This is a genomic window from Reichenbachiella sp. (assembly GCF_965223055.1).
Taxonomy (GTDB): Bacteria; Bacteroidota; Bacteroidia; order Cytophagales; family Cyclobacteriaceae; genus Reichenbachiella.
The window spans coordinates 114456-229798 of record NZ_CBDCVM010000006.1 but is presented as its reverse complement, the minus strand read 5'-3'; the positions used below and the strand labels follow the sequence as shown (position 1 = coordinate 229798).

Here is a 115343-nt window from a genome sequence, read left to right as displayed (position 1 = left end):
AACCTTTGCAACCTCTGGTGTTCGATCTTTATCGGTCACAATGTTCGGGTCGTTTATGTCAAAATCAGGATTTTCCTGCAGCTCCCATGTAGACTTCAGATAAGAGTGTGTAAGTTCAAAAGTTACACCATGCACAGGGATGATTCTCACGGTACTTTCAGTGCCTAAAGTAGTGCCTTGTACATAGTTTCCATATAAATAGTAGGTGGCAAATCTTCCTGGTTGAGTGGCTGATTCTGCATTTTGTTCAGTCGCTTCGTCTGGTGAAATACCTATGCCGTCTTTAATATTAGTGTAGTAGAAATTAGACTCAAATGTCAATTGATTGTCAATATTTGCTCTGAAGCCTGCTTCCCACGTTCTGAATCTGGTAGGAACAGTATGAGAGCCATTTTTGACAGCCACACTTGGATTGCTTGCAATCAGACCTTGTGCCGTAGCATCAATGTCCGCCATGCCTGCTGGAGAAGCAACATATGCTTGGGCTAAAGCTTGAGCTGTGGCATCATCTGCGCCGCCTGCAATTGCTGCATCATAAGCCACTTGGTAGACTCCTTGCGTAGCTGCTTGTGTCCAGGCAGCTTCTGATGGTGTCTGAAACAAATACAAATCTATGTTTGTATTGTTGAAACCAGGTGTACTGAAGGACTGGGTAAAACCACCCCAAAACGTAAGGTTTTCAGTAGGAATGTAACTTACTTTAGCCATTGGAGACAAATAGAAATCACTATTTACTAAAGAATAGTTTTCTGCTTTAATTCCTAAAAGAAAATTCAGCTTACCATCAGCTAATTTGATTTTATCTTGAATGAATGCTCCTTTTAGAGATTCAGTACTTTGCGGATCTACGTAATTGACGGCGCTTGTTGAATTGATATCATGTACGTCAATTTTATTGATTCGATAGTTAAAACCAGCACTCAAGTCATTTTTGTCTCCGAGCGAAATATTGTCTTGAATTTCAAAATCGTAGGTAGCATTAGATATTTCAAATCCACCAGCTAAGCGATTGAAGTCATTTTCCATATTGGTAGATGCACGAATAAACAAACTATGATTTTCATTGAAGCTGTGATCATATCTGAGATTACCTACAAAGCGATTAGCTTTTACATCATTTTCGATGAGCACATCGTTGGCTGTGAAAGCAAAGTCATCCCCGAAATAACTACTATAATCTGTAGTTTTTAAAGTATTGTAGTGTGTGTTCAATGACAAAGCACCTTTTTCATTGACTTTGTATTTGGATTTCAATCCCAGACTAAACATATCAATCTGATCGAAGTCTTTAGTAAACCTACTATTCGATACTACCGGATCTCCATTTTCGTCTTTACCTGCTAGAGACTCCCAACCTTTGAATAGTCTCATTTTTCCATAGCCAGAAATAGAAAATTTGTCACTTACGACTCCTCCAGCTCTCAAGCTAGTAGCAACATAACCGGCAGATCCAGCTTCTGCTCTTGCATTTATGCCATCATAGTTGTCAGGGTTTTTGGTAAATATATTTACTACGCCCGTTGCAGAATTAGCCCCATAGATTGTTCCCCCTGATCCTCTGATGACCTCTATTCGATCAATTTCATCAAGCGGAATATCGAAATTTCTGAATGAAAATGAAGAAGACATGAGATCCTGAATTGGCGTACCATCTAATAGGTACAATACAGTTCCTGTCAACCCATTAGTTACCTGAGAGTAACGTACGTTAGATTCTGCACTTGAGTACTCGTCTTGTACGCCCCAATACCCTGGAACTAATCTTAATACTTCATGTAGGGTAGTAGCACCTGAATGCTCAATATCCTTAGAAGTCACCACGTAAATAGAAGAAGAAACATCTTGAAGTCTTTCAGATTTTTTAGACACTGAAGTAATTTCAAGATTCATCAAATCTTCCAACGACATGTCAAACATGTTCTCGTCAATGTCCTGAGCGATAAGGCTCGGGCTCATCATCACACACATCAACAGCGTGCAATAGAATAAAGTTATTTTATTATGCTTCATATTGTTTTTGTTTAGGGCGTATTTTCCCATGCAATCTTTCGAATGCCTGAAATTTGCCTGAATTACTGGTTTTTCTTTTTTTAGATTGGTTTGCCTAGTGCCAATAATTTAGAACTAGGTGTCATCTGTTTATTTCTGATACTTTTTTCATCGATTAGAAATCTGAGTTTTCCACTTTCTAAAAAGAAGCCTATATCAGATCCTTTACCGGTGAGACTACTATTTTCGGAGACGACTAATACGCTCCTGCTACCTATTGCTGAATTATAAGCATCAACTTTAGAATCCTCAGAGTTTGCTAAAAATATGATGTCACATTTTCCCGCAACACTTGGTCCTGAGATGTCCAAGACAGTCATATTGCCTTTTGATGCTGCAAAATTTGAAAGCTCTTTTGAAACTCCCGATTTGCCCGCTATGCCTACAGTTACATTTCTTTTACCCGATGGCCACTCTATGTACTCTGCAAATTTGTATATGAAAAGAGCTTTGAATTTGCTTTCCTGGGCGTAGCTTTTATTTGAGAGAGCTATGGCCAAGAAAAGTACTAATCCAAATATGATTTTACTTTGCTTCATGAGTTTTGATTTGTGTCAGTTTTTTTTAATTATTGGTTTTCATTTTTAGCCAGTTTGAATTTGCTCATGCTGTCCTTCAAACCAGTGGCTACATGAGTCAGTTGTTCAGATTTTTGGCTGTAATTTTCCATTCCAGAAGACAATTCAGTGGCGGAACTGGCCACTTCTTCAGTACCAGCAGCTGTCTGCTCAGCAATAACAACCACAGATTCGGTAATGGAAACTACCTTACCAATATCTGTCTGTTGAGTCTGAGTTGCATTCACAATTTCTTCTGAATACGAGAGCGTGCGAGTGGTTGAATCCGCAATCTCCTTAAATACTTCAGAAGCCTGGGTAGAGGCTTGACCTCCAACCTTCACACTCTGATTCATTGTTTCCATGACTTGTGCTGCTTGTTCAGTATCTTTCTGCACATCAGCTACAAGTGTTTCAATTTCTCTGGCTGAACTTCTAGAGTCTTCAGCTAGTTTTCTAATTTCTTCTGCTACTACGGCAAACCCTCTTCCAGCGTCACCAGCTTGTGCTGCTTCGATGGCGGCATTCAGTGCTAATAGATTAGTTTGAGAAGCGATTTCAGTAATGACTCCCAAGACTCTTGTGATCTCTTCGGATCTTTGAGTCAATACCTTTATGGAGTCGTTAGTTTTTACTGAGTATACTGCAATTTCTTCCATGCTGGTGGCAACATTGTCCACCATTTCTCTACCTTTTTCACTGCTATCTACACCAGATTTTGCCGCTTCGTTGATATTGGCCGCTTTGCTACCCATTTCATTGGATGAGTTTCTTATGCCTTCTACCAAATTGGATGCTTCATCCACTTTTACCACCTGATTTTGAGCACCTGTACTCATTTGTCCAATGGCTGAAGCAATTTCTCCTGTATTGGATGACATTTCTTCACTCGCATTGAGCATTTCTGTAGAGGCTTCTTCTACTACAATTGCACTATCGGTAATTTGAACTAATAGATTGTTTAAGTTAGAAGTTGCCTTATTCAAATTACTAACCAATGTGTATATGTCGCCTTTTGAATCTAACTGGTATTTGTGCGTCAGATCTCCATCAGCAAGGGCAGTTACAATTTTATTTACTTCGAGAATAGGTGTAGCAATTGAATGAAGCAAATGATTTATGGCGTCACTCAATTCGAGCCATGCGCCAGCTTTTGCATCCGTAGATATACGAGTATCTAGTCGACCTTCTTCTCCCGCTGCTTTGACGACTTCATTCGTTTCATTTATTACTTCTTTGAGATTAGATCTCATCGAAAGTAAAGCATGACCTAGTACGTCATTACTACTCAATGCCTCGAAGTCTGCTTCCAAATTTCCTTTTCCAACTTCGCTTGCAAATTCAGAAGAAGATCTAAAACCTTGAATTAAGGAATTAATCCCATGGCTCATTTCACCTATTTCGTCATTGTTCATGACATTAATCGACTCCGGTATAACACCAAGACGGATTTGAGCAATTTTTTCTTGGAGTGCTTTAACTGGTCTAGTGATATTTCTTGATAACCATCCTGAGATGACAAGTCCAAACACTGCGCCTACTAACCCAAGGATGAAAATAGCTAAACTTAAATCAGAAAATGAGTTTTCCATCTCAAGGCTGATACTATTGGTCTCAGCAGACTTAGCTGCCATCGTTGCATCTAGCCTTTCAATCAATTCATCACAAATAGGAATTATATTTCCTTCAACTAAATCTTCACAGACGAAAAGTGTCATGGCATCTTCATAAGCTAGCGCATTATTCAAGCTCTCCATGATGGTTTGCTGGTCACTTAATATAGATTCATAAGTTTCCAGAATAGAGCCCATTACTTCCGCTTCTTCTGGGTGAGTGGTGGTTATAATGGTCTGCAGTTTTTCTTTTAGTGCTGGATAAGTCTCTTGGTGTATGATTCTTAGCTTCTCCTTATCTTTTTCGTAGCGACTAACATAAACCCAATTGGTTGAGTAGGCTTTACTATCCTTAATGAGATTTCGAAAGTCGCCATATGTATCAAGGGTAGGATAGACATCTTTGAATACTTTATTAAGTAAGTCGATGCTATTGTTTAACGTACTGTAGGTGTAAAGCCCATTCAGTACTATTACTCCAATGAGTATGTAAAAACTAAGTCGGATTTTTCTTCCGATAGTGAAATTAAATTTTATCAGATGCCTAAGCTCCATCATTATGTTGATTCTGTTATGTCCTGAGTTTAAGTTACTAAAATCGGGGCAAACTGAGTTTATAAATGTTAATTCTATTGGTTTTTAAATATTGTCAGAATTAACTTTTCACAAAAGTACAGTGGGAAACTTGTTTAAAGCAATAAGCGGAACTACTCAATTTTCGAATAGGAGATATACGTATAGTTAGATGTTGGTACACATAGGTTGATTTACATATATATACCTGAGTGGTACAAATGGATTGATGAGTGGTAGAATTATGTGGATATTCAGTATGCTACAAAACTCCACTTTTTATCACCATCAATTTTTCTCGTGTCATGTCATGCATGGAGTGAGGAATACTTCCAAGACCGAGTCCGGAAGAATCTCTTCCTCCAAAAGGCATCCAGTCTACTCTGAAGGCAGTATGGTCATTGACCATGACAGCAGTAGAATTCAGCTTTTTCACAGTGTCTAAGGCTACATCGATGTCTTTTGTGAATACAGAAGATTGAAAAGCAAATTCAAGGGAATTGGCTCTATTGATGGCTTCCTGACGGTCGGTGTAAGCATAGATACACACCACTGGACCAAATATTTCTTGAGAAGAAACTCTGCAATCTTCGGTAGGGTTTAATATTATCGTAGGTTCGTAAAACGTGTCATGTTTTTTCTGACCACCGCAGATTATTTTAGCCCCTTTGTCTTTAGCTTCAGTCACCCATTCATGCACACGGTCTACTTCTTTTGGTAAAATGAGAGGACCCACTTCCGTTTCCTTTTCTAACGGATTGCCCAATATTAGTGTTCTCACTTGGGCGTCCATTTCTTCTATCACTTCATCTACAATGGATTCATGAGCATAGATACGCTGCACTGATACACAAACTTGACCAGCATGATAAAAGCCCCCTTTGACTAGAGCTGGAATCATAGATTTGATGTCTGCATCTGGTTCTATTATAACGGGAGCTGCGCCACCATGCTCCAGCGCACATCTAGTGCCCGGTGCTAGTTTTGACCTTAGATACCATCCAACTTTTGCAGAACCTATAAAAGAAAAGAAATTGACTTTGGTGCTAGTGACTAACTGCTCAGCTACATCATTTTCGCATGGCATAGCGGTACACCAACCTTTCGGTAAACCCGCCGATTCAAAAATTTCCACCAAAAGCAGACAAGTGAGGGGAGTAGTTGGTGCAGGTTTGATGATCACTGGGCTACCAACTGCTATGGCAGGGATCGTTTGGTGAATGATCAAATTGATGGGGTGATTGAAAGCACTAACTGAAGCTACCACGCCAATAGGTTCGCGCATGGTGTAAGCCAAGCGATTGGCAGATGAAGCTGTGTGTCCCATAGCCACTTCTTCACCTTTAATATGTCCCATGTTTTCTATCGCAAGCTTGACGCCATTGATGGCTCGCTTCATTTCTACTTCTGTATCCATCCAAGGTTTGCCACCTTCCATGGCAGATAGTTGAATGATTTCCTCGGATCGTTCTTCCATTAGAAAAGCGATATTCTCTAGAATTTCAACACGCTTGTGTTTAGGAAGCCATTTAGAATGATCTAAGAAAAGCCCATGTGCTCGCTCTATAACTTCACTCATTTCGCTGCTGGAGGCAAGAGGTATTTCTTTGATTAATGACTGATCGAAAGGTGCGTATACGGATAGTTTTGACATGGTTGTTTATAATTAGAGTGCTTTTGCTTTTTCTTTAATTTTCACATTTAGGATGGCATGATTAAGAGAATAATCCACCGGGCAATCGATCACATGTACGCCCTCCGAATTCAGGCAATGGTTTAGTGTTTCACTAAAATCTTTGTCACTTTTTATTCTATGACCAAATGCACCATAACTTTCTGCATACTTCACAAAATCAGGATTGTTATAATCTAACCCAAAGTTGTCAAATCCCATACCTTCTTGTTTCCATTTGATCATACCGTAGGCATTGTCATTGAGGATGATCACCACTACATGTAGTTTTTCTCTTACAGCTGTTTCTAACTCCTGAGAATTCATCATAAAACCTCCATCACCACATACAGCGATCACTTTTTTGTCAGGATGTATAAGCTTGGCGGCTAAAGCTGAAGGCAATCCGGCACCCATGGTTGCCAATGCGTTGTCTAGTAATAATGTGTTTGGTTCATAGCACTTGTAATTTCGGGCGAACCAAATTTTATAAACACCATTGTCTAGTGTCACAATACCATCCGATGGCATGATTTTTCTAATTTCATTAACAATGCGCTGAGGTAGCATTGGATATCTGTCGTCTTCGAAATACTTTGAAATATGAGACTCAACTTCTTCGTCTACTTTTTTGAAAAAACTAAAATCCCAGTGTTTCTGCTTTGTAATTCCTTCCATTATTCCCCAAACAGATGCTGCTATATCACCTAATACGTCCAAATCAGGGAAGTAGACTTGATCCACTTCAGCCGAGAAAAAATTGATGTGCATTACTTTTTTGCCTCCGTGCTCCATGAAAAATGGTGGCTTTTCAATCACATCATGTCCTACGTTGATAATTAGATCAGCTTTGTCGATAGCATAATGCAAATAGTCATTAGATGAAAGTGCAGCTGTGCCTAAGTGTTGATCATGGCGATTGTCCACAACTCCCTTTCCCATTTGCGTATCAAAGAAATAGATGCCAGTTTTTTCAATTAATTTGAGTAGCGCATTTCCTGTTCTTTTTCTATTGGCACCTGCTCCAATCAGAATGAGAGGCATTTTAGAGGCCTCAATCATACTAATTGCTTCTTTGATGGCTTTTGGATCTGGCCCAGGTCTTCGGACGGAGGGTACATTGAACAACGGCTCATCACCAGATTCGGCAGCGACATCTTCAGGTAATTCTATGTGTGCGGCTCCTGGACGCTCCTCGGATGCCAAACGAAAAGCTTCTCTTATGATTGAGGGAATATTGTTTGCGCTAACTACTTGCCTGGTGTATTTTGTGAGGGGACGCATCATGTCCACTACATCCAGAATTTGAAATCTGCCTTGTTTACTTTTCTTTATGGGTTTCTGACCAGTAATCATGAGCATAGGCATGGCGCCCAATTGAGCATATGCGGCAGGAGTAACAAGATTTGTTGCTCCTGGGCCTAGTGTAGATAGACAAACGCCAGGCTTGCCTGTTAAACGTCCATAGGTAGCCGCCATAAAACCAGCGCCTTGTTCATGTCTAGTCAGTATCAGTCGTATGTTAGAGTCTTTTAGAGAATTGAGTAGGTCGAGGTTTTCCTCTCCGGGAATACCGAAAATATATTCTACACCTTCATTCTCAAGTGCTTGGATAAATAAATCAGAGGCTTTAGTCATGGGCTAGAATTTTATATTGAATTTAAACATTAACCCTGACAAGACAAATCTGGGTTTCAATTTAAAGGAGTTGTAGTGAGATTAAGTTCATTTTTGCTTAATTTTTACCTTTGGATATAAGCATATGGAAGAATTAATTGACTTTTTTACTGAAGTACCTCTTTGGTTTCGAGCTAGCATTCTCGTTGGAGGTTTGGTGTTTTTTTGGGTTTTAGAGGGTATGATACCTTTATATCGTTTTCAATATGATAAAATCAAACATGCCGGAATCAATCTGTTTTTAACGGCGACAACAATGCTTATAGGATTTGGAATGGCAGGCTTGCTTTTGTTGGCATCAGACACTGTCACGCAAAATGAATTTGGCCTTTTGTATCTAGTGGATATGCCTTTTTGGTTACAAGTGATTTTAGGTGTGTTGTTATTAGATATGATTGGTGCTTATTTTATTCATTTTGTAGAGCACAAAGTAAAATGGATGTGGAAATTTCATTTAGTTCATCACACAGATACTACAGTAGATGTTACTTCCGGGCTGAGACATCATCCGGGAGAAACAGTGTTTCGAATTTTCTTTACCATTCTGGCAGTTATTCTTATAGGAGCACCGATGGGAATTATCATGCTTTATCAAAGTTTGTCTGTCCTATTTGCCCATTTGACACATGCCAATAGCTCACTTTTCGGAAAATTTGATAAAGTCGTTTCCTACGTGCTAGTTACACCAAACATGCATAAGGTGCATCATCATTATACTCAACCATGGACAGACACCAACTATGGTAATATATTTTCTATATGGGATAGGCTGTTCGGCACTTTTCAGTATGTGGAAAATATGCAAGAAGTGAAGTTTGGCATTGATACACACATGAAGCCAGAAGAAAATGCCGAGCTGGGCAATTTGCTTGCTATACCTTTTCAAAAATATCGGGTACCTCCTGAATCAAAATTTGGTTCGGAATGAATAATAACCGACTACCTTATCAGTCAGGTCACTAAATGATTTGTGGTAAACGATAATATCGTAGTTGTTTTCGGTTTGGTAAAATGACCCTTCGAAGTAATAGGGATCCGGTCCATCTACCCAATAGATGTAATCATACCATCCTTGTTTGAGTAAAACCTCTCCTGTATACGATTGACTGATTTCATCATACTTGAGTAAACTTTTTTTATTCATTCTAAAGTCATTAAACGCCCCGAGCACGTACACTGGGGAAGACAACCTAGCGGATTTTATTTGAAACTTGGTAAGTAAATAATCACAAGCTAAGTAATCTCCCATGGTCTCAGTAGTAGCAATTACAAAGCCGCCATTTCGATCATTTAACATGGAATAAGCTTCATGTTTTCTGTTCTTTCCTGGATTTACTGCAGCTTTTCTAGGATTTGAATTTGGGTCAACATGAGATACATAAGCCCCTCTGAAACTATAACTTCTCAAGTCTGCTTGTCTAAATTCATTACCACCCTTGAAGTTGTTCTCCATATTGAAGTGTCTATATTCAAGAAGTGATCTTTCTCTTCGAATAGCAGTAGGTTGAAGTCCTTCAAGAACGTTGTCCCATCGTTGATTTTGTCGAATAACAATTTTGAATTCGGTTCTGGGATTGGTCACCTTGATTCGACTATGAATAATATCAAAGTCTATCTGCTGATTGAAGTCACGCTCCATGACCCCAGTTGAAATTCTGGTGTTCGGTTGTATGTTGACATTGTTATCGAATGCTACAAACCTGCGTGTGAATAGTACATCATTTTCATCTCCATTTTGATAAACCTGTATGATATAGTTTCCAGTGACCTTTACTCTGGGTAGGTTAAACCAATAATTGACATAGAGAGTATTTGCATTGATGGAGTATTCAAAATCTCTTAAATCGAATATGTTGTAGTCATACAGAAATTCAATATCGTTGAGCAAGGACTTAGTCCAATCTGCATTGCAATGGATGATTTTCGCTTGAACATCGATGTATTCTTCCAACAAGAGATCGAATTGTAGCAATAGGGATTCTACTTGAGTTCGTGGCACTATGGGCGCCATCATTTCTTGATCTGGATGTCGAGTGACTGGGTACAGCTGGACTGTGCCTACAAATGGCTCATAGCTTTTGTTCTCATAGAGAATTTCCTTTTGTTGTGCGAGACTAAACGAGCTGATTTTGGTTAGAAACAGACAAATAATAACAAGTCGTGGAATAAAATTCATAAATCGAAATTACAAAGGATTGAAATAGGTGCTATGATCTATTAAGAAGACTTTATCTTCTTTTCACTTCAACCAAGCATCTGAATCCAACATCAGTTCTGTAAGATTGAGTATAGTCTTCTTCGAAAAGAGCCTCTTCTGTATTAGGTGTTAGATAACTGCCACCTATAGCATAGCCTTCAGATATTAATTCCTTTACATTGCCATACAAATTGTAGAATCCTCTTTTGTTGGGTTCAAAGCTGTAAATGTATTGTGGGATTTCGATGGGTATGCCTCCATTTTCATATTTTAGGTTTACATTATAGCTAATAAAGGAAGCTTTTAATAGCATCGATTCGGAGGCAAATCGCTTGCTAAGGATATCTGCCTCCAGGAACTGACTTCCTTTCTTAGTAACCTCATGTGGAGTTATCCTTATTTCATCTATGTATGAACCAGCAGCGTATAGCCACTCTTCCTTTGTTGGTAGTCTTCCACTAAATTTATATTTTCTTGGTTCATCAATGAGCATTTCTTTAAGCCCAACATTTAGTTGGTCTGCCCGCCATTTGCAATAAGTCTCTGCAGTCTCATGTGATATGGCCAAAACAGGGAAGAAGTAGAATTCAGAGTTTTTGAAATAATTCAAAACATATTTGTTATCCTGCTTTGGAATATAGGCTTTGTCTTTATACCTACCTGAGTCTTTAACCATAAAAAATAAAAATTCTTCGAAATGGATATTGGCTACTTCAGTTTGATCTAAGAACTTGCCTTTCGCAATAGGTAAAGTGCCCGGAGGGACAATATATCTTTGATTATATAGTTCAGAGTCTTTATACTCAGAATCTTTCCAAGGGTCGTATTTTCCGTTGTAGAAAATAGACTTTTCAGAGTATTTGTTAGCCACATACACCTGCATCGTTTCCCCAGAGTCATCAGGTCTATAATTGTAGATCGGAATACCAGTTCGTTCACTACAACAGCCAGGATCGAAACTTACTGGGTGCAAGTCTTGTGCTAAGGTTATTGCAGGAGCTAGTAAAAACAATAATATTTTTTTCATAGGTGTATTTCTCTCAATCAGCGAATGATCTTGGTTACGCATCTAAACCCAATATCCGTTTGGTAATCGAACTCTTTGGTGTGCTCAAATAATTCAGAATGGGAATCCCCAGTTTTATAACTGCCACCAATGGCGTATCCTTCACGGACGATTTCTTTGACATTTCCATAGAGGTTATAAGCCCCAGTTCCTTTTGGTTCAAATCCATATATATAAAAAGGAATCTCTTTCCTTAATGCAAATTCGGTACCGTGATCCAGATTTACATTATATCCATAAACCGTTGTCGCATTCAAAATTTTTTCATCGGCAAATCCCATGGCAACGACATCGTTTTGGAGGAATTCCATACCTTTTTTGTTGATTTCATAGGTGCGATCTTCAATCTCCTTTGAACTATGACCGGCAGCCCGTTTCCATTCGTGTTCGGAAGGTAAGCGACCCACATATTTATATCTCTTGTATTTACTTTCTTGTTCTAAGAAAATCTGCAGCCCTTCGTTGAGATTCTGAGCACGCCAATCACAAAAAGTTTTAGCGCTCTCGGGGTTAATTCCTATAACTGGGAAAAAGTAAAATTCAGGGTTGTTATAATAATCCTCCATGTACTTTTCATCCAACACAGGTAAGTAGGCATCATGTATCGCTTGGCCAGAATCTCGTTCCACAAAATGAAGAAATTCTTGATAATGAATGTTGGCTACTTCAGAGGCGTCGATATACGTTTTTTTAAATAGTGGAATCGTATGTGGAGGTACAATGTAATCTTGGTAATATAGGATATTGCTTTTATTTTCTTTAGCCTTCCAGGGATCGTAAAATCCATTGTAAAAAATCGATTGTTCAGAAAAATCATTGGCTTCATCTAGAAACAAATGATCTATTTCATACACTCTATTGTATGTATAGATTTCTCGATCGGTGATAGAAGATACGGGACCCGGAGAACTAGCTGTTGGATGCTTTTTTGCTTGTCCATAACCAGATTCTGCAAAAAGAAAAAGTCCTAGTGCTGATAGAACTAATCGTAATTTTGTTGATTTCAATATTAAGTATTTATTTACTGCAAATCCATTCTACAGCTTCATCCATATGCCCAAAATCAAACTGTTTCAATTCTGCTTTTACAAAATGATTGGCTAATCCGGGAAAAGAAGAAATTAAATTATCCTCTGTCATAAAACCTACTTTGTCGATTACCTTGTGATGATCTTTGATGAATTTGATGTGATGAAAAAAACTATCTAAATTGTCCCAGCCAGGGAATTTATTGGCCTTAATAATCAAGCCAGATAGTTTTCCAAACTCTTCAATATAATGATCTACTTCTTCGGTCAGATTTTCCATATCAAAAACCGAGATGGGACCTGTAACTGATATAATTACATAGCCCTGATCTTTGTTAAGACTCAGATTAATCATAAGTAAATTTTGATGATTGCTGCGTTTAAAAATACATGAATTAATTTAGAAATCAACCAAAGAAAGAGGAGCTATTCGACGAACTTAAATTGCAATCGTAGTTGATGAAAATAATTTCTTAGGATCGTAATATGTATTATCAGTAAAATCCAGAAATATCACATTCGGACAATCTAAATTTTTCGACCATTTTTTCAATGTACCACGCTATCTTAGCGGTCGCTTACAAATATCTACATGAGTTATTTTGAATATATAAAAGAGGCCACTGGGTTCATTAAGAACTTTACGAGTTTCGAGCCAGATTATGGAATTATATTAGGTACCGGATTAGGAGCCTTGGTTAATGATGTCAAGATAGAAGCGGAAATTAATTATGAGGACATTCCTCATTTTCCATTATCAACGGTTGAGTCACATTCAGGTAAACTGATATTTGGCCGACTAGGTGATAAAAAAGTCGTCGTCATGAAAGGTAGATTTCATTTTTATGAAGGCTATACCATGAAGGAGGTGACTTTTCCTGTCCGAGTGATGAAATTACTAGGAATTAAAAAACTCGTAATTTCTAATGCTTCTGGAGCTTTGAACCCTGATTACAAAAAGAGCGACTTGATGGTGATCAATGACCATATTAACTTGCAAACTGAAAATCCACTGACTGGAAAAAACTTGGACGAAATGGGTGTTCGGTTTCCTGATATGAGCGAGCCTTACGATCAGGAAATGATTGATACTGCCATGAGAATTGGTGATCAAGAGAATATAAAGTTGCATCAAGGCGTTTATGTAGGAGTAAATGGACCAAATTTAGAAACCAGGGCTGAATATCATATGCTTAGAGTCATTGGTGCAGATGCGGTAGGTATGTCTACTGTTCCTGAGAATATAGTGGCCAGACAAATGGATATTCCTGTTTTTGCTGTTTCAGTGTTAACAGATTTGTGTTATCCCGGCCATATACAGAAAATATCCGTAGAAGAGGTAATCGCTGCTGCTATGAAAGCTGAGCCCTATTTGACTCTGCTGATAGAGAAAGTAATAGCTGAAGATAAAATTTAAAAAAAAATTGAAAGTAATACATAATAATTTGAGTTTGGAAGGAAGAGTGGCTATTGTGACCGGTGCGAGTAAAGGTATCGGGCTCGAGATTGTAAAACTGCTATTGAGCAAAGGAGTGAAAGTGGCTGGATGGAGTAGAACGGACAATGATTTCACCGATCCAAATTATCTATTCATTTCGGTAGACGTGAGTGATCCGGAAAGCGTGGCTCATGCTTATAATCAAACCACAGAGATGTTGGGTGAGGATATTGATATTTTAGTCAATAATGCTGGTATTGGACATTATGGCAATATGGACGAAATGCCATTTGAGCAATGGAAACAAATGTTTGACATCAATGTCCATGGAATCTTTTTTGCCTCCAATGCAGTTATTCCAAAAATGAAAGAATTGGATCGGGGACATATTATTAATATTGGATCTATAGCCGGCAAAAATCCTGTAAAAGGTATGGTAGGGTATGCAGGGACAAAACATGCCGTAACTGGTATCTCTCATTCTATGTTTATGGAATTGAGAGACTTTGGTATCAAAGTAACGTGCATCTATCCTGGCAGTGTCAATACCAATTTCTTTGATGATATTGATGCCGTAACGGCGAATGACAATATGATGCGGCCAGAAGATGTGGCCAGTAGCGTAGTGCATTGTTTGGAAACTCATCCAAACTTTCTGCCTGTTGATTTCGAAGTCAGACCCTTGCGTCCGAAACCATCGAAATAAGTTGAATTCAAAACTGCATTTCCTTTGTCGATAGAAGTACAAAATCTTACTAAAATCTATGGCCAGCAAAAGGCTGTGAATGGAATATCTTTTGAAGCTCGGAAGGGAGAAATTCTAGGCTTTTTAGGCCCCAACGGAGCGGGAAAATCTACCACCATGAAAATAGCAACTGGTTATTTAGGTGCAAGTGATGGCCAAGTCTTGATAGGAGGAATTGATGTAAGTGCAGATCCGCTAAAAGCAAAACAGATTACAGGTTACCTGCCAGAGCACAATCCATTGTATTTGGATATGTACATTCATGAGTTTTTAGCCTTTTCTGCAAAGGTGAACAAAATGAAATCTGGAGAGATTAAGCCTGCTGTTAAACGCGTAGTGGAAATGTGCGGGTTGACGCTTGAACAAAACAAGAAAATAGGTCAACTCTCGAAAGGCTATCGCCAAAGAGTTGGATTGGCTCAAGCCCTGCTTCATGACCCTGAGGTATTGATCTTGGATGAGCCTACTACGGGTTTAGACCCAAATCAAATCTTAGAAATTCGAAAACTCATCAAAGAAGTGAGTAAAGACAAAACGGTGGTTTTTTCTTCTCATATCATGCAGGAAGTGGAGGCACTTTGCGATAGAGTAGTCGTTATTAATAAAGGACATCTAGTAGCAGATAAACCTATAGAAGAGTTTTCAAAAGGATTGACGGATGAGACCTACTTACGGGTAGAGTTCAAATCTGAAATAGACACCGCCTTGTTGGAGTCTATTGAAGAAATCAAAGCCGTTGAGAGTTTGAATCCAGGTGTCTATCAACTTCAAGTCACCAGCAGTGAAGAGGCTAGAAGTGCAGTCTTTAGGTTGGCTGGAGAGCAAAATCTACCTCTGGTAGGGCTGCAGGAGGAGGAGAGCTCTTTCGACGAAATTTTTCATTTACTGACTAAAGAGAAATAAATGCTGGCGGTATTTGTTAAAGAGATCAATAGTTTTTTGAATAGTCTGATTGCTTATATCGTGATTGGGGTTTTTCTGACATCCATAGGTTTGCTGATGTGGGTATTTCCGGAGAGTAGTATTCTGGAATATGGCTATGCGGATATGAGCACGTTGTTCAATCTGGGGCCTTTTGTGTTTATGTTTTTGATTCCGGCGATTACGATGAGATTTTTTTCTGAGGAAAAAAGAACAGGCACTGAGGAACTGCTCATGACCAAGCCACTAACTACATTGCAAATTATTCTAGGAAAGTATTTTGCAGGATTTGCCTTGGTTGTACTTTCGGTCATTCCTACACTGATCTATTTTTATTCAGTTTATACTTTAGGGAATCCTGTAGGAAATCTTGATATATCTGGTACGGTGGGATCTTATGTAGGCTTGGTTTTACTTGGTGGAGTTTTTGTGGCGATCGGTATTTTTTCTTCGGCTCTTACTGACAATCAGGTCGTAGCTTTTGTTCTGGCGGTTTTCTTGTGCTTTGTAATGTATTCTGGCTTGTCTTCGTTGGCAACCATTGATGTGTGGGGTGATGCCTCACTTTTGTTACAAGAAATAAGTCTTGTTTTTCACTATGAATCGTTGAGCCGTGGACTGATCGATATAGCTGATATAGTCTACTTTATAAGCGTAATTGCATTAATGGTATTTTTTACTCAACTCAAATTGGACGCTAAAAAATGGTAAACCATAAGCGAATAGAGAGTCTACTGAGATTGGGCATTGGCATCTTGCTCGTTGTGATATTGAATCAATTGGCTGGATTGTTTCCTGCTCGATTGGATCTCACTGAGGAAAAAAGGTATTCTGTGACACCAGCTACCAGGGCATTATTAAATGATCTGCAAGAAGTAGTCTATGTCGAAGTATTTCTCGAAGGTGAAATGCCTGCTGGTTTTAAGCGGTTACGTAAGGCCATTGAAGAAACGCTGAGCCAGTTCGATTATTATGCGGATGGATTGGTGAAAGTGGATTTTATAGACCCATCATCAGCGCTTAACGAAAAGGCACGTAATGAATATTTTCGTTCGCTCATTCAACGTGGGCTTCAACCGACTAATCTGTCCTATAAACGAGACGGTAACAAAACAGAAAAACTAATTTTTCCTGGAGCTATTGTGAGTTACTATGGTCAGGAAGTACCTATTACTTTACTGAAGGGCAGTCAGTCAGCCACAGCAGAGGAAAGATTGAATCAGTCGATTGAAGGGCTGGAATATGAATTGGCCAATGCCATTCGTATTCTATCAAATGATCGGCGTAAAACGGTAGCACTAATTCAAGGACATGGCGAACCTGACAGTCTGAATTTGGCTGGACTCACTAATGCACTGTTGGAAAAGTACGACGTATTTAATGTAGATATGAGCACTGGAGATAAAGATTTGAATCGATATGATGCATTGATTTTTCCAAAGCCAACTACTGCTTTTTCTCAAACCGAAAAGTATCAAATTGATCAATATATCATGAAAGGGGGCAAAACACTCTTCTTCGTGGATGCACTTCGTGTGAATATGGATAGTGCGAGTGGAGAAGGAACTTTTGCTTTTCCTTATGAAATTGGGTTGGATGATATGTTCTTTAAATATGGCGTTCGAATCAATAGAGATTATGTGCAGGACATAATCTGTGGAGAATATCCAATCGTCGCTGGCAATATGGGTGATCAGGCTCAAATTCGGATGCTGCCGTGGCCATTTTTTCCCATGGTCAACAATTTTGGAAACCATCCGATTGTGAAGAATTTGGATGCTGTATCTATGAAGTTCGTTTCTACTATTGATACAGTAAAGGCCGATGGAATCGAGAAAATTCCCTTGCTGAAAACTTCCCAGTATTCGATGGTCAATCAGGCACCAGTAAAAGTGGCTTTCAATGAACTTAGAAAGAATCTTGACCCAGAAAGATTCAATCACGGGTCTAAGAATGTAGCCTATTTACTCAAGGGAAAATTCACTTCTATTTACAAAAACAGAATTTTACCGACAGGAATTAATAAAAGTGGATTCAGAGAATCTGGAGAGGAAACATCCATTTTGATCTGTTCAGACGGAGATATGATACGCAACGAATTTAGCTTGAAAGATGGAACACCGATGGAATTGGGTTTAAGCCCTTATAGTCAAATGAAATTCGCCAATAAAGAATTCGTGATGAATGCTGTGGATTATATGCTTAATGATCAGGGGTTGATGGTGTCTAAGAATAAGTCGTTTGCCATTCGGCCATTGGATAAAGTCAAAGTGGCTAACGAAAAATTGAAATGGCAGCTGATCAATTTGGTGCTACCCATTGTTTTGTTGATTGCATATGGTGTGCTAAGAGCATATTGGAGAAAGAAAAAATACGCCAGCTTTAAGTGATAAGGAAATGACAAAAATCAAGAAACTTAGTTTTGTTTTTGTAGGATTGTTGGTGATCTCTTTGCTGCTGAAGTGGACTGGAAACAAGGAGCGAATTGTGTCGGTAGATAAAAACCTTTTCACCGTTGCAGACACTGCGTCGATGAGTGGTATTGTTATCCAATCAGATGGCCAGGAAATTGCGATCCAACGAAAAAATGAAGATTGGCTTATCAACAATAAATATAAGGTTGATCCTCAGCTGATCTACTTGTCGCAACGTATCCTTAATGCGGTTCAGACTCAACGCCCAGTGAGTAAGTCAAATTTTGAATCCCTCAAAAACGAACTTAAAAAGGACGGTAAAGTGGTGACAGTCGAATTTTCATCTGGCGCGGAAAAGAAATTTTACGCAGGAGGAAATGCAGCCAAAACAACAGCTTATTTTGGTAACGAAGATTTATCGAAAATCTATACTGTGGCTATTCCAGGATACAAAAGTTACCTGTCGGGAATATTCGAACTGTCCCTCAATCAGTGGAGAGATCGTGTGCTCTTTGCATCCAGTTGGCGAACGATTCAGGAATTGACTATTGATTATGCCGCTTCAGAACTCAACGATTTGACTATATCTTTTGAAGATAAGTTTTTAGCTGTGAAAGGAGTAAGCTCACTGGATACGGCTGCATTGATGAATTATTTGCAGCCATTGGAGTTTTTTCAATTAAATGATTATCTAAATGCAGGCGCCTTCCCGCGCTATGATAGTTTGATGCTTGTAAACCCGATTGCACAAATCATTTTGAAAGATATCAATCAGGAAAACAATCGGCAATTGAAGGTCTACCCCAAAATAGATGGAGAGCGGTTCTATTTGCTAACGAACCAATCTAAAGAAATGATGGTAGTAGATGAAGGCCGTATGCTGCGACTGTTGTCTCAGCCCAATCAATTTAAGAAGGAGTAATCTATTCGGTCGTCTGTGAGCATCACAATCAATATCAAGAACATGGTTTGTCCACGCTGTATTTCAGCGGTGCTACAGGTTTTTGAACAAATCAAGGCAGAGCCTGATACGGTCTTTTTGGGAGGTGCCACTCTTTCAAAGAATTTATCAAAGAAGCAACAGGCTGAATTAGACTTACTCTTAGAGCAAAATGGATTTGAACGCATAGGAAGTGAGAAATCACAATTGCTTGAACGAGTTAAAACAACTGTTATTGATCAGATACATCACCAGGATCATTTTAATCTGAATGTGAAATGGTCTGATTTTTTAGCTGAGCAATTAGATCAGGATTATCAATATTTAAGTGCACTTTTTTCTTCTGTTACGGGTATTACTCTAGAGCAATATATCATCAAACAGAAGATAGAGAAGGTAAAGGAGCTTCTTAGGTACGACCAGCTTTCAGCCAAAGAAATCGCCTTTAAGTTGGGGTACAGTAGTGTGGCTCACCTATCCGCTCAATTCAAAAAAGTAACTGGTATGACTCCCTCAGTATTCAAGCAATCTCGTGAGTTGAATCATAGAAATTTTTTAGATAGCCTCTAATAATTATATAATTCTTACTAGTAATTGTGTAACAGGTCTTTATGTGCAATGATCGACCTTTACATATATTTAAGTTGATCATGAAACATACATATCAGGTAATCGGCATGTCTTGTAATGGGTGCAAAACCCACGTTGAAGATACTTTGATCAAAATCCCAGAAGTAAAAAAAGCTGAGGTCAGGCTCAAAGAAGGCCTAGTAGTGTTGGAAATGTCAGAACATGTACCTCTTTCGGTTTTGGGAGCGACCTTAGCTGATTCTCCGTACAAAATATATCCCGAGGGTCATCAGGTAGAGGAAAAGAAATTATCGCCCATGCCCATTATTGGCAAAGTTAGGGTTTACTATTGTCCCATGCACTGTGAGGGAGATAAGACTTACTCAAAATCGGGTCACTGCCCAGTGTGTGGGATGGATTTGGTTCCAGAGGTTTCAAAAGAGAATGAAGACGGAGCTCAGGAAGATAAATCGTATCTGGATCTATTGAGAAAATTTAAGGTGGCTACGGTTTTCACGCTACCTATTTTTGCGATTGCCATGTCAGAAATGCTGCCTTACAATCCTTTATTCGATTGGATGCCCGTGCAGTATTGGAACTGGGTTCAAATGATATTGTCAGGCCCAGTAGTTTTTTATGCGACTTGGATGTTCTTTCAGAGAGCCTACGCGTCCATTATTTCAGGCATGTACAATATGTTCACCTTGATTGGTATTGGTGCCGGGGTGGCTTGGTTATTCAGTTTCTTCGGATTACTATTTCCGCAGGTTTTTCCAGATGAATTTCGGACAGCATCAAGGAGCATTCATATGTACTTTGAGTCTGCTACCGTTATATTAACCCTTGTGCTCTTGGGACAATTATTGGAAGCTCGTGCACATAGGAAAACAAATAGCGCAGTGAAGGAGCTACTTGAGTTAGCTCCCAATAAAGCGATTAGAATTGAAAATGGTTTGGAAGTAGAGATACCAATGGATCAGATTAGAGTAGGAGATCTTCTCAGAGTAAAACCCGGAGATAAAATTCCGGTGGATGGAGAAATTACCAAAGGGGAGAGTGTGATAGATGAGTCAATGATTACAGGTGAACCTACGCCAGTCCGCAAAATGATGAACGACCAAGTCAGTGCTGGTACTGTCAACGGAAATCAATCCTTCGTTATGGTGGCTGAAAAAGTAGGTGAAGACACCTTGCTTGCTCAAATCATAGATATGGTAAAACAAGCCAGTAGGAGTCGTGCCCCAATCCAAAAACTGGCAGATAAGATTTCGAGTTATTTTGTACCAGCTGTGGTGGGAGTTTCAGTGGTCACATGTATTGTTTGGTTGGTATTAGGACCAGAGCCATCCATGATATATGCGTTAGTAAATGCCATTGCTGTGTTGATCATAGCCTGTCCATGTGCCCTTGGATTGGCTACGCCCATGTCAGTGATGGTAGGTGTAGGAAAGGGAGCCGAATGGGGTATACTGATCAAAGAAGCAGCTTCTCTGGAGAAAATGAATCAGGTAGATACATTGATTATTGATAAAACAGGTACAGTCACAGAAGGAAAGCCATCAGTGGAGGAGGTAATTGATTTTGAGTTTGATAGAAAGAAATTGATAAGTCTCGTTGCTTCTGTCAATCAACAAAGTGAACATCCTTTGGCAGAAGCTATGGTGCGTTATGCTCGCAAGAATAAGGTTGATTTACTATCGATTGACGAATTCGAATCTATAACTGGCAAAGGAGTTAAGGCCAAAGTGGATGGCGTGGAGGTATTGATCGGGAATGACAAACTGATGACTGATCATCAAGTGAATCGTACCCGAGAAGTAAAAGAAACGGTTGCCAGACAGCAAAAGATGGGAAAGACAGTTTCATACATGTCGTATGATAACCAAGTAGTGGGAGCCATTGTGATTGCAGATCAAATAAAAAAGACCAGTAGAGAAGCCATTTGCGCATTAAAAGACAAGGGAATCGATGTCATAATGATGACAGGAGATAATGATTTAACTGCCAAAGCTGTGGCCGATGAATTGGCTTTAGATGAGGTCATAGCAGAATGTCTTCCCGAAGATAAAATGAAACGTGTGTCAGCACTCCAAGAAGAAGGCAAGGTGGTCGCTATGGCCGGTGATGGCATCAACGATGCTCCTGCGCTGGCCAAAGCAGATGTGGGTATAGCTATGGGCACTGGCACCGATGTAGCGATAGAAAGTGCGGCGATCACTTTAGTGAAAGGGGATTTACGCGGAATAGTAAAAGCCAGCATGCTGAGTGAATCTGTGATGCGAAACATCAAGGAAAATCTGTTTTTCGCCTTGGCTTATAATGGTATCGGCGTGCCTTTGGCAGCAGGTGTTTTGTATCCATTTTTTGGTTTGTTGTTATCACCAATGATTGCAGCACTAGCCATGAGTTTTAGTTCTTTTTCAGTGATCACCAATGCCCTTCGATTGAAGGCTTTGAAAGTGGGTTGAGACCAAATTTTGTTTGCTTTAAATGCTAACAAAAGCCGGTAGTTTTTTATTAGCATTTTATCATTAACTTTGGCTCAAACTTGGGGTGGCTTTGCCTCATTCAATTATCTGAATCTACAAACTTTAAATATAGACTAGCGAATGAAATTTATAGTTTCTTCCTCATACCTACTCAAACAGTTATCTGCCATCAATGGCGTAATTACTACTAATCCGGTAGTTCCAATTTTGGAAAACTTCCTGTTTGAAATTAATGATGGTAAACTGACCATTACTGCTTCTGATTTGCAAACTTCAATGATCACTGAATTAGAAGTTGAAGCTAAGGAAAACGGTAGTATTGCAGTTCCTTCGAAAATATTATTGGAGACGCTTAGAAATCTACCAGAGCAGCCTGTGACTTTTAGTATCGACGAAGAAACTTATAGCATCGAAATCAATTCTGACAACGGTCGGTACAAGTTGGCCGGTGAGAATGCTACGGACTTCCCTAAAGTACCGAACGTATCTGATGGCAATGATGTAAACATCTCTTCAGATGTTTTGGGTAATGCCATTAACAACACTATTCTGGCAACTAGTAGTGATGAATTGAGACCAGCTATGACAGGTGTTTATTTAAACTTGTCTGATACGAATACAACATTCGTGGCTACTGACGGTCACCGTTTGATTAGATACAGAAGAGTGGATATAGCTGCAGATAATGGAGCCAGCATGATTATCCCTAGAAAAGCTTTGACTTTATTGAAGTCTACTCTGCCTAGTAGCAATACCAACGTCAATGTGCAATACAATGTAGCCAATGCCTTCTTTAAGTTTGATGGCATTCATATGGTATGTCGATTGATTGATGAGCGTTTCCCTGATTACGAAAATGTAATTCCCGCGAACAATGACAACGAAATGATCATCGACAGAACTGAGCTATTGGGGTCATTGAAACGTATTGCGATCTATGCCAACAAAACCACACATCAAGTTAGGTTGAAAATTACTGGAAGTGAATTGGTGATTTCTTCGGAAGATCTAGATTTCTCCAATGAGGCAAACGAAAGATTGTCATGTGATCACAATGGAGCAGATATCGAAATCGGATTCAACGGTAAGTTCTTAATTGAAATGCTGGCGAACATAGAGTCTACTCAAGTTTCGATGAAATTTTCAGAGCCTAACAAAGCTGGTTTGTTATTCCCAGTAGATAAAGATGATAATGAAGATCTGTTGATGCTGGTAATGCCAGTAATGTTGAGTAATTACTCAGCGTAGATTTTAGGCAAATAATGACTAGTCCTAAATAAGCGTTACAGATTTTAGGATAAAATATTAGATAGCATCGGGTTTCAACTCGATGCTATTTTTGTTTCTATAGTTTCTGATCTTGACCTTATCTTGCTGGTGCATAAGGGCTGGTGTATTCATCCAACAGCTCCAATGAGGCCGATCATGATTGTAAATATAAATACTCTGCTCAATGAGTTTGTCCATTAGTGTTACATCTGATGTGGTGATCCCTAAGATAAATTCATGTTTCAATATCCCATTCACCCTTTCGGCTATAGCATTTTGATACGGATCATAGGTTTCTGTCATACTACAAGTAATTGCTGCCTCATCAAGCAACTGCTGATAAGCATCGCAACAATACTGCAACCCTCTGTCTGAGTGATGGATCAACATTCGCTCAGGATATATACGATTGGCAATAGCCATATTAAGGGCTGATATTGCACCTGAAGCATCTAGGCTTTTCGATACATCATAGCCCATGATCCGCTTTGAATAAGCATCCGTGACCAGCGATAAATACATCGGGTTTTTCCGTGTTCCAATGTAGGTGATATCCGATACCCATACTTGCTCAGGCCTTTGTATGGAAAGCCCATCAATAAGGTTTTTATGTTTTCTAAATCGATGATGTGAGTCAGTAGTAATATGATATTGTCTCTTAGGTGCTATTTGGAGGTGATTTGCTTTCATAATAGCAAATAGCCTGTCTCTTCCAACTCCCAGCGGCTGAAGTTGGTCATAAAGTAAATGATACAACTTTCTGGTACCGATACGAGGCATTTTCATACGCACCTTTTCAACCATGATTACTACCTTGGTGGCTATTTCTTGCTTTTGTTTACTCCTTCTGATAGAGCGGTAATAGATTTGCCTATTCATCCCCAACAGTCTACAGATCTGGGTTACCCCTTCTTTTTGTTCAACCTTGAATCGATCAACTGTTGGGGTAAAGACTTTTTTCTGATAGGGAGTTTGAATTCTTCTTCGGCTATGTCGATCATCATATCAAAGAAAATAGCTTTCTTATCTGCGTTTTCAACCTGCTGTTCAAGCTCTTTTTTCTGTTTTTCCAACAGCCGTACTTTCTGTTCGAGTTCGTATAGTTTTTGGTCTTTAGATTTTGGCATCCGAAGTGTTGATTTATTGACCCAATCAAAGTTACCGTATTTCCGAAGCCAATTGGTAACTGTAGAGTGTGACTGAATACCATACTTGCGAGCGGCGGCTTTTATACCTAACTCTCCGCTTTCAACTTCTGACACAACTGACAATTTAAAAGCGTAGCTGTAGTCCTTCTGTGTTCTTTTAACATACTTGTTCTCTGTGAGTTCGTTCATGACGTCGTTTTTTGTGTAACGCTATTTCAGGACGAGACATAAGAAACTAAAAAGTCCCGTCTCGATAGCTATCGGGAGCGGGACTTTTTTTATAATCCGAAAATAAGGCAAGTTAATTGCCTAATGCTAATTTTTCTTTTTCGTTTAACTTGATGTAATTAAAGTCTTCCCAGAAGTTTTCTGTAAAAGACGAAGCCTGATGGAAAAAGATGTCATTTTCCGTTAATGCTTTTGATAGTTCTGGTTTCACAGTAATGGTTTCAAAATCTGTTACTACCAGCAAGGCTTCGAATGTTACAGCTTCTCCGTGCTGATCCCATTGCCCGAGATAAGACACTCGATGGATATACCAGCTTCCATTTACTTCTTTGTATTCCTCTGTCCATTTTACTTTTTTCCAAAAATTTTGTCCTTCTAAAAGTGGTTGGTATTCTGTTCGAATAACTGCTTTCGATTCAGAGTCTACATATATAATTCCTCTACAATCGGCTTTTTTAGATTTTGGTTCAAAATTGATTTGGAACACTTCTTTGCCATCATACCATGTCAATCCTTTTTTAGTGAAGTTGTAATGATCTAGTTTTTCTTTTTTTATAAAACTGTCAGTCCTTCTAGTGATGCCATCAATCATATCCGTGGCATGTCCATTGATTAAGGGCATTTCTAAAGTATCAAGGAGAGCAAACGTTTTCTTTCTGGTTTTCCTTGCATGTATCGTTGGCTTTTCTTTGCTATAAATGGTAGGGTAGTAGATGTCAAAAATACCTTCTGCCAAATAGATGCAATCCTTGTTAGTACTTAGTGTTTCCTTGTAATAGGAAGAGAGTAGTTGATCTGAATATTCGTAGTTAATTTGATGATAGTTGTTTACGTCTTTCAATACCTGATCTGCCGTTACTACTACCACTTCTTCAAGCATCTCAGTCTTCGGTGTTAGCACTATAGATAAATTGGTATTGTCTACATCCAATGGAATAGCTGCTGTCTCATAGCCAATAAACTTGATGAAGAGCATATTCTCCGCTCTATGGTAATTGATTTGGAACACGAATTCTCCCTGGAGATTAGTAGTTGTTCCAGTGTGGTTATATATGATATTCGCGAAAGCCAACGGTTGATTAGTCGATTGATCAATCACAATTCCTGAAACTTTCAAGGAAGTCCCATCTTCGAGGTTAGGAAGGTTGGCTTGAGACCCGAATGCTATCAGTAGCATTACGGATATTAATACCAATCGCTTCATGGTTATAGTATTCTTTAGTGTCTAATAGTTTATATTCTCTCGTAGCTGATTATTAGAATAATACCAATCCGTTAGCTGGTAAATGGATTATGCAATTTAGTTAAAATAATATTATTTCTAGTAAATGTTGGTCAGGAGTAAAGCTGGCATTCGTCGAAATTGTACTTATATCATGTGATTATAATTCCATAAAATCATCAAATAGTGAAATATTTAGGATTTTACGGTGAGATTATTAAAGATCGTTCGTGTCTGCGGATCTGAAGGTCTTGGCGCATTTGGGTCAATAATATTACCCTCTGGATCGATGATGATAAATCTTGGAATTCCATCTATAGCATATGCTTTAACAAATTCAGATTTCCAATCACTATCTGCAAACAATTGTATGCCTTTCAGTTCTTTGTCAGCTACCATGTTTTGCCATTTTTCGAAATCTTTTTTCTCATCAATGGAAATGCTTACGAATTCAATGGCTTCGTTGTGATAATCATTCTCCAATTGTTTCAAAGCAGGTATTTCTCTAAGACAAGGTCCGCACCAAGTGGCCCATACATCAATATACAAGTATTTTCCTCTCAAATCTTTCAGACTAACGGTTTCTCCTTCAACGCTCTGATAAGTAAATGAAGGAGAAGGCATGCCTACTTCTAAATTTCTTATTTTTTCAATTTTTTCGGTCAGTTTAGCAATGGTTGCACTGTCAGTGCTTATCGAAACAATACCGTTGTATATAGCTTCTGCATTCTCATTGCCCGCTTCTACATCATAAACAAAACCCGGCAATAAGCCTTGCTGAATTGTTGAGGAGTTGATGTTTTTTATGGCTCCAAATGCCTCACTGATTTGACCCTGTCTAATCATCGAACCGAAATAATTCTTCAATAAGCTCTTGTAACTTCTTAAGCTATTGAAATCACTTTCATTATTTGTGTCAATTTCTGTTAAGTACTTTTTAAAATCTGCTGATGCCTTGAAGTCAAAGTCTTTGGTAGCGAATTGGTGATAATATTCATAATTGATGAATTGTGTCTGATACTCATAAGAAAGGTTTCTCTTTTCTAATTCAATGAAACCTTGGTCTTGGATTTTAGAAGATTCAAGTTGCTCTTTCATTTTTGAATCCCAAGCTTCTAAGGTTGTGATAAAATCTGATTCGTCTTTGGAAAAGAGTGTTTGAAAATCAACCGTCAGCTCTTCATCTAAACGAGCTTTACTTGCCAGGTAATTATTGATATTGGTTCCTTTTCCTTCTCCATTAAATGATAATGTTTCATCAAACATAGGTTGGTCTACGGAGAGGTCTATATCAAACCCCTGGTCTAAGTAGATGTTAGTTCTTTCTCTGCCGGAATAGAAAAGGTAAAACCCTCGCCCTAATCGGAGTGTATCGGAAAAGCTCCCATCTTCATTAAGGTCAATATCGTAGGAATAATTGTCATTTTTTACTGTGATGTAGGAGCTTTCAGTATTGGTGATGGAACCTGAAATAAGGACGTAATCTTTGTCTTGAGTTGACTCACAAGCAGTAGTAAGTAGCCATGCTAATAAAAAAAATGAATTGAATTTCTTGAGTGTAAACTTCATGAGTTTGTTGTTTTGAGCAATGTATTTATTCTTTAGGAAGCTCAACGATAAACTTAGAGCCTTGGTTAGGTGTGCTTTCTACTTCAATTTTACCGTTAAGTGCATTGACATGATTCTTAACCAAGTACAAACCTAAGCCTCTACCATCCATTTTTCCATCTAGTTTTTCATAGATCAGGAACAGTCTGTTTTCATCAGCTTCGAGGTCTATGCCTATGCCATTGTCACAGACAGAGAGTATATAGCTGTCCGAAGTTTCTTTAAAACTAATTTTTACTTTAGGTTGAACCCCAGATCTCCTAAATTTAATGGCATTGTCAACTAAATAAGACAAGATGTTTTTGATGAAATCATGAACAGATTTGAGTTGAGCGTCTGGCATGATATCAAATTCGATTTGAACATCATTGTCTTCTATTACCCCTTTGAAATTTACCAATATGTCATGGGCAACAGGGTAGAGGTCGATGACTTCTCTCAGTTTTTTCTGCCCTTCTCTTACAGTTAGCGTCTGATTCAGATCTTTTATAATTTGATCTAAATTCACGGTACTCTGTTCGATAAGATTTAGAATCTCGAGGTTGTCAGATGTTACTGAAGACTTGTCAAAAATTTTAGTGAGTCCCATCATATTGGACAACGGGCTTCTTAGATTGTGAGAGATTATGAAGGCAAACTCTTCCAAATCTTTGTTTTGACCTTTGAGAGTTTCAATCAAGTTTGATTTTTCTTTTTCACTTTCTACACGTTCCGTAATGTCTTGAACAATCCCATGTAATTCGTTCCCTTCAATAAGTGAATTTTGTTCTCCAATGAATGTCGTGCCATCATTGCGCTGGAAAGTCATTTGATAATCCGTGAGCTTTCCGCTTTCATTAAGCTCATCCAAGAGTTCCTCCCTATCGACTGGGTTGGCATAAAGTGCGAAGCAATTTTGTCTGAGGAGTTCTTCTTCGGACTCAAAACCGAACATATCAACCATGGCTTGATTTACAAAAAGAAGTTCACCTTTGACGTTAGACCTAAAAATGGCAACCGGCAAACTGTCTGCCAGCAGGTGATACTTTTTCTTCTCTTGAAATAGCGATTTTGATATTTCTTTTTGGGTAGTTATATCTTGCGCGGTACCGAAAAGACTATTTGGTTTTTTGTCCTTGTCGAAGATGGCTCTGCCGGTAGCAGCTATGTATTTGATATCGCCAGATTGTGTTCGAATACGATATTCCATCCTTCTCGATACTCGACCGTCTAAGTGATCTCTCATAGACTGATCAAACATCGATCGGTCATCTTCGAATATCTGCTTTCGAAGAAGATCTATGTCAGGACCTTGATCTTTAGGAAGATCAAAAATGGTATACATCTCATCTGACCAATAAACTTCATTGGTTCGGGTATTCCATTCCCAACTGCCGATTTTTACTTCTTGCTGTGCTTGCCTAAGCATAAACCTCAGGTTTTTATTTTCCTGAAGTAATTTTTTGTTAGGTGGTATGCGCTGCTTAAATCTTCGGCTCCATGTGCCTTGATAAATTGAGTATACCCCGCTCCCTAGTATTAACATACCGAGCAGAGCACTCACAGTACTTTGTATTTCCATAAATGCTACTCTGCGAAACTGGTACAGGTGGATGTACATTTCGCATTTATTAATTCAAACCTTTCTTTCTCAAGCCTAATGTATATCAAAAGAATATACCAGCCAAAAAATCAAAAAAAACTTTAAACTGTGCTTGAATGAATTTGCTATAACTCTCTGACTATCAGAAAGAAAAAAGTATTTTATTTTTTTATTTCTTAAACCTTACTGAAAATGCGCAAAAATGATAGATTCGCTGATCTATGTCCAACCTTTTCAAAATGCATAAATCAAGATTTTTTGGAGTCGTACTCGCTTTGCTAGGCGTCGTGCTTTTTTCAGCCAAAGCAGTGATGGTAAAACTGGCCTATCAGTACGATATTGATGCTGTGACTCTTTTGCTTTTTCGAATGCTATTTGCACTTCCTTTATACTTAGTGATAGCTTTTATTAGGCGGCCTAAAAATCCTCAAGTGATGGAAGTCAGGATTTACTTATGGATAATTGGACTTGGTGTTGTAGGGTATTATCTCGCGAGTCTTTTTGATTTTTTAGGGTTACAATATATCAAGGCCAGCTTAGAGAGGATTATACTCTTTGTCTACCCGACGATTGTTTTGCTTATTTCTAAATTGTTTTTCAAAAAAGCTATCACAAGCCGTCAAGTGCTCGCGATTGTTTTAACCTATGTTGGTGTAGTAATGGCTTTCTCACTTGAGTTTTCATTGGAAGGAAAAAGTTTGTTCGTTGGAGGAGGGTTAGTTCTATTAAGTGCAATTACTTACGCCTCTTATATTGCAGGAAGTGGATGGCTAATTCCAAAAATCGGAGCAACCGTTTTCACTTCTTACGCCATGATTATTTCGTGTCTCTGTGTTTTGATACACTATGGGATAGTGGGGGATTTTGATTTGTTGCACTATCCAAAAGAAGTGTATGGATTGGGATTTGCCATGGCCGTGCTTTCTACAGTTATCCCATCTTATTTGGTCTCTTATTCTATCAAAATGATCGGAGCCCCAAGTTTTGCAATTGTAGCAAGTTTTGGGCCTATTTCGACCATTCTTTTAGCCGGATATTTTTTAGGTGAAACGATGCACTGGGCACAATGGATGGGAACAGTTTTGGTGCTTGTCGGTGTATTTTTCGTCACCAAAAAAGATTAAATAATTAAAAGTGATTTTGTCATCAAAAGAGTTCTGTACTTTTTGAAATTTGGTTGTATATTTAGGTGTTCTAAATTACCACAAAGCCTAAATGCTCCGAAAACTATTGCCACCAGACGAATGGCTATTACCAGTAACGGTTTTAGTCGGAATGATTGTCGGTCTGGGATTTTATGTACTTCACTTGTCAAAAGCGGTTTCGTATTTGTCTGACGATCCGGCTACTTGTATCAACTGTCATGTTATGACCACAGAGTATGTGACCTGGAATCATAGTGCGCATAGAAATGTAGCTACCTGCAATGATTGTCATGTACCTCATGATAATATTTTGAATAAATATTATTTTAAAGCCAAGGATGGACTTTATCATGCTTCGGTTTATACACTTAGAGCTGAACCTCAGGCTATCACTATGAGAAAGCCGAGTGAACATGTGGTACAGAACAATTGTATTAGGTGTCATGCAAACCAAGTGACTGATGCTAAAATGACGGATTGGGTAGCTAGTCATGAGGAGAGTAGATTTGGAAGAAAGTGCTGGGAATGTCATCGAGATACGCCGCATGGAAGAGTGAAAAGCCTGTCCTCTGTGGAGTTGAATGTAGAACCATTGTCCATCAAACAACAGCAAAAAGAATTTATACCATCTTGGATCAAAGATCAATTGAAAAAATAATCGACTATGTCTAAACCGAAAAAACGTCTCTGGTTATTATTTGCAGCTACAGCTGTAGTTGCTTTCTTGTTAAGTATGTTGGCAAACAGCATCATGAACAGAAAGGCAGAATCAAAATTTGCCTATGCTCCGCAAGTGGCTATAGGTGATAATGAACCACGTAATGCCGTGTGGGGAGAGAATTTTCCTCGCCAGTATCAATCCTTCCTGCAAACAGCTGACACTTCGTTTGTTAGTTATCAAAATGGAAATAACATGACAGATATGTTGGAGAAGGATCCAAACCTTGTGGTGCTCTGGGCAGGGTATGGTTTTTCTAAAGATTATAACGCGCCTCGCGGACATTATTATGCGGTGGAGGATATTCAGAATACGCTTCGGACTGGAGGCCCAACCGAACCAGGTATGGGGCCGATGCCGGCGACCTGCTGGACATGTAAAAGCCCGGATATCCCAAGATTGATGAATGAAATGGGGATAGATGAGTTTTATAAAGGCAAGTGGTATGATAAAGGAGCTGAAGTTAACAATGCCATAGGCTGCGCAGATTGTCACAATCCAAAAACTATGAGTTTGAGGATTACACGCCCAGCTTTGATAGAAGCCTTCGAAGCACAAGGAAAAGATATTAATAAGGCTTCCTATCAGGAGATGCGCTCTTTGGTTTGTGCACAGTGTCATGTGGAATATTATTTTGATAAGAAAAAACCTGGAAAAGAGGGAGTGCCCTATTTAGTGTTTCCTTGGAAAAATGGCATGACAGTAGAAGCTGCAGAGCAATATTATGACGACATGGATTTTGCGGATTGGACACATACCATTAGTAAGGCACCGATGCTCAAAGCTCAGCACCCTGGGTATGAGTTGTACAAAACAGGCGTGCATGCGAAGCGAGGAGTTTCTTGTGCAGACTGCCACATGCCTTACAAAACAGAAGGCGGACAGAAGTTTACCGATCATCACATACGTTCTCCTTTGGACAATGTAACGAATTCATGTCAAGTATGTCACAGACAAGATAAATCTGATTTGATAGGTGATGTATATGAAAGACAGAAAAAAATAAAATCCAATGTGGAGGTGCTAGAACAACAGTTAGTACTTTTGCACGTAGAAGCTGGCAAGGCTTGGGAGCTTGGCGCTACACAAGAAAACATGGAGGAAATCCTAATGGATATTCGTCATGCGCAGTGGCGTTGGGATTATGCGATTGCTTCTCATGGTGGATCATTTCATGCACCAGTAGAGGTCAGCCGTATCGTAGCTTCCGCCATACACATTGCTCAAAATGGGCGATTGAAGTTGGCTCGACTGCTCTCTTCTATGGGCTACAATGAAATAGTAGATATGCCAGACATTTCTACTAAAGCGAAAGCACAGGAGTACATAGGGTTGGATATGGAAGCATTGGAAAAGGAGAAAGAAAATTTCAAAGAAACCATCATTCCTCAGTGGCTTGAAGAAGCCAAGCAGCGAGAAGACAATATGGGTGTTGAGACAGTTTCACTAAACGATTGAGTTGAGGAGAGGAATCTGATATAATGGTATTGAAATTTTTGAAACCACTGTTTTCAAATAAGTTGACAACAGTGCTACTTGTTGCTTATGCATTTACAATGGCATACGCCACTTTCTTAGAGAATGACTTCGGCACTCAGGCCGTTTTGTCTATCATCTACAAAGCCTGGTGGTTTGAAGCCATCATGGTATTATTGGCCGTAAACTTTCTGGGCAATATCTGGCGATACAAACTGTATCGCAAAGAGAAATTGGCCATCTTCACTTTTCATGTTGCTTTCATAGTGATTTTGATTGGTGCGTTCGTTACTCGATACGCCAGCTTCGAAGGGCTGATGCATATCCGTGAAGGAGACTCTACCAATAAGATTGTTTCACAGGATCGGTATCTGATGATTGATGTGAAAAAGGGCGATGATGTCGAAAGTTTTGAAAAGAAACTGAACCTTTCTGTGTTCAAGCAGCCAAATTTAGTGGTGAATATGGGTGCCAACAATGAGATAGAAATCGAACCCAAAGCCTTCGTGCCTCAGGCAGAGCAGCAGGTAATTGAAGCAGAGAATGGGACAACGGTTTTGAAGCTAGTGACCACTTCAGGAGAAGGTAGAGAAAATCTGTTTTTGGCTTCCGGAGGGGCCTTGTTAATCAATAACTACCCTGTTACTTTCGACCGACCAGTAGATGGTGCCATCAATATTTTCAGCAAAGGAGAGGAGCTTTATATCCAGTCACCTTTCGAAATGAACTTTATGGTGATGGCCACTCAAAGTGCCGGTACCTTACCGGCTGATTCGTTGATGCCATTGCAAACCAGAGCACTGTATAGAGGGGAGAATACCCAATTCGTGATCCCTGAGGTGTATGAAAAAAGCTCTATTGTTTATTTGCCGGCCAAAGATCAGGAGAAAGGCAAGATGCTGGATGATTTGCTTTTTGTAAAAATCAAATCAGATGATCGGTCTCAGGAAATTTTATTAAGTTCCTTTGATGGTAATTTTAGTGAGAAACAGCATTTGGAAGTAGGAGAATATCATGTGGACATCAGCTATGGTCCTAAGCCAATAGAAATTCCATTTTCTATTGAGTTGAGAGATTTTCAACTCGATAGATATCCAGGGTCGACAAGCCCGTCGTCTTTTGCCAGTGAGGTGACTGTTATCGATGAAGAAACCTCATTTCCTTATCGCATTTACATGAATAATGTATTAGATCATAAAGGTTACCGTTTCTTTCAGGCATCCTATGATACAGATGCATTAGGAACAGTCCTTTCCGTGAATCAAGATTATTGGGGAACGATGATTACTTACTTAGGTTATACTTTGATGAGTTTAGGTATGCTACTTACTTTGTTTGGAAAGTATTCTCGTTTCCAGACGATCAACAAGAAACTTAATGCTTTGAAAGCAAAAAAGGCAGTGGTGGGTGTTGTGCTTGTGCTTTGCGGTTTTACGACTCAAGCGCAAGAAGGCCATAGCAAATTCAACTATGCTCAATCCCTATTGACCAATGAAGTCAACAAGGACCACGCTTCCAACTATGGTGAATTGATGGTGCAGGACATGGACGGTCGTATCAAGCCGATCAATACCTTGGGTTCTGAATTTTTGAGAAAGGTGCATGGAAAATCTACTTTCACGGTGAGTGATGGAGACTACACGTCCAAACTCAATAGTGATCAGGTATTCTTAATGATGCATGTCAACCCATTGGTATGGCAGCAAGTGCCGATCATCAAAGTAGACCCTGACGGAGGTAAGGAAATCAGAGAAGTGATAGGGGAGCGTGAAGATAAGTACTACTCATTTATCGACTTCTTGGATAAAGAAGGCAACTATCTCTTGACGGATATGGTGGACGTGGCTAGTCGAAAAAAACCAGCCGTGCAAAATGCTTTTGACAAAGAGCTGATCAAAGTAGACGAAAGGTTTAATGTATATTTTCAGGGATTGACTGGTAATTACCTCAAACTATTTCCAAAAGAAGGAGACCCAGCCAATACCTGGTACACGGGCAACTTCGAAGGTCAAACCTTCTCTGGGGAAGATTCTACCTTCGTTAGACGAATCTTGCCTATGTACTATCAGAGCATCATGGAGTCAGTTCGAGAAAAGGACTGGTCCAAAGCGGATGAAGTGTTGGGGTACATCAAAAAGTATCAGGATATCAAAGGAGCGGATGTGATGCCTGAAGAGAGCATCATCAAAGCCGAGTTGCTATACAACAAACTGAAGCTATTCAATCATTTGTTTGGCTACTTATGGTTATCTGGAATAGCATTGCTTGCTGCGGCTATATTGAAAATTTTCAAATCAGAATCAAAATCCATCAACATCGCCAGCAAAGTGCTGGCTGGATTGGTGTTTATTCAGTTTCTGGCTTTGACTTTCAACTTGGGACTTCGTTGGTATGCTTCAGGACATGCACCTTGGAGTAATGGTTACGAAATGATCATCCTGGTAGGATGGGGCTTGTTGTTCTTCGCCTTTATCTTTTACAAGAAATCAAATTTCGTGGTGCCGCTCGGTGCACTGTTTTCTGGTACGCTGTTATTTGTAGCCTTCCTTGATTGGTTGAATCCTGAGATTACTAATCTGGTACCCGTACTGAAATCATACTGGCTCAAAATTCATGTGGCTATCATCGTGAGCAGTTATGCACCACTTGGACTTTCTGCCTTACTTGGACTGATGACTTTGATCTTCATGATCGTGGACAAGAAGCAAAACGTAAAAATTGATATTAGCATCAAAGAGATGACTTACATCAATGAGATGTCGATGACTATTGGTTTGTTCTTGCTGGCCATCGGTACCTTCTTAGGGGGTGTTTGGGCCAACGAATCCTGGGGCCGTTATTGGGGTTGGGATCCAAAAGAAACCTGGGCGCTGATTTCTGTTATCGTCTATGCGACAGTGCTTCACTTACGTCTGATTCCAAAATTGAATGATACTTATGTCTTCAACACGGCCAGTGTCATTGCGTTTTTCTCGATCATCATGACTTCTTTCGGTGTGAACTACTACCTGTCAGGTCTGCACTCCTACGCAAAAGGCGATCCACTTCCCATTCCCACTTTTGTCTACTACACCGTAGCCATAATTCTAGGGATTTGTCTTTGGGCTTATTTTGCTAAGAGGAGGTACCAGAAAGTTTAGATGGTTATGAGTCTTTCCGATTCGCAAATATCGTTAAACAAATTACTGAAACTTACTGATTCGCTAGTTGACAAAATTCCGAAAAACAGTTCTGAGCATGAAATTTTATTATATGCATACTTTATATCATTACACGATTTAGCTGATGATATAAACTTTTTATTCAAGAATAAACGCTATAATGGCCTCCCTGTTCTGGCAAGAAGTTTCTTGGAAACATATGTTGACTTCAGACTCTTGTCGTTGGATGTTAGGTTTGCTAATTCTCTAATATTAAAAGCATATAAAGAACATAAAAATGTCATTAATTCGATTCTTGATTGGAATCGAGTCGATGAAAAGGATAGGGTAAAACTAATTCAACAATTAAATACATTGACGGAATGTATAAATGAAAGAATAGATTTTGAGGAATCTGAATTTAGAGTAGATAGTATAAAGGAGAAATTCAAAAAGCTTGAACTTCTTTGGCTTCACAGAACCACCTATAATGAATTGTGCGCTTTTGCTCACAATAGAATTACCATAATTGAGCAAAAACACATTGAAAAATTAAAAACAAATACCGTAGTTCTTAAGCATAAGGTTCGAGAAGAGTTTCGCCAATTAGAATTAGTAATGTCACTAACAGTTACATATTTGAGGGATACCATTAAAATAATAGAACAGAAGACAAATTTGGATTGCTCAGATATTTTAAACTCAATTTGATTTTCATTCATCCTCGTTTCCAACTAGGGTGCAAGAGCAAAGCATTTGCAACGCGCTCAAGCCAATCACAGACACATGATACTTAGTCCTCGCTATCCTTCTTGTCAGTAGTCGCCAATTTGGTAGGCTGATACGCACTTTTCTTCAATTCATCTAAATGCAAGCGGTCTATGGCTTGTACAGATCGGAAGTTGAGTCGCTCGAATAGTCCGTAGTTCTCCACAATCTCCTTGAACTTTTCATCCTTGTTGTAAGTGATGAGGTAGTAGAACTGGAGGAGCACTTCCTGTTCGGTCAGATGTGGCTTGATGATGTTGATGTAGAAGTTAGGGTCTTTACTTTTCTCAGCCACCAGATAGATCAGCGATTTGTAGCTTTCCATATAGTGAGAGATGGTATTTCTATAACTGTCATATACCTGTCTAAAGCAAGTCTCGAAAGCTTCTTCATCCAAAATTTCGGAGCTGCCATCTTTCTTTCGTCTTTTTTTGGTGTCATTTACTGCTTTGGTAAATGCCTTGTACATGACGTCAAAGCCATTGCCCGTTTCTTGAGACTCTATTCGAGAAGAGGCCGAAAGGTGGAATTCTAGCAGTTGAAAGAAAGTGTTTTCGAATTGTTGAATTTCTATGGTTCTGGACTGGCTGTCCATGATCTTTCTGGTTTCGAAAAGCTCTTCGCGCTGCAATTCTAATTCCTTGCGCTGGTAGATCAGAGCCAGATAGAAAAGTATAACGCCCGCCAGTGCCCAAATAGGTCCTACGATACCGCCGAAGAATTCACCCATTTTACTTAGTGATTCCAAATCTGAAAGCATATCGCCGCTCAGTACGTTGAGCTTTACAAACACAATATACGCTACTACGAACCCGAGTAGTACGGATATCAACGTAGAGAAGCCCAGAAATTTCACAAAGTATTCGCGTAGTTTGGTGCGTTTAGATGTCATGATTATACAGCATTTGGCTTGTCTGCTAAAGTACTAGATTACTTTCAATTATATGCAAAGCCTGAAGTTTGGAATGTCAGCAGATTTGACTGGAATATTTATTAAGTCGTACTTTAATAAGTTTACATCGAGTAAGCAAGCGATATGAACGAAATGTCATTGCGAGTATGGCTATATTTCACTAGATTACTACTACTAGCAATTCTTACTGCAAATCAGAATTATATCTTTAGGGCTAGTCATTTTGATCATGAAGAAACCATTATTGATTTTCCTGAGTCTAATTATTTTTTCCTTTAAGGTTTCGGCTCAATCAAAAACTGATCGGATAGATACTACCAACTACTACAGCTTTCATATCAACTATTGGCTCAATTTGCACCATTTTCTATGGACAGAGGCCTTTTTGAATGTCAAAGCAGATAGCTCTGTCATAAATTTCGAATTTCCTTTATCTGATCAGACCAAAGTAGATGGTGCTATAGATTACTATAGAAAGGAACTAGTAGGAAAGGATCTGAGGTACAATGAATACATGTCTGATTTCAAACAATGGATTACAAACCCCAACACAAGTCTGGACCGTATACCCAAGAAGTTTGCGACACATATGGATGTATTGATAAGGTTTGATTCATACTATCAAAGGTATTTTTGGCCCAATCAGCGCAAAGAAGTCTTAAAAACATTTTCAGAGAATATTGATTTGATCCGGAAAACAGAAAATGAATTTGTAGATCGAATCACCAAGTTGACACGTCATTTTTGGCAGTTTGACCCTCCACAAGTGAGAGTGGATCTTAGCTATTTTGCTAAGTCTACAACCCGGAGTTTTGATACACGTCCGTACACCACCATATTTCCGACCCACGTGGTGATGAACGTAGTAGGAGAGAACGACATAAAAGGCAATTGGCTTGAATTACTCTACCACGAATCTGCTCACGGTCTAATTCTGGGAAATTCATTCTTTGTGGCAGGAACGATCAAAGACCTGGTGGAAGCGGAGAATTTGAGAAGCCCAAGAAGTCTAGAGCACGTATACTTGTTTTATTTTACTGGCCAGATCACGAAAGACTTGCTTAAAAAGCAAGATATAGATTACCCCGAAACATATATGGAAAGAGGAGTGTATGAAGAATATTTTCCATTGTTGGAAAAGTATCTGGCTCCATATATGAATCGCAAATCTACTTTGTCAAATGCAACCAGGGATTTTTTGAAAGAGTGGAAAAAATCACAGCAGTAGTTTGATGCAACTCTAATAAAACCAAAAAGGGTGCTGAAATCACGAAGACTTCAGCACCCTCTTCAATGCAACTGAACCGAAGCTCACCTACACTGCCAAACTACTGTCCAAAGCCCTTTAATGTTGCAGATCAACCGAGGTCAACCTGTCCGCTTAATACCTCTCCGAAATTCGACTTCATTTGGCGTGCCTCCTGAAATCTTCCCTTCTTTGAGATTGTCTTTCGACTGACTTTTTTCCCTTATTTGGTAATTCTAAGGTAGAAACTAAAACATCTTTGTACAATAAATTGGGCTTTCTCTTATCCTCAACTTTCCCACGCGATATGCACAGGTTTTGCACAAATGGGATATAAAGCATTCTCAGGCAGTTATTTATTAGTGATGAGCGACTCACGATCATCATTCAGCAGAACCGGTGTTCCAAAACCTAAGGCTTCAAGTCTATCCATCTGTGTTTTGGCATCTCCCACCACCAACCAAATCATTTGATCTGATTTAAGATAATCGTTGGCTAAGGATTTGATTTCCTCAAGAGTCATGTTTTCTACTACTTTACCTTGTTGAAGCACATAGTCCGTAGACCAGTTGTAGGTACTTATATTTTCGAGCATTCTGAGTTTTGCTCTGGCAGTTTCAAAGGCCCTGGCATTGCCTTTCACCATAGCGCTTTTGGTAGTAGCCAGGTCTTCGGTAGAAAATGACTCTCCATAAGTTTCTAAGATTTGTTTAACCACCTCCAAAGACTCAAGCGTTACATTGCTCCGGACGCTACAGTAAATGAGAAAAGGTCCTTTATCAAGTCCCCCTTGAAATTCCGAATCGGCATGATAGGTATAGCCCTTTGCCTCTCTGAGTTCTTGGGTCAGCCTTGAGGCAAACCCACTGGCTCCTAAGAGGTAATTCATTACCTGGGCTGGAAAATAATCCTCGTCTTTTGAAGAAAGAGAGGGATACCCCAGACGAAGGTGGGACTGTTTGGCATTAGGGACATCATAAAAGAAAACCGTACTATTATTCGGAATATTTAATTCAGGCGTTTCTGGAATAGCTACAGCTTTAGCTGGCCAATTTTTGGCAAGAGACCGTACGGCCTCCTGAGCGGATGATTCACTTACATCACCTACTACGTGCATTACAGTGTTGGACGGTGAAAGTAGCTCGTAATAGGCTTTTAACTGCTCCATGCTCATGTTTTCGATCGAAGCAGCCTGGCCAAATAGATTGTTAGATAGAATATGCTCACGGCCATAAAAAAGGGAGTCAAACTGATTGTCCGCAAGGCGGCCTGGAGAGGCGGCATCTTGTTGGATCCAGCTAATCACTTCCTGTTTATACAAGGCTAGTTCTTTATTGTCCCACCTTGGGGAAACTAATATTTCCTCCACTAAGGCTATCGTCTCTTTGAAATTCTTGGCAAGTGCAGAACCTGTGATTCGGATACTCTCTTTTTGTGCAGAAATATTCAGGGTAGCACCGAGCAGTTCTATTTGATGTTCCAGTTCTTGAGGAGTTTTGTTGGCCGTGCCTTTGGTAAGTAAACCAGCGACTAAATTGGCTGCTCCTAAATTTTGAGGCGTTTCCAGCACCTGGCCTCCTTTGATCACGAAGTTGAAATCTATTACTGGTACTTCGTTGTTTTCAATGCCTAATAGCTTCAAGCCATTGCTCAGTTCTGCCGACCAAACCTTAGGAGGGGTGATCTTTGGGTCCTCGCCATAAGGTGGCTCTTTACTTCTATCGAAGGAAGAAGGTGTCTTTTCATAGGAAGCTTCAATAGAAGAATCAAAAGTCTCTTCGGAACCTTGGGTTATAGTTTCCTCTACAACCTGGGCTTGTGCGGAGTTTTCCAAAGCCAGACTCAATTGTCCTTTAGGAACAAAACTGGTGGCTACATAGGGTTTATCTTTTATGTATTTTTTATATACCCTTTTTACATCTGCTTTAGTTACTAGTAAGGTTTGCTCCAGATCTTTGGATATGAATCCCGGGTCATTAGCGAAGATGTTGTACTGAGCGAGATAGAAGCTTTTTGCTACAACGCTCGAAATACTTTTATAAAAGTCAGCTTCTTGTTGCGCCTTGATTCTTGTGAGGTCTTCGTCTGAAATGCCCTCCTTTTCAAATTTCTCTAAACCTTGCTCAATGCCAGCGAGGACCTCATCTAGGTCTACTTGATCAAATCCTGTTATGCTTAGATATACTTCACCTGCAATTTCTGCACTATAAGTATCCATAGAGGTATTAGATGTTAAACTTTGCTCTTCAACCAGTACCTGATACAGAGGAGCACTTTTTCCTTGAGATAAATAATTGCACAAAACTTCCAAGGCATAACTATCAGGGTGATAGATTTCCACCCCTGGCCAAATGAGCGTTAGCTCCGGAAGGTTGGCAAAGTTGTCTTCATGATACACCTTGATGGAGCTGTTCAATTTGGCAGGCTGGGGCGATAATGGAGCTATGGGATCACCAGATGGGATTTCATCGAAATACTTTTTTACCCAGTTTTTGGCCTGCGAAGTATCAAAATCGCCGGCGATGACCAATGTCACATTGTCGGGGGTATACCATTTGGCATAAAACTCCTTGACATCGGCTAAAGTGGCATTTTGAAGATCTTCCAAAGAACCGATGACTTGCCAGTTGTAAGGGTGATTTTCAGGGTACAAGTTTTTGTTAGCAACAAAATAAGTGTGGCCATAAGGCTGGTTGTCCACTCGCTGACGTTTTTCATTTTTTACCACTTGTTTTTCTTTGGCCAATACGGGTTCTGTTACTGTATTGATAAACCAACCCAGTTTGTCAGCCTCTGCCCATATCATTTTTTCCAAAGCGTTTTTTGGTACTGTTTGGTAATAGTTGGTACGATCACGATTGGTGCTACCATTGGCTCCGGAGCCGCCAATTCTGGCGCTCATTTGATCCAGTCCTCCTTTGCCGAGGTTTTCAGATTCTAAGAAAAGCAAGTGCTCAAACAAGTGTGCGAATCCAGTTCTACCGGTTTTTTCTCTTGCAGATCCTACATGAGCTGTTAATGACACGGCGACAACAGGATCAGACTTGTCAATATGAAATATCACATTTAACCCATTGTCTAGTACGAATTTTTCATAATTTACGTCAAGCGTAGGGTTTGTTTCGTTTACATCTGTCTTACAAGAAATAAAGAATAAGAATAAGGCGAAGGCAGTTATTTTTTTGAACATTACATTTTTGAGTTTAGATTAAGAAAATTACATCTAATTTTCGATTCTACCGGGCTTATTATTAGGATGGTGAAATAGTTATAGGAATGGATATAAAAGATTTAGGTTTTACGGAGGAAATGAAGGGTTTTGGTATTGATCATGGCCTGAACTCCTTTGAAACAGGACGTGTAGTCTCTGAACATCGTGAGCGATATGCAGTACTTACAAGTAAAGGGTTGTTTGATGCGGAGTTGTTAGGCAATTTGCGATTTACAGCCGAAAGCAGAGAAGACTTTCCTGCAGTAGGCGATTGGGTGGCCCTATCTCCGTATGACGAAGACAAAGCCTTGATCCATGGGATTTACCCAAGGCATGTTGTACTGTCCAGACAAGCGGTAGGAAAGAAGGGTGAGAAGCAGATCATTGCCACCAATATTGATGTAGGACTTATTGTACAGTCTGTCAATCGAGATTTTAATATCAACCGTCTCGAGCGGTATTTAACCATTTGCTATGCTGCGGAAATCCAACCTGTTGTAATCTTGAGTAAAACAGATTTACTCGAAGAGGAGGACTTGCAGCAGGTGTTGGATGATATCAAAAGTCGTATAAAGGAAGTGGAAATTATTCCAGTCAGTAATCAAATAGAAGCTGGTTATCAGAAAGTAGTTGAGATCATAGAGCAAGGAAAAACGTACTGTTTGTTGGGGTCCTCGGGAGTAGGTAAATCTACTTTACTCAATCATGTTTCCGGACAGGAACAGATGCAAACTGGTGAGATTAGTGAAAGTATTGATCGCGGCAAACATGTTACTACTCATCGTGAACTAGTAGTGCTAGCAAATGGTGGGATATTAATTGATAATCCAGGGATGCGCGAAGTTGGTGTTGGCGATGCAGCAGGGGGGCTGGAAATGACATTTGATGAAATTCAGGAGTTGTCTCAAGATTGTAAATACAAAGATTGCACGCATGTGCATGAAGCGGGGTGTGCGATTCTGGAAGCCCTGGAAGAGGGCGAGTTGGATCAGGCATCGTATGAAAATTACCTCAAGATGTACAAAGAAAGATTGCATTTTGAAACCAGTGCCGAGGACAAAAAGAGAAAAGACAAGGGGTTTGGAAAAATGATGAAGCAAGTGAAGAAAGTACGCAAACAGAATAAGTATTAAATATTTCATTTGAATATCTATGAGGAAGGTAGAAGTTACTTTGGAGATTAATGCCACTACTGAACAGATTATAGATGCTTTTATTAATCCAGATCGACTCAAGGATTGGTGGCAAGTAGAGCAAACATTGATTGAGCCAAAAGAAGGAGGAGTATATACTTTAGTATGGCAAGTTTCTTCTCAAGGATTCGGATATGTATCGACAGGTCAAATTAGTGTTTACAATCCTAGGGAAGAGTTGAAGATTGAAAATTTTGTTTACCTCAATCCAGAAAAGCCACCATTTGGCCCTATGAATTTGACAGTGCGTGCTACTCCAGTTGATAGGGGAAGTGTACTGTATCTCTGTCAGGATGGTTATCAAACAGGAAAGGATTGGGATTGGTACTATGAGGCTGTGAAGCATGCATGGCCAGAATTATTGAATACATTCAAATTTTATATAGAATCATAATCCATTAATTTATTATGCATGCATAATAAATTAATGGAATTCTTTCCTCAAGTCAACTTAATCCATTAAAATTAAGGTTAGGCAATTAACCCATTTGATTGATTATGGCTCACGATAAGTACCCACATCTTTTTGCACCACTAGACTTAGGATTTACCACACTGAAAAACAGATCTCTGATGGGGTCTATGCATACTGGTTTGGAGGAAACGAAAAATGGCTATGAACGCATGGCTGCTTACTTTGGAGAAAGGGCAAAAGGAGGTGTAGGGCTAATTGTGACAGGCGGTGTATCTCCAAACCGACAAGGTTGGGTGTCTCCTTTTTCTGCTCGGATGACAAAAACGATTCACGCAAAGAAGCATCGGATAGTCACAGAAAGAGTGCATGAATTCGATGGAAAAATTTGTATGCAAATTCTGCATGCTGGTCGCTATGGTTATCATCCATTAAATGTGGCACCTTCTGCTATCAAATCTCCAATCACACCTTTCAAGCCATTTGCGTTATCTGAAAGAGGTATACGAAATACAATTAGCGACTTTGCACGATGTGCTTCTTTAGCTAAAGAAGCAGGCTATGATGGCGTGGAAGTCATGGGATCAGAAGGCTATTTGATCAATCAATTTATTGCCCAGCATACCAACAAAAGAACTGACCATTGGGGTGGAAGTTATGAAAACCGAATGCGTTTTCCGATTGAAATAGTGAAGGCGGTTCGTCAGGCCGTAGGAGAAGATTTTATTATCATCTATCGTTTGTCCATGTTAGATTTAATTCCGCAAGGGAGCGAATGGTCAGAAGTGGTTCAGTTAGCTAAAGAAATAGAAAATGCAGGAGCTACTATCATTAATACTGGAATAGGATGGCATGAGGCAAGAATTCCTACCATTGCTACAATGGTGCCGAGAGGTGCATTTACATGGGTAACTAAGAAAATGAAGGGTGAGGTCAATATTCCTTTGATCACCACAAATAGAATTAACAAACCTGATGTTGCGGAAAAAATTCTAGCTAATGGCGATGCGGATATGGTATCGATGGCGCGTCCGTTTTTAGCGGATGCTGATTTGATGATCAAATCAGAACAAGGAAGGGAAGACGAAATAAATACATGTATAGGGTGTAACCAGGCATGTCTGGATCATGTGTTTAAGAATAAGTTATCTACTTGTTTAGTAAATCCAAGAGCTTGTAAAGAAACAGAGTTAAATTATTTGCCTGCGATTTCCAAAAAGAAGGTAGCTGTAGTAGGAGCAGGGCCTGCTGGTCTGGCGTATGCTACAATCGCTGCGGAGCGAGGTCATGAGGTGACACTATTCGAAGCATCAAGTGAAATTGGTGGACAATTCAATATGGCTAAGAAGATTCCTGGAAAGGAAGAATTTTATGAAACATTGAGGTATTTCAGCAGGCGTATTATGCTTACCGGTGTTGATTTACAATTGAATACCAAAGTAGATGTCAAAAAAATCACTGCAGGAGGATATGATGAGGTGATTGTGGCTACAGGTGTGAATCCGAGGGATCCAGGTATCAAAGGGCAGAATCACCCAAGAGTACTTTCATATATTGATGTGCTCAAACATGACAAACCTGTGGGTAACAAAGTAGCGATTATTGGTGCTGGTGGTATAGGTTTCGATGTGGCTGAATATCTAAGCCAAGAAGGGGAAAGTCCTAGTTTGAACATTGAGGATTTTATGCATGAATGGGGTGTAGATATCAAAAATGAAACTAGAGGTGGGCTTGTGACTGCCAAAATGCCAACAGCCAAAAGAGAAATAATCATGCTTCAACGATCAGAAGGTAAAATGGGGGCAAGGTTAGGAAAAACAACCGGTTGGATACATAGAACGACGCTCAAGCACAAGCGAGTAAAAATGTTGACTCATGTGACTTATGATAAAATAGATGATGATGGATTGCACATAACAATCAAAGGGAAAGAATCTCAAATTTTACCTGTAGACCATGTAATTCTTTGCGCAGGGCAGTTGCCAGAAAATGCTCTGGTCAACGATCTGGAAAAAGAGGGTGTAAGTGTCACAAAAGTGGGTGGTGCTGATGTAGCTGCAGAACTCGATGCCAAACGAGCCATAGATCAAGCTACCAGACTCGCAGCATCTTTATAGTATTATTCTCCTTTTACGATATACTTCTGTTTTGATACCTTCTTGCTGAGTTTCTTAGCGAACTTGGCAATTGACTTTTCAACTTCTCTAGGGTCGATTCTCATTCTGGTATCATCTGTCATCAACTGCTTGTCACTACTAATGTGGTAAATGTCAGATTGGATTTCAATTTTGCTAGAAGAAACAGCATCAAAATAATTGCCATACGTATAGTCTCCCCATGAATAGCTTTGACCTCCAGCAATCACAACACCACTACTGTTGACAGAAGTGAAGCCAGCACCTGTGTATTGTGATCGTTGGTTGTACGAGTAGCTATTTTCTTCTTCTATATCGACTAATCGTACAACTAGAACGCCATCTGCACCTTCTTTTTCACAAACCGCAAGAACACCTTTTTTGGTTAAGCGTTCAGATCCCACTAATCGAGTGGAGTGACTGCTTATTGTAGAAATACCATAGTCTCCTAGGTCATATCCTAATTCATCCTCTAATGTGATTCTATTTTCCTTGGTACGTACTAAAACGATGACTAAGAGCTTATTAATCGTAACGTTAGTTTGAGGCTCTTTTTTCACTAATTCAGGTGAGAAGACTGACGCCTGGGTTGAATGATAAGAGAAAACAATTGTCAAAAGGACAAGAAAGGTATGTTTAGTAACGTTCATCATGATTTTTCAAATAAGTCACAATATTAGTCAATGCCATCCATACCTAATATTTAATTAGAGAAAATGTCCTTGATAGATGAAAGTTAAAGATGCCTTGTTGTATTGAATGAAAAAATATTAACCTTTTAACTTGATTACGTATAACTTCGGACAACTAAAGTGACATAGTTTTATGAGAGAGATTTTTGCTGAAGTTCTGACCATTGGGGATGAAATATTGTATGGCCAAATATTAGATACCAACACCAAATGGATAAGTCGAGAATTAGATGATATTGGAATAAAAGTAAGACGCAAAACAGCTATTGGTGATAAAAAACAAGAGATACTTGATGCGTTAGATGAATCATTGAATAGATCAGACATTGTTTTGATCACCGGTGGACTAGGGCCTACAAAGGATGATATCACTAAAAAGACTTTAGCGGAATATTTTGAGATGGAGCTAGCCCTCAATCCTAGTGCATTGGAGGATGTTGAAGATATATTTAGTCGATTTGGGAAAGAGGTGACTGAAATAAACAGGCAGCAGGCGTTCTTACCAGAAGGTTGTAAAAAAATAAAGAACGAAAGGGGCACCGCACCGGGGATGTGGTTTGAGAAAGGTAAAAAAGTAGTCGTTTCGATGCCAGGCGTACCATTTGAAATGGAAGCTATGATGGCGAAAACAATATTGCCCAAACTAAAAAAGCATTTTACGTTGCCAGTGATTGTTCATAAAGTCATCAAAACAATTGGCATAGGAGAATCATGGTTGGCAGAGGAGATAAGTGTATGGGAAGATCAGCTTCCAGAGCATTTGGCTTTAGCCTACCTTCCAGGTAAAGGTCAAGTTCGCTTGAGACTCACAGGTGTAGGTGACGATCGTGAAGAGTTAGAAACTGAAATGGATCAGCAGATTGAGGCTGTATTACCCAAAATCAAACCATATGTTTTCGGTTTTGGGGATATTCAAATAGAAGACGCAGTTGGAGAGGTGCTGAAGACACGAGAACTTAAAATTGCAACTGCAGAGAGTTGTACTGGTGGTTTTTTGGCTCATCGTTTAACATCAGTCCCTGGTAGTTCGGAGTATTATTGGGGGTCCGTAGTTTCATACCATAATGACATCAAAAAAGGGGCTTTAGAAGTGAGTAATAAGACCCTGGACACGCATGGAGCAGTGAGTGAAGAAACTGCTACAGAAATGGCAGTTGGAGTGAGGAAAAAGTTCAAAACAGACATAGGAATTTCTACTACAGGTATTGCCGGACCTGATGGAGGCACAGAAGAAAAACCTGTAGGCACAGTTTGGATGGCAATATCCTTTGGGAAAAATGTAGTCACACGAAAAATTAAGTTACCCGGAACCCGAATTCTCAATATAGAATACACGGCCATACACGCCCTCAATTTCCTGCGTCAAACCCTTGATAAACAGTGATATTTAGCGCTAAATCAAGTAACTTAGCAGCTGATTAGACCCGAAATTGTAATAAAAAATTATGGCCTTAGTAGAAATGGTAATGCCCAAGATGGGCGAAAGTATCATGGAAGGAACCATCCTTTCATGGCTTAAAAAAGTAGGAGATACGATCGAGCAAGACGAGTCTGTTTTGGAAGTTGCTACTGACAAAGTGGATACGGAAGTGCCTTCTACTCATGCAGGTGTTTTGAAAGAAATACTCGCCAATGAAGGTGATGTTGTCGAAGTAGGTAAGCCTATCGCAGTCATTGCCACCGATGGTGCTGATGTACCAGCGCCTGCCAAACCAGAGGCAGAAGTAGTTGAGAAAGCTGAGGCTTTGGTAGCGGAAGCGGTAGAAGCTCATTCTGCAAGCGCACCTACTCCAACTCCAGTCTTAGAAAAACCAACCTCTGGAAGGTTCTATTCACCACTAGTATTGAATATCGCTAGAGAAGAAGGTGTTCCAATGGCCGAATTGGAGGCTTTGCCTGGTACTGGCAAAGAAGGTAGAGTGACCAAAAAAGATATATTGGCGTTCGTTAAAACGAGAAAATCTAATGGAGCACCTGCACCTGTAGCAGCTCCGGCGACAGCAAATGGCGCAGCACCTAGCAAGCCAGCCTCGCAGCCAGTAGCCATTTCATTTTCAGGAGAAGATGAAATTATCGAGATGGATCGCATGCGTAAGATGATAGCCGAGCGTATGGTGGCTTCTAAGCAGACTTCGCCTCACGTGACTTCATTCGTTGAGGCCGATGTCACCACTGTAGTAAAGTGGAGAGGGAAGCATAAAAAAGCCTTTATGGAAAGAGAAGGTCAGGCATTGACTTTCACCCCTATATTTATTGAGGCTGTAGTAAATGCGATCAGGGACTATCCAATGATTAATGTTCAGGTGGATGGCAATAAGATTGTAAAGAAAGGATCAATCAATGTGGGAATGGCAGTGGCTCTTCCTTCAGGAAATTTGATTGTTCCTGTAATCAAGAATACGGATCAATTAAGCTTGAAAGGCATTGCGCTGAAAGTAAACGATCTAGCTCGTAGAGGTAGGGATAATAAGCTGACTCCAGATGATCTGAGTGGCGGGACCTATACAGTGTCTAATGTAGGATCATTTGGCAATGTGATGGGAACACCAATTATCATGCAGCCACAAGTTGGGATATTGGCTTTAGGTGCTATTGTGAAAAAGCCTAGTGTCATTGAAACACCTCAAGGCGATTTAATTGGTATTAGACATAAAATGTTCTTGTCTCATTCATACGACCATAGAGTTGTGGATGGTGCTTTGGGAGGGATGTTTGTTCGTCGGGTAGCTGATTATTTAGAAAAATTCGATCCTGAAAGGACAATCTAGAACATACAAAATTTTGAAAAGAGGCTGCCAATTTTGGCAGCCTCTTTTTTTATACCCACTTCCAATGTCCTTTAATCCAGATTTTTCCTCTTCTGGTCTTTACATAATGTCCACGAATCCAAACCTTCCTTTTGTATGGTTTAGATTTCTTTACTACAATGATGCGTGTGGAATTGGGCTTTTCTATTGCACGTGGCGTATGTGCATTCAAAGTGCTGCTAGCTAATAATAGTCCAAAAATGGCAATAATAATTCTCATGACTGAATGGTTTAATTTATCGTAATTCAGTCCTTAGATAGGGAAACTCAGAAAAGGTTTAATTGGAATTAGTCGAATTGTGTTTCCACGTAGTTGAACTCGATGCCTAAAAGATCTGCATAATCTTCGCCAGCTTCTAGCATATCCTCATCGTCTTCTTCGTAGTACCAGTTAATTGACAGATCAAATCCGCTTTCCTTTACAATATTTAGTTTTCTAAATATGTCAAATAAACACTTTGAAGAGCTTGTATTGAAATATTCAAATTTGAAGTTTGCAATAAGGTTTCTTTTACCATTTCGTCCAAACTCCTCCAGGTCACTTATTAGATTGCTGTAAAACTGAATTGAATTTTCAGGACTTGATTTTCCTCTTAATTCAAGCAACCCGCGATTTGGGTCAAAATATATTAGGGGGGTTATTCTAGTGGGCCTAACAATCAATTTTTCCATAAATCCTCCATCTTCTTTTCTCACAATCGGCTTAGCTGGTTAATGCCGTAAAGTTTCGATTAAGTTGCTTATTATCTTTTGAGGTTCGGGTATAGAAAAGGAGACTGACGAATTTGTCAGAAAATCAACCTTTTCGCATAGTACAAATTTTTCTCCGTCTGCTGAACAGTTTTAAAATTTATTGTACAAGGCATACCTTTTACCTTCCGGCTAATATATTCTTTTCGACTTAGAATATGAATTTAATTATCAAAATGTTTCTTTGCTTTTGATGAGTGCGAGAATAAATGCACTTTTCATTTTTCCATTTGGAGCTTGGCTTATCTTTGATGCATGAGTGATAAAAAGCTTTTGGTAGTTGTAGTAGGACCCACGGCCATAGGTAAAACAGCTGTTACGATTTCTTTGGCGCAACATTTCGGAGGTGAAATTATATCTTCTGATTCTAGGCAGTTTTATAGAGATATGGAGATTGGTACGGCTAAGCCAGATGCCGCTGAAAGAGCGATGGTCACACATCATATGGTAGATTCACATTCTATAGAAGAAGATTATGATGCGGGTGCTTTTGCTTCTGATGCTGAAGACTTACTTAAGCATCTTTTTGATCAAAATGATATACAATTTATGGTGGGTGGATCGGGTCTTTATGTCCGAGCTTTTTGTGAAGGATTAGATGAAATGCCTGAGACCGACCCGGAATTGAGAGGTCAACTCAATCAGGAATTGAAAGCGGAGGGGCTGGAGAATTTATTGAGAGAATTAAAGAGCGTAGACCCTGTGTATTTCGATCAGGTAGATAAGAAGAATCCGCAACGGGTAGTGCGAGGTTTAGAAGTATATCGTTCGACAGGCTTACCTTTTTCTTCTTTCCGACAAGGAGTAAAAACGAAAAAACATCCATTCCATATTTTGAAAATTGGGTTGAATATGGATCGTGAAAAACTCTACGAACGTATCGATCAGAGAATGGATTTGATGATTGAACAAGGCTTGTTTGAGGAGGCTAAGAAATTGTACCCTTTCCGAAGGAATAATGCACTTCAAACGGTGGGATACAAAGAAATCTTCGACTACCTAGATGGTAAATATGACAAAGAAGAAGCGATTCGATTACTCAAAAGAAACTCCCGAAGGTATGCCAAAAGGCAGTTGACTTGGTTTAGAAAAGACACTGAAGTACAATGGTTTGATTCTGATCAGATAGATGAAATGATCCAATTAATCAATTCTCAGATTGTGTAATAAACTTGACTATTTAAAGTCCTTAAAAAACTTTTTATAAATCTTCTGCAATCGATTCTCGCTTTTGTCATTAGTTACTATTAATCCATTCACGGTACCCATAAATACTTTTTCGTATTTTGGATTCTGCCGAATGTCAATAGTGAAATTGGTCATCAGTTCTTTTCTTTCATTTTGCGGTAGTTGAGCACCAAGGGTATCTACTTTGAGTTTTAAAAAAATAAGCAGATCGGGATTTTCGGCTTGTTCAAATCCATTTTTGGACAACGACTCGTGAAGTTTGGACTGAACAGAAGATACTTGAGTGCTTTTTCCTGGATCAGCTTCTTTTTTATTTATTGTGAACGCCGCCAAACGGTAAGTTTTGTATCCAGAAACATCAGTTTGATAGTAATGGTGGCGAAAAGACAATTGTGCCTGAGCAGAAAATATTACAACAAATGAAAAAATAAGGAGGAAAATATTCTTGTACATATCAACAGTGTTTAGGAAATAACAAGATAATAACTGTTGACCATAACCTGCGGACTTATTTTATTACCCTTCTAATAGATTTAATATTTTTCTTATAGTAATCTGCATTCAGATCAGAGATTACCACACCGCGAGAGGAAGAGGTGTGAATGAAATAGGTTCCATCAGGAGTTACTGATGTGATCATCCCACTGTGATACCATTTTTCTCTTTTGTTCTTGAATTTAAAAAACACAATATCTCCTTGGCGGATTCCATTCCAACTTACTTTTTTCCCGTACTTGGATTGTTCTTTGGCGGTTCTGGGTATTTTGTATCCAGCCTGGGCATAAGAGTTTTGCATTAAGGCAGAGCAATCAATGCCGGTTTTTGATGTCCCACCATATTTGTAAGGCGTGCCAGTATAGGTATATGCAGCGTCAACTACATTTTGAATGGACTGCGCTCTTTTTCTTTTCTTTTTTTGAGCCGAAGAGGGTGCAGTTGTAAGAACTATAAAAGCAAGAATTAATAATCCTATTCTATACATATTGAAAATTTTGTACTGATGATCAGTAATGATGCCAAATTTACCAAGTAGTGTTTTTAACGACTATTTCTATTCGGGAATTTTACAATAATTATCTTTGTTGAAATTTTGATGAAAGTTATTATTGCAAATCACAAAAAAGTGAATAGGATGTCTTGGCAACTTGAGGAAGAAGAGCTAGTAGATGTATTAGAAGAAGAGCAGGATGATGAAGGACGCACGCTTGTCGTTTTCAATGATGAAGTGAATTCATTCGATCATGTGATCAATACGTTGATCAAGGTTTGTAAGCACGAGCGTGTTCAAGCAGAGCAATGTACCTATATTATTCATTTCAATGGTAAATGTCAGGTGAAGAAAGGAACCTATGAAAAACTGAAACCTATGAAAGAAGGTATATTGGATGCAGGCATCAATGCGGTGATTAATTAAATAATTGAATGGAATTTCCAAGCGAGTTAATTGAGGAGGCGGTAAAGGAAATATCCAAACTACCGGGGATTGGTAAAAAGACAGCACTAAGGCTGGCACTTCATCTGCTCAAAGAAAATGAAGCAACCACAGAAGGCTTGGCTGCTTCATTGATCAGGTTGAGAAAAGAGACCAAATATTGTGGGACCTGTCATGTTATCTCACACACCACAGATTGCACCTGCAAAACCATCAATCGAGACTTATCTGTTATTTGTGTGGTGGTAGATACACCAGACTTGTTAGCTATTCAAAGTACCGGTCAGTATCAAGGGATGTTTCATGTTCTGGGAGGAGTGATCTCACCGATTGAAGGAGTGGGTCCTGACGATCTGCATATTGATTCTTTGATAGAACGAATCAAATTGTCTGAAGGAGAAGTGAAAGAGGTGATACTCGCACTTAGTGCTACTATGGAAGGAGATACCACTTGCTTCTACCTTTCCAGAAAACTGGAAGAGACCGGGGTGAAGATTACGACCATCGCACGAGGCATACCTGTAGGAGGAGAACTGGAATATGCCGATGAGGTCACTTTGGGAAGAAGCATCGTTACCCGAACCAATTACTCTTCAGGAGAAAATTGATCCAATTTTATCTCTATAGAATTTCGAATTTGGTGACATAATCAACAGATTTTTGGAATTGCATTCAGTAATTCAGTAGATTTTTGAACATATTTTAACGTACCTGTTAAAATTTTTAAGATGAATGCTATGCGATTGGCTTAGAGCTTTTCTACTTTTGTGCTTATAATTTCAAGAAAATCATTCAATGGAACACTTATCGGATAGAATCAAAAACATGGCAGAGTCTGCCACGCTGGCGATGGCTGCCAAAGCTAGAGAATTCAAAGAAAATGGAATAGATGTGATTAGTTTAAGTCTGGGAGAACCAGATTTTAAAACGCCAAAGCACATTCAAGAAGGCGCCAAAGAAGCTATTGATTCTGAAAAATACTTTGCTTACCCACCAGTAAATGGCTACGCTGATTTGAGAAAAGCCATTGTCGAAAAATTCAAGAACGAAAACGGGCTGAACTATACAGCTGACCAGATTGTGGTATCCAATGGAGCCAAACAATCAATAGTTAACGTGATGATGGCGTTGGTAAATCCAGGAGATGAAGTAATTGTACTTTCTCCTTATTGGGTGAGTTATACAGCGGCTATCGAATTGGCTGAAGGAACTCCGGTATTAGTAAAAGGGGGCATTGAAAATGATTTTAAAGCGACTGCCGATCAGGTAAAAGCGGCTTTGACTGATAAAACTAAAGCCATCATATTTTCTTCGCCATGTAATCCAACTGGATCGGTATTTACAAAAGAAGAATTGAGCGCCATTGCCGATGTGTTGAGAGGCACGGATGTGACTGTGATCTCAGATGAGATTTATGAGCATATCAATTTCTCTGGAGCACATGCTAGTATTGGTGCTTTGCCAGGTATGCAGAATCAAACTGTAACTATCAACGGAATGGCTAAAGGATTTGCTATGACTGGTTGGAGAGTAGGGTACATTGGTGCACCTACTTGGATTGCAAAAGCATGTGCTAAAATACAGGGTCAGGTGACTTCTGCTAACTGTAGCATTGCACAACGTGCTACGGTTACAGCATTGACTTCAGACTTAGGTCCAACTAAGGCTATGACTGAGCAATACGGCAAAAGAAGAGAATTGGTATATGGTTTGCTCAACGATATCCCAGGAGTGAAAACAAATATGCCTCAAGGTGCATTCTATTTCTTTCCAGATGTAAGCAGTTACTTTGGAAAGTCTGATGGAACAAAGACGATCAATAATGCAAGTGATCTTTGCTTGTATCTTTTGGAATATGCGCATGTGTCCTTAGTGACAGGCGAGGCTTTTGGGGATCCGGATTGTATCAGATTATCGTATGCAGCATCTGAGAAGAATCTTATAGAAGCACTCAAAAGAGTGAAAGAGACGCTAGCTAAATTGAGCTAAAAAACTACAGAAGGCGGATAGTTGTAAAGAGCAATCCGCCTTTTTTTTCCCATATTTCGACTGATTTACTTAGCTTTATCCCTTGATGAATTCAGTCGGGAATTTTACATCTCTATTAAATACGCCAAGCCACCTTAAACACCTTACACTTGGTCTGTTGATGCTCTGCTTTTTGGGCTCAAATGCTCAAGAATTGCCCAAAGCTCAAAAAGGAATTCTTGATTTGAGGGAATGGGAATTCCAAAAAAACGAACCTGTTTCTTTAGCTGGCGAGTGGGAGTTTTATTGGGAAAGAATCTTATATCCAGCCGATTTTGATTATCTGGAACTTCCAGATACCTACAGAGAATTTCCATTGTTATGGGAGGGAGACATTATTGATCAGGATACTATTACTCCGGTAGGTTTTGCCACACAACGCTTGCAAGTCATAGTCAACTCTGTGACGCCAGAATTGGCGATTAGCATTCCTCATTTTTACTCTTCTTACTTACTCTTTTTGAATGGTGAATATCTAGGTTCCAATGGGCAGGTTGGTATGCATGAGGTGACTTCCAAACCACATTGGCAGTACATGACCAGAGAATTCAAGGTTACATCGGATACGCTCGAGATTGTATTGCAAATATCAAATTACAAACACTCTAGAGGGGGAAGTTCCTACGACATAAAGCTGGGCGAAAAAGTCAAAATGCAAACGATTGAAGGTCGTCAAAAAGCATTCGACCTCATAATGTCTTCTAGTTTGTTTTTCATTGGACTCTTTTTTATGGTCCTATTCTGGTTTGGAAGACATGAAAAGCAAATCTTATATTTTTCACTGTTTTGTCTTTTTTATAGCTATCGTTCAATAGGTTCAGGGAGTTATACACTTCATTCATTATATCCGGAGTTGCCTTGGTTGCTTACACTGAAAGCTGAATACATAACCATGTTTATGGCGGGGCTATTTTTCTCTTTCTATTCTTACTATTTGTACAAAAGAGAGACTTCACGACTGTTCTTGTTATTTGTCACCATCATAAGTGGCACTTTTGTCTTGATTGCGCTCTTTGCTCCAGTCAAGTTTTTCACCAAACTGGTTGGGCCTTATTCTGTCATGATATTGATAGGCTTTGCCTATATGATGTACACGTACGTATTGGCAGTAATCAACAAAAGAGAAGGGTCTTTAATGTCACTGATCAGTTCTTTTTTGCTTTTTTTGGTTATGGGGGCGGTTATCTTGGAGCATTTTGGTTTCATGAAAAATTCGATGCTGTTCTATTTTATAGGGTATCAACAATTTTTCTTTTTCCAATCCATCATACTTTTCTATAGGTACAATCGAAAAATAGAAATGGCCAAAGAGAAAGCGGAGTCAGCTGCTCGATCGCAGTCCGATTTCTTATCTATGATATCACATGAAATCAGGACACCATTGAATGCAGTGATAGGATTGACTAATTATCTAATTGGGGACAAACCAAAAAAACAACATCAAGATGATCTCAAAACGCTGAAATTTTCAGCAGAACATTTGCATGTGCTAATCAATGATGTGCTCGATTATAGTAAGCTCGATGCGGGTAAAATTGAGTTTGAGGAGGTGGATGTAAATGTGGTCGAAATGGCCAGAAACATTACTAAAGGATTTGACAACCGAGCCAAAGAAAAAGACATCTATTTGAACTTTCTGCATGATGAAGAAATTCCGAATTTTATTGTATGCGATGGACTACGTCTAAGTCAGATTTTGACCAATCTGGTAAGCAATGCGATCAAATTTACGGATGAGGGTGGTGTGACACTCAGCATGACAATCATTATGCTTACCAAAGATAGAGTGTCCATTAAGTTTTCTGTAGAAGATTCTGGAATTGGCATACCCAAAGATAAAATCAAGACCATTTTTGATAGTTTCTCACAAGCGTCTACTTCTACCACTCGTGAGTATGGAGGTACTGGATTAGGCTTGTCTATCACTAAACGAATTCTCGATATGCAAAACACGAAAATCAATGTGTTTAGTGTAGAAGGTCAAGGATCCAGATTCTATTTTACTCAAACATTTACAATCAGCGACAATCAAGAAAAAGTGACAGAAAAGATTTCAGAAGTACATAATCAGCTAGAAGGAAAGAATATACTGCTTGTTGAAGATAACCCAGTTAATGTGATGGTTGCTAAGAAATTCTTATCGAGATGGGATATCAGAGTGGATGTGGCTGAAAATGGCCGAGAAGCGTTGGAAAAGACAGCAATTGAATCCTATGATTTAGTTCTGATGGATTTGCAAATGCCCGAAATGGATGGTTATACAGCTTCTGAGGAGTTAAGAAAACGTGGATACACTGTACCTATTCTGGCATTGACTGCTTCTGTGATGCTGGATGTTGGCGATAGAGTATTCAAGTCTGGTATGAATGACTTTATCACCAAACCATTCGACCCGGATGATCTATTCAACAAAATCAAATTACATATAGAAAGAAAAGAGTCGGAAGAAAAAGAAGCTAATTAACTAGGCCTCCAGTTTTTTACAGTTTCAATGAATACTTTCACTTTTTCGGGGTCAATGTCAGGATAGACGCCATGCCCTAAGTTAGCAATGTGGCGCTGACCGCCAAAAGATTCAAGCATTTCTATCGTATGCAATTCTATTTCCTTATCAGTACTGTACAGCACACAAGGGTCTAGATTTCCTTGAAGCGTTTTTTCAGAGCCTATCAATCTTCTGGTAGGTGCCACGGCCATATTCCAGTCCAATCCAATCGTTTCGCAATTCAACTGTCCCATTTGCTTGCGAGCGAAATAAGCACCCTTGGCGAATACAGTAACTGGTACCATGTCGATGGCATCGCAGATTTTAGATATGTATTTCAATCCAAACTCTTGGTATTGCGCTGGAGATAAGATGCCTGCCCATGAATCGAAAATCTGTACCAAATCAGCGCCACACTTGATCTGCATTTGCAAGTACTTGATAGTACTCTCCGTGATCATGTCAAGCAGCTTATGCGAAAGCTCAGGTTCGGTATAGAGCATCTTCTTGGCTTTCGAAAATGTTTTACTTCCTGCACCCTCTACCATATAGGAAAAAATCGTCCAAGGCGCACCTGCAAAACCAATCAATGGCACTCGTCCATTCAATTCCTTTTTGGTGATTTTGATGGCTTCAGCTACATAATCTAAGTCAGCTTCAGGCTCGGCAATTCTAATTTTCTTAAGGTCAGCTTCTGATTGTACTGTATTTTCAAACCAAGGGCCTTTTTTCTCTATCATCTGATAGGGCAAACCCATAGCTTCAGGAATCACCAAAATATCTGAGAAAATAATAGCTGCATCCACGCCAAGGAGGTCTACGGGCTGAATGGTTACCTCAGCAGCCAATTCTGGTGTAGTAGCCAATTCAATGAATCCACTGACGCTTTCACGAACTTTACGATATTCAGGGAGAATTCTTCCTGCCTGGCGCATCAGCCACACAGGAACACGTTCAGTTTCTTCTCCTCTGGCTGCTCTAAGTATAAGGTCGTTTTGTAATATCATAAGGTGCTATTTTCTCCGGCCGCAAAGATAATAGGGGATGGGAGAAATCATGGGAGCGCTAGCAGAAATTAAGCATTGGAATTTTACTGCTTTCTACATAAAATGATATGCTCTCCGTATTTATTTCACTTCAAATTCCAAAATATTTTCATCTTCCAACTTAGCCGCAAGCTTATCTCCAGCTTTCACTAGACCTACACCGTGTGCAGGCGTACCGGAAAGTATAATGTCACCGGGATTCAGAGTCATAAACTGCGAAACGTGTGCGATGATTTGTGGAAGGTTGTACACCATCAAAGAAGAGTTGCCAGTTTGAACACGCTCACCATTTAGATCTAGAGCAAAGTTGATTTCACTTCCAAATTGAGAAATGGGTAAAAATTCTGAGATAGGTGTAGCACCATCAAACCCTTTAGCCAACGCCCAAGGGCCTTTGTTTTCTCTGCTCGCCTTCAAAACATCTTTGGCAGTAAAGTCTATACAAACCGCAACGGCATCTACATACTCCAGTCCATCTGCTTCGCTGATATTTTTCCCTGTTTTCGAAATTCGAAAGGCCAATTCCACTTCATAGGCAACTTCGTTCGATACGGCAGGTATTTCGAAAGGCGCATTGTCCTTCAAGAGTGTCGTTTCAGGTTTGGTGAAGATGATAGGTGCCCACTTCGGTGAAGGCATATCTTCTGCTGTGTTTACGTAGTTTTTTCCTATTCCAATAATGGTCATGACTTATTTTTTTGTGTAGTACAAAACAAAAATAAGTCATTACTATGGTTTCGTTATCGAACACGGTAATTATTTCATTGAATTTATTTACTACTACTTGATTGCATACCCGCGTATTTGTGGAACGATAGGTAAAAACGGAGAATATTGATTGTAGTTTTCAATGCTGACGCTTCTGAACCCGCTTCTTTTTATTAGAGAAGTGGTGTCTCTATTCGTGTGACATCCTTCAAAGAACCAATGCCATGGCTTGTGCAATATGTTTTGAATCAAAGAGAACAAAGTGTGTTCTTTCGCTTTTACATGTTCGATAAATACAAACCGTCCAGAAGGTTTAAGAATACGTTTGACTTGTGTTATACACATTTCAGGGTCGCCTACAGTGCAAAGTACCAAGGTAGAGACCACAAACTCACAAGAATTATCAGGCAAGTCTATGGCCTCACCAATCAACGATTTGATTTTCAAATTGATATCGAATTTTTTCGCAGACTCCCTCAAATTTTCATGCATATGCACATTAGGTTCAATAGCGATGAGATGAGTTCCTTTTCTATAGTATCGCATGTTAGAGCCAGTGCCTGCACCAATTTCGACTATGGTTGAAGGGTGGTCTTTAAAAAGCTTACTTTTCGTTTTGCCAAAAATCCGGTCCATATAACCACTTAACGCTTTGAATATCCAAGCGTTAAGCGGTCCTCTGAAAGAATTGAGTTCAAACTTGGAACTCATGAATGAGAAGATTTAGATACATCTTTTCCTCTAAACATCTCCCATATTCTATTAGAAGCGCCATCGTAAAAACCGGTTGACTTGGCATAGCTTTTCGGGTTTTGGAAAGTTCCAAAGACCATATCAATCAATGGCAGGTCTGCATAGTTGTATCGATGGATATTTCTACCATGATGCAAGGAGTGACTTTCAGGACGCTGAACAATATAACCCAACCATTGAGGGGTTTTAATGTTGGCATGCTGAAAGAAAGCAAGAAAATTGATAACGAAAATATTGGCGGTCACCGCATATGGTGGTAGTCCGACAATCAAAGCAAAACTGACACTACCCACAAGTGTAAACCCAATCATATCCATTGGGCTATGAAATAAGGCGCCATAGCAATCTAATCGTTCGGCACTGTGGTGAACCTGATGAAAGTTTCGCCAAAAGAAATTGTACTTATGCATCAACCTGTGGTAACCGTATTGCACTGTTTCTAAGATGAGAAAGCCAAGGATAGCACTAGGTATTACACCCCACTGACTCAAATCTAATAGTTGGTATTGAGCTAGATATGAATCGGTAAAAAATGGTAAATAGGAGGCAACAAAGAAGAATGCGAAGAAGAATGTTAGACCCTTGATTCGCCAGTACTTGACTTTGGGTAATTTCCTAGCAGGAAATATTTCTTCCCATGCGACAAGAAATGCATAGGCAGCTAAGACATATAAAGAAAGTGGGTCCAATAAAATATCGATTGGACTCGGTAATTGTGAAATAATATTTTCCATGATCCTTTTGTTTATTTTGATATCACAAAGGAACGTGGGATATGATTTTCAAGCGAAAAAAAGGACTTGACCTATGTTAGGAATTTAGCTTTTTCCGGATTCTACTGAGGCTTTCCGGGTGTATGCCGAGGTATTTAGCAATTTTATTAACGGGTATTTGTGAGATGTACTTCGAATGAGTAGCAAACATTTCGGCGTATTTTTCTTCAGCTGTTTTGGTGAGTAGGTCTTTTTCTCTATTCGATTTTCTGATGTAGCCTTGTTCAGTAAGTACCCTGCCAAATTGATTGGCTTCAAGCGAATCCTTGTATGCTTCGATAAGATCTGCTCTTCTGATGAACTCCATATGTACTTCTGTCAGTGCTTTGATCTGAACATCAGTGGGCTGCTGAGTAAGAAAAGAGGTGAACCCACAAACCATTTCGTTTTCAAAAAAGAAGTCTATGATCTTTTCAGTCATATAACTTTTGATGTTCATCTCTAAGATGCCTGATTGGATAAAATAGACATTTTCCTCTACTTGTCCATAGTCGGTTACTACAGCTCCTTTTTGTATGTGCAAAGTGCTGACAGGAAAAGGTAGTTTAGTGAAATCAGCAGGTACTTTTATTACTGATTGGAAAAAATCTGTAAAATTCATGATTATTATTAGTAACCGATTTACAGATTAAAAATAGAACATTTAAAGATTACCTCCTCCTTCCTCCACCGGTTTTCTTCTTATTCCGATTGGCAAAAAACTCCTGTTTACGGCGCTGCTTTTCTTTGTTCCATTCCTTTTTCTCATCTTCGGTCATGGGCTTGTCCGTTTGGGGAAATGGATTGTTTTTGATGACCTGGAGTGTAGTCTTGGTCAACTTTTCAATAGCCTTGATTCGGCTATTTTCTTCTGGCTCACATAGTGATAAGGCATGGCCAGCTTCTCCAGCACGTCCGGATCGGCCTATTCTATGTACATAGGTTTCAGCCTCTTCTGGAATGTCGAAATTAATAACATACTTAAGTTTATCTATGTCAATACCACGGGCTGCGATGTCGGTTGCCACTAGAACTCTGATTTTTCCTGCTTTGAAATCTTTAAGCGCTCGTTGTCTCTGATTTTGAGCTTTGTCGCCATGTATGGCCGCTGACTTAATTTTCTTCTTATGCAGATCACGAGCTATCCGGTCTGCTCCGTGCTTGGTTCGGCTAAAGACCAATACCTGATCAATTTTCTGATCTGTAAGAATATGCAGTAGGAGCTTTTTCTTGTCTGTCCTATTGGTGTAAAATACAAACTGCTGGATGGTCTCCGCAGTGGAGGACACAGGATTTACTTCTATTTTCTTAGGGTTGGTCAGAATTTCATTGGCCAACTTCAAGATGCTCTTCGGCATAGTAGCTGAGAAGAAAAGAGATTGTCTTTTCTTGGGTAAGTAGGTGAGGAGCTTCTTCACGTCATTCACAAAACCCATATCGAGCATACGATCCGCTTCATCCAATACAAATATTTTAATTTGCTCTAAGGAAATATAACCCTGACTGATCAGGTCTAGTAGTCGACCAGGTGTGGCTACCAAAAGATGAACACCCTTTTTGAGTTGATCGACCTGTTGACCTTGTTTTACACCTCCAAAAATTACCGCGTGTTTGAGGTTTGTGTATTTGCTGTAAAGTCTGATGTTGTCTTCAATCTGTATAGCTAGTTCGCGCGTAGGTGTCACGATGAGCGAAAGTAATTGTGGTTTGCCTCCTTTTCCACCTTCTATTTCGTGGATACGCTGGATGATAGGGATGGCAAAAGCTGCGGTCTTTCCAGTTCCCGTCTGAGCGGAGCCTAAGACATCATTTCGATCCAAAACCAACGGAATGGCTTTTTCTTGGATGGCTGTAGGTTCTGTGTAATTTTTATCTTTAAGCGCCTTTAAAATCGGCGCTATGAGTGGCAATTCTTCGAATTTCATTATATGCTATAAAGTGCTGAAATGCACTTTTGGCATTTCTTTGTGATGCAAAGGTAGACAATGGGACAACCAATCGATCAGTATTTAAAGAATTGATTTATAGCTAAGAGATTAATAGTTATCTGAATCTTCTTCTTATTTCAGTTCTATGGCCTTGCCGTTTGCTAATATTCTGTAATAGTTTCCGTTTTCAATTAATAGCCCTTCAGATTCGATCTTAGGAAAGTATTCGTAATGATCCGCTGGGTGTTTTACATCTATCCCTATTACTTTTCCATTATACTTTCGATTGACTTCTGATTGAATGGTATGACCTACAACAACAGTTTTGGCTCCAAATTGATCCAACCCATGTTTCACTTTTTCATGAGATAAGTCTGAATAAAAATATCCGCGGTACCAGTATGGAGCAGTTTGAGAATCAATCAACAGGTCTTCATTTTTTTCTCTATTGAGTTTACGATAATAAGGTGTGAAATAGTTAGCCCTAATGAGTTGATTCATTTCATCCAATTCTATATTCATATCCTTAATTTGAGGGCTAATGCCGGCATGAACAAACAAATTTCCATTGATTAGTTCCATAGTATTCTTGCTTTCTAGCCATCGGCCTAAGAATGAGTTTTTACCGTAAAATTCGAACTGTTTTCTACCTAAAATAGATGCTATGTGATGATATTTTAGTTTGGCGAATCTATGATCTCCTTGCATATTCATGATTTCGTGATTTCCTAAAATGTAGTGCACATTTCCCCCTTTTGATTTTGCATCTTGTTCAAGTTTATAGATGAACCACAAAACTTGAGTGGAGAAGTAACTTCTGTCTATAAAGTCACCCAATAGCACTAAGTGGTTTTTACCAAAAGTCCAATTGAGTCTTTCATCTACCACACGGCTATTGATAAGAAAATCTCGAAACGTCTTGTAATTACTTTCAATATCGGAGATAGCCAGAATTTTTTGAGAATCAGAATAAATGGATCCAGGAATTTTAAAGTCCAGATTCAAACCGAAGTTAAAGCTGGTCGAATCTAACGGGTAATAGCAGTTTAAGGATGGGGTAGAATCCGTATTGTACTCCTTATTTATGCCTTCAAACCCTTTCTCGCTGTCACCTTTTATGTAGTTAACACTTAGAACGCTATCATTTTTGAAAAATACATATGGTCCTTCATTATTCCATTTGTCGACTAAGTTGTTTCGACTATGTTTGATCGATTTTCCGGATAGAAGCCCAAAAAGTATAAATAGAGCGATCGCTCCTAGCGCTGTAAAAAACAGGTGTTTCAAGTAATTTGTTAATTGTTGTTTCATGAATGTTGATTGGAGTGAACTATGCAATCATGGATACATAGTTCTAGGTAATAAATCATATTATATTAAATGAGATTTTCTCTTTGCTTTTTGATAAATATTCAAAGTCAAAGAAGAACTACAATTTTTCGACTATTAGCTATTCCTTTTCAAAGAGGCAGTAGCTATACCAGCCAAAATCAATAACACGCCGCCAGTTCGGTTCATGATTTGAATGATACGACTGTTTTGTATGGTGGTGCGGAGTTTTCCTGCCAATAACGCATATACGGAATTGATAGGCAAAACCAGCAGTGCAAACGTGCCTCCCAGAATAAACATTTGAGGAATCACGTGTTCACGTGGAGAGATGAACTGTGGCATAAAGGCCATATAGAAAATAATGCCCTTGGGATTGAGTAGAGATACTGTGAAAGATTGAATAAGTATTTTAGTTTTACTCACTTTGTTTCCTTCAATCTTAACTTCAGATGGCTTTGGAGAGTTTCTCCAAAGCATTATACCGAGATAAACCAAGTAGACAGCTCCTATCCATTTGGTTAGGTCAAACAATAAAGAAGAGGCTGCTAGGAGGCTACCAAGCCCAATAAAAGAAAGAATCATAGCAACTATCGCTCCTGGTACTACTCCGAACACAGTAAACAAAGAATGTTTAGTTCCATGACGCAGGCCATAGGCCATCACCATGAGGTTGTTGGGGCCAGGAATACTAATAAGAACAGCAGATGTAAAAGTAAAGGCTAGCCAGGTTTCAAATGACATAAAACATCAGTTTAGGTTAATAATTGGTACTCACGTTTATGAGCTTCTAGAACCATACGACTTGAGACCTGATTTGGTTTTCCTGAAACTCTAAAATCCTGTAGGCAAATCCAATATTTTCCACTTCTGCTTTTTCCGAATGCCTCTTGATCTGAATGCTAGCTGCTGGCGTAACGGTTTGGCGAATGTGTTCGCTAGTTTGTTCGTCATCAAGATGCAAATGCCCGCAGAAAATATGGATGGGTTGCGTGCGAGATTTGAGCAAATTGAATACTTGTTTATCGCCGGCAAGTGGAAACGCTAGGTGAGGGGTAGTGTTGGTCGGCAAAATGGGGTGATGAGCAAAAAGGAGAGTGGGCAGATCAGTTTGTAGTTCGGCCTCTAACCAATCGAGTTGAACTTGGCTGATAGTATCGGTGGAGGTATCTAGATATATGGATTTGAATCCATTGTTTTCTTCGCTCCAGTACCATTCCTTTTTGTCAACTATTGCGATTGGTCTTTTCGCCTTAATTACTTCATCGAAGTTTTCGTGGTGCCCAATATCACTTTGTACTCCAAACCACTTTGGTCTAGAGAATCAAAGAATTGCTGATGGGCTGATGGAGCGCCAATATCGCCGAGGAATATCATTTGATCAATGCCTCTGGACTGAATGTCTTTAAGAATGACTTTCCAATTTTTCCAGGAGGAGACACCTTGTTCGGAGACCCAACTTTCCTCAGCATGCAGGTCGGTTACTATGGCTAGTTTCATTCTGGTTTCTTCTTGTAATATCTTGGTTTTCCGGGCTCTCGTTTGGGCTTTACTCTCCGGCTATAACCTCGTTTTAAAACATGCAGGTAGAATCGCTCCACTTTTTCTCGAGCCCAAGGTGTTTTACGCAAAAACTTCAAACTGGATTTGATCGATGGATCATAAGTGAAGCATCGAATATTTACTTCTTCACCCAGATATTCCCACCCTACATTTTCGACCAGATAATCTAATATGTCAGCAAGTTTGACACCGTGAAGTGGATTGTTTATTTGTTCGTGATCACTCATTTTCTATTCGAGTAGAGTGCATCATTTTGAGTTTCCATTTTTCATCTTCTCTCACGGCAACTACGCTTTCGAGCCAGTGCATTCGGTGCACTATTTCTTCATCCTTGGTCCATATCGCCCAGTTCTTATAGGCAGCCCATATCATATCTCCTGATTTTTCCATTTTGATGAATTCAAAACGATTGGTTCGGATAGCCCTGTCTGAGTTTTGTAATGCTTTAGTGATGTAGTATTGAATGGTGTCATTGTTCCACACTTCGCCATGTTCTAACAGGACAAAGTCGGGTGTTAGATAGGTATCCATTTTGGTGGAATCGTAATCAGATAGTAGGCTTTGGAAGGTATCAATAACCAGTTGCTGTACAGCAGTTTGTTCTTTTTTGCTTGGTTGAGTTTGAGCTTTAGCAAGACAAGGAAGCGCAAATAAGGTAATGATGAGTAATTGTTTCATAAGATTGGATTTTGCTTTGAGCAAATATATGAGATTCGTCGTCAGTTCAATTGACTGATTCTGACCTTCTTCTTTTTCAATCTACTGTTGTTGAGTTGATGGATCAGTTGTTTTGATTTGGAAATGGGTACCGCCACGAATGCACAGTCCTGTTTCAATTCGATCATGCCCAATTCTTCTTTATTCAAATCCCCTTGTTTCATAAATAAACCTGCGATGTCCCCTTTGGAAATTTTGTCCTTACGTCCGCCGGAGATAAACAATGTGATAGTATCACTGTTTTCAAATACTGACGGAGGATTCAAAATCACTTCTTCTATATCTTTTACATATTCAGGCGTTTTCTCCTTTTGTCCCTTCAACAAATAGGCCGTACCGTCTTTTTGCATGCGAGCAGTACGTCCATTTCTATGGGTAAACTCTTCTTGTTTTGGTGGCAATTGAAAATGAATAATGAAATCCAATGCAGGAACATCTATACCCCGAGCCGCCAAATCGGTGGCTAATAATAAGCGGCTAGTTCCATTTCGAAATTTGATCAAAGCGCGCTCTCGGTCTTGCTGCTCTAGTCCACCATAGAAACAGTTATGTTCGATTTGGTGATCATGTAAATAATCGCTCACTTCCTGAATCGTGTCTTTGAAATTGCAAAAGATGATGCCATTGCCCGTTTGAATATGACCCAAGAGTTGAACCAGCGCGGCAGACTTATCTTTTGTATCAGCAGTCACTATTTTCAAACTTAGGTTGTTCGAAGCTTGGTCTAGAAAGTCGAGTTGTGTAGGGTTTTTCAAACCCACAAATGAAGGAATCTCTACTTTTTGAGTAGCTGAGGTTAGTATCTTCTGCTTGGCTGTTCGGAGCTCATCGATGATCTCAATCATTTCTGTTTCAAAACCCACTTCCAGAGATTTATCAAACTCATCCAGCACAATCGTGTGGATATAATCTGTTGAAATTGTTTCTCGTCGAAAATGATCCGCTATTCTGCCCGGAGTGCCAATGAGAATGGCAGGGGCATGTTTCAATTCTATTTTGTCTTTGGACCCAGCTCTGCCGCCGTAGGCTGCATTGGCCTTAAATCCACTTCCCATTTCTCGAACTACTTGTTCGATTTGGATCGCTAGTTCGCGTGAGGGAACTAGTATAAGGACTTGTGCCTCATTAAGATCTGGATCTAAGTTGGCTATGATAGGTAATAAAAAGGCCAGCGTTTTTCCTGTACCCGTAGGAGAGAGCAGCACCACTTCTTCGTTTTCGGAAATCTCTTTTTTTGCAGCTAGCTGCATGGGGTTGAGTTCGGCGATACCCAGTTTCTGAAGAATCGCTTGTTGGTCTTTGATTTTTCCTGACATCCGGCAAAGGTAGGTTGAAGAGTTAGTATTGATGTTGTCTCAAAAGAAGTAATATACGTCATCACGAGTGCAGCGAAGTGATCTTAAAGTTGATTTACTGATTTTGTGTCAAGATTGCTTCACGCTGTTCGCAATGACGGATATCTTTTGTGGCAGTCAATTATTGCGCGTAAGGCTTTATTTTATTCCAAAAATGCCTTAACAATAGCTAAACTCTCCATTGGACTTTCTTCCATAGGTACATGCCCTACATTTGGCATAATGACCAATGTATCATTGGTTAAATCAGTTTGAAATCTGTAGGCACTCTTAGTAGGGATTAAGAGATCTTCTTCACCCCATAAAATTAATGTCGGTGCTTTGATATGCTTGATTTGATCCACTTTGTTGTCAATTAATTTAGTATTCATTCGGTCGACCAACCCTTGTCTATTTCCTTCTCTGAGTGTCAATTCCAAATATCTGTCCACTAATTCTTCAGTCACTTTGGAATGGTCTGCATAAACACTTTCTATACTCGCCCGAACGGTAGATCTTGGCGTGATAAAAGTTAAAATCTTGTTGAGAATTGGGATTCTTGCCAGTCGAAATGCAATGGGTACTTCTTTGGATTCTAACGGATATCCTGCGGCATCGATAAGAATGAGCTTGTCGACCTTTTCAGGATGATGCAAGGTGAAATTCCATGCAATCTGACCTCCCAGAGAATTGCCACCCAAGACACATCTATTTACCTTTTGTTGAATAAGAAACTGGTTGATAAACTCAATATAATGAGCCATGGAATAGTCACCATCAGGAAAGGGACCGGTGAGGCCAAAGCCGGGCAGATCCATACGAATAACTCTCCTATCTTTAGCTAGTTCTACTGTCCATTCATTGAAGGTGTGCAGACTAGCACCTGTGCCATGGATCAAAACAATTGGTAGACTATCATTTGGATGGCCTTCATTTCTATAATGAACTTCCATGTCCATGATGGAAACAAAGGCAGAAGGAGGTGGGGCGTAATTGGTTTTGAGATCGTCGACAGACTTATCCGTATAACCAAACAGCAAACAGATCAAAGAGATGGTAGTAACTAAAAGGAGTAGAATGCCTAATCCAATTTTTGAAAAAATAGTCATTGAAAAAGTATTGTAGAACCTAAAGCTAGTCATAAAGAGGTTACTTCTTGCCATCACTTTAATCAAGTCTTTCCATACCTTTGCGCCTCGAATGGCGAAGGAGAAGAAAAATATAAGCAAAGAAGAGCTGGAGGCTTGTTTGAAAACTCTTCAGGGTTTGGTGGAGAACAGTCAACCACTGGTAGACCTATCAGAGGAACAGCGTGTGGCATTGATGAAAGCAGCAGGAGAGGTGTCTCGTCCAGACCGAACTGAATTACGTAAGCGAAGAAAGGATCTTAAAAACAAAGAAAAATCAGTTGTCCGTCAACAAGATCGAGCGGCTAGAGAGGCTACAGGTATTCGTTCGGCTCGAACTGCCAAAGTGTTCGAGGCCCCGGATCAAATCCTACTGCCCGCGGCTAAGCTGGATATGGAGGGTAAAGAGCTGAATTCTCCAAGAAACTGTTATGTGTGTAAGGCTGAATACACCAAACTGCATCCGTTTTACGACACCATGTGTGAGACCTGTGGAGACTTGAACTATGCCAAAAGATTCCAAACCGCGGACTTGACCGGACAAGTGGCTTTAATGACAGGATCGCGCTTAAAGATCGGCTATCATGTGACTCTGATGATGCTCAGGGCAGGAGCTACAGTGATAGCCACCACACGTTTTCCAGCCGATTCAGCGATTCGATTCGCCAAAGAAAAGGATTATTATAAGTGGAACGATCGATTACACATCCATGGACTGGATTTGCGCCATACCCCAAGTGTAGAGTTATTCTGTACCTATATTGAGCAGACGTATGATCGATTGGATATCCTGATTAACAATGCCGCACAAACGGTGCGTCGTCCGCCTGGGTTCTATTCGCATATGATGGATATGGAGCAGTTGCCATTCGAAGAGCATACGGCTGATGTGCAAAAATTACTAACCAGCCATCACAACTGTTTGAATCGAATTGGTGTAGTAAGCCCATCTGGCAAGGATACTTCTTCATTGGCAGTTTCATGGAACGAAAAAGCACCTGGACTTGGGTTGCGTGCTTCGGCCCAATTGTCGCAAATACCTTACAGTTACGACGGTGCGTTGCAAAACGAAGAGGTTTTCCCAGAAGGTAAGCTGGATGTAGACTTGCAGCAAGTAGATTTAAGAACTACCAATTCCTGGCGACTCAAGCTTGGTGAGGTGCCTACGCCAGAATTGTTGGAAGTGCAGTTGGTGAATTCTATTGCTCCGTTTGTGCTCTGTAATCGACTTTCGTCTATGATGAAAAGAGAGAATACAGGTATGAAGCATATCGTAAATGTCACTGCGATGGAAGGTAAGTTTTACCGATTCAAAAAAGAACCTCGACACCCACATACTAACATGGCCAAAGCAGCCTTGAATATGTTGACACATACTTCTGCAGGTGAATTGGCCAAGCATGGCATCTATATGAATGCGGTCGATACAGGCTGGGTGACAGATGAAGATCCCGTACAGCTTTCCAAATTCAAGGAAGAGAAGCATGATTTTCAACCGCCCTTGGATATCGTAGATGGTGCAGCTCGTGTGATGGATCCAGTCTTTGACGGAATCAATAGAGGAGAGCACTGGTGTGGTAAGTTCTTAAAGGACTATTTTCCGATTGATTGGTAGTTCGGTTAACATAGTTGTCTTTGAAAGAAACTTCATTATTTGTCAGATGAATTTGGTGATGAACTTATAATAGTTCCATGATTTGCCAACGCTATTGATTATATTAGAACAATATCAATAGTGTAATTAATTCATGTTAAAGACTTTGTCATTCGAATCCAGAATGCTTTGTGTATCCTGTCTCTTTGTTCTTATTAGGATGATGGATCCATTGATTCATTACGTCTTGAATGGTCTTCCGACAGAATACATCTTCATGAATATCCTTATTTCTACAATTAGCTTGGTTGTATTAATTATTACTTTGTTAGGGATTCACTCCTCCATGATTAATATGGTTTTTAGTGGGGTTCTTCTGCTCATTTTTGGATTCTATTGGTTGTCAAGAGATGGTTTGGTGAGTACTTCGGATATCAATCTCATTGCCTTTTTGTCTGCTGTGGCAGCCTTCAATCAAAAGAAGGATTTAAAAATTATGCTGGTAGTTTCCTATGTGTTTATTGCTGCAATGGTATTGGCATGGGTTCTTGGCAACGACCTGCTGGACATGTTTGAAAAACGACCCGTATTCGATATTTATAAATATCAATTTGTAGTAGTACTCTTTACTGTGTTTATGATTTATTGGGTAAAACAATATCATGAAGATCGTGAATCCGCCAAACGGAAGACCCAACTCATATCGGCTAAAATTGAAGAACTAGCTTCGGAAAATGGAGCCTTAGAGGTACAACAGCGAGAGTTGGAACAAGCAAATGAACATTTGGAAAAACTGGTACAAGAGCGTAAAGCCAATTTGACTTCGTCCAACGAACAAATCTCATCCTTTCTAGATGTCAATTCAAACCAAATTGCACCAACTGTGGAGGAATTATTGAAAGAGATTGAGTTGGTGGAACGACTTGAAGGAGATTTGGCTTACACGGATTGGCTTCATCGTTCCGGCGAAAAGTTGAAAGATGCATTTGTTTCAGTAAAGGAGTCTTATAGAAAATGGATCAAATGATAAAGGAATTTGAACCTAGCGAATTGGGATTTAGATATATCTTCTTAAGAATATGTCTGTATGTGGCTATCTCAGCTACAGCTTTTCAGCTTATTGTGTCTATTCTTGAATTTCCTGGAGTGTTTCATGTCACTGTATCTTCTACTTTACTGACGATTTCTGTCATTTCGATTATTCTATGGAAGGACTCCTCCAGATATGATCTTATTGTGTTAGTTAATGCTACCGTCTGGGCCATTGCATTCATCCTTTACTGGCTCGGAGCTAGCGGAATATATTCTGCTCCGGCTTATTTCTTTTTTGTTTTGGTGATTGTTTTTTTAATTGTTTTGCCAAAACCATATGGATACTATTATACAATCGCATTGAGTCTAATATGTCTGATACTGACTGGTTTTTTCCCGACCGGAATAGAAAACAGTTCAGGTATAAATGAAGGTCTTACATACGTACTAGCAACACAGTATTTAATCAGCCTGTTTATGATTATGATATCCTTGTATTTTCTCAAAAGCAATTTTGACAAGGAGAGAAAAAGAAATGAACTGTCGAATCAGACGTTAATAAATTTGACTGAAGAATTAGAGGCTAAGAAGAAGGAATTGTTGGTCAAAAGAGAAAAAATAGAAAGGCTTAAGACAAACCTGGAGGAGCTGGTTCATGAACGAACACTACAGCTGGAAGAGAAAAATGAACAATTATCTCAATACGCGTATGATAATGCACATATCTTGAGAGGGGCACTTTGCAACATTCTGGCGATTGCTGCCTTGATAAAGAAGGAACAAGAAGATAAAAATTCTCTAAAAACTCTAGAGAGGTTAAATCAAAAAGCAAATGATTTGGATAAGTTGGTTTATCAGGTCAATGATCTCTTGAAATAGTGAATGTTCTATAGGTTTGGATTGCTGGTTCTAAAGCCTACCTTTGCGCCCTATAATTAAAGACTTTATAATGACAGAATTAAACACTGAAGAACAAAAATTCAGTTACGGACTAGGACAGAGTGTAGGAACCAACTTCACCAACGAAGGCTTCAATGAGATCTTCGAAATTGATGCTTTCATGAGTGGATTAGGTGATTCATTTGCTGGTCACAGCGAATTGACTGTAGAAGAAATCAATGCAGTAATCCAAAAGAAAATTGGTGAGCTGAAAGCAGCTGCTCATGGTGATGCCAAAGAAAAAGGTGAAGCTTTCTTAGCAGTTAATGCCGAGAAAGATGGAGTAACTGTTTTGCCAAGTGGATTGCAATATGAAGTGATCGAATCAGGAGATGCTTCTGGAACGAAACCAACTGCTTCGAGCCAAGTGACTACACACTACACCGGTACATTGATCGACGGAAAAGTGTTTGACAGTTCTGTACAAAGAGGACAGCCAGCCACATTCCCAGTGAATGGTGTGATCGCTGGATGGACCGAAGCTCTTCAGCTGATGGTGCCGGGAGATAAGTGGAAGCTATACATCCCATTCAATTTGGCTTATGGCGATAGAGGTGCCGGAGCTGACATCCCTCCATTTGCAGCTTTGATTTTTGATATCGAGCTCATCGAGGTAGCTTAAGTGAAAACATAAAAAACTGGATTAAAAGTCTAATACACTGTCAGACTGAACCGTGTCGAAGTCTTGCTGCGAGAAGCAGGTTGACTTTTTGATGTAGCTCAATGTGATAATTCTTGGAAGCAAGACTTTTGATCCAGCTTTTTTTATCTTCTCAAAAAGATAAACTCTCCACCTTCATCTCCTGATTGGCTAATCACGCCAAATTGGGGAATCTGTCCACTAGGACTATTGTTGATCACTGCGATTTTGAAAGAGGCAAATAATTCACTTGCTGAGAGTAAAGGCGCTTGATTGTTTTCTAAATTTTTTATTAAGTATTTCAAAAATACACTATTGTCAGGTACGGTAGTGAGAGTGCCGCTTGTAATCGCTTTGCGGCTAGGTAGTTTGTAGAGTTCTAGCATAGCTTTGCTGTTTGAGTATACTGCTCGCTCTTTAAGCAGGCCTCCGCTGAAGCAGGCGTCAGTTATTAGGAGGGTGTGTTTAGCTTCAATTGCTTGCAGATAATCCCTAATCGTACTATTGGATAACCATTGTGACTTGCTTTTCATTGTGGCATCCGAAGGTAGCCAGTAGCCTTGAGTTAATTTTTCATCCCACACCCCGTGGCCAGCATAAAAAATAAGCAATTGATCCTCACTGGAGACCGTTCGTGCCAATGCCTCAAATCCTTGAATAATCTCAGCACGTGATGGGTTTTGCAGTGAGATTGTATTTTGCTCGTTAAAACCATATTGTTTTGATAGGGTTTGATAAAGTGTGTTTGCGTCATCTATAGGCTGATGGAGTGATGCTATGTCATCTGCTACATAGTCTTCTATACCAATAAGTAGGGCATAATATTTGGTGTTTTTTAATCGGTTAGAAAGGCTTTGTCCAATGTGGTCGTTGTTAGACATCGCTTGGAGTTCAACATTTGCGGTCGATAAATTTGGCTGACTTTTTACCTTTTGCATTTCAATTTTACCACTGACGCCAGGTAGGCATCCTCCTTTGACCATTTGACCACCCCATTTACCGGATAGATGTTCCATGTTATCAATTTTGGTGTAGTTGAGCTTGACTTTAGATAAGCAAGCCAGTGAAGACTTGTAGATGAATGACGTATGAACGATTACAATTACGTCATTCTTAATATACCCTTCAAAAGTATACGCGCTAGAATCCGTTTGTTGCAAGTTGATGATTTTGCCATGACCCGAAAGAGTAAGTCCATTTTGTATGATTTCGTCGAATACCAGGTATGTACCAAAGGGTGTTCCCGAAGTGCCACTCCAGCTACCGCTGAGGTTAGGTACTTGTGCGGGTAGAGAGTGAGAAAGGACCAGTAAACAGATCATAATTGCTTTCATGGCCATAAAGGTGTTGAGATTTGTGGCGAATAGCAATTTTGTGTGTTGTTGTTGGGCTGTGTTAATATCCTTTTGACATTTATTTTTTTCTCCTTTTTAGGAGGAGTGCTTTTATAGTTCGAGTGCTTTATGATAATTGATAGAATTGAATTAATTTCGGATGATTTACCATTAGGTATTCTGGTTTGAAAAGATTATTTGAACCAACCACAACTATTAAACATAACCAATTATTAATAATGACATCTGAATCCTCAAATGAAAATAGCCTGGTAAGTAGGTTGCTTGGCCAAGTGGAACGTATTGGCAACAAATTGCCTGATCCTGCTATTCTATTCCTAATTTCAATTTTTATTGTTTGGATTCTGTCTGCCTTGATGGCATCGATAGAATTCACAGAAATTAACCCAAGAGACGGATTACCCATCAGGGTACAGAATCTTTTGACTGGAACGGCGCTGACCACTTTTTTATCAAAAATGGTTGGAATATTCACCAGCTTCGCTCCATTAGGTGTGGTGTTGGTGGCTATGCTCGGTGTGGGTGTAGCAGATGGGTCCGGCTATATCCACACAGCTATCAAAATGATGCTGAAGAAAACACCGGGCTTTTTATTGACGCCCATGGTGATATTTGTGGGGATTGTATCTCACTCAGCAATTGACGCAGGATATGTACTTGTAATCCCACTGGGCGGAATAATATTCTATGCCGCCGGTAGACATCCTTTGGCAGGAATAGCAGCTGCTTTTGCTGGTGTATCTGGTGGATTTAGTGCCAACCCTATGCCATCTGCAATTGATCCGTTGTTGCAAGGTTTTACTCAACCTGCCGCACAGATTATCAATGAATCCATGCAAGTCAACCCTTTAAATAACTATTATTTTACTGCAGCCTCAAGTATACTGGTTACTTTGATTGGCTGGTACATCACGGATAAAATTGTCGAACCTAGATTGAACAAGGGAAATCCTGTAGACGACGATGCGGAGAAAGCTCCAGATATGGGTGGGTTCACTCCGCAAGAGAAGAAGGGGTTTTGGACAGCTACAATTGTCACTTTCGTTGTATTTATTCTTTTCGTTTTGTCTTTGTTGCCGGAGGGTTCGCCATTTAGAGATGCTTCAGGATCTCTTACCTCTTTCACTGCGCCAGTGATGCAATCTATTGTTCCGTTGATCTTTTTATTTTTCTTATTGCCTGGTGTTATCCATGGTATAGTGGCTGGCAAGTTCAAATCCAGTAAAGATATTATTGATGTGATGTCGGAATCGATGAGAGGTATGGCTTACTATGTTGTCATGGCCTTTTTCTGTTCACTATTTATTTATGCCTTTGGTACTTCAAACCTAGGGGCTTTATTAGCGATCAAAGGCGCAAATTTCCTGAAAGCCCTTAATCTTTCCGGACCAGTTACTATTGCTGGGATTATCTTTTTGGCTGCATTTGTCAATCTCTTTGTGGGATCTGCGTCTGCTAAGTGGGCGATGCTAGCACCGATTTTTGTACCGATGTTAATGCAATTAGGATATTCGCCTGACTTGACGCAAGCAGCGTATAGAGTAGGGGATTCGTCTACCAATATCATTACGCCATTGATGCCATATTTTCCATTGGTGGTTGTGTTCTGTCAGAAATATGTGAAAGGTACAGGGATAGGGACATTGGTGTCTGTGATGATCCCTTATTCAATTGCACTTTTGATATTATGGACCATCTTTTTGGTGACTTTCTGGGTACTAGGTATTCCACTGGGTCTTCAAGCGAGCTATGTCTATGGTGGGTGATTCCCGTTAAATTAAACCTTATAGGTTTTTAGTGACTCACCTCAGATGTGCGTCATGAAATATCAAAAAGGACTTGGTCATTGACCAAGTCCTTTTTGATTAATTACTCGCGATCAATTCACGCTGCCAGAACACATCAATTTGCGCCTGTATTTTGTTAGCCTCGTCCAATCGGCCCAACGCTTCAAAGGCTATTTTTTTACCTTGCAAAGCTCTTGACCTCAATGGTGTCCTTTCCAGACCTTGATCAAATATCGTCAATGCCTCCTCATGTCTTGCTTGATCAATCAGCCAATAAGCGTATTGTTCATATGATGGAAGCGGAATGTCTGGTGGACCTTGAGGAAGTGGTAGTTGGCTTTCTAGTGCCACCGCTTGTTTGAGGTGAATTTCAGCAGCTATTTGATCACCTTGTAGAAGATCAGACATGACCATCATTTGATTGAGCATTGTTTCTGCTCTGAGTAGGGTGTTTTTATTGGGCGCATATCTGGTGTATCCTGCACTGCACATAGATATACCCTCTGTAGTCACTAGTAATTCCGCAGCAGCAATTTTACTTTCCAATTCTTGGATTTGCTTCTTGATAACCTCATTGTCGCCAGCCTTGGATGCCATCAAACTAATGAAGAAATGATGCTGAGCAATGGTTTCAATACTCAAGTCATCAGTGGTCACAACTAATGGTTCTTTATCCAAATTCCATGACCCAAATTCTGTTACCTGAAAGTTTTGCATGTTAACCAAGTAAGCCCTTGCGGATGATGTTTGAGCATTAACTGTAAACGTGAGCATATCTTTCATCAGTTGGGTGGCTTTGTCGAATCTACCTTGCTGTAAGTAAGCATAATGTAACCACTGATAACTATGAAAACCCCTGGCTGAGTCCCCCAAACCTAGTCTTTCCATTTTGCGAACGCTGGCACCATAGGAGTTTTCATTAGAGGAGGCTACTTCATTCCACATACCGCGATTGAGATAAATGTGCGATGGCATGTGTAATGCATGCACAGCGTCAGGTGCTGTGCTCGCATATTTGTTAGCAGCTTCAATTCCTTGAATCGCTAGATTGGGGCTATCGAAAGCGTGGATGGTATAGTGTAGAGCGCCTGGGTGGTTAGGGTTTTCTGTTAAGATACCTTGTGCGACAGCCGCGGCATTGATGTGCTGTTCTTGCGAGCCGTCTCGTGGCGAGGACCATAAAAGTGAAAGCGCATAAAAGGCTGCTATTTCTTGATGACTTGGATTCTCTTGATGCAATATTGCTAAGTGGTCTGCAAAAGCTAGATTGCGTTCTTTTAATTCACCTTCACCAAAGAGAAGTTCAAGCCCTATCCAAAAATCTCGTTCCACACCTTCCTCGGTTCTGGCAATTCTTTCTTCTTGGGTTGGGCCTACTTGATTTAAGACAGCTCTACCTGCTTCTACATTCTGAAGTCCCCAGAGTGCTTTGTAGTGCGACATGGCTATGCCCCAATAGGCCATCATTTCGCCCGGATCAGCGTCAGCAGCCTTGTTGAATGATACTCTGGCATCTTCGTACTCAAAACTGTGAAGAAGGAGTAGACCCTGATCAAAATCTGTTTGGGCTTTCTCTGAGATAGGAAATCCGTGTTGGAGCTCGCCAAGCGTAGCAGATGGGGTGGTGTTGCCCTTTGGAGATTGAGTGCAGGAAGTGATCAATAGCACAAAGGCTAAAATTGGTGCAGCATTTTTCATGGTTGATTTTTTTTTAGTGTATTGAAAGTTAGGGGAATAAATCTTTATTGGCAATTTGGAGACGTCGTCATCGCCTTTGATTGTCAAGGCAATCTGCTGGTTTGAGAGCTGATGATTGGCTTAGCAGGAATCTTGGCTTTGCTGCTTGACGAATAGGATTACTCGAATGTCTTTTCGTTCCTCAAAGCCATCTGGTGATGACGGTGGTGTTTTGGTGAAGTGGTGGATGTGGGCACAAGTTGCAAGCCTGCGCCAGGTCGGGGATCCATCAGAGTTACTTCAAGAAAGAAATTGAACTTTTGGTAGGACATTTGATCCGAAGAACTCTAATGCCTGTGATTTAGTTCAGAGTCCCTTTCAGGTGACTCTGAGTGGGTGACGTTTATAGTGGTATGGCAAAGCCAAGGATATAACCGTCATCAGCCGGTGTATCCGGGTGATCTGTAGGTGATAGCAAATGATGGACTTGATAGGCCTTCTGCCTGACCATACAGATTACCCGACCGCCTTTTCGTGCCTCAAAGTCGTCGGGTAATGACGGGGTTTGTTGGTAGGTGGTATGTAGTCTTAGCGAGATGCAAAGACTAGGGGATTTTTTAACTTACCCGTCTACATGTTTTTCTAAAGTTTCCGCTATTAAGTTATTGAGCGAAATGCCTTTTGACTTCGCAATGAATGCTGCTTCTTGATGAAGTTTGGGCTTTATACGTATTTGTAAAACTCCACTATATGGTTTGACAGGCTCTTTCCCCAATTCCGCACAGGTTTCCAAATAGTCGTCTACTGCAGAATGAAATTCCTCTACGAGCTGCTTTACATTTTCAGCCTCGTATGTGATCAGATCACTAGTGCCACTCAATTTACCATGAAGCAGCCCTGAATTGAGATCGGCTTCAATGGTGCCAATAAATCCTTTGTATCTCAGCGTTTTCATAACAATTTGTGTTTCTCTAAAATTTTTAATACTTCCTTAACCATATATGGTTTCAAGACCTTTTGCGGATGAGGTTCGTGAAGACTTATAATCGCTTTGTCCTTCTGGCGGACGAATTTTCTTCGTGAACCTCCCGTTTTTCCACCCGAATAAACTTCAAATTCAAAATGTGCCAAAACTTTAATCAATTCATCCCAAGTAAAGTCAATGGGTTTGGGTTGAAGTTTCAGGATTAACTTGGCGATTTTACTCAATAGGTTAGGTTTATTAGGTGGCAAATGTAACTAAAATATAGTTACACTTATGGTCGTGATTGTTTTACTTCTGTTTTTCTACACGTCATCACCCGATGTGTTCGGGTGATCTGTGTCGCTGAGCGCGAATGTGGTGGACTTGATAGGCCTTCTGCCAGATCATGCAGATTACCCGAACACCTTTTCGTGCCTCAAAGTCATCGGGTAATGGAGCGTGTGAATGATGGTATTAGGGAGAGGGTCATTGCGGAGCTCAATGTGGCTCATAATTTGAAAGGAAAATGTCAATTGAATCTGGAGCTATTCCATTTACAGGATGTTTCTTTAATGGAAAATTCTCTACATTAAATTCGCGAACAACTTCTGAGATTGATGGGTCATTTGGGTCGTATTTTATTAAAAACTTGGATGGAAGTCCAGGTTCTGCTTCGTTGCTGAATTTGGATTGAACTCTATAGTATTTATGATTAAGTCGATATTTATATTCAAACTCCTTTGTGATTCCTCCAAACCATAAAATATTCTGAGTCCAACCTGATTGTTTTGTAAGTGTCACTTTAGCGACAGTGTAACGAAAATGATGAGAGAGTGTATATGATTTATAGATTCCATATATCCCCACAACAACTGCAGGAATAAGCCACAAAAGAAGGTGTTTGATTCCTTTTTTTATTTCCTTTCTTTCGTGATTTTTTGCAGCCTTGTGAAGGTTATAGGTGTCTGTTAATTTCTTTTTATTAACCTGAAATTTTGGGCACCCTTCGGTTGATATCTCTGGTAGTTTTTGGAGTATGCAGATTACCCCTTGATGGAGGTCGATTTTACTGTTTTGGCAAAATCGGCAAAAATTCATTCTAAACGATTCTTCTATTTCCAATGGAGAGCGAATTGATTTTCTCAAAAATAACCCAAAACCTGAATCAACAAAAAAGCCTCCCTGGTTTCCCAGAAAGGCTTCATATATCTAAAGTCTAGAATCTAGATACTAATATCTAGCATCTAACTTACTTTTTCTCATCTACTTCTTCGAACTCTACGTCAGACACGTCTGAGTCAGCAGCACCGGCTTCCGGTCCAGCTTGTCCGGCGTCGGCTCCAGGGGCACCACCTTCAGCCCCTTGTGTCGCCTGGTACATTTCCTGAGAAGCGCCTTGCCATGCAGCGTTCATTTCTTCCATCGCAGCATCGATCGCAGTCAAGTCGCCAGACTTGTGTGCTTCTTTCAGCTTCTCAAGGGCAGCGTTGATTTTGGTTTTGTTGTCGTCAGACAGCTTATCGCCAAATTCGCTCAACTGCTTCTCAGTTTGGAAGATCATAGAATCCGCTCCATTTAGTTTTTCTATCTTCTCTTTTTCCGCTTTGTCAGACTCGGCATTCGCTTCAGCTTCTTGTCTCATTTTCTCGATTTCTTCTTCTGACAATCCAGATGAAGCCTCGATTCTGATACTTTGCTCTTTGTTTGTGCCTTTGTCTTTAGACGTTACGTGCATGATACCGTTGGCATCGATGTCGAAAGTCACTTCGATCTGAGGAATACCTCTTGGTGCTGGTGGAATACCGTCCAAGTGGAATCTACCCAAGCTTCTGTTGTCCTTCGCCATTGGTCGCTCGCCTTGTACCACGTGGATTTCCACAGATGGCTGGTTGTCAGCGGCCGTAGAGAAAGTCTCAGATTTTTTCGTTGGGATCGTAGTGTTGGCTTCGATCAACTTGGTCAATACTCCGCCCATAGTTTCGATACCTAGAGAAAGAGGCGTCACATCAAGAAGCAATACGTCTTTCACTTCGCCAGTCAATACACCACCTTGGATCGCAGCTCCTACAGCTACTACTTCGTCAGGGTTCACTCCTTTAGAAGGCTTCTTGCCGAAGAATTTTTCTACTTCTTCTTGAATCACCGGGATACGAGTCGAACCACCTACTAAGATGACTTCGTCGATTTCAGACTTAGAAAGACCTGAATCTGCCAACGCTTGCTCTACAGGCTTCATTGATCTTTTTACCAGGTCGTCAGCCAATTGCTCGAACTTAGATCTAGACAAGCTTCTTACCAAGTGTTTTGGCACACCGTCTACCGGCATGATGTATGGCAAGTTGATCTCAGTGCTAGTAGAACTAGACAATTCGATTTTCGCTTTCTCAGCAGCTTCCTTCAAACGCTGAAGCGCCATTGGATCTTTTCTTAGGTCGATGCCTTCGTCGTTTTTGAACTCGTCGGCCAACCAGTTGATGATCACAGTATCGAAGTCATCTCCACCGAGGTGCACGTCACCGTTAGTAGATTTTACTTCGAATACGCCGTCACCCAACTCTAGGATAGATATATCGAATGTACCACCACCAAGGTCATACACCGCGATTTTCATATCGGCGTTTTTCTTATCTAGTCCATAAGCCAATGCAGCAGCAGTAGGCTCGTTGATGATTCTTTTTACTTCCAATCCAGCGATTGCACCAGCTTCTTTGGTCGCTTGACGCTCTGCATCGTTGAAGTAAGCCGGAACAGTGATTACCGATTCTTTTACTTCAGTACCCAAGTAATCTTCAGCAGTTGACTTCATTTTCTGAAGGATCACTGCAGACAATTCCTGAGGGGTGTAGTTTCTGTCTCCGATTTTCACTCTTACCACGTCGTTGTTTCCGCTTTCTACCGCATAAGAAACACTCTTCATTTCGTCAGAAACTTCTGCAAATTTCTTACCCATGAAACGCTTCACAGAGCTAATTGTATTTTGTGGGTTGGTAATCGCCTGTCTTTTTGCAGGATCACCAACTTTTCTTTCTCCTTTACCACCGTCCAAGAATGCTACGATAGAAGGAGTAGTTCTATGTCCTTCGCTATTTGGGATAACGACTGGCTCGTTGCCCTCCATCACAGCCACACAAGAGTTGGTAGTACCTAAATCGATTCCGATTATTTTTCCCATGATCTATTTGTTAATTATATCTTTTTAAAATCTTTTACTAATCTGACAACGCTGTATCAACAGCTATGCCAAAGCAGTTTTGCTACTGACGTGGTGACAGATTGGCAGAATGAAAAGAAGATTTGATATAGGAGACTGACGAATTGGGAGGGCGCAGACCATTAAACCTGTCAGAAGTTCGAAGTTGGAGGAGGCAGGGTTATTTACCTATTATCTTCTTGACTCCCAACAGTGCGATTACAACCCCGATAGCCAAACAAATATAATAGGAGGTTTCGTCCATGGTGTACGACCCACTAAAGGCATTGCCAATGGCCTGGCCAATTTTTTTTGGAGAATGAGTCTCCGCCCAATAAATAAAGAACCCGCCAAGTAAAATATAAATGATGCCTGATTTAATATGCTTGCTCATGTCTATCGAGTTTAGTTATTAGAATTGTTTTCTTGCATTCCTTCAAAAACTGAGTTGACCAATGACAAAGCCAAGCTAAAAGCAAATGCCCACCAGAACCCGTCGATATCAAAACCAGGAACAAGTCCACTCACTAACATGATCATTAGTGTATTGATCACTAAAAGAAATAGGCCAAAAGTAACAACCGTGATAGGAATGGTGAGAATGACAAGAATGGGTTTCAATAAAATATTTACAATAGCTAATACGCCTGCTACTACTAAGGCTGTCATAAATCCATTGACATGGGCGCCAGGCAGTACATAAGAGCAGATTAAAACCGCAATAGCTGAAAGAATGAGTCTAATTAACATGTAAATAAAAGTTTAGAATGTCCTTTTAGGCGAAATATACTGAAAGTAATTAACTATTATAGTTTAGCAATCCCATACTATTCTATAAACGGAATTATTTGAAAAATAAATTCTATTCCTCAATCCTGGAATTGTATAGAAAGTAGGGGTGGCCTTTCGATAATTAACCATAGTCACCCCATGATTATTAGAATCCAATTAAAATGGCAAGTTCAATGTTATTGCTTTTTTGAGTAATACCTAAATCAGAATCGTCAGTATTTACAAGCCCGAAGGTATAGCGAGCTGAAAGCCGGGCATTATCTGCTAAAGAAATTTCAGCGCCAATGCCAAGCCCAAGGTCAATAGTTTTTACTCCTTCATCTATGTCTTCGTCATCGGCCTTTCCGCCTAAGAAAAAACCAAGTTCAGGACCTGCATGAATATTAAATTTCTCTGAAGCGTAATATTTGAACATTACTGGAAATGCAATATAATTAAGTGTGATTTTATCAATACCACTGCCGCTTTCGGGTTTGTATCCAGTCCCACTATAGAGACCTTCAAATTGAACTGCCCATTGGTCGTTTATCATGTTATTGTAAAAAACGCCAATTCTGGCTTTAACTGCTCGATCTGGGGTTACGGAAATACCACTAGCAGAAAACTTATAGGTAGATAGGTTTATTCCACCTTTTATGCCAAAACCAGATTCCTGTGCGAGGACATAAAGATTGGAAAGAGTAATAATGGTTAGAATTAGAGAAAGTTTTTTCATGTTATTTGATTGTTTGAATTTTGAAAAATGCAATTTGAGGATAATAAGGTTTATTTCCTAATTCTAAATTTTTTAAGAAGATTTTTCTTCTGCGCTTTAATTCACTTTTCACTATTATCTTTGCGCCCCGAATTGATTGATGAATTTCTCATTATTCATTCATCATTTTATCATTATTCACTATTCCATGAGTCTAACAGCAGAAATAGAAAAACGAAAAACCTTTGGTATTATTAGTCACCCAGATGCAGGTAAAACGACCTTGACGGAAAAGTTGCTGCTTTTTGGTGGGGCGATCAAAACTGCTGGAGCTGTGAAGTCGAACAAAATCGACCGCCATGCCACCTCGGATTTTATGGAGATAGAGAAGCAGAGAGGTATTTCAGTGGCTACGTCTGTTATGGGATTTGATTACAAAAACCGAAGGATCAACTTGCTGGATACGCCAGGTCACCAGGATTTTGCAGAAGATACTTATCGTACACTGACAGCCGTGGATAGTGTAGTGCTCGTTGTGGATTGTGTGAAGGGTGTTGAGATACAAACTGAAAAATTGATGGAGGTTTGTAGAATGAGAAATACTCCTGTGATGGTCTTTATCAATAAACTAGACCGCGAGGGACAAGATCCATACGATCTATTGGATGAAATTGAGGCCAAACTCAATATTAAAGTGCGTCCACTCAGTTGGCCTATTAGTATGGGAAAGACATTCAAAGGAGTTTATAGTCTCTATGAAAAGAAACTCAAACTTTTTACGGCAAGTAAGCAAAAACTGGACAAGGAAAATGATATCAGCATCGAAGACATCAACGATCCGGTTTTGGATGAATTGATTGGAGAGAGCTATGCGGAGACCCTTCGTGAGGATGTAGAATTAGTAGATGGTGGATATCCAGAGTTTGATATAGAGACCTATAGAAGTGGGGAAGTGGCTCCGGTATTTTTTGGTAGTGCGGTGAATAACTTTGGTGTACAGGAGTTGTTGGATTGCTTTATTGATATTGCCCCTGGTCCGGCACCTAGATTTACAGAAGAAAGACAAATCATGCCAGAAGAGTCTAAATTTTCTGGATTTGTATTTAAGATTCATGCCAACATGGATCCAAAGCATAGAAACAGAATTGCGTTTGTGAGGGTTTGTGCTGGTGAATTCAAAAGAGGGAATAATTATTTTCATACTAGGCTGGATAAGAAATTTAGATACTCCAATGCCACGGCATTCATGGCGCAGAGCAAAGAAGTAATTGATGAAGCTTACCCTGGAGACATTGTAGGACTTTATGATACTGGTAACTTGAAAATCGGAGATACATTGAGTGAGGGTGAAAAAGGGATGTACAAAGGTATTCCTAGCTTCTCTCCTGAGATATTTCGTGAGGTGGTAAACATGGATGCCATGAAAACTAAACAGCTAGAAAAAGGACTTACCCAGCTGATGGATGAAGGAGTAGCGCAGTTGTTTACCTATGAAATGGGAGCCAGAAAAGTGGTAGGTACGGTAGGAGCTCTGCAGTTTGAAGTGATCCAACACCGATTGCTTCATGAGTATGGCGCTACCTGTAAGTTTATGCCCATGAATCTGTTTAAAGCTTGTTGGTTCAGTAGTGAAGATAAAAAGAAGCTCGATGAGTTTGTTGAATCTAAATACCGACACATAGCAAAAGATAAAGATGGGAAATTGGTATTCATGGCAGAATCCAAGGCTTGGTTGCAAATGGTCCAAGACAATTTCCCTGAAATAGAATTTCATTTTACTAGTGAGTTTTAGATAATTTCACATCGTGAACATTTAGATACATATTTATTTCAATATTGTGTATCTTTTATTTGTGCAGCGGAGTTAAGGTTATAAGATTTTATAATAGTTACGTTTTGGAGAATTGATTGTCTTTAATGTACGTGAACAATGAGACCCTAAAGTCTCATTCATGATTTTAAATTTCAATCAAGGTCTATCAAACTTTGCAACTTTTCATGAATACCAATTTTACCAAAAACCTATTCTTATTTCCTCTAATCCTATTGCTATTCTTGATAGTCAATACAAGTATGTTTGCCCAAACTTTGTCCGGGCGAATTTATTCTTCGGAGGATCAAGAAGCGCTGACATTTGTGACAGTGGCCATTAGCGGCACAAGTTCAGGGACAATATCTGATATTGATGGAAGGTTTACTTTGAAAGTACCAGCTGACTATGAAGGTAAAATCACCTTTCAGCATGTTGGTTTTGTTCGAAAAGAATTGACCGTCGACCAAATCAAAAAATCGCCTATCGTATACCTTGATAAAGAGGTAACGGAATTAGAAGAATTGGTTTTTGAGGCTGGTGAAAACCCGGCCAATATACTGATGAAAAAAGTGATTAAAAACCGCAAGAAACATGACCCTGCACGATTTCCTCAATATAGTTATAAGTCATATACAAAAGATGTCTATCACCTGGATGCAGATGAAAAGACTGCAGATTCTTTGTCTCGACTAATCAAGGCTGCAAGTCAGATGGAAGAGCAAGATTCGTCCAGTGTCAAAAAAGCGGATACAAAATTTTTTAAAATAGACAGTTCATATAATACACGTCACCTCTACGTTGCGGAGTCTTATTCTGAGACAAAGTTCATCGAGCCTGGTCTTAAAAACGAAACGATTCTGGCGACTCAGATTTCTGGTTTGAGGGGAGGGCTTTTTGCAGCATTTAGTGGGTTGTATCAGCCCTTCGGCTTCTATGCAGATATACTAGATATATTTGATAAGGATTACATCAACCCTATAAACCCTTCTGGGTTGTCTCAATATGAATTTTATATTGAGGATACCACATTCTACCAAACCGACACAGTTTTTGTGGTAAGCTACGTGCCAAAAAAGGGAAAGAAATTTGATGGGCTGGAAGGATTACTTTGGGTTCATGCCAATGACTATGCATTGACAAATGTGACAGCTAAATCGTTTGTGGCAAATTCCAAAATAGATGTTAGTATTCAGCAACGATATGACAAAATTTCTGGTAATTGGTTTCCAGTTCAATTGAATACCGATATTATATTCAAGGAACTAAAATTCTATGGAAGAAATCTAATCTTAGAAAATCGACGATATCTGTCAGACATCGATCTCAATACTAATTATTCCCAGAAAGATTTTAGTGACATCGGTATTACCCTCAATAGGGCCAATCCAAAAGAACATAAGGAAATTTTAGACGCGCACAGACCTGTGCCCCTGGATTCTATGGAGCTCAATACCTATATCGCAGCAGACACCTTATATAAGAATTTACGGGTTGTAGAAGGAGTGGCGGAATCTATGTTGACCTTGAGATTAAACATGGGGATTGTCGATATCCGTGTGGATGATTTTTTTGGAATCAATTCTTATGAAAAATTTCGATTGGGTGCTGGGTTAGAAACCAACAATAATTTTTCTGAGAAATTAGTTTTGGGTGGTTATGGAGGTTATGGATTTGGCGATCAAGAATGGAAATACGGAACTAATTTGAAATATACTTTTGATCGAAGAACAGATACTTATGTATTGTTTACTTATCAAAAAGATTTGAGAGAAGTGGGTACACAGCGTTTTTTTGAAGGTAAGATCTCTACGATTGAAGACTTGATTCGTTCTTTTCAAGGGAATTTATTTGACCGACAAGAGACTTATAAAGTGAGCTTGAATCGAAGGATTGCACCTTTTTTGTATGCGCAAACAACAATCTCTAAATCTAAGCAGCAGTCCACCTATGACTACACTTATGACAACCTGGATTACTCTTCTAATTTCTTTGATATAAATCAACTTTCTCTTGCCTTTCGATATGTTAGAAATGAGCAGTATTTAGATTTATATGGAAAAAAGGTGTTGTTTGATTATGATTTTCCTGTGATCAATTTTAAATATAGTCACGCGAATTCAGGCTGGCTTGGAGGAGATTTTGACTATGAACGTTTTGATGCCAGTGTACAATACAAGAAGAAGTATTTTTTAGGAAAATCAAGTGTGCTTGTTCGAGCAGCTTATGTGCACGGAGATGTACCATACGGTCACATGATTACAGGATTAGGAAACTCTACTTCAAAATTGAGTGTGCCAGAATATTTTCAGACAATGGATATTTATGAATTCTTATCAGACAAACAGGTGGCCATTTTCTTTAATCATAATTTTGGAAATTTCTTGATTGCTAATAGAATCATGAAACCTGAATTTGTTCTATATCACAATTTTGGATACGGCCAGTTATCCGACCCTGATCGTCATCAAGGAAATGACTTGAATTATGATACCATGGAAGATGGTTACTTTGAGTCAGGAATAGGTATCAAAAAATTGATTAGGATTAACTTCGTGGATGTAGGTTATATGGGTTGGGGATTTGATGCGGTCTTTAGACATGGAGCATACGCATATGAAGCAACCATGGATAATCTTTTCTTTAAATTAAACATGAAAATCAATTTGTAATGGGGAAACCATTTGTATCGATATATGAAGACAATCATTTGCTGATTGTAGATAAGGCAGCTGGAATCCTGGTTCAAGGTGATAAAACAAAAGATAAGCCACTGTTGGATTATTGTAAGGACTACATCAAAACAAAGTATAACAAACCTGGTGATGTGTTTCTAGGAACGGTACATCGATTAGATCGTCCGGTGAGTGGAGCGGTTGTCTTTGCTCGTACCTCCAAAGCTTTGGAGCGTATGAATAAGCTTTTCAAAGACCGTAAGATCAACAAAACTTATTGGGCAGTGGTGAAAAGTAGACCGCCCAAAAAAGAAGATAAGCTCGTACATTATCTCAAAAAAGATGAGAAAACAAATAAGACGACAGCTTATGAAAAACCAATAGACGGAGCGCAACGTGCTGAATTAAGTTATAAAGTGCTGGGAAAACTAAACGATCACTTTTTGCTTGAAGTAAGGCCAGTAACAGGACGCCCTCATCAGATTAGAGTGCAGCTGGCTTCTATGGGTTGCCCTATTCGTGGAGATTTGAAATATGGATTTCCTAAACCCAATCCAGATGCCAGCATCAACTTGCATGCTCGTTCTTTGGATTTTATCCATCCAGTAAAAAAAGAGCCTGTGAAAATAATTGCAGGGGTGCCAGTGAACGATTTTTGGGAACAATTTCTTGTACTAGATAAATCAAGTGCTGAGTTGGCTAAAAAGAACAAGTATATGGATAAATTGTACTGATTCATGGGTTTTTTACAATCTTTAAAAAACCGATGGAAGTTAGACAGTATTACTCAGGTGATATTTGTGCTCTTGGCGTTCGCTTGTACAGGTTTTACTGTAATGTTTCTAAAATCACCAATTGTAGAATGGATAGGAGGTAGTGAGGATCATCAAACTTTATACACTATTCTATACTACATATTTATCCTGCCTATATACAACATAATCCTTCTGATCTTTGGCTTTGTTTTCGGACAATTTGCTTTCTTTTGGGACTTTGAAAAAAGGATGTGGTATAGGATGACCCGCCAAAAGCACAAACTCAAAGGTGAATAAAACAGCAGCCATTCAGCAGATCAATTCATTAGCCACTTCAGGTACTCCTTTTTTGCTGATAGCTGACTATAAGTGCCAAAAAAATCATGTTCTCCCTATAGATCAAATAGACTCGAATAGAATATTATTTAATATCAATGGAGTTGGAAATTTTGATTTGCAACACGAAAATGGATCGCCTATTAAGCTCAAAAGCACTCCCATTTCATTTACTGATTTTCAACTCAAGTACAATCAAGTGCATGAAGAGATTGCCAAAGGAAATACTTATCTTCTAAATCTAACCCAACCCACATCTATATCAACTGACGCAAGTCTAAAGGACATATTCAATCGGAGTAAAGCCAAGTTTAAACTTTGGTTTGAAGATCAGTTTGTGGTATTCTCTCCTGAAATATTCATTAAAATATTTGACCATAGAATATCATCCTTTCCAATGAAAGGAACAATTGATGCAGATTTACCCAATGCTTCAGAAACTATTCTGATGAGTGAAAAAGAAATGGCTGAGCATGCGACTATTGTTGACCTGATCCGAAACGATATGAGTCAATATGCTACTAAAGTAGAAGTGGAAGATTTCAGGTACATAGATGAAATCAGAACCTCCGAAAAGCACTTGTTGCAGGTAAGTTCTAAAATCACTGGAGAACTGGAGAGAGATTATCTGAATAGTTTGGGCGACATTATTTATTCACTATTGCCGGCGGGCTCGATATGTGGCGCTCCCAAAGCTAAGACCTTGGATATTATAGAATCAGTGGAGGCGTATGATAGAGGATATTATACCGGTATTATTGGTCTATTTGATGGTCAAAACTTTGATAGTGGGGTGATGATTAGATACATCGAAAGACAAGGAGAGCAATTGATTTATAAAAGTGGTGGAGGTATTCACTTCCTCAGTGATGCGCAAGCAGAATACCAAGAAATGATTGATAAAGTGTATGTACCAGTTCATTGAAAGCATAAGTTGTATAAATGGCGAGCTGCAATTGTTAGAGTTGCACCAAGCCCGTGTAAATCGCACTTTTTTCACCAATTATGGTTTGTTAGCCAGGCCGATCAAGCTATCTAGAGTCATTCGCCAAATTCCTCGACAGGGGAGATTCAAATGTCGGGTGGTCTATGATAAGGAGAACTTTGTGGTAACATTTGATTCCTATACAACACCAAAAATTAGCTCTTTACAGGTTGTAGAAGGTGGTGCCATAGATTATAGATTTAAATATTCCAATCGTATTGACTTAGAAAAATTGTTTGCTCAACGCAAGGAAGCGGATGATATCATCATTGTCAAAGATGACATGATCACAGATAGTTACTTTGCTAATCTGGCGTTCTTTGATGGCGAAGAATGGTGGACGTCAAATCAGCCCCTGCTAGAAGGCGTTAGGCGCCAATCTTTATTAGATCAAGGCATGTTGCAAAAAAGAAGCATCAGGCTTGGTGATTTAGCCAAGTATGAAAAAGTTTCTTTGATTAATTCTATGCTTGATTTGGGTGAGGTTATGATTGATTTGAATGATATAACTATGTAATCCCCCATTTATCAGTTCATAATATGATGAGCGTCATGTTATTCGATTTTCAGATTGAAGATATTACGATCAAAACAACATCCCTTCTAACTAAATTGATCATATCATGAATGTTATAAATAGAGTACTCATTCCTATTGATTTTTCTGAAAGTGCGATGAATGCTGTCAACTATGTATTAGGAATGGCTGACAGAGATGAAAAGATAAAAATTTTCTTGTATCACGTGGAAAGTCAAAACTCTGACCTCGTTCAACAAAAGCTTATAGACATCAAAACAAAAATGTTTGATTCTGAGAATATTGAATGCGATGTGGTTCTTGCCGTCGGAGAATTTGTTGAGAAATTGATTGAAGATCAAGCTAGATTAAAAATCGATTTGGTTGTGATGGGCATGGCTGATAATAAAAATGGCAATCAGTCTTTTACTGTCGATTTACTTCAGGGAGCCGATTGCCCATTGCTGATAGTTCCTGCCAAAGTTGATGGGTTCAAATTGAATGATATTGCTTTGACTTTAGATGAGGAGGAGTTTGACAGTTCTAATGATCTAAGGGTATTTCACGACATCGCCAAATGGTTCAATGCTAAGGTCCATTTGATAAAAGTGGATAGAGATGGCAAAGGTGGAGCTCATGCGTTGAAAACTGAAGATACTTTAGACTATTATTTGGAAAGTTTGGAGTACCATTATTCTTTTCCCAAAAATAATGATCTTGAAAAAGGAATATTAGAATATGTAAAAGAGAAAAACATTGATGCACTTGCCATCATGCCTAAAACACATGCTCAAAAATCTATTCCTTCTGAAGGTAGATTGACTAAGGCGTTGGCCAAACATATAGAAGTGCCATTGTTGATCTTGGATTAGGTCTGAAAATCAAAATACTCGAAAAAACCACTTTCAAAAGTGGTTTTTTTATGCCCAATTGGCATCGGTTTGTCTATTGAGTGATAAAAAAAGGAAGCTCCCAAATGGGTGGCTTCCTTTCAAAATCGGTTACTGATTATCTATGCTAGCTCTTGTACTTTTGGTGCACCGTCTAGTATTTCCTCATTGGCGTACTCTTCAAATTTTTCGAAGTTCTCATTGAATTGTGTTGCCAATTTTTCTGTTTGATTATCAAAAGCATTTTTATTTTCCCAAGTGTTTCGAGGGTCTAGGATGTCTTCCGGGACATTTGGAACTTGAAGCGGTATTTGCAATCCGAATACCGGTTGTTTGTAGTATTCCACTTCTTCAAGCTTTCCAGTCAATGCTGCCGTAATCATAGCTCTGGTGTATTTCAATTTGATTCTACTACCTGTGCCATATGCACCTCCAGACCATCCGGTATTGATCAACCAAATGTTGACGCCATGTTTCACCATCTTCTCACCGAGGAGTTCAGCATATTTGGTAGGGTGTAATGGCATGAATGGTGCACCGAAACACGCAGAAAATACACTTACAGGTTCTGTAATTCCAGCTTCTGTTCCAGCTACTTTTGCTGTATAGCCAGAGATGAAGTGATACATGGCCTGACCTACCGTTAATTTAGAAATAGGAGGCAATACCCCGTTGGCATCACACGTCAGAAAGAAGATGTTTTTTGGAATACCACCTACAGATGGTATTACTGCATTATTCACATTTTTCAATGGATAAGAAACACGGGTATTTTCAGTAATACTACTATCGCTATAGTCTACTGTATTTGTACCAGGGAAAAACTTCGTGTTTTCTAGTATGGCCCCAAATTTAATGGCATCCCAGATTTCTGGCTCTTTTTCCTGAGTCAAGTCTATGGTTTTAGCATAACACCCACCTTCAAAATTGAAAATACCATCATCTGTCCAGCCATGTTCATCATCACCGATGAGTAGTCTATTCGGATCTGCAGATAAAGTGGTTTTGCCTGTACCGGACAATCCAAAGAATACCGCGCTGTCTTTTTCTTCCTTCCCTATGTTGGCACTACAATGCATAGAGAGCACATGCTCTTTTTCAGGTAATAGAAAGTTTAATACAGAGAAAATTCCTTTTTTAGTTTCGCCAGTATATGCCGTTCCACCAACGATGATGATTTTCTTTGTGAAGTTGACAATGGCGAAGTTTTTTTGACGAGTGCCATCTACTTCAGGGTCAGCATAAAATTCCGGAACTGCCAATACGGTGAATTCTGGATGGAAATCTGATAGATCTTCATTCTGAGGTTGGATAAACATGTTATAGCAAAATAGGTTGTGAGAAGCTTGAGTATCAATTACCCTCAATTTCATTCTGTATTTTTCATCGGCTCCTGCATAGGCATCCCTTACATAAAGGATTTTATCTCCCAGAGATTTGATCATTTTATTGTAAAGCGCATCAAATTTATCTTCATCAAAAGAGATGTTTATATCCCCCCACCAAACAGTGTCTTTTGTGATTTTGTCTTTCACAATGTATCTGTCTTTGGGAGATCGGCCAGTAAACTTTCCAGTATTGACCATCAAAGCGCCAGTATCTGATAGTACGCCTTCCCCGTTTTTTAGTGCTTCAGTAATCAATTCGGCTGGGGTGAGATTCCAGAGTACACCCTTCACATTGGCAAGCCCAAGTCCTACCATGTCTTCCATTAGAGATTTTAAATTGGTTGTCTTCATTTTTAAGAAATTTGAATTTAACTGAATAGATTATTTCAATTTTAATAATTGATCTCTTCTCAGTTTTGGGCGTTGTTTCGTTGTAATAAAGGGAGTATATTTTATTGAATTGATAGCTGACGAGAATCAGTATTTAATGTGCTTTTAGTCACCACATTCACTTATCCTGAGGTTTAGTTTTACTCTTGAAATTCAATCTCAAACACCAATAAAGTGACTAATTACCAATTAAAAATTATCACTTGTCTGGCAGTTCCAGCTTTGATAATTGCAACACCCCGAGAATGGTTTCATATTGACAATCTTACTGTTATTGAGCATAGAGTAATTGCTTTGTTTTTTTTAGCTGCGGTACTCTGGATAACTGAGGCTATACCTATTTATGCGACATCGATTTTAATCATTGTATTAGAGTTGATCACCATTTCTAGTTCAGGTATTAATATTTTAATTGCTCAGTCAGGCACAGCAGAGTTTGGAGAGGTTATTCCATATCAAGATATTATGGGTACTTTTTCTTCTCCAATTATTCTATTGTTCTTAGGTGGATTCTTTTTAGCCATGGCGTCTACTAAATATCGCTTGGATCAGAATCTGGCTCGAGTGCTTCTTAAGCCATTTGGTACTCGTCCGGCTTTTATCATCATGGGGCTCATGATAATTACAGCTCTATTTTCAATGTTTATGAGTAATACTGCGACTACAGCCATGATGTTATCTATCATTGCTCCAGTGCTCTTCTATTTTGAAAAGAATGATCCAGGCAAGATTGCACTAGCGTTATGTATTCCTTTGGCCGCGAATATAGGTGGACTTGGAACACCTATTGGTACTCCGCCCAACGCCTTGGCACTTAAGTATTTAACAGGAGTAGATTATATAGGGTTTGGCCAATGGATGAGTTTTGGAGTTCCTTTCGTCATTGTATTACTTTCTATAGCGTGGTTTCTGTTGCTGAGAATATTTCCATCTCAAACAGAGGAAATCAAGCTAGATATTCAAGGTGAGTTTTCTAAAACTCCGAAAGCTATGCTGGTCTATGTCACTTTTTGCCTAACCATTCTACTATGGCTTTTTGATTTTGTTCATGGAATGAACTCATATACTGTGGCATTGATACCCGTGGGTGTATTTCTGTCCTTTAACATCATCACCAAAGAAGACCTGAAGAAAATTAATTGGGATGTTTTATGGCTTGTTTCTGGAGGCATAGCATTGGGTTTAGCCTTAGGGAAGAGTGGATTGGCCGAGCATGTAGTTACGAGCATACCTTTTGATATATTTTCTCCATTTGTAATCATTATCCTGACCGCCTTTTTAGCTGCACTGATGGCCAATTTCATGTCTAATACAGCGACTGCGAATTTGTTGCTGCCAATTATAGCCACCATTGGAACCACAGTATTAAGTCTGGAGTCACTTGGAGGATCTAAGATGTTGATTCTAGGTACGACGTTGGCAGCCTCTTTGGGCATGGCATTGCCTATCAGTACGCCCCCGAATGCATTAGCTCACGCCACTGGAGTAATAGAAACTAAAGACATGTTAAGAATTGGTTTTTTGGTTGGGATTGTAGGGTTGATATTGGTTTTTGTTCTTCTATACCTATTGAAAACAGTAAACTTTCTTTAATCATGGATCTCAAAAAACAAAAACTGATACTAGCGGATTTGACTGATTTGAATTGGTTAAAGCAGCATTTCTTCATTTACCCTGATCAGCGAATGAGAATAAAAAAAGGTGACGTGATCACTCGTCAGGGGGAATGGAATGAAAAAATGTTTTTTGTGGAAAGTGGCAGTACTTCAGGGTACTTCCAACCCAAAGAAGGCAAAGAGTTTAAAGTCTTCACTACTGGACCAAATATGATGGTTGGGCTGTATAGCTTTTTCTCGCATGATCATCGCAGTTATACTACTGTGAAAGCAGATGAAGATACAGTCATTCATTATGTCAGTTTAGATCAGCTACCTGCTAAGAATAGCTCAGAATATGGGCAGTTTTTAGAACACATTCTACCCGTAGTTGTCAATGAAATATACCTACGTCAGATGCTAATGATTAATAGTGTTTCAGAAAAAGAAAGGGTTCTGAAAAAGCTACTGGAAAGTGAAAAAATGGCTACACTAGGACAACTAGCTGCTGGGTTAGCTCATGAACTCAATAATGCCGCTAGCGTGATTCAAAGCAAATCCAAATGGATCACCGACCATATGAAAGACTATATGGAAGAGAAAGATTCTAGAGGATTGTACCCTTATTTTCTGAAGTCTCTGGAAAATGGACAGACGCAGACTAGTGCTGAAGTGCGCAGCAGAAAAGAAAAAATAAAAGAATTGATGAACGTACAAGAAAGTGCGGCCAAGAAATTAGCAAAGATGAATTTGACTGATGATGAGCTCACAATGCTCAACAAAAATTCTGATTCAAGTTTTATTGATCGTCTAGGATATTATTGGGAAGCTGGTTTAGCCTTACATGATATAAATATAGCTGCTAGTCATACTACGCATGTGGTACAGTCCATTAAAGAATTAGGTGCTATTAATCGCAAAGAGCACCAGTATTTCAGTTTACAGTCATCTATTAAAAAAGCGCTATCACTCTTAACCAATCAACTAAGAAATATTGACACTTCAATTGAAGTAAATGAATCTATTGAGATCGATGGGAAAGAGGGGGACTTTATTCAGGTATGGGTAAACCTTATAAAAAATGCAGCAGAAGTCTTGAATACAAAGTCTCTTGAAAACCCGAAAATAAAAATTGTAGCTGATCAAAGCGGGGATGTGCTTTGCATAGCCATCAAGGACAATGGAGGAGGGATTTCAGAGTCGGAACGCGGCAAAATCTTTCAACCCAGTTATACGACCAAAGTTAGTGGGTTGTCTTTTGGGCTCGGCTTAGGATTGTCAATCGTACAAAGAATCTTGTCCTCCTATGACGGCCAGATACAGTTGACATGCCAAGGTGAATGGACAATTTTTAATGTTGAACTACCTAAACAATAGAATGATGGAAAAGCTATTTATTGTATGTGTTGAAGATCAGGTTGAAGTACTGAATACGATCTCAGAACAACTATCATATTTTGAGGAATACGTAACCGTAGAAGAGTGTGAAACTGCTGTTGAGGCTATTGAATTGCTCTCTGATATTGAACGGAAAGGAAACCTTACGGCTGTGGTGGTTTCAGATCATGTGATGCCTGGTATGACGGGTGTGGATTTTTTCATCAACCTCAAGTCAGATCAAAGGTTTAAAAGAATCAAAAAAGTGTTGCTCACCGGACAAGCAACACATGCCGACACCATCGATGCCATAAATAATGCTCAGATTGATTTTTATATCGAAAAACCTTGGAAATCTGAATCCCTCATCGAGAAGGTTAGTATACTCCTTACCAGATACATAGTAGAATCTGGTTTGCCCTATGAGCCGTTAGCTACTGTTTTGCATAAGCCAACTCTATTTAACCTATTGAAAGAAAGATGAAATATTTCGTTCTCATATGGGCTGTATTAATAGTCATTTCTTCTGGTCCGAAAGTGGAGGCCAGCCCAAAAGATACCCTCCAAAATGAGCTGAAGAATATAGGAGGGATGTTTGATAAGTTTAAATTTTCCATGTCAGCTCAAATTTGGTTGAGACATACTGAGCTGAATCCTGGGTCTCAGATTGATGGTGTGATGGAAAATAGTATCACTGATTTAAGTATCAGGCGATTTAGGATGGCATTTCAGGTTAATCTGACTGATCGCTTGTTTGTGAAAACGCAAATTGGACTTAACAATCTGAATTTCGCCACCAATAATTCTCAACTCAAATTGTTAGATCTTTTGGCAGTTTATAAGTTGTCAGATCAACTTTATATTGGAGGTGGTAAGAATGGATATACAGGACCTTCACGATACGCAAGTGTAGCATCAAGTTCAATGCTGGGCGTAGACATCCCAATTTTTGCACTGAGCACGATCAATATTACTGACGATCTTTTGAGGAAACTAAGTGTATTTGCAAAAGGGAACATAGGAAAGTTGGGTTACCGGGTGGTGTTGGCCAAACCTGATCGTCCTCATGTGCAGTTTACTCTGAGTGAAAGTACAAAATTTGCGAATGGAGATCCTAGTTTACAATATTCTGGGTACTTCAAATATCAATTTTTGGATAAAGAAAAGATGACCAGTGCCTACATGCCAGGTACCTACCATGGAACAAAAAAGATAGTAAATTTTGGGATTGGGTTTCTTAGGCAAGATCGTGCCACCTGGAGCATGATTGGTAGTGATACATCATATTTTCGAATGAATCAATGGGCTATAGACTTGTTTGCAGACTTACCATTGAACAAACGAAACTCACAGTCTTTTACGCTTTACGCAGCCTATTTCAATACAGACTTTGGCCCGAATTATATAAGAATGATAGGAACGAATAATTCTGGGATTCAAACGAATAATAGTACCATAAATGGATCAGGAAACAAATACCCAGCTATTGGAACAGGACAGGTCTATTATTTGCAATTGGGCTATCGTATGGCATTCTCAGGTAAACTCGAAATGTTGGGTGCCATCCAACCCTATTTTAATATGCAATACGCTAATTATGAAGCGCTTCACGAACCGATGCAACTATTTGAGTCAGGAATCAATTTGCTTTTCAATCAACACCAATCAAAGCTGACTTTTGGTTACCAAAATAGACCGATATACTCACGAAATGAAGTAATCAAGGTCGTGGATAGGAAAAGTATGTACGTGATTCAATATCAATTCAAATTCTAGATCGCTTTTGAACTAACGGTGGACTGATTAATATCATCTTTTTCATAGGGTGGTTGTCATTTTAAAACCCCGATGTAATGACTTACTTGTTATAGTTATTTATTCAGATAGACACCAATGTCATGGAAGCAACACTTAAAAAAAACAGACTGCTAGATCTCAATAAAATTCTTCCAAAACGAGTTGAAAAAGAAAAGGTTGTTCCGGTTGAAAAACCAATAGCAGTATACAATACTATTGAATTAAAAGTTGAAGATTATGATGATCTAATTGCCTGGAAAAGGCAGAGAAGTGAATTGCAACATAATCGAAGTACCATGTTCTTTTTTGTTGGTTTGGCACTAGCACTCACAATGGTTATCGTAGCGTTCGAATGGAAGTTTGTGGATGATGCATTAATTACGGAACTCACCATGGATGCAACCGATTGGGAGGAAATTCAAGACATACCTCAGACTACTCAACCGCCGCCACCACCACCACAACAGGTTATTCAACAGCCGGTGATTGTGGAAGTCCCTGATGAAGAAATTCTCGAAGAGATAGAAGTGAATATGGATGTGGAAATTACTGAGGAGATGGCCGTTGAGGAAGTGGAATTTGAGATGGTTATAGAGGAAGAAAAAGCGGAAGAGATTTTTATGGTTGTCGAAGACAAGCCAGAACCTAAAGGAGGGGTAAAAGCTTTTTATCAGTATGTTGCTGACAATATTGTTTATCCCCGTCAAGCGAAAACTGATCAAATTCAAGGACGAGTTTTTGTCCAATTTGTTGTGAATAGTAAGGGTAAGATTAGTGAAGTAGTTACGGTTAAAGGAATAGGTGGCGGATGTGATGAGGAAGCCGTACGAATCGTGAGTGGTGCACCTGATTGGATTCCAGGAAAGCAAAGAGGAAAGCCTGTAAGTGTCAGAATGGTATTGCCCATTACCTTTAAGCTTTATTAAATGAGTTGATTATAATAGGAGCAAATTTATCTGTGATAAACCATCTCAGATGAATTTGCTCTTTACCTTTGTGATTCATGGATAGAAAAATCAAACTCATCTGGGACATGCATGGCCAGCACGCCAAGGGTACATCCGAACATCATGCCATTCACTTGAATGAATTTGCCGAAAGAGAAAATGTAGAAACCATGGGCGTAGGTACCGAGGACCTTACTGAAATGCATTCCATTGCTTACATGATAGTAGAAGAAAAGGATATGATTACGGTAAGAGATGCCTTGCGTCCGCAGCGAGCTGAAGAAGCAGAATAGTTATCTCAATAAGGCCATTGTCTTGGTTCTTGTCTCTTGAATCTTATTATCTTTGACTCGACAACATTCCCAATTAGAAATTAAGGGAATATTATGTCTGAGAATAAAATTACATTCCTGATCCAATGCCACGACAGCAAGGGGATCATTTCGAAAGTCACTACCTTTTTCTACGAAGAAGGATTCAATATTTTGAGTTGCCAGCAGTTTACGGATAATATCCAGGAGTCTTACTTTATGCGTATTAGCCTGGATGCTCAAGATCTTAAATACAGCAGGAAAGAGCTTATATTCAAATTTGCCGAAGTGGCTGATGCGCTGAATCTACAGTGGCGTGTACATTTTACATCAGACAAAGAAAATGTAGCTGTACTTGCCTCCAAAACTACACATTGCCTATTTGATATCTTGGAAAAGCATGGAGAAGGTAAACTACAGTGTAATATTCCATTGATTATTTCGAATCATGAATCTTTAAAGTATGTGGCTGATCAATTCGGGATACCTTTTCATTATTTACCGATTGACAGCGAGAATTGGATAGCGCAACAAGAGAAGATTTTGAATCTGATGACAGAGTATCAGATCGACCTAATCGTGATGGCCAGATTTATGAGGATATTGTCGTCTGAATTCATTAGTGCTTATCAAGAAAAAATAATCAATATTCATCATGCTTTTCTTCCTGCCTTCCAGGGCGCAAACCCATATCGGAGAGCTTATGAGCGAGGAGTGAAGATGATAGGAGCCACTGCTCACTATGCTACGGATGATCTTGACGAGGGCCCAATCATAGAGCAAGACGTAGAGCGTGTTTCACATGCGAGTACACCAGCTAGCCTGGCTCAAATTGGTTCAGATATTGAGCGAAAGGTATTGAGTAAGGCAGTGAAGTACCACTTAGACCATCGTATCATTGTAACTGGTAATCGTACGATTGTATTTCCAGAGACGGAGGATTAATTAGGAACAACAGTGTACTGCCCAGCCGAAGTTGGATTTACCACACGAAGTCAGATTAGATTTCTCCCTCTGTTCGAAATGACAAATAAATCCAATCATTTGCTCTCCTCAGAGTTACTCGGCAGAGAACTCTGAGTAATACCTTCAAGAAAAAAACGGTGGAGGCTTATTGGTGGACAACACCAATAATGGCGGCAATCGGACTACTGTATATCCAAAGATGATGGAATGACTGGTGATTGAGAGAATTTCCTTAAATTTATTAGATACGGAATCAATATTTAATACTAACCTATACGCCAAATGACGTTTAGCCATCCAAGAATTGAAATTAGAATCGCACCTGAATTTGGGTTGAATTGTATCTATTTTGTTTTTAAAGATAAGTTTACTCAAGATGCCTCTGAGCAAGCTACTAGCAATTGGTCAGGCCTATTCGATTCAAATCCTGATACCTCTTATAGTTTTATTTGGGATTGTTCTCAAATGTCTGGGTTTGAACCATCGGCACGAACCATATGGTATGAGGCGATGAAAAAACATAAAACTAGAATTAGTCACGTAGCTATAATATCACCTAATATACTCATCCGTGGTGCTGCCAGAGTGATGATGGAGGTGTTTGGTGTAAAATCAAAAATTGTTAAATCTTTAGACGAACTTAAAGAATTAGCCTAATTGCTTAAAGAGAAAACTTCTTCAAATTCAACGCACACCTTTCGCCTTCTAGCAAATCTTTTGGTGTATTGTCTGCAAGCATATTGGTGACTTCTTTCACCTTTTGACGATAGTCTTTTTTCAATTCCTTGCGCTTTATCGCTTCCAAAAACAACCGTACTTCTTCCTGAGATTCCAGAATTAATTCAGGCACCTTGGTCGGTTTGTCATCTTCGCCTTTGGCTACCATAGTCACATAAGAATTGTTGGTTTTTTTCAACGTGCCTTCTTTCACGTTTTCTGCGATCACGTTGATGCCCACTACGAGTGAAGAATTGCCTACATAAACCACGGAAGCTTTGAGGTGAACCAAATCTCCAACTTCAACGGGCTCAAGGAAATCCACGTTATCGACTGACACAGTTACACAGTAATTAGCAGCATGTTTGCTGGCGCAAGCATAAGCCACTTTATCAATCAAAGAGAGCAGAATGCCGCCATGAATTTTTCCTCCAAAATTGGCATAGGACGGAATCATCAATTCAGTAATTGTTGTTTTTGAATAGCTCACGGATTTGGCTTCTGCTCTATGCATGGATTTGGTATTGGATTAGAAAATGCCAAATTAGACATAATCAAGCGGTTTTCCGATGCGGAGAAGTAGAATTAGAAGATTTACAAATTCTTATCTGTCAAATTGAGAGTATCGTATTGCACAGGTTTAATATTCAGAACTTCTTCTATGAAAAGACTGGATTCTTCAATTACACTATTGATATCCTTCGACTGTAAATCAGAAGCCATCACGTGATTGCCGACATTGGGAAAGGCGATAACTCTTTTTAGCTCATCCAGTGTATTTGTTTTGCTATCAAAATCCAAAATGCCTGGTACAGAGATGACATGATCAGACTCTTCATCACTTTTATAATAATATCCAATGAAGTATGGGGAGATTATTTTTTCAAACACTTCGTCATGCATTGTTTGATCCAATAGTTCTTGCAAGGCAATTAATGCTTCGGATCTGTAAGTGAGTGTCCAATATCTCTCTATGGGCGTACCCATTTTCGTAGAATCCCCCATTCTATAATCCCCGATCACAGCTTGAGTTATCTCTTTGCCCCATGGCTTGTTTAGGAGAACAGCTGTAGGATCATCTATCGCTGTGTTTGGGGAATAGAGTATTTGAGCTGCAATGGCCTCTGGGTTGTGTGCCGTCAGAAATATAGAAAGTGTCCCGCCAGTAGAGCAGCTTACTAAAATGACTTTCTCTCCTATAGTTTGACCAATGGCAATAGCCTCTGCGGCGGAATTCATAAGGGCTGCTGGCGTCAGCCCTTCAAAGGCATCGTCGCCACTAATTCCATGATGAGATAGTCTAGCCAGATAGAGATTGCAGCCATATTTTTTGGCGAGAATTTGGTGTACAGGATTGGATTCCATCACACCAGCGGAAAATCCATGCAAGTAGACCATAGCGTATGGAGTTTTTCTTACTGAATCTGCCCAGATGATACGAGATTCGTTTTCTGGTTTGATGTTTGGGAATTGACTTTCAAATGCAGCAATGGTGCTGTCTATTTGATCTATTGATACTGACAATGTTGGTATTTCACTTGAAACCGGTTCGAAGATTGGCCGTGGGCCTTGCCAATAGGCTAAGAATATCAACAAAATAAATGCAATGATGATCTTGTATCGTTTCTTCATTTTAGAAAGGTCGGTCAGAATGATTAATTAAAAAAATTGGATACAAAAAAACCACGTCCTTTCGAACGTGGTATATATCATTATTGCCAAAGACAGGCTTTGGGTATATCGTCTTTTACTCGTTGTGCAACCAAGCTTTTTTAGCCAAAAGCTCGTCTTCTGTTTCTACGTAATCTGGATCATCCACACAACAATCCACCGGACAAACAGCTGCACACTGTGGTTCTTCATGGAAGCCGTTACACTCAGTACATTTTCCAGGAACGATGTAATACAAATCCTCATCAACGGGCTCTTGTGGTGCATTGGCATCCACCTGAGTACCGTCTTCCAGTTCAACTTCGGTCAAGCTAGTTCCACCGGCCCAATCCCACTCGATGCCACCTTCGTAGATCGCAGTATTCGGGCATTCTGGCTCACAAGCTCCGCAGTTGATGCATTCGTCGGTAATAATTATTGCCATTTCCGTTTATTTATTGATACTTAAAATAAGTGTGCAAAAATACTGATTAATTTTACGCGCCAAAATGTTTGGCAGGTTAGTTTAACTATACTGATTTATTTGATTTATGTTGTTGATTGATAGAATAAAATCCTTTGAAACGCTCGGAAATCGTTTGAAAAATCTTTCAGAAGAAGAGCTGAATGAGCTCTGTTTAGGTGCTTTGAACGAAAACGCTTGGTTCGTAGAAGGCAACATCAAATTAGCTATTGAAGGAATTACACTGTTCTTGAACCAGTCAGCCATGGATCAATGGCTATCAGCTTATAATCTTGAAAGGCTTGCACCTAAAAAAATTGGATTAATTACTGCAGGCAATATTCCTCTGGTGGGATTTCATGATGTGATGTGTGTCCTGCTTTCCGGGCATCACCTGATGATTAAGATGAGTTCAAAGGATGGGAGGCTTATGCGTTTTGTTCTAGATGAGCTTTTTGCAATCGAATCTGAATTCAAGTCGCAGGTTACTTTTGTTGAGCGTTTGAATGATGCCGATGCCTTTATTGCTACAGGAAGCGATAATTCTGCTCGATATTTTGAGTACTATTTCAAAAACAAACCCCATGTGATTAGAAAGAACCGTACTTCAGTAGCTGTGTTAACGGGAAAGGAGACAGTTGGGAATTTTGAAAATCTAGGAAAAGATATATTTCAATATTATGGTTTGGGTTGTCGCAATGTTTCGAAACTTTTTGTACCCAAGGGCTATGATTTTAGTCCGTTTTTAGACGCGCTTAAACCATACGAATCCGTTATTCAGCACCACAAATACAGAAATAACTACGACTACAATAAGTCTATCTATCTAGTGAATCGTGAACCATTTTTGGATACTGAATATGTACTCGTAAGAGAAAGTGAAGAAATGGTTTCCCCAATTTCTGTTTTGTATTATCAAGAGTATAAAAGTGAGAAGGAATTGGAATCTCTTCTCAGTGAACATGCGGATAAAATTCAGTGTGTGGTAGGGGCTGATTATATTCCTTTTGGACAGGCTCAAAAACCAGCAGTATCAGACTATGCTGATGGTGTGGATACCATGGCTTTTTTGACAGGCTTGTCCTGAGGTTCACGCGATTTCACTTCGTTATAGGTTTGCTGATAAGCGCTGTGCTCTGTACCCATCCAGCGATCCCACCAGCTAAAGTATAACCCGTAGTTGGCATTGAAATGCTTATGATGCATGTCGTGATGCGTCGTAGTTGTGTGCCAGTTTAGCCATTTGCTGTTTACAAAGTTTTTTGGGAATAACTCAAAGCCCAGGTGCCCCATGACATTTCGAGTGATCATATATATAAGAAAACTGAAAATCGCGATGGAGTGTAATGGTAAAGAGAATATTAATATCGGGAATACTGCTGCTTGCACTACTGCTTCTAAGGGGTGGAAAGCATAGGCTGCCCAAGGAGACGGGTTGGTCGATTGATGATGGACTTTATGTACATGTTTGAAAACGCTTTTATGATGCATCCACTTGTGCGTCCAATAAAAGTAGGCATCATGAAATAGAATCATAATGGCTAGACTAATGAATACCCAAGGCCAACCATAATCAGCAACATCCCGATATATTTGAGTGCCTCCATGCGTCTTAGTATAATGAATGGATGTTCCAATCAAGGAAAAGACTAAAACTGTGGACATTGAATAAGCAAACTCAGTAAGTTTTCTTTTTAAGTTGGGTAGTTTCTTTTGAATAATAAGATGCTCCAAAGGTTTCTTTAAAATCACCCAAATGAGTAAGTAACTGCCTGAGGCAAAAATGAAGTATCGTAGAAAATCTACTACTACAATTCTTTTCCAAATGGTTGTTATCAATTCAAAATCCATGAAGATTTGAATTTAATGAAAAACTAGCACTCTTCCAGATCACAATGCTCATTGGGCGACTCTAACTCAATGGTCACATGATCGATTTCTCCTGCTTTTAAGATTTGCCTTGATTTTGCTTTGATTGCAGCTCCTGTATCCAAATCGACATCCTTATCTAGCACCAAATGAACAGTCATAATATGATACTCGCCATCCATGGTCCAGGTGTGCATATCATGAACTTTAGTGACATGCTCAATGGCTTGCAGTTGGTTTTCTAAGTCTTTTGTATTTACATCTGGTGGAATGCTCTGCAAAATGATTCTTAGGCTGTTTTTTAAATTTCGAAATACATTAAACAAAATATACCCAGCAATCATTAAAGAAAGAATAGGATCAAGAATTGGGAAATCTGTCAAACTCATGACGATACTTCCTATGAGCACCGCCACCCAGCCCAATACATCTTCTAACAAATGAAGAGAAACCACTCTTTCATTCGCAGTTTTTCCTTTCCTGGTTTTGAGGACAGCAGCGCCGTTTACAATTACGCCAAGTACTGCCAGGGCGACCATTCCTTTGGCATCTGGTTGCTCCGGCTCGATGAGACGTGGAATGGTTTCCATCAAAATGAAAACAGAACCAACTAAGAGTACCACTGAATTCAGAATAGCACTAAGTACTGAAAATCGTTTGTATCCGTATGAAAAAGTAGGTGTACGCCCTTTGTGAGAAAGTTTTTGAAAGTACCACGAGATTCCCAGACTCAAACTATCTCCCAGATCATGAATGGCATCGGAAATAATGGCCACACTATTGACATATAGTCCACCGACAATTTCTATAATGGTAAAACCAAGATTAAGAAAGAAGGCCACCTTGATGTTGTCTACATCGTGATGGTGATGATTATTTCCGTGATGATGGTGATGAGCCATTTATACTTTTTGTCCTGTAGGCAAGCCGTCTAAAGAAACCATATTTTTCTCTTGCCAGTATTCTTTTACTTTTTCTCTGCCTTTTTTATCATGGGCAATATCTAACAAATCTCGGTGTTCTACAAAATCATAAAGAGGAACAGCCATGCCACAAGAGTGTTGGATATGTTCTACATCCACGACGAAAATTTGTCGTGCACCTGTATTCTCTTTGAATAGCGGCCCATAAGTCTCCCATTCTTCATCCTGTTCGTAGATAGCTTTAGCCGAACCATAAATCCGCATGATGTTTGGTTTGCCCTCAAAAGCACACATCATAATGGTCATACGATTGGTTTCTAAAATTTGAGCGGCTGTTTCGTTTCCACTCCCGGTTAAATTTAGCCAGGCTACTTGAGTTGGGCTAATTATTCTAAAAGAATCAGTACCCTTAGGAGATAGGTTGATTTTGCCGTTTGTGGCTGCTGTGGCCACAAAAAACATTTGCTGGGCTTCTATGAAATTTCTTGTTTTTTCGTCGATCGATGAGATGAGTTTAGACATAAGGTTTCGTATTTGATTTCATATTGAACGAACAAACCAAAGATAGGGTGTGTCCATTTAGTTTAGAAAATTACTATTTCCCTGATAGGACAGGAGATGAATTAGATGAAAAGCCTTCATGCATTCATCGAAATCTGTTCATATCAGGTTTATTCCAGTATTAAAACAGTTATTTTAGAGTATATGGCCTAATGAATGCATTTTTATAAACACCAAAATCGCCAATTTGAATCCGATATACTGACTGTAGGTTGTATCGCGGGTATCATGCGAATGGTAGTTGCTATCTACCGTGATCTTCCAATTGAAGTGATCAATCTCGATTTTATAGTTGATTGCTCACTTTGCCTGATTTTTTTGCTACCACTCATTTTTCTTCGATTCAATATTCGCTTTGAATTCATCGCTGTTCCATTTTCTTTCTTGATGGTTGGTTTTTTGTGTGTGAATTGGATTCTACTCAAAGGCATCCGTGGCATGGGCGAGTATTACTTCATAGGAGGAATGATATTGATTGCTTTGATAAACAACGGAAAGTGGTTAGTCATTTTGGTAGTAAGCTGTGTCATGCTTGAAGTTGCTTTGCTATATGTAGCTATATTCCACTCAGACCTCATATCACCATTGAATTCGAATGATATGAATGTCTACCATTATCTCTGGATTACTGTTGTGGTTACAGTTGCCTTGCTTTACCATAAATCGCAGTTTGATAATAAAAGAGAAAATCTAAAGCGTAATCAAAAAAGTTTAGAGTCTAAAATTGATACACTGGAAAACCAAAACATGCAGTTGGAAGAGCAAAAAGCTATGTTGCAGAAATCGAATAATTGGCTAGAAGAAAATATCCAGCAACGAAGTGAAAAGCTGATTACTCAGCGAGAATCTATCGAGAAGTACCTGTCTGTTACGTTATTTGAAATTGGTCCATACCTGGAATCAACTGTAAATTCGATTGACAACTTGGATAATGGAACAAAGCAAACCCCAATGGGAACGCTTCTGATGAAATCTACCGAACACCTTCAATCAGCCATACAATCGGTAACAAGCAAATTGAAAAAAGGAAATTACTATAACCCTAAAAATTAATATTGTTTATTGAAAGCACAGATATCGAACACAATGAGATGAAACTATTTAGAATAGTTTTGGTATCATCTGTTCTTTTTTGGTTTTTGGGAATTGTTAAAGATTTTTGGTTTGATGCTGATCAAGGGATTCTTGTTTTAGATACAACAGCTTGTTTGATTGCGTGCATCACACTGATCGCTTTATATAAACGTGCTGATTTTACTTTGATGGCAAATTGGTACTGTCTCACTTGGCTTCCTCTTTTTGTTTTCTATTGGAAGTATTTAGGTGGGGTACAAGGATCTGCCACTTATATCTACTTTTCAATTTGTGTGATTTACCTGGGGGTATTGAGGGGAAAGGCTCGATTGTTTATGACCGTGTCACTTTGTTTGATAAATATTGTTTTGACATTGGATGCTGAGCAAGAAGTGCTTATTAGCGTTTTATCGACAGAAAATCTTATTAATCCTTTGTCATTCAATTATTTATTCAATTCTGCAATTGTAGCTGCAATTGTTGTTTTTATCAAAGTCAGATTTGATCAAGAAAGAATGGATATTGAAGCGCAAAATCAAAACCTAGATAAACTGAACACTGAGTTGCAAATGAAAAATCGATTGTTGAGTAATCAGCAAGAACAGATTAGAGACATTCAAAATAACCTGGAGGCACTAGTGCATGAACGTACATTGGAGTTAGAAAATAGAAATAAGGAATTGGAAGCCTATGCTTATGACAATGCACATGTAGTTAGAAGACCTTTGTCAAATATATTGAGTCTTTTAGACATTTTGAATCAAGAAGATCAAAACGGTATGAGCAAAAGTCAGTTAAAGGATATCCGTAAAAAAGCCAGTGATTTGGATAAAGTGGTACAGAAAATCAATATGATCTTGCATTAATTAACGCAGCAAATACATTTTCCCAAATCCATTTTTGAATCCTCGGTCTGCTGAAGTATTCCTATGTTTAAAATTCTCCCCAGGGTTTTTAATCAATACCCTATATAAATAAACCCCATTGGCTAGTTGATCTCCATAATTATCGCGACCGTCCCATGCGTATTCAGTTTTATTGTTTCCAATGTTTATGGGGCCTAATTCATCCATAAATATTTCTTTGACAACTCTGCCAGACACAGTCAGAATTTGAATTTTAATGTCTTCAGGAAATACGGAACCAGTGAGCGTAAATACAAATCTCGTGCTTGAAGAAAATGGATTAGGATAGGGGTAAAAATTTGTGATTGTTGATGCATTGATTACTTCAAAATTTATTTCATAAGGTTTTAAACCTGAAGGATTGCCTGATGCATCATTGGCTAATACACGCAATCCATATATCCCATCTTCCAGCTGTTCCGGAGTAAAGGTGCTCTTAAAGTCCTCTTCAACAGTAGCTGGTGTCCAGTCCATATTTGTACTACTAAATGCGATACGTTCAAAATCACAAGTTTCACATGGCTTTTTCAAATAAATGTTAATGCCTGTGGTATCTTCTTTCAGTAAAAAAGAGTTTTCATCATTCAGATGTATTTCTATAGATGGGGTAGGAGATACGATATCACCATCCATGATTTGAACACCATCAAATGACACATCCACCAAAGGGTTGGTTTGGTCTGGAATGATCATTATATAATTAGAAAAACGAGCTGAATTGTTAAACGTATACACTTCATTGGGGTAATTCTGATTTGTATTTAAAATCAAATCATTCAGACCCAAATTACCCGTGGTTACAAAATCAAATCCAAATTGGGTAGAATCTCCACCGTTTAACGGGGCTAAATTGAGGGAATCAGCGTGCAAAATACTTCCACCGGCATTGAGAAGGTCAGAATTGACTTGGATGGAATCTGTGAAATCTTTTTTGGAAAAGTTCCAAAATGTATAAGTACCACTGAATGGTTGTCCTTCTTGAAGTTCTATTGGACTCGAATTGTCATCCGGATTTACTAGTAGCACACCTTCTGGAGCGGTTTCATAATCCACGCGCCATGATTTTAATTGGTGAGGGGTCTGGAGTACTGGATCACTTATTTCCAACTGCACTCTTGCAAATGGATATAGATTGGCATCTACGGTGCTCAAATCAAAATCATTCATACTTGGACTCTGAATAAGCAGTTGTTCGGTGCGGTCCTGCCTCACACCATATATGGATAGATTTTTCGTATCATCTCCAGGGTTGCCAGAATCTTGAATGTCTGCTGTCAATTGTGACCAGGACAGCGCAGGCCCAATAAGGCCAGAAGAGATTTCTCCTGTATCAAAACTGCCATTGATGGTTTCTTTTAATAGGAGTTGCTGTGCATTTTTTGGTAGGATTCCCGATGTGTCGATACGAGCAGTTCCTGCGGCCATATTTTTTGCACCATACATGATAACGGGCTCGTCGTCCTGCAGGGCATCAAGATTGGTCCTGTCAAAACCTAAAGTCTCAAGAGCATCTTTGAATGAATTGGTCCAGGCTGAATAATCCACGGAACCCAGGGAATAAATAAGAATTTTGTCATCATTTTCAAGGTTGTTTATAAATGCTTCTGGACCGTAGGAAACATTACTCATGTCACCAGCCGTATAGTTGAAAATAACCTGAGGAAGGACGCCACAAACAAGCGGTTGAAGTTCATCAAAACCAGGAGGTGATACAGGCTTGAAAGGAACTGTAGATTGCCTTTTAAAGGCTAAAAAGTTGATCGTATTGTTTCGACAACCAGGATCAATATGTGAATTAGTGATATTGTAGTTTCTATCATTCAGCAAAACTTGTGTGTCTTTATAATCAAAACTTGGGTGATTAGACCCGTAATTTTGAACCTCTAATTGTAAGACGGGTGATTGAAAACTCCAAATACCTGTGGCAGGATCTAATGTCAATCCTTCTGTTTTAGCTTCAGTGAATTGTACGGCATTTGTCTGAGCCCATCCTTCTCCCAAGCTTTTGTCTAAAACAAATGAACTGGTCACCCATTCATCTCCTTCAGATGGCTGTGGATCTGTAAACCTTGTGCGCCAATAGAAAACTTTTCCATTGTTAATACTGCCTTTTTCTTCTAAGTTAATATTGAGTTTGCCTATCACATTCGTACTTAGCGTTTGACTGATTAGATACGGACTATCAAAGGTAGCTGAGGTATCTATTTCAACATCAAAAGAACGATTGCCAGCTAACAGGTTAGAAGATTGAAAGTAAAACTCTTGAATTGGTTCGGTCTGCACCGATAAATTCGAAGGGAATAAATTGAATGTACTTCCAGAGGACAAAAACACATCAATTGAGGCTGTGTTATTTGTTTTGTCCATTTCATCTATTCTATTTAATGGGTCTAATTGAATGGTGAAAGTGTTTAATCCTTCCGGATTGCTTACCTCGTTATTAATTACAAATTGAATAGTGTCTTCTCTTAAAACTTGATCAAAAAGAACGGGGCCGTATACTTGCGTCCTTCCATCGGCAAAAGTTCGGGTTACAGCAATATCAAAAGTATCTGCTGCATATATACCAAAATTGCGAATGTTCATCTCTATATAAAAGGAGTCAATCGTTGCTAGAAGTTGGGAGTCATCAAATGTCTTTGGATTGATAAAAGCCATATTGATATCATAATCTGGTTTGTCTGGTCCAAATATTTTGACTGCTGGGTCTCCTTGAAGGTTTACAAGTTGAACCTGAGAAATGGATGACTCTGAGGGACCATAAGTATTGATATATTTTAATGCCGTTTCTTTTTTGATTTCGCCAACCGACTTGCTTACAAAAGATTCGTCTGTAAAGCCGATCGTATAATATAGATTGGTATACCTTCTTAGGTTATTAGAAAAAGCAACGTGGCTGTGGGCCATAAATCCTAGGGCCCCTAAATCAGGGGTGATGATCCAGTCCACACCGAAAGATTCATTTTCACTAAAAAAATCACCTGCTAGACATCCGTTAACCATAAAAATAGGGTACTTGCCTTTGTTCGAATATCCAAACGCAGGATCAGAAACTTTACCTATTTCTATATCGGTAATACTGCCACTAGAATGACCAAAAAATGTCACCATCATTACGCCATTATTGATTTCATCCGAAATGTCAATAAATTCAACTGCGCTATTGTTGTTTTTGGATAATTGAGCAGACTCGCCTCCTAACAATTCGCCTTCCGCAATACTGGCGAATCCATCAATGTATGAGCGGAATACATTAAGTTCAGACTCATTATTTCCACCACTCAGATGGACCAAATTCTTTTGTCTAAGCGTGTTAAAAGGTAGGGCTTCTTCTTCTATAACTTTATTAAGATAAGCTTCTATATGATCGGGAGAGGTTGCATTGATCCTTCCTGTAGCCAGTACGCCGTAACCAGTTCCACCATCGAAGCCAGTCGAAAATGGAACATCAGCTCCTGGATGACCATAGGTAGGAATGATGTGTCTGATGGTAGTTACAGAAGGATCTTGCCTGTAGTAATTTGCTTGTACATTTGAAGCCTTTCCGATGAGGAACAAAAATTCTGGTGTTCCATTGTTATATAGATATTCGCAAAAATTCCTTATTGCCAGAGGTGAGGAGTTACCATAATTGAATTGGTTAAAAATTGTCTCTATATCCATGTTTAGTACCTGATGTGCACCGCCTGCAACAGATTCTCGGTAGTTTTTGTAAGCAGTGACTTGATCGCCTTGTCCACTGCTAGTATTACCTCTCAAACTATTGTGACTGACCAAAAGATAATTGTAATTAGCTGGATTGAAATTGTTGAATATGACTTCCTCGAAATAGTCTACAGTCTTTACTCCAGACTGAGCATATAGCACCCTTTCGCTATCGGTATTATCGACTACTGCATTGAATGTGCCAGTACTTTCGTTGATGCCTATTCTAATAGGGTTACTTTGAGAAGTAATATCAAAAAGCGTGATGTTAGATGGAGAACTCGTTACTTCAATATAAGATTTTCCTCCAATATTGTTCTTCATTGTAAATCGACTACTGTTGGCAGATCCCATGTCATAGGTCTTACTATAGTTGACCTTTATGTAAGAAACGGAAACACGGTCAGCTGCTCCACCAACTCCGTTCACGGTGGCTCTAACGAGCATATTTCCGCCTGCCATATCTGACCAATTTACCTGTTCGGATACCAAGTAGTTTTCATCCGCATTAAATGAAGCGGTAGCTATTTCTCTTAAAGAGCCAGCGTTGGGTCCTACGAAAATAGTTACGTTATGACTGTTATTGTTGCCGCCTACTAGCATGACTTCGATAGTAGGGTTTATGTCATCTTGTACCTGATCACTCAAACCACTTATGGTATTGTCTAAACTCTGGCCTAAACTTGCGAAATTTCCAGTCCAGCCTTCACCTCGGTCATAGATAGGGAGTATTATTTTGTTTTCAGAACCATAGCTTTGTCCTTCGTAATATGTTTCTGTCTTTAAAAGTAATTTTTCTTCAATTTGATAGTTTTCAGCAGGTAATCCACCGACGTTATTTTCTGAGAATTCACTCATTCTAATACCAGTTTCAAGATTTACCTTGTAGGTTAAAAAATAGGCAGCTGAATCTGAGAATATGTTGTAGTAGGTATGTGGCTGATTGGCCGGATCGTTGTAGAGCTTCGTGTCGAGCGTGCCATCATTGGTTTCAGCATAAAACTCGATGTAATCTGATGCATCAAAACTTCCATCAATTTCTCCTTCGACATGAATATTTACTTCTTGTCCCAAGCGAAATAGTTGAATTCTACGTGGGTCAACGATCGTTACAGGGAAACCAGATGCTGCCAATTCAGGTTGAGTCATTCGGTATATACCCTCTTCACCAATCTTAATTTTGAAATAACGCTGATTGGCACCTATCCATTCATTGCCATATGGCTGTGCCATGGCTACAGTCATCAAGCATACAAATGCTAATGTGATATAACTCCTATTTCTTATCATCAAATCCAAGTTTAAGTGAAATGACATGAGAGTATGGGGTTTCGGCCTGATCGCCAATATCAGTCAAGGCATAGTCAATATTGAAGTTTTTGAGTTTGACTCCTATGCCAAAGTTTGGTTGATATACTGTAGATGTCGTTCGGTCAAAATTTTGAATCTCTTGAAATTGCCCAGCTCCAAAACGAAGAAAGAATTTTGATATATAACTGGCTTCTATTCCCATTTTGGGGTCTATTGAGACGGTATTTGATTTAATCACCGTATTTCTTTTTCCATCGAAAGTCGCTTCTAAATCCATAGCGATAAGGAGTCCAAATTTCTTTTTGATATATACCTGATAGCTGGCACCGAAAATGGCTCTTGGTAATGTGATTTCTATTGAGTTTTCGGGAATGACGTTGCCAGTTTGTGTGTAAATATCAGCGACTAGATCAGTATTGTGCGACCAGGAGTTGTAGGTGCCGGTGATATCACGAAGCATCAGGGCAAGGTTTAATAGCTTGTATGACTTTGTTGCACTTAGGTCTAAGCCATAGCCCCACGCAGAAGCGAAGTTTCCGGCATGCCGATAAATGATTTTTGCATTACCACCTACATCAATGCCCCCCAATATGTCAAGTTTCCGAGCATACGAAAACAAAAACGCATAATCAGAGGCAGAAAAGAATTGGATATTATCATAGTTGAGCGCACCGTTGGCATCGTATAAAAATCTCGTATCCGGTATGTCGTCTATACCAAAGCGTATGACAGAAAAGGCCAATGCGCTTACAGAATCAATTTTAGTTGCAAAGCCCAAATAGTCATAATTCGCAATTCCAGCGAAATACTGGGCATGCATAAGTGAAACATCGTATTTGTATTCGAGACGAGTAAGACCGGAAGGGTTCCAATAGCCGGCACTTACATCGCTGGACACAGAAGTAAAAGCACTAGCCATACCCAATGCACGTGCATTCACTCCAATAGCCAAAAATTCATTACTGTATTTTGGTGTGTTGGATTGAGCAAAGGAGTTGGATATACATAGCCATCCCAGGATGGCGGCAATGACTATTCTCACGTGCATCAATTAAACTATATTAACAAATCTAAATACTCTCACTTAGCTATTCAATTATATTCTATGAGTCTAATTAATTTCTCGTTTGATTTAGGATTAAAGGGGTTGAAAATGGTCAGCAATTCACTGCATGTTTTACTGTATAACATCAAAATGAGTGTAATAAATTATAATTATTCTAATAAAACATTGAACATAGTAAAGAATATTAACGAATTGTAATTTTTTTCACCCAGTACTTGGCCTTGCAAGGTACTATTCCGTATAGAGTTAGCAAGGTCAAAAAGAATTTCAAAACATGAGTCGGACTTTACTCAAGTTCGACTCTTTTTAAACTCACAAAAATTCAAGACTATGATTATTTTAATTTTTCTCTTGCTCGCACTAGTCTTCCAGTTTGTTGGAAGCTTAATGAATTGAGTAAAGCCCAAGACAATTGGATATGAAGATAGAAAACACACAAGTACAGATGAGAAAGGGCATTCTTGAATTTTGCATTTTGCAAATCATTTCGAGAGGAGAGGTATATGCTTCAGATATGCTCGATGAACTCACCTCAGCCAAGATCATGGTAGTAGAAGGAACATTATATCCTTTGCTTACTCGCTTGAGAAAGGCTGGATTGGTAGATTACAAATGGGTAGAGTCCAAATCGGGGCCGCCTAGGAAGTATTATACCATCACTGATGAGGGCAATGAGTTTTTAGGTAAATTAGATGATACCTGGAAGGAATTGATGACGTCTACTAAAAAAATCAGTGCAAAAAAGATGTCTAAAACCAAAGCAGCTAAATCATGAAAACCATCAACGAAACTATAAACCGAAATTCCCCAATGGATGCCATTCTGTTGGATCAAGCAAAAAATAAAAGACAATGAAGAAAAATATTAGTATCAATATAAGCGGTATTATTTTTCATATTGAAGAAGATGGATATGCTCAATTGAAAGAGTATTTAGAAACCATTAACGACTACTTTTCTAACTATGAAGATAGCGCCGAGATCATTGCAGATATTGAAAGTAGGGTGGCAGAAATATTCTTATCCAAACTCGATGATGGTAAACAAATCATTAACCAGGATGATGTTCAATCATTGATTGATACAATGGGAACTGTTGCTGATTTCGAAGCGCTTGAGGACGATGAGCCAGCGCCCGAAAAGGAAAAACCTACTGCGGAAGAAAAGCAAGAGGAAAAAGAAAAGCATAAAGAAGAGCAACGTGCGCAGGACGCTGAGGACCCAGGAAAGCAAAAGCTTCACCGTGATGAAAAGAGAAAAGTCATTGGTGGAGTAGCTGCTGGTATCGCTTATTACTTCAGCATTGACCCACTTTGGATTAGACTGATAGCTGTTTTGCTTCTGCTCAACATATTTGTGAGCTTTATGAGTGGAGCGGTACTTATGGCTTATATTATTCTTTGGATAGTCATCCCTGGATCGACTTCTCTGGGTGATGATGAAGAAGTGAAAAAGATGTTTCGAGACCCTGACAATCAGGTGTTGGGAGGGGTGTCTAGTGGTATTGCGGCTTATTTCGCTGCGGACGTCACTTTGATTCGATTAATTTTCGTCCTGTCGATTTTTCTTGGTGGAACTGGTCTGATCATTTACATCATATTATGGATGATTACACCTGTAGCCAAGTCTCTTACCGACAAAATGCAGATGCAAGGAGAGCCGGTTACACTTTCAAATATTGAACACAACGTAAAGA

Annotated in this window: 104 protein-coding genes (2 of these 104 cut by a window edge); 51 read left to right on the top strand and 53 right to left on the bottom strand. The window is 39.4% G+C overall.

Annotated features, from left to right (window positions below; genetic code table 11):
- From ACOQO5_RS06050 to ACOQO5_RS06030, 5 genes are all read right to left on the bottom strand, one after another.
- Positions 1 to 2010 carry the 5' portion of a TonB-dependent receptor plug domain-containing protein gene (locus tag ACOQO5_RS06050; protein ID WP_420580790.1) on the bottom strand. 357 nt of this gene lie to the left of the window's left edge, so the window shows 2010 of its 2367 coding nt (coding positions 1-2010); it begins with the start codon at positions 2008 to 2010; its stop codon lies beyond the left edge, outside the window.
- An 80-nt stretch (positions 2011 to 2090) separates the two neighbouring features.
- Positions 2091 to 2588: a YfiR family protein gene (locus ACOQO5_RS06045; protein ID WP_420580789.1), complete on the bottom strand. Its 498-nt coding sequence runs from the start codon at positions 2586 to 2588 to the stop codon at positions 2091 to 2093.
- A 29-nt stretch (positions 2589 to 2617) separates the two neighbouring features.
- Positions 2618 to 4777 (bottom strand): methyl-accepting chemotaxis protein, encoded by a 2160-nt coding sequence (locus tag ACOQO5_RS06040; protein WP_420580788.1) that lies wholly within the window; start codon positions 4775 to 4777, stop codon positions 2618 to 2620.
- 277 nt (positions 4778 to 5054) lie between these two features.
- Positions 5055 to 6446, bottom strand: coding sequence for an aldehyde dehydrogenase family protein (locus ACOQO5_RS06035; protein WP_420580787.1), 1392 nt, complete (start codon positions 6444 to 6446; stop codon positions 5055 to 5057).
- Positions 6447 to 6458: 12 nt separating this feature from the next.
- Positions 6459 to 8102, bottom strand: a complete 1644-nt coding sequence (locus ACOQO5_RS06030; RefSeq protein ID WP_420580786.1) for an acetolactate synthase large subunit — start codon at positions 8100 to 8102, stop codon at positions 6459 to 6461.
- Positions 8103 to 8226: 124 nt separating this feature from the next.
- On the opposite strand from ACOQO5_RS06030, the gene ACOQO5_RS06025 reads away from it, so the two are divergent.
- Complete coding sequence (locus tag ACOQO5_RS06025; RefSeq protein ID WP_420580785.1) at positions 8227 to 9069, top strand: sterol desaturase family protein; 843 nt, start codon at positions 8227 to 8229, stop codon at positions 9067 to 9069.
- Here the strand turns inward: ACOQO5_RS06025 and ACOQO5_RS06020 are convergent.
- Genes ACOQO5_RS06020 through ACOQO5_RS06005 form a run of 4 tightly spaced genes read right to left on the bottom strand, consistent with a single transcriptional unit; the run spans position 9049 to position 12787 of the window.
- On the bottom strand, positions 9049 to 10317 hold the full coding sequence (locus tag ACOQO5_RS06020; RefSeq protein ID WP_420580784.1) for a type IX secretion system plug protein domain-containing protein: 1269 nt from the start codon (positions 10315 to 10317) through the stop codon (positions 9049 to 9051). The two genes, ACOQO5_RS06025 and ACOQO5_RS06020, sit on opposite strands and share 21 nt — an antisense overlap.
- 52 nt (positions 10318 to 10369) lie before the next feature.
- Positions 10370 to 11365 (bottom strand): SUMF1/EgtB/PvdO family nonheme iron enzyme, encoded by a 996-nt coding sequence (locus ACOQO5_RS06015; protein WP_420580783.1) that lies wholly within the window; start codon positions 11363 to 11365, stop codon positions 10370 to 10372.
- A 17-nt stretch (positions 11366 to 11382) separates the two neighbouring features.
- Complete coding sequence (locus tag ACOQO5_RS06010) at positions 11383 to 12411, bottom strand: SUMF1/EgtB/PvdO family nonheme iron enzyme (protein WP_420580782.1); 1029 nt, start codon at positions 12409 to 12411, stop codon at positions 11383 to 11385.
- Between the two features lie 10 nt (positions 12412 to 12421).
- Complete coding sequence (locus ACOQO5_RS06005; RefSeq protein ID WP_420580781.1) at positions 12422 to 12787, bottom strand: STAS/SEC14 domain-containing protein; 366 nt, start codon at positions 12785 to 12787, stop codon at positions 12422 to 12424.
- A gap of 237 nt (positions 12788 to 13024) precedes the next feature.
- Here ACOQO5_RS06005 and ACOQO5_RS06000 point away from each other — a divergent pair, with 237 nt between their 5' ends.
- The 9 genes from ACOQO5_RS06000 to dnaN all read left to right on the top strand — a co-directional run bounded on the left by ACOQO5_RS06000 (position 13025) and on the right by dnaN (position 23197).
- Positions 13025 to 13849 carry a purine-nucleoside phosphorylase gene (locus ACOQO5_RS06000; RefSeq protein ID WP_420580780.1) on the top strand — a complete coding sequence of 275 codons (825 nt, stop codon included), beginning with the start codon at positions 13025 to 13027 and terminating at the stop codon, positions 13847 to 13849.
- A gap of 7 nt (positions 13850 to 13856) precedes the next feature.
- Entirely contained in the window at positions 13857 to 14576 is a 720-nt protein-coding gene (locus ACOQO5_RS05995; RefSeq protein WP_420580779.1) for an SDR family oxidoreductase, read from the top strand.
- 24 nt (positions 14577 to 14600) lie between these two features.
- Entirely contained in the window at positions 14601 to 15518 is a 918-nt protein-coding gene (gene gldA, locus ACOQO5_RS05990) for a gliding motility-associated ABC transporter ATP-binding subunit GldA (protein WP_420580778.1), read from the top strand.
- On the top strand, positions 15519 to 16247 hold the full coding sequence (gldF, locus tag ACOQO5_RS05985) for a gliding motility-associated ABC transporter permease subunit GldF (protein ID WP_420580777.1): 729 nt from the start codon (positions 15519 to 15521) through the stop codon (positions 16245 to 16247).
- Positions 16241 to 17926 carry a gliding motility-associated ABC transporter substrate-binding protein GldG gene (gldG, locus tag ACOQO5_RS05980; RefSeq protein WP_420580776.1) on the top strand — a complete coding sequence of 562 codons (1686 nt, stop codon included), beginning with the start codon at positions 16241 to 16243 and terminating at the stop codon, positions 17924 to 17926. The genes gldF and gldG overlap by 7 nt, the downstream gene beginning before the upstream one ends.
- A gap of 7 nt (positions 17927 to 17933) precedes the next feature.
- Positions 17934 to 18872: a hypothetical protein gene (locus tag ACOQO5_RS05975; RefSeq protein WP_420580775.1), complete on the top strand. Its 939-nt coding sequence runs from the start codon at positions 17934 to 17936 to the stop codon at positions 18870 to 18872.
- A 15-nt stretch (positions 18873 to 18887) separates the two neighbouring features.
- Positions 18888 to 19460, top strand: coding sequence for a helix-turn-helix domain-containing protein (locus ACOQO5_RS05970; RefSeq protein ID WP_420580774.1), 573 nt, complete (start codon positions 18888 to 18890; stop codon positions 19458 to 19460).
- Positions 19461 to 19540: 80 nt separating this feature from the next.
- Positions 19541 to 21928, top strand: a complete 2388-nt coding sequence (locus tag ACOQO5_RS05965; RefSeq protein WP_420580773.1) for a heavy metal translocating P-type ATPase — start codon at positions 19541 to 19543, stop codon at positions 21926 to 21928.
- Positions 21929 to 22069: 141 nt separating this feature from the next.
- Positions 22070 to 23197 (top strand): DNA polymerase III subunit beta, encoded by a 1128-nt coding sequence (gene dnaN / locus ACOQO5_RS05960; protein ID WP_420580772.1) that lies wholly within the window; start codon positions 22070 to 22072, stop codon positions 23195 to 23197.
- Between the two features lie 57 nt (positions 23198 to 23254).
- Here dnaN and ACOQO5_RS05955 read toward each other — a convergent pair whose 3' ends face one another.
- The 5 genes from ACOQO5_RS05955 to ACOQO5_RS05935 all read right to left on the bottom strand — a co-directional run bounded on the left by ACOQO5_RS05955 (position 23255) and on the right by ACOQO5_RS05935 (position 28832).
- The gene (locus ACOQO5_RS05955; protein ID WP_420579689.1) at positions 23255 to 24097 is read right to left on the bottom strand and encodes an IS3 family transposase; all 843 of its coding nucleotides are present in this window, start codon (positions 24095 to 24097) and stop codon (positions 23255 to 23257) included.
- 23 nt (positions 24098 to 24120) lie between these two features.
- A complete protein-coding gene (locus tag ACOQO5_RS05950; protein WP_420579690.1) occupies positions 24121 to 24555 on the bottom strand; it encodes a transposase in 435 nt (144 codons plus the stop codon).
- 112 nt (positions 24556 to 24667) lie between these two features.
- On the bottom strand, positions 24668 to 25798 hold the full coding sequence (locus ACOQO5_RS05945) for a carboxypeptidase-like regulatory domain-containing protein (RefSeq protein WP_420580771.1): 1131 nt from the start codon (positions 25796 to 25798) through the stop codon (positions 24668 to 24670).
- Positions 25799 to 26011: 213 nt separating this feature from the next.
- Positions 26012 to 27385 carry a TlpA family protein disulfide reductase gene (locus ACOQO5_RS05940; RefSeq protein ID WP_420580770.1) on the bottom strand — a complete coding sequence of 458 codons (1374 nt, stop codon included), beginning with the start codon at positions 27383 to 27385 and terminating at the stop codon, positions 26012 to 26014.
- Between the two features lie 25 nt (positions 27386 to 27410).
- Positions 27411 to 28832 carry a sensor histidine kinase gene (locus ACOQO5_RS05935; protein WP_420580769.1) on the bottom strand — a complete coding sequence of 474 codons (1422 nt, stop codon included), beginning with the start codon at positions 28830 to 28832 and terminating at the stop codon, positions 27411 to 27413.
- A gap of 413 nt (positions 28833 to 29245) precedes the next feature.
- On the opposite strand from ACOQO5_RS05935, the gene ACOQO5_RS05930 reads away from it, so the two are divergent.
- From ACOQO5_RS05930 to ACOQO5_RS05910, 5 genes are all read left to right on the top strand, one after another.
- The gene (locus tag ACOQO5_RS05930) at positions 29246 to 30130 is read left to right on the top strand and encodes a DMT family transporter (protein WP_420580768.1); all 885 of its coding nucleotides are present in this window, start codon (positions 29246 to 29248) and stop codon (positions 30128 to 30130) included.
- A gap of 91 nt (positions 30131 to 30221) precedes the next feature.
- A complete protein-coding gene (gene nrfH, locus ACOQO5_RS05925) occupies positions 30222 to 30809 on the top strand; it encodes a cytochrome c nitrite reductase small subunit (protein WP_420580767.1) in 588 nt (195 codons plus the stop codon).
- Between the two features lie 6 nt (positions 30810 to 30815).
- On the top strand, positions 30816 to 32327 hold the full coding sequence (gene nrfA / locus ACOQO5_RS05920) for an ammonia-forming cytochrome c nitrite reductase (RefSeq protein WP_420580766.1): 1512 nt from the start codon (positions 30816 to 30818) through the stop codon (positions 32325 to 32327).
- A 23-nt stretch (positions 32328 to 32350) separates the two neighbouring features.
- A complete protein-coding gene (gene ccsA / locus ACOQO5_RS05915) occupies positions 32351 to 35485 on the top strand; it encodes a cytochrome c biogenesis protein CcsA (protein ID WP_420580765.1) in 3135 nt (1044 codons plus the stop codon).
- Positions 35486 to 35491: 6 nt separating this feature from the next.
- Positions 35492 to 36196, top strand: a complete 705-nt coding sequence (locus ACOQO5_RS05910; protein ID WP_420580764.1) for a DUF5677 domain-containing protein — start codon at positions 35492 to 35494, stop codon at positions 36194 to 36196.
- 82 nt (positions 36197 to 36278) lie between these two features.
- Here ACOQO5_RS05910 and ACOQO5_RS05905 read toward each other — a convergent pair whose 3' ends face one another.
- Positions 36279 to 37145, bottom strand: a complete 867-nt coding sequence (locus tag ACOQO5_RS05905) for a putative phage abortive infection protein (RefSeq protein ID WP_420580763.1) — start codon at positions 37143 to 37145, stop codon at positions 36279 to 36281.
- A 250-nt stretch (positions 37146 to 37395) separates the two neighbouring features.
- Between ACOQO5_RS05905 and ACOQO5_RS05900 the strand changes: the two genes are divergently transcribed.
- Positions 37396 to 38394: a hypothetical protein gene (locus tag ACOQO5_RS05900; protein WP_420580762.1), complete on the top strand. Its 999-nt coding sequence runs from the start codon at positions 37396 to 37398 to the stop codon at positions 38392 to 38394.
- Between the two features lie 370 nt (positions 38395 to 38764).
- Here the strand turns inward: ACOQO5_RS05900 and ACOQO5_RS05895 are convergent, their stop codons facing one another.
- Complete coding sequence (locus tag ACOQO5_RS05895) at positions 38765 to 41602, bottom strand: M16 family metallopeptidase (RefSeq protein ID WP_420580761.1); 2838 nt, start codon at positions 41600 to 41602, stop codon at positions 38765 to 38767.
- Between the two features lie 86 nt (positions 41603 to 41688).
- On the opposite strand from ACOQO5_RS05895, the gene rsgA reads away from it, so the two are divergent.
- The 3 genes from rsgA (at position 41689) to ACOQO5_RS05880 (ending at position 45345) form a co-directional block, all read left to right on the top strand.
- Complete coding sequence (rsgA, locus tag ACOQO5_RS05890) at positions 41689 to 42756, top strand: ribosome small subunit-dependent GTPase A (RefSeq protein ID WP_420580760.1); 1068 nt, start codon at positions 41689 to 41691, stop codon at positions 42754 to 42756.
- Positions 42757 to 42775: 19 nt separating this feature from the next.
- Complete coding sequence (locus tag ACOQO5_RS05885) at positions 42776 to 43210, top strand: SRPBCC family protein (RefSeq protein WP_420580759.1); 435 nt, start codon at positions 42776 to 42778, stop codon at positions 43208 to 43210.
- Between the two features lie 104 nt (positions 43211 to 43314).
- Positions 43315 to 45345, top strand: coding sequence for an FAD-dependent oxidoreductase (locus ACOQO5_RS05880; protein WP_420580758.1), 2031 nt, complete (start codon positions 43315 to 43317; stop codon positions 45343 to 45345).
- Positions 45346 to 45347: 2 nt separating this feature from the next.
- On the opposite strand, the gene ACOQO5_RS05875 is transcribed toward ACOQO5_RS05880, so the two are convergent.
- Complete coding sequence (locus tag ACOQO5_RS05875; protein ID WP_420580757.1) at positions 45348 to 46016, bottom strand: hypothetical protein; 669 nt, start codon at positions 46014 to 46016, stop codon at positions 45348 to 45350.
- A gap of 172 nt (positions 46017 to 46188) precedes the next feature.
- Here ACOQO5_RS05875 and ACOQO5_RS05870 point away from each other — a divergent pair, with 172 nt between their 5' ends.
- Together ACOQO5_RS05870 and ACOQO5_RS05865 are read left to right on the top strand one after the other, a co-directional pair.
- The gene (locus ACOQO5_RS05870; protein ID WP_420580756.1) at positions 46189 to 47439 is read left to right on the top strand and encodes a competence/damage-inducible protein A; all 1251 of its coding nucleotides are present in this window, start codon (positions 46189 to 46191) and stop codon (positions 47437 to 47439) included.
- A gap of 61 nt (positions 47440 to 47500) precedes the next feature.
- The gene (locus tag ACOQO5_RS05865) at positions 47501 to 48823 is read left to right on the top strand and encodes a dihydrolipoamide acetyltransferase family protein (RefSeq protein WP_420580755.1); all 1323 of its coding nucleotides are present in this window, start codon (positions 47501 to 47503) and stop codon (positions 48821 to 48823) included.
- Between the two features lie 49 nt (positions 48824 to 48872).
- On the opposite strand, the gene ACOQO5_RS05860 is transcribed toward ACOQO5_RS05865, so the two are convergent.
- Together ACOQO5_RS05860 and ACOQO5_RS05855 are read right to left on the bottom strand one after the other, a co-directional pair.
- The gene (locus ACOQO5_RS05860) at positions 48873 to 49082 is read right to left on the bottom strand and encodes a hypothetical protein (RefSeq protein ID WP_420580754.1); all 210 of its coding nucleotides are present in this window, start codon (positions 49080 to 49082) and stop codon (positions 48873 to 48875) included.
- A 68-nt stretch (positions 49083 to 49150) separates the two neighbouring features.
- Positions 49151 to 49558, bottom strand: a complete 408-nt coding sequence (locus ACOQO5_RS05855) for a DUF1987 domain-containing protein (RefSeq protein ID WP_420580753.1) — start codon at positions 49556 to 49558, stop codon at positions 49151 to 49153.
- 309 nt (positions 49559 to 49867) lie between these two features.
- On the opposite strand from ACOQO5_RS05855, the gene miaA reads away from it, so the two are divergent.
- Positions 49868 to 50779, top strand: coding sequence for a tRNA (adenosine(37)-N6)-dimethylallyltransferase MiaA (gene miaA, locus ACOQO5_RS05850; protein ID WP_420580752.1), 912 nt, complete (start codon positions 49868 to 49870; stop codon positions 50777 to 50779).
- Positions 50780 to 50788: 9 nt separating this feature from the next.
- Here miaA and ACOQO5_RS05845 read toward each other — a convergent pair whose 3' ends face one another.
- The gene (locus ACOQO5_RS05845; RefSeq protein ID WP_420580751.1) at positions 50789 to 51253 is read right to left on the bottom strand and encodes a DUF4136 domain-containing protein; all 465 of its coding nucleotides are present in this window, start codon (positions 51251 to 51253) and stop codon (positions 50789 to 50791) included.
- 55 nt (positions 51254 to 51308) lie between these two features.
- On the bottom strand, positions 51309 to 51782 hold the full coding sequence (locus ACOQO5_RS05840; protein WP_420580750.1) for a C40 family peptidase: 474 nt from the start codon (positions 51780 to 51782) through the stop codon (positions 51309 to 51311).
- 150 nt (positions 51783 to 51932) lie between these two features.
- Between ACOQO5_RS05840 and ACOQO5_RS05835 the strand changes: the two genes are divergently transcribed.
- The 4 genes from ACOQO5_RS05835 (at position 51933) to ACOQO5_RS05820 (ending at position 56724) form a co-directional block, all read left to right on the top strand.
- A complete protein-coding gene (locus ACOQO5_RS05835; RefSeq protein WP_420580749.1) occupies positions 51933 to 52214 on the top strand; it encodes an ATP-dependent Clp protease adaptor ClpS in 282 nt (93 codons plus the stop codon).
- An 8-nt stretch (positions 52215 to 52222) separates the two neighbouring features.
- Positions 52223 to 52840 carry a recombination mediator RecR gene (gene recR, locus ACOQO5_RS05830; protein ID WP_420580748.1) on the top strand — a complete coding sequence of 206 codons (618 nt, stop codon included), beginning with the start codon at positions 52223 to 52225 and terminating at the stop codon, positions 52838 to 52840.
- 187 nt (positions 52841 to 53027) lie between these two features.
- Positions 53028 to 54221, top strand: coding sequence for a pyridoxal phosphate-dependent aminotransferase (locus tag ACOQO5_RS05825; protein WP_420580747.1), 1194 nt, complete (start codon positions 53028 to 53030; stop codon positions 54219 to 54221).
- Positions 54222 to 54306: 85 nt separating this feature from the next.
- Positions 54307 to 56724 (top strand): response regulator, encoded by a 2418-nt coding sequence (locus ACOQO5_RS05820; protein WP_420580746.1) that lies wholly within the window; start codon positions 54307 to 54309, stop codon positions 56722 to 56724.
- On the opposite strand, the gene hemE is transcribed toward ACOQO5_RS05820, so the two are convergent.
- The 14 genes from hemE to ACOQO5_RS05750 all read right to left on the bottom strand — a co-directional run bounded on the left by hemE (position 56721) and on the right by ACOQO5_RS05750 (position 67984).
- Positions 56721 to 57752, bottom strand: a complete 1032-nt coding sequence (gene hemE, locus ACOQO5_RS05815) for a uroporphyrinogen decarboxylase (RefSeq protein ID WP_420580745.1) — start codon at positions 57750 to 57752, stop codon at positions 56721 to 56723. The genes ACOQO5_RS05820 and hemE overlap by 4 nt on opposite strands.
- Positions 57753 to 57872: 120 nt before the next feature.
- Positions 57873 to 58478 (bottom strand): fumarylacetoacetate hydrolase family protein, encoded by a 606-nt coding sequence (locus ACOQO5_RS05810; RefSeq protein ID WP_420580744.1) that lies wholly within the window; start codon positions 58476 to 58478, stop codon positions 57873 to 57875.
- Positions 58479 to 58571: 93 nt separating this feature from the next.
- Entirely contained in the window at positions 58572 to 59210 is a 639-nt protein-coding gene (locus tag ACOQO5_RS05805) for a class I SAM-dependent methyltransferase (RefSeq protein WP_420580743.1), read from the bottom strand.
- Positions 59207 to 59986, bottom strand: coding sequence for a sterol desaturase family protein (locus tag ACOQO5_RS05800; protein WP_420580742.1), 780 nt, complete (start codon positions 59984 to 59986; stop codon positions 59207 to 59209). The genes ACOQO5_RS05805 and ACOQO5_RS05800 overlap by 4 nt, the downstream gene beginning before the upstream one ends.
- A 76-nt stretch (positions 59987 to 60062) precedes the next feature.
- Positions 60063 to 60626, bottom strand: coding sequence for a Crp/Fnr family transcriptional regulator (locus ACOQO5_RS05795; protein WP_420580741.1), 564 nt, complete (start codon positions 60624 to 60626; stop codon positions 60063 to 60065).
- A gap of 49 nt (positions 60627 to 60675) precedes the next feature.
- The gene (locus ACOQO5_RS05790) at positions 60676 to 61929 is read right to left on the bottom strand and encodes a DEAD/DEAH box helicase (protein ID WP_420580740.1); all 1254 of its coding nucleotides are present in this window, start codon (positions 61927 to 61929) and stop codon (positions 60676 to 60678) included.
- Between the two features lie 135 nt (positions 61930 to 62064).
- Complete coding sequence (locus ACOQO5_RS05785; protein ID WP_420580739.1) at positions 62065 to 63243, bottom strand: metallophosphoesterase; 1179 nt, start codon at positions 63241 to 63243, stop codon at positions 62065 to 62067.
- A gap of 135 nt (positions 63244 to 63378) precedes the next feature.
- Entirely contained in the window at positions 63379 to 64005 is a 627-nt protein-coding gene (locus ACOQO5_RS05780; RefSeq protein ID WP_420580738.1) for a LysE family translocator, read from the bottom strand.
- A 46-nt stretch (positions 64006 to 64051) separates the two neighbouring features.
- Positions 64052 to 64333, bottom strand: coding sequence for a hypothetical protein (locus ACOQO5_RS05775; protein WP_420580737.1), 282 nt, complete (start codon positions 64331 to 64333; stop codon positions 64052 to 64054).
- Positions 64334 to 64518: 185 nt separating this feature from the next.
- Entirely contained in the window at positions 64519 to 64761 is a 243-nt protein-coding gene (locus ACOQO5_RS05770) for a hypothetical protein (protein ID WP_420580736.1), read from the bottom strand.
- Positions 64758 to 65051 carry a VF530 family DNA-binding protein gene (locus ACOQO5_RS05765; protein WP_420580735.1) on the bottom strand — a complete coding sequence of 98 codons (294 nt, stop codon included), beginning with the start codon at positions 65049 to 65051 and terminating at the stop codon, positions 64758 to 64760. The genes ACOQO5_RS05770 and ACOQO5_RS05765 overlap by 4 nt, the downstream gene beginning before the upstream one ends.
- A complete protein-coding gene (locus tag ACOQO5_RS05760; protein ID WP_420580734.1) occupies positions 65044 to 65502 on the bottom strand; it encodes a nuclear transport factor 2 family protein in 459 nt (152 codons plus the stop codon). Before ACOQO5_RS05760 ends, ACOQO5_RS05765 begins: the two co-directional genes overlap by 8 nt.
- Positions 65503 to 65543: 41 nt before the next feature.
- Positions 65544 to 66857, bottom strand: a complete 1314-nt coding sequence (locus ACOQO5_RS05755) for a DEAD/DEAH box helicase (protein WP_420580733.1) — start codon at positions 66855 to 66857, stop codon at positions 65544 to 65546.
- 182 nt (positions 66858 to 67039) lie between these two features.
- Entirely contained in the window at positions 67040 to 67984 is a 945-nt protein-coding gene (locus ACOQO5_RS05750; RefSeq protein ID WP_420580732.1) for an alpha/beta fold hydrolase, read from the bottom strand.
- Positions 67985 to 68075: 91 nt separating this feature from the next.
- Between ACOQO5_RS05750 and ACOQO5_RS05745 the strand changes: the two genes are divergently transcribed.
- The 4 genes from ACOQO5_RS05745 (at position 68076) to ACOQO5_RS05730 (ending at position 72189) form a co-directional block, all read left to right on the top strand.
- A complete protein-coding gene (locus ACOQO5_RS05745; RefSeq protein WP_420580731.1) occupies positions 68076 to 69617 on the top strand; it encodes an SDR family NAD(P)-dependent oxidoreductase in 1542 nt (513 codons plus the stop codon).
- Between the two features lie 256 nt (positions 69618 to 69873).
- On the top strand, positions 69874 to 70623 hold the full coding sequence (locus ACOQO5_RS05740; protein ID WP_420580730.1) for a hypothetical protein: 750 nt from the start codon (positions 69874 to 69876) through the stop codon (positions 70621 to 70623).
- On the top strand, positions 70620 to 71507 hold the full coding sequence (locus ACOQO5_RS05735; protein WP_420580729.1) for a hypothetical protein: 888 nt from the start codon (positions 70620 to 70622) through the stop codon (positions 71505 to 71507). Before ACOQO5_RS05740 ends, ACOQO5_RS05735 begins: the two co-directional genes overlap by 4 nt.
- 70 nt (positions 71508 to 71577) lie before the next feature.
- Positions 71578 to 72189 carry an FKBP-type peptidyl-prolyl cis-trans isomerase gene (locus ACOQO5_RS05730; RefSeq protein WP_420580728.1) on the top strand — a complete coding sequence of 204 codons (612 nt, stop codon included), beginning with the start codon at positions 71578 to 71580 and terminating at the stop codon, positions 72187 to 72189.
- Positions 72190 to 72332: 143 nt separating this feature from the next.
- On the opposite strand, the gene ACOQO5_RS05725 is transcribed toward ACOQO5_RS05730, so the two are convergent.
- A complete protein-coding gene (locus ACOQO5_RS05725; RefSeq protein WP_420580727.1) occupies positions 72333 to 73577 on the bottom strand; it encodes a caspase family protein in 1245 nt (414 codons plus the stop codon).
- 203 nt (positions 73578 to 73780) lie between these two features.
- Here ACOQO5_RS05725 and ACOQO5_RS05720 point away from each other — a divergent pair, with 203 nt between their 5' ends.
- Positions 73781 to 75328, top strand: a complete 1548-nt coding sequence (locus tag ACOQO5_RS05720) for an AbgT family transporter (protein WP_420580726.1) — start codon at positions 73781 to 73783, stop codon at positions 75326 to 75328.
- Between the two features lie 99 nt (positions 75329 to 75427).
- Here the strand turns inward: ACOQO5_RS05720 and ACOQO5_RS05715 are convergent, their stop codons facing one another.
- The 8 genes from ACOQO5_RS05715 to ACOQO5_RS05680 form a co-directional block, all read right to left on the bottom strand.
- Positions 75428 to 77047 carry a tetratricopeptide repeat protein gene (locus ACOQO5_RS05715; protein WP_420580725.1) on the bottom strand — a complete coding sequence of 540 codons (1620 nt, stop codon included), beginning with the start codon at positions 77045 to 77047 and terminating at the stop codon, positions 75428 to 75430.
- A 601-nt stretch (positions 77048 to 77648) separates the two neighbouring features.
- Complete coding sequence (locus ACOQO5_RS05710; RefSeq protein ID WP_420580724.1) at positions 77649 to 77981, bottom strand: type II toxin-antitoxin system HicB family antitoxin; 333 nt, start codon at positions 77979 to 77981, stop codon at positions 77649 to 77651.
- On the bottom strand, positions 77978 to 78235 hold the full coding sequence (locus ACOQO5_RS05705) for a type II toxin-antitoxin system HicA family toxin (protein ID WP_420580723.1): 258 nt from the start codon (positions 78233 to 78235) through the stop codon (positions 77978 to 77980). The genes ACOQO5_RS05710 and ACOQO5_RS05705 overlap by 4 nt, the downstream gene beginning before the upstream one ends.
- A gap of 253 nt (positions 78236 to 78488) precedes the next feature.
- The gene (locus ACOQO5_RS05700) at positions 78489 to 79088 is read right to left on the bottom strand and encodes a hypothetical protein (protein ID WP_420580722.1); all 600 of its coding nucleotides are present in this window, start codon (positions 79086 to 79088) and stop codon (positions 78489 to 78491) included.
- A 151-nt stretch (positions 79089 to 79239) separates the two neighbouring features.
- Positions 79240 to 81162, bottom strand: coding sequence for a molecular chaperone DnaK (gene dnaK, locus ACOQO5_RS05695; protein WP_420580721.1), 1923 nt, complete (start codon positions 81160 to 81162; stop codon positions 79240 to 79242).
- A gap of 199 nt (positions 81163 to 81361) precedes the next feature.
- Positions 81362 to 81574 carry a hypothetical protein gene (locus tag ACOQO5_RS05690; RefSeq protein ID WP_420580720.1) on the bottom strand — a complete coding sequence of 71 codons (213 nt, stop codon included), beginning with the start codon at positions 81572 to 81574 and terminating at the stop codon, positions 81362 to 81364.
- Between the two features lie 11 nt (positions 81575 to 81585).
- Complete coding sequence (locus tag ACOQO5_RS05685; protein WP_420580719.1) at positions 81586 to 81930, bottom strand: phage holin family protein; 345 nt, start codon at positions 81928 to 81930, stop codon at positions 81586 to 81588.
- Positions 81931 to 82117: 187 nt separating this feature from the next.
- Positions 82118 to 82687 (bottom strand): porin family protein, encoded by a 570-nt coding sequence (locus ACOQO5_RS05680; RefSeq protein ID WP_420580718.1) that lies wholly within the window; start codon positions 82685 to 82687, stop codon positions 82118 to 82120.
- 187 nt (positions 82688 to 82874) lie between these two features.
- On the opposite strand from ACOQO5_RS05680, the gene ACOQO5_RS05675 reads away from it, so the two are divergent.
- From ACOQO5_RS05675 to ACOQO5_RS05645, 7 genes are all read left to right on the top strand, one after another.
- Positions 82875 to 84458, top strand: coding sequence for a peptide chain release factor 3 (locus ACOQO5_RS05675; protein WP_420580717.1), 1584 nt, complete (start codon positions 82875 to 82877; stop codon positions 84456 to 84458).
- Between the two features lie 206 nt (positions 84459 to 84664).
- Positions 84665 to 87148, top strand: a complete 2484-nt coding sequence (locus ACOQO5_RS05670) for a DUF5686 family protein (RefSeq protein ID WP_420580716.1) — start codon at positions 84665 to 84667, stop codon at positions 87146 to 87148.
- Positions 87148 to 87885, top strand: a complete 738-nt coding sequence (locus ACOQO5_RS05665; RefSeq protein WP_420580715.1) for an RluA family pseudouridine synthase — start codon at positions 87148 to 87150, stop codon at positions 87883 to 87885. The genes ACOQO5_RS05670 and ACOQO5_RS05665 overlap by 1 nt, the downstream gene beginning before the upstream one ends.
- 3 nt (positions 87886 to 87888) lie before the next feature.
- Complete coding sequence (locus tag ACOQO5_RS05660; protein WP_420580714.1) at positions 87889 to 88203, top strand: DUF6787 family protein; 315 nt, start codon at positions 87889 to 87891, stop codon at positions 88201 to 88203.
- Positions 88196 to 89167 (top strand): aminodeoxychorismate synthase component I, encoded by a 972-nt coding sequence (locus ACOQO5_RS05655; protein ID WP_420580713.1) that lies wholly within the window; start codon positions 88196 to 88198, stop codon positions 89165 to 89167. The genes ACOQO5_RS05660 and ACOQO5_RS05655 overlap by 8 nt, the downstream gene beginning before the upstream one ends.
- Positions 89151 to 89744 carry an aminotransferase class IV gene (locus ACOQO5_RS05650; protein WP_420580712.1) on the top strand — a complete coding sequence of 198 codons (594 nt, stop codon included), beginning with the start codon at positions 89151 to 89153 and terminating at the stop codon, positions 89742 to 89744. The genes ACOQO5_RS05655 and ACOQO5_RS05650 overlap by 17 nt, the downstream gene beginning before the upstream one ends.
- A 106-nt stretch (positions 89745 to 89850) precedes the next feature.
- Positions 89851 to 90615 (top strand): universal stress protein, encoded by a 765-nt coding sequence (locus ACOQO5_RS05645; protein WP_420580711.1) that lies wholly within the window; start codon positions 89851 to 89853, stop codon positions 90613 to 90615.
- Between the two features lie 140 nt (positions 90616 to 90755).
- Here ACOQO5_RS05645 and pckA read toward each other — a convergent pair whose 3' ends face one another.
- Positions 90756 to 92372, bottom strand: a complete 1617-nt coding sequence (pckA, locus tag ACOQO5_RS05640) for a phosphoenolpyruvate carboxykinase (ATP) (RefSeq protein WP_420580710.1) — start codon at positions 92370 to 92372, stop codon at positions 90756 to 90758.
- 213 nt (positions 92373 to 92585) lie between these two features.
- Here pckA and ACOQO5_RS05635 point away from each other — a divergent pair, with 213 nt between their 5' ends.
- The 8 genes from ACOQO5_RS05635 (at position 92586) to ACOQO5_RS05600 (ending at position 100061) form a co-directional block, all read left to right on the top strand.
- A complete protein-coding gene (locus tag ACOQO5_RS05635; protein ID WP_420580709.1) occupies positions 92586 to 94004 on the top strand; it encodes an SLC13 family permease in 1419 nt (472 codons plus the stop codon).
- Between the two features lie 2 nt (positions 94005 to 94006).
- Positions 94007 to 95383 (top strand): ATP-binding protein, encoded by a 1377-nt coding sequence (locus ACOQO5_RS05630; RefSeq protein ID WP_420580708.1) that lies wholly within the window; start codon positions 94007 to 94009, stop codon positions 95381 to 95383.
- 1 nt (position 95384) lies between these two features.
- Positions 95385 to 95867 (top strand): response regulator, encoded by a 483-nt coding sequence (locus ACOQO5_RS05625; RefSeq protein ID WP_420580707.1) that lies wholly within the window; start codon positions 95385 to 95387, stop codon positions 95865 to 95867.
- The gene (locus ACOQO5_RS05620) at positions 95864 to 97159 is read left to right on the top strand and encodes a hypothetical protein (RefSeq protein WP_420580706.1); all 1296 of its coding nucleotides are present in this window, start codon (positions 95864 to 95866) and stop codon (positions 97157 to 97159) included. Before ACOQO5_RS05625 ends, ACOQO5_RS05620 begins: the two co-directional genes overlap by 4 nt.
- A gap of 122 nt (positions 97160 to 97281) precedes the next feature.
- Positions 97282 to 98106, top strand: coding sequence for an energy transducer TonB (locus tag ACOQO5_RS05615; RefSeq protein WP_420580705.1), 825 nt, complete (start codon positions 97282 to 97284; stop codon positions 98104 to 98106).
- A 77-nt stretch (positions 98107 to 98183) separates the two neighbouring features.
- Positions 98184 to 98420 (top strand): hypothetical protein, encoded by a 237-nt coding sequence (locus ACOQO5_RS05610; RefSeq protein ID WP_420580704.1) that lies wholly within the window; start codon positions 98184 to 98186, stop codon positions 98418 to 98420.
- Between the two features lie 93 nt (positions 98421 to 98513).
- Entirely contained in the window at positions 98514 to 99383 is an 870-nt protein-coding gene (purU, locus tag ACOQO5_RS05605) for a formyltetrahydrofolate deformylase (protein WP_420580703.1), read from the top strand.
- A gap of 303 nt (positions 99384 to 99686) precedes the next feature.
- Positions 99687 to 100061 carry a hypothetical protein gene (locus ACOQO5_RS05600; protein WP_420580702.1) on the top strand — a complete coding sequence of 125 codons (375 nt, stop codon included), beginning with the start codon at positions 99687 to 99689 and terminating at the stop codon, positions 100059 to 100061.
- A gap of 4 nt (positions 100062 to 100065) precedes the next feature.
- Here ACOQO5_RS05600 and ACOQO5_RS05595 read toward each other — a convergent pair whose 3' ends face one another.
- The 3 genes from ACOQO5_RS05595 to ACOQO5_RS05585 form a co-directional block, all read right to left on the bottom strand.
- Positions 100066 to 100635, bottom strand: a complete 570-nt coding sequence (locus tag ACOQO5_RS05595) for an acyl-CoA thioesterase (RefSeq protein ID WP_420580701.1) — start codon at positions 100633 to 100635, stop codon at positions 100066 to 100068.
- Positions 100636 to 100715: 80 nt separating this feature from the next.
- Positions 100716 to 101753: an alpha/beta hydrolase gene (locus tag ACOQO5_RS05590; RefSeq protein ID WP_420580700.1), complete on the bottom strand. Its 1038-nt coding sequence runs from the start codon at positions 101751 to 101753 to the stop codon at positions 100716 to 100718.
- A gap of 115 nt (positions 101754 to 101868) precedes the next feature.
- Positions 101869 to 102216: a 4Fe-4S dicluster domain-containing protein gene (locus ACOQO5_RS05585; RefSeq protein ID WP_348306928.1), complete on the bottom strand. Its 348-nt coding sequence runs from the start codon at positions 102214 to 102216 to the stop codon at positions 101869 to 101871.
- Between the two features lie 106 nt (positions 102217 to 102322).
- Between ACOQO5_RS05585 and ACOQO5_RS05580 the strand changes: the two genes are divergently transcribed.
- A complete protein-coding gene (locus ACOQO5_RS05580; RefSeq protein ID WP_420580699.1) occupies positions 102323 to 103321 on the top strand; it encodes an acyl-CoA reductase in 999 nt (332 codons plus the stop codon).
- Here the strand turns inward: ACOQO5_RS05580 and ACOQO5_RS05575 are convergent.
- From ACOQO5_RS05575 to ACOQO5_RS05565, 3 genes are read right to left on the bottom strand one after another with little or no spacing between them, the layout of a single operon-like run.
- A complete protein-coding gene (locus tag ACOQO5_RS05575) occupies positions 103273 to 104085 on the bottom strand; it encodes a sterol desaturase family protein (RefSeq protein ID WP_420580698.1) in 813 nt (270 codons plus the stop codon). The genes ACOQO5_RS05580 and ACOQO5_RS05575 overlap by 49 nt on opposite strands.
- 23 nt (positions 104086 to 104108) lie before the next feature.
- The gene (locus ACOQO5_RS05570; RefSeq protein WP_420580697.1) at positions 104109 to 105005 is read right to left on the bottom strand and encodes a cation diffusion facilitator family transporter; all 897 of its coding nucleotides are present in this window, start codon (positions 105003 to 105005) and stop codon (positions 104109 to 104111) included.
- Complete coding sequence (locus tag ACOQO5_RS05565; protein WP_420580696.1) at positions 105006 to 105548, bottom strand: pyridoxamine 5'-phosphate oxidase family protein; 543 nt, start codon at positions 105546 to 105548, stop codon at positions 105006 to 105008.
- A 195-nt stretch (positions 105549 to 105743) separates the two neighbouring features.
- Between ACOQO5_RS05565 and ACOQO5_RS05560 the strand changes: the two genes are divergently transcribed.
- Both ACOQO5_RS05560 and ACOQO5_RS05555 read left to right on the top strand, forming a co-directional pair.
- Positions 105744 to 106640 (top strand): hypothetical protein, encoded by an 897-nt coding sequence (locus ACOQO5_RS05560; protein WP_420580695.1) that lies wholly within the window; start codon positions 105744 to 105746, stop codon positions 106638 to 106640.
- A 38-nt stretch (positions 106641 to 106678) separates the two neighbouring features.
- On the top strand, positions 106679 to 107527 hold the full coding sequence (locus tag ACOQO5_RS05555; protein ID WP_420580694.1) for a hypothetical protein: 849 nt from the start codon (positions 106679 to 106681) through the stop codon (positions 107525 to 107527).
- Here ACOQO5_RS05555 and ACOQO5_RS05550 read toward each other — a convergent pair whose 3' ends face one another.
- Complete coding sequence (locus ACOQO5_RS05550; protein ID WP_420580693.1) at positions 107528 to 112561, bottom strand: C25 family cysteine peptidase; 5034 nt, start codon at positions 112559 to 112561, stop codon at positions 107528 to 107530.
- On the bottom strand, positions 112548 to 113630 hold the full coding sequence (locus ACOQO5_RS05545) for a PorV/PorQ family protein (protein WP_420580692.1): 1083 nt from the start codon (positions 113628 to 113630) through the stop codon (positions 112548 to 112550). Before ACOQO5_RS05545 ends, ACOQO5_RS05550 begins: the two co-directional genes overlap by 14 nt.
- A 436-nt stretch (positions 113631 to 114066) precedes the next feature.
- Here ACOQO5_RS05545 and ACOQO5_RS05540 point away from each other — a divergent pair, with 436 nt between their 5' ends.
- Together ACOQO5_RS05540 and ACOQO5_RS05535 are read left to right on the top strand one after the other, a co-directional pair.
- A complete protein-coding gene (locus tag ACOQO5_RS05540; RefSeq protein ID WP_420580691.1) occupies positions 114067 to 114423 on the top strand; it encodes a PadR family transcriptional regulator in 357 nt (118 codons plus the stop codon).
- Between the two features lie 76 nt (positions 114424 to 114499).
- On the top strand, positions 114500 to 115343 hold the 5' portion of the coding sequence (locus ACOQO5_RS05535; RefSeq protein WP_420580690.1) for a PspC domain-containing protein. 1700 nt of this gene lie beyond the right edge of the window; the window shows 844 of its 2544 coding nt (coding positions 1-844); the start codon lies at positions 114500 to 114502; the stop codon falls past the right edge of the window.

Bases quoted from the DNA above. Each gene is read 5' to 3' on its own strand.
- ACOQO5_RS06045 (WP_420580789.1), bottom strand. From the start codon at position 2,588: ATGAAGCAAAGTAAAATCATATTTGGATTAGTACTTTTCTTGGCCATA.
- ACOQO5_RS06040 (WP_420580788.1), bottom strand. From the start codon at position 4,777: ATGATGGAGCTTAGGCATCTGATAAAATTTAATTTCACTATCGGAAGA.
- ACOQO5_RS06035 (WP_420580787.1), bottom strand. From the start codon at position 6,446: ATGTCAAAACTATCCGTATACGCACCTTTCGATCAGTCATTAATCAAA.
- ACOQO5_RS06030 (WP_420580786.1), bottom strand. From the start codon at position 8,102: ATGACTAAAGCCTCTGATTTATTTATCCAAGCACTTGAGAATGAAGGT.
- ACOQO5_RS06025 (WP_420580785.1), top strand. From the start codon at position 8,227: ATGGAAGAATTAATTGACTTTTTTACTGAAGTACCTCTTTGGTTTCGA.
- ACOQO5_RS06020 (WP_420580784.1), bottom strand. From the start codon at position 10,317: ATGAATTTTATTCCACGACTTGTTATTATTTGTCTGTTTCTAACCAAA.
- ACOQO5_RS06015 (WP_420580783.1), bottom strand. From the start codon at position 11,365: ATGAAAAAAATATTATTGTTTTTACTAGCTCCTGCAATAACCTTAGCA.
- ACOQO5_RS06005 (WP_420580781.1), bottom strand. From the start codon at position 12,787: ATGATTAATCTGAGTCTTAACAAAGATCAGGGCTATGTAATTATATCA.
- ACOQO5_RS06000 (WP_420580780.1), top strand. From the start codon at position 13,025: ATGAGTTATTTTGAATATATAAAAGAGGCCACTGGGTTCATTAAGAAC.
- gldF (WP_420580777.1), top strand. From the start codon at position 15,519: ATGCTGGCGGTATTTGTTAAAGAGATCAATAGTTTTTTGAATAGTCTG.
- gldG (WP_420580776.1), top strand. From the start codon at position 16,241: ATGGTAAACCATAAGCGAATAGAGAGTCTACTGAGATTGGGCATTGGC.
- ACOQO5_RS05975 (WP_420580775.1), top strand. From the start codon at position 17,934: ATGACAAAAATCAAGAAACTTAGTTTTGTTTTTGTAGGATTGTTGGTG.
- ACOQO5_RS05965 (WP_420580773.1), top strand. From the start codon at position 19,541: ATGAAACATACATATCAGGTAATCGGCATGTCTTGTAATGGGTGCAAA.
- dnaN (WP_420580772.1), top strand. From the start codon at position 22,070: ATGAAATTTATAGTTTCTTCCTCATACCTACTCAAACAGTTATCTGCC.
- ACOQO5_RS05955 (WP_420579689.1), bottom strand. From the start codon at position 24,097: ATGAATAGGCAAATCTATTACCGCTCTATCAGAAGGAGTAAACAAAAG.
- ACOQO5_RS05950 (WP_420579690.1), bottom strand. From the start codon at position 24,555: ATGAACGAACTCACAGAGAACAAGTATGTTAAAAGAACACAGAAGGAC.
- ACOQO5_RS05945 (WP_420580771.1), bottom strand. From the start codon at position 25,798: ATGAAGCGATTGGTATTAATATCCGTAATGCTACTGATAGCATTCGGG.
- ACOQO5_RS05940 (WP_420580770.1), bottom strand. From the start codon at position 27,385: ATGAAGTTTACACTCAAGAAATTCAATTCATTTTTTTTATTAGCATGG.
- ACOQO5_RS05935 (WP_420580769.1), bottom strand. From the start codon at position 28,832: ATGCTTAGGCAAGCACAGCAAGAAGTAAAAATCGGCAGTTGGGAATGG.
- ACOQO5_RS05930 (WP_420580768.1), top strand. From the start codon at position 29,246: ATGCATAAATCAAGATTTTTTGGAGTCGTACTCGCTTTGCTAGGCGTC.
- nrfH (WP_420580767.1), top strand. From the start codon at position 30,222: ATGCTCCGAAAACTATTGCCACCAGACGAATGGCTATTACCAGTAACG.
- nrfA (WP_420580766.1), top strand. From the start codon at position 30,816: ATGTCTAAACCGAAAAAACGTCTCTGGTTATTATTTGCAGCTACAGCT.
- ccsA (WP_420580765.1), top strand. From the start codon at position 32,351: ATGGTATTGAAATTTTTGAAACCACTGTTTTCAAATAAGTTGACAACA.
- ACOQO5_RS05910 (WP_420580764.1), top strand. From the start codon at position 35,492: ATGAGTCTTTCCGATTCGCAAATATCGTTAAACAAATTACTGAAACTT.
- ACOQO5_RS05905 (WP_420580763.1), bottom strand. From the start codon at position 37,145: ATGACATCTAAACGCACCAAACTACGCGAATACTTTGTGAAATTTCTG.
- ACOQO5_RS05900 (WP_420580762.1), top strand. From the start codon at position 37,396: ATGAAGAAACCATTATTGATTTTCCTGAGTCTAATTATTTTTTCCTTT.
- ACOQO5_RS05895 (WP_420580761.1), bottom strand. From the start codon at position 41,602: ATGTTCAAAAAAATAACTGCCTTCGCCTTATTCTTATTCTTTATTTCT.
- rsgA (WP_420580760.1), top strand. From the start codon at position 41,689: ATGGATATAAAAGATTTAGGTTTTACGGAGGAAATGAAGGGTTTTGGT.
- ACOQO5_RS05885 (WP_420580759.1), top strand. From the start codon at position 42,776: ATGAGGAAGGTAGAAGTTACTTTGGAGATTAATGCCACTACTGAACAG.
- ACOQO5_RS05880 (WP_420580758.1), top strand. From the start codon at position 43,315: ATGGCTCACGATAAGTACCCACATCTTTTTGCACCACTAGACTTAGGA.
- ACOQO5_RS05875 (WP_420580757.1), bottom strand. From the start codon at position 46,016: ATGATGAACGTTACTAAACATACCTTTCTTGTCCTTTTGACAATTGTT.
- ACOQO5_RS05870 (WP_420580756.1), top strand. From the start codon at position 46,189: ATGAGAGAGATTTTTGCTGAAGTTCTGACCATTGGGGATGAAATATTG.
- ACOQO5_RS05865 (WP_420580755.1), top strand. From the start codon at position 47,501: ATGGCCTTAGTAGAAATGGTAATGCCCAAGATGGGCGAAAGTATCATG.
- ACOQO5_RS05860 (WP_420580754.1), bottom strand. From the start codon at position 49,082: ATGAGAATTATTATTGCCATTTTTGGACTATTATTAGCTAGCAGCACT.
- miaA (WP_420580752.1), top strand. From the start codon at position 49,868: ATGAGTGATAAAAAGCTTTTGGTAGTTGTAGTAGGACCCACGGCCATA.
- ACOQO5_RS05845 (WP_420580751.1), bottom strand. From the start codon at position 51,253: ATGTACAAGAATATTTTCCTCCTTATTTTTTCATTTGTTGTAATATTT.
- ACOQO5_RS05840 (WP_420580750.1), bottom strand. From the start codon at position 51,782: ATGTATAGAATAGGATTATTAATTCTTGCTTTTATAGTTCTTACAACT.
- ACOQO5_RS05835 (WP_420580749.1), top strand. From the start codon at position 51,933: ATGTCTTGGCAACTTGAGGAAGAAGAGCTAGTAGATGTATTAGAAGAA.
- recR (WP_420580748.1), top strand. From the start codon at position 52,223: ATGGAATTTCCAAGCGAGTTAATTGAGGAGGCGGTAAAGGAAATATCC.
- ACOQO5_RS05825 (WP_420580747.1), top strand. From the start codon at position 53,028: ATGGAACACTTATCGGATAGAATCAAAAACATGGCAGAGTCTGCCACG.
- ACOQO5_RS05820 (WP_420580746.1), top strand. From the start codon at position 54,307: ATGAATTCAGTCGGGAATTTTACATCTCTATTAAATACGCCAAGCCAC.
- hemE (WP_420580745.1), bottom strand. From the start codon at position 57,752: ATGATATTACAAAACGACCTTATACTTAGAGCAGCCAGAGGAGAAGAA.
- ACOQO5_RS05810 (WP_420580744.1), bottom strand. From the start codon at position 58,478: ATGACCATTATTGGAATAGGAAAAAACTACGTAAACACAGCAGAAGAT.
- ACOQO5_RS05805 (WP_420580743.1), bottom strand. From the start codon at position 59,210: ATGAGTTCCAAGTTTGAACTCAATTCTTTCAGAGGACCGCTTAACGCT.
- ACOQO5_RS05800 (WP_420580742.1), bottom strand. From the start codon at position 59,986: ATGGAAAATATTATTTCACAATTACCGAGTCCAATCGATATTTTATTG.
- ACOQO5_RS05795 (WP_420580741.1), bottom strand. From the start codon at position 60,626: ATGAATTTTACAGATTTTTTCCAATCAGTAATAAAAGTACCTGCTGAT.
- ACOQO5_RS05790 (WP_420580740.1), bottom strand. From the start codon at position 61,929: ATGAAATTCGAAGAATTGCCACTCATAGCGCCGATTTTAAAGGCGCTT.
- ACOQO5_RS05785 (WP_420580739.1), bottom strand. From the start codon at position 63,243: ATGAAACAACAATTAACAAATTACTTGAAACACCTGTTTTTTACAGCG.
- ACOQO5_RS05780 (WP_420580738.1), bottom strand. From the start codon at position 64,005: ATGTCATTTGAAACCTGGCTAGCCTTTACTTTTACATCTGCTGTTCTT.
- ACOQO5_RS05770 (WP_420580736.1), bottom strand. From the start codon at position 64,761: ATGAAACTAGCCATAGTAACCGACCTGCATGCTGAGGAAAGTTGGGTC.
- ACOQO5_RS05765 (WP_420580735.1), bottom strand. From the start codon at position 65,051: ATGAGTGATCACGAACAAATAAACAATCCACTTCACGGTGTCAAACTT.
- ACOQO5_RS05760 (WP_420580734.1), bottom strand. From the start codon at position 65,502: ATGAAACAATTACTCATCATTACCTTATTTGCGCTTCCTTGTCTTGCT.
- ACOQO5_RS05755 (WP_420580733.1), bottom strand. From the start codon at position 66,857: ATGTCAGGAAAAATCAAAGACCAACAAGCGATTCTTCAGAAACTGGGT.
- ACOQO5_RS05750 (WP_420580732.1), bottom strand. From the start codon at position 67,984: ATGACTATTTTTTCAAAAATTGGATTAGGCATTCTACTCCTTTTAGTT.
- ACOQO5_RS05745 (WP_420580731.1), top strand. From the start codon at position 68,076: ATGGCGAAGGAGAAGAAAAATATAAGCAAAGAAGAGCTGGAGGCTTGT.
- ACOQO5_RS05740 (WP_420580730.1), top strand. From the start codon at position 69,874: ATGAATATCCTTATTTCTACAATTAGCTTGGTTGTATTAATTATTACT.
- ACOQO5_RS05735 (WP_420580729.1), top strand. From the start codon at position 70,620: ATGATAAAGGAATTTGAACCTAGCGAATTGGGATTTAGATATATCTTC.
- ACOQO5_RS05730 (WP_420580728.1), top strand. From the start codon at position 71,578: ATGACAGAATTAAACACTGAAGAACAAAAATTCAGTTACGGACTAGGA.
- ACOQO5_RS05720 (WP_420580726.1), top strand. From the start codon at position 73,781: ATGACATCTGAATCCTCAAATGAAAATAGCCTGGTAAGTAGGTTGCTT.
- ACOQO5_RS05715 (WP_420580725.1), bottom strand. From the start codon at position 77,047: ATGAAAAATGCTGCACCAATTTTAGCCTTTGTGCTATTGATCACTTCC.
- ACOQO5_RS05710 (WP_420580724.1), bottom strand. From the start codon at position 77,981: ATGAAAACGCTGAGATACAAAGGATTTATTGGCACCATTGAAGCCGAT.
- ACOQO5_RS05700 (WP_420580722.1), bottom strand. From the start codon at position 79,088: ATGAATTTTTGCCGATTTTGCCAAAACAGTAAAATCGACCTCCATCAA.
- dnaK (WP_420580721.1), bottom strand. From the start codon at position 81,162: ATGGGAAAAATAATCGGAATCGATTTAGGTACTACCAACTCTTGTGTG.
- ACOQO5_RS05690 (WP_420580720.1), bottom strand. From the start codon at position 81,574: ATGAGCAAGCATATTAAATCAGGCATCATTTATATTTTACTTGGCGGG.
- ACOQO5_RS05685 (WP_420580719.1), bottom strand. From the start codon at position 81,930: ATGTTAATTAGACTCATTCTTTCAGCTATTGCGGTTTTAATCTGCTCT.
- ACOQO5_RS05680 (WP_420580718.1), bottom strand. From the start codon at position 82,687: ATGAAAAAACTTTCTCTAATTCTAACCATTATTACTCTTTCCAATCTT.
- ACOQO5_RS05675 (WP_420580717.1), top strand. From the start codon at position 82,875: ATGAGTCTAACAGCAGAAATAGAAAAACGAAAAACCTTTGGTATTATT.
- ACOQO5_RS05670 (WP_420580716.1), top strand. From the start codon at position 84,665: ATGAATACCAATTTTACCAAAAACCTATTCTTATTTCCTCTAATCCTA.
- ACOQO5_RS05665 (WP_420580715.1), top strand. From the start codon at position 87,148: ATGGGGAAACCATTTGTATCGATATATGAAGACAATCATTTGCTGATT.
- ACOQO5_RS05660 (WP_420580714.1), top strand. From the start codon at position 87,889: ATGGGTTTTTTACAATCTTTAAAAAACCGATGGAAGTTAGACAGTATT.
- ACOQO5_RS05650 (WP_420580712.1), top strand. From the start codon at position 89,151: ATGTACCAGTTCATTGAAAGCATAAGTTGTATAAATGGCGAGCTGCAA.
- ACOQO5_RS05645 (WP_420580711.1), top strand. From the start codon at position 89,851: ATGAATGTTATAAATAGAGTACTCATTCCTATTGATTTTTCTGAAAGT.
- pckA (WP_420580710.1), bottom strand. From the start codon at position 92,372: ATGAAGACAACCAATTTAAAATCTCTAATGGAAGACATGGTAGGACTT.
- ACOQO5_RS05630 (WP_420580708.1), top strand. From the start codon at position 94,007: ATGGATCTCAAAAAACAAAAACTGATACTAGCGGATTTGACTGATTTG.
- ACOQO5_RS05625 (WP_420580707.1), top strand. From the start codon at position 95,385: ATGATGGAAAAGCTATTTATTGTATGTGTTGAAGATCAGGTTGAAGTA.
- ACOQO5_RS05620 (WP_420580706.1), top strand. From the start codon at position 95,864: ATGAAATATTTCGTTCTCATATGGGCTGTATTAATAGTCATTTCTTCT.
- ACOQO5_RS05615 (WP_420580705.1), top strand. From the start codon at position 97,282: ATGGAAGCAACACTTAAAAAAAACAGACTGCTAGATCTCAATAAAATT.
- ACOQO5_RS05610 (WP_420580704.1), top strand. From the start codon at position 98,184: ATGGATAGAAAAATCAAACTCATCTGGGACATGCATGGCCAGCACGCC.
- purU (WP_420580703.1), top strand. From the start codon at position 98,514: ATGTCTGAGAATAAAATTACATTCCTGATCCAATGCCACGACAGCAAG.
- ACOQO5_RS05600 (WP_420580702.1), top strand. From the start codon at position 99,687: ATGACGTTTAGCCATCCAAGAATTGAAATTAGAATCGCACCTGAATTT.
- ACOQO5_RS05595 (WP_420580701.1), bottom strand. From the start codon at position 100,635: ATGCATAGAGCAGAAGCCAAATCCGTGAGCTATTCAAAAACAACAATT.
- ACOQO5_RS05590 (WP_420580700.1), bottom strand. From the start codon at position 101,753: ATGAAGAAACGATACAAGATCATCATTGCATTTATTTTGTTGATATTC.
- ACOQO5_RS05585 (WP_348306928.1), bottom strand. From the start codon at position 102,216: ATGGCAATAATTATTACCGACGAATGCATCAACTGCGGAGCTTGTGAG.
- ACOQO5_RS05580 (WP_420580699.1), top strand. From the start codon at position 102,323: ATGTTGTTGATTGATAGAATAAAATCCTTTGAAACGCTCGGAAATCGT.
- ACOQO5_RS05575 (WP_420580698.1), bottom strand. From the start codon at position 104,085: ATGGATTTTGAATTGATAACAACCATTTGGAAAAGAATTGTAGTAGTA.
- ACOQO5_RS05570 (WP_420580697.1), bottom strand. From the start codon at position 105,005: ATGGCTCATCACCATCATCACGGAAATAATCATCACCATCACGATGTA.
- ACOQO5_RS05565 (WP_420580696.1), bottom strand. From the start codon at position 105,548: ATGTCTAAACTCATCTCATCGATCGACGAAAAAACAAGAAATTTCATA.
- ACOQO5_RS05560 (WP_420580695.1), top strand. From the start codon at position 105,744: ATGCATTTTTATAAACACCAAAATCGCCAATTTGAATCCGATATACTG.
- ACOQO5_RS05555 (WP_420580694.1), top strand. From the start codon at position 106,679: ATGAAACTATTTAGAATAGTTTTGGTATCATCTGTTCTTTTTTGGTTT.
- ACOQO5_RS05550 (WP_420580693.1), bottom strand. From the start codon at position 112,561: ATGATAAGAAATAGGAGTTATATCACATTAGCATTTGTATGCTTGATG.
- ACOQO5_RS05545 (WP_420580692.1), bottom strand. From the start codon at position 113,630: ATGCACGTGAGAATAGTCATTGCCGCCATCCTGGGATGGCTATGTATA.
- ACOQO5_RS05540 (WP_420580691.1), top strand. From the start codon at position 114,067: ATGAAGATAGAAAACACACAAGTACAGATGAGAAAGGGCATTCTTGAA.